At 70.1% G+C, this 107,181-nt stretch carries 100 protein-coding genes; 40 read left to right on the forward strand and 60 right to left on the reverse strand.

The features are described from left to right. Positions 1-308 precede the first annotated feature (308 nt). Entirely contained in the window at positions 309-1,172 is an 864-nt protein-coding gene (locus tag OXS27_RS18980) for a porin family protein (RefSeq protein WP_243921739.1), read from the forward strand. A gap of 318 nt (positions 1,173-1,490) precedes the next feature. Here the strand turns inward: OXS27_RS18980 and phnN are convergent, their stop codons facing one another. The 9 genes from phnN to phnG all read right to left on the reverse strand — a co-directional run bounded on the left by phnN (position 1,491) and on the right by phnG (position 8,437). Next, on the reverse strand, positions 1,491-2,021 hold the full coding sequence (phnN, locus tag OXS27_RS18985; protein ID WP_267358248.1) for a phosphonate metabolism protein/1,5-bisphosphokinase (PRPP-forming) PhnN: 531 nt from the start codon (positions 2,019-2,021) through the stop codon (positions 1,491-1,493). After that, positions 2,021-3,157 carry an alpha-D-ribose 1-methylphosphonate 5-triphosphate diphosphatase gene (locus OXS27_RS18990; protein ID WP_267358249.1) on the reverse strand — a complete coding sequence of 379 codons (1,137 nt, stop codon included), beginning with the start codon at positions 3,155-3,157 and terminating at the stop codon, positions 2,021-2,023. The genes phnN and OXS27_RS18990 overlap by 1 nt, the downstream gene beginning before the upstream one ends. 11 nt (positions 3,158-3,168) lie before the next feature. Next, positions 3,169-3,876 (reverse strand): phosphonate C-P lyase system protein PhnL, encoded by a 708-nt coding sequence (phnL, locus tag OXS27_RS18995; protein ID WP_267358250.1) that lies wholly within the window; start codon positions 3,874-3,876, stop codon positions 3,169-3,171. Beyond that, positions 3,873-4,646, reverse strand: a complete 774-nt coding sequence (gene phnK / locus OXS27_RS19000; RefSeq protein ID WP_267358251.1) for a phosphonate C-P lyase system protein PhnK — start codon at positions 4,644-4,646, stop codon at positions 3,873-3,875. The genes phnL and phnK overlap by 4 nt, the downstream gene beginning before the upstream one ends. Continuing rightward, positions 4,643-5,119 (reverse strand): GNAT family N-acetyltransferase, encoded by a 477-nt coding sequence (locus OXS27_RS19005; RefSeq protein ID WP_267358252.1) that lies wholly within the window; start codon positions 5,117-5,119, stop codon positions 4,643-4,645. The genes phnK and OXS27_RS19005 overlap by 4 nt, the downstream gene beginning before the upstream one ends. Continuing rightward, positions 5,116-6,126, reverse strand: coding sequence for an alpha-D-ribose 1-methylphosphonate 5-phosphate C-P-lyase PhnJ (locus tag OXS27_RS19010; protein WP_267358253.1), 1,011 nt, complete (start codon positions 6,124-6,126; stop codon positions 5,116-5,118). Before OXS27_RS19010 ends, OXS27_RS19005 begins: the two co-directional genes overlap by 4 nt. 140 nt (positions 6,127-6,266) lie before the next feature. Beyond that, entirely contained in the window at positions 6,267-7,373 is a 1,107-nt protein-coding gene (locus OXS27_RS19015; RefSeq protein WP_267358254.1) for a carbon-phosphorus lyase complex subunit PhnI, read from the reverse strand. Between the two features lie 3 nt (positions 7,374-7,376). Next, positions 7,377-7,964, reverse strand: a complete 588-nt coding sequence (gene phnH / locus OXS27_RS19020; protein WP_267358255.1) for a phosphonate C-P lyase system protein PhnH — start codon at positions 7,962-7,964, stop codon at positions 7,377-7,379. Between the two features lie 2 nt (positions 7,965-7,966). Continuing rightward, entirely contained in the window at positions 7,967-8,437 is a 471-nt protein-coding gene (gene phnG, locus OXS27_RS19025) for a phosphonate C-P lyase system protein PhnG (RefSeq protein ID WP_267358256.1), read from the reverse strand. 79 nt (positions 8,438-8,516) lie between these two features. On the opposite strand from phnG, the gene phnF reads away from it, so the two are divergent. Then, complete coding sequence (gene phnF, locus OXS27_RS19030) at positions 8,517-9,260, forward strand: phosphonate metabolism transcriptional regulator PhnF (protein WP_267358257.1); 744 nt, start codon at positions 8,517-8,519, stop codon at positions 9,258-9,260. Positions 9,261-9,437: 177 nt separating this feature from the next. Here the strand turns inward: phnF and phnE (OXS27_RS19035) are convergent, their stop codons facing one another. From phnE (OXS27_RS19035) to OXS27_RS19070, 8 genes are all read right to left on the reverse strand, one after another. After that, complete coding sequence (gene phnE / locus OXS27_RS19035) at positions 9,438-10,307, reverse strand: phosphonate ABC transporter, permease protein PhnE (protein ID WP_267358258.1); 870 nt, start codon at positions 10,305-10,307, stop codon at positions 9,438-9,440. Continuing rightward, positions 10,304-11,185, reverse strand: a complete 882-nt coding sequence (phnE, locus tag OXS27_RS19040) for a phosphonate ABC transporter, permease protein PhnE (RefSeq protein ID WP_243921717.1) — start codon at positions 11,183-11,185, stop codon at positions 10,304-10,306. Before phnE (OXS27_RS19040) ends, phnE (OXS27_RS19035) begins: the two co-directional genes overlap by 4 nt. A 15-nt stretch (positions 11,186-11,200) precedes the next feature. Then, positions 11,201-12,130 (reverse strand): phosphonate ABC transporter substrate-binding protein, encoded by a 930-nt coding sequence (phnD, locus tag OXS27_RS19045; RefSeq protein WP_267358259.1) that lies wholly within the window; start codon positions 12,128-12,130, stop codon positions 11,201-11,203. A 95-nt stretch (positions 12,131-12,225) separates the two neighbouring features. Next, a complete protein-coding gene (gene phnC / locus OXS27_RS19050; RefSeq protein ID WP_243921713.1) occupies positions 12,226-13,065 on the reverse strand; it encodes a phosphonate ABC transporter ATP-binding protein in 840 nt (279 codons plus the stop codon). A gap of 111 nt (positions 13,066-13,176) precedes the next feature. After that, positions 13,177-13,812, reverse strand: coding sequence for a chloramphenicol acetyltransferase (locus OXS27_RS19055; RefSeq protein WP_267358260.1), 636 nt, complete (start codon positions 13,810-13,812; stop codon positions 13,177-13,179). Next, positions 13,805-14,491 (reverse strand): DUF1045 domain-containing protein, encoded by a 687-nt coding sequence (locus OXS27_RS19060; protein ID WP_267358261.1) that lies wholly within the window; start codon positions 14,489-14,491, stop codon positions 13,805-13,807. Before OXS27_RS19060 ends, OXS27_RS19055 begins: the two co-directional genes overlap by 8 nt. Positions 14,492-14,523: 32 nt before the next feature. Further along, positions 14,524-15,672, reverse strand: coding sequence for a ceramide glucosyltransferase (locus tag OXS27_RS19065; RefSeq protein WP_243921708.1), 1,149 nt, complete (start codon positions 15,670-15,672; stop codon positions 14,524-14,526). A 184-nt stretch (positions 15,673-15,856) separates the two neighbouring features. Further along, positions 15,857-19,024: an autotransporter domain-containing protein gene (locus OXS27_RS19070; protein WP_267358262.1), complete on the reverse strand. Its 3,168-nt coding sequence runs from the start codon at positions 19,022-19,024 to the stop codon at positions 15,857-15,859. A gap of 469 nt (positions 19,025-19,493) precedes the next feature. Here OXS27_RS19070 and OXS27_RS19075 point away from each other — a divergent pair, with 469 nt between their 5' ends. Beyond that, positions 19,494-21,125, forward strand: coding sequence for an inorganic phosphate transporter (locus OXS27_RS19075; RefSeq protein ID WP_267358263.1), 1,632 nt, complete (start codon positions 19,494-19,496; stop codon positions 21,123-21,125). Between the two features lie 273 nt (positions 21,126-21,398). Here the strand turns inward: OXS27_RS19075 and OXS27_RS19080 are convergent, their stop codons facing one another. The 7 genes from OXS27_RS19080 to OXS27_RS19110 all read right to left on the reverse strand — a co-directional run bounded on the left by OXS27_RS19080 (position 21,399) and on the right by OXS27_RS19110 (position 27,951). Beyond that, a complete protein-coding gene (locus OXS27_RS19080) occupies positions 21,399-21,623 on the reverse strand; it encodes a hypothetical protein (protein ID WP_267358264.1) in 225 nt (74 codons plus the stop codon). Between the two features lie 48 nt (positions 21,624-21,671). After that, the gene (locus OXS27_RS19085) at positions 21,672-22,100 is read right to left on the reverse strand and encodes a MucR family transcriptional regulator (RefSeq protein ID WP_276592664.1); all 429 of its coding nucleotides are present in this window, start codon (positions 22,098-22,100) and stop codon (positions 21,672-21,674) included. Between the two features lie 693 nt (positions 22,101-22,793). Then, positions 22,794-24,119, reverse strand: coding sequence for an MFS transporter (locus OXS27_RS19090; protein ID WP_243921698.1), 1,326 nt, complete (start codon positions 24,117-24,119; stop codon positions 22,794-22,796). A gap of 309 nt (positions 24,120-24,428) precedes the next feature. Next, entirely contained in the window at positions 24,429-25,355 is a 927-nt protein-coding gene (locus OXS27_RS19095) for a hydroxymethylglutaryl-CoA lyase (protein ID WP_267358265.1), read from the reverse strand. Then, positions 25,352-26,545 carry a CaiB/BaiF CoA-transferase family protein gene (locus OXS27_RS19100; RefSeq protein WP_243921694.1) on the reverse strand — a complete coding sequence of 398 codons (1,194 nt, stop codon included), beginning with the start codon at positions 26,543-26,545 and terminating at the stop codon, positions 25,352-25,354. Before OXS27_RS19100 ends, OXS27_RS19095 begins: the two co-directional genes overlap by 4 nt. Positions 26,546-26,613: 68 nt before the next feature. Beyond that, a complete protein-coding gene (locus OXS27_RS19105; RefSeq protein ID WP_243921692.1) occupies positions 26,614-27,561 on the reverse strand; it encodes a LysR substrate-binding domain-containing protein in 948 nt (315 codons plus the stop codon). A 15-nt stretch (positions 27,562-27,576) separates the two neighbouring features. Further along, positions 27,577-27,951, reverse strand: coding sequence for a hypothetical protein (locus OXS27_RS19110; RefSeq protein WP_243921690.1), 375 nt, complete (start codon positions 27,949-27,951; stop codon positions 27,577-27,579). A gap of 293 nt (positions 27,952-28,244) precedes the next feature. Here OXS27_RS19110 and OXS27_RS19115 point away from each other — a divergent pair, with 293 nt between their 5' ends. From OXS27_RS19115 to OXS27_RS19130, 4 genes are all read left to right on the forward strand, one after another. Then, positions 28,245-28,877 carry a LemA family protein gene (locus OXS27_RS19115; protein WP_243921688.1) on the forward strand — a complete coding sequence of 211 codons (633 nt, stop codon included), beginning with the start codon at positions 28,245-28,247 and terminating at the stop codon, positions 28,875-28,877. A 33-nt stretch (positions 28,878-28,910) separates the two neighbouring features. Further along, entirely contained in the window at positions 28,911-29,684 is a 774-nt protein-coding gene (locus OXS27_RS19120) for a TPM domain-containing protein (RefSeq protein ID WP_267358307.1), read from the forward strand. Next, positions 29,674-30,306, forward strand: a complete 633-nt coding sequence (locus OXS27_RS19125) for a TPM domain-containing protein (protein ID WP_243921686.1) — start codon at positions 29,674-29,676, stop codon at positions 30,304-30,306. The genes OXS27_RS19120 and OXS27_RS19125 overlap by 11 nt, the downstream gene beginning before the upstream one ends. A 295-nt stretch (positions 30,307-30,601) precedes the next feature. After that, positions 30,602-31,930, forward strand: a complete 1,329-nt coding sequence (locus tag OXS27_RS19130; protein WP_267358266.1) for a nucleotide disphospho-sugar-binding domain-containing protein — start codon at positions 30,602-30,604, stop codon at positions 31,928-31,930. Positions 31,931-31,963: 33 nt separating this feature from the next. On the opposite strand, the gene OXS27_RS19135 is transcribed toward OXS27_RS19130, so the two are convergent. The 3 genes from OXS27_RS19135 to OXS27_RS19145 form a co-directional block, all read right to left on the reverse strand. Beyond that, entirely contained in the window at positions 31,964-35,299 is a 3,336-nt protein-coding gene (locus tag OXS27_RS19135) for an ATP-binding protein (RefSeq protein WP_267358267.1), read from the reverse strand. Then, entirely contained in the window at positions 35,296-36,630 is a 1,335-nt protein-coding gene (locus OXS27_RS19140) for an O-antigen ligase family protein (RefSeq protein WP_243921680.1), read from the reverse strand. The genes OXS27_RS19135 and OXS27_RS19140 overlap by 4 nt, the downstream gene beginning before the upstream one ends. Positions 36,631-37,037: 407 nt before the next feature. After that, positions 37,038-38,051, reverse strand: coding sequence for a GTP-binding protein (locus OXS27_RS19145; protein WP_243921678.1), 1,014 nt, complete (start codon positions 38,049-38,051; stop codon positions 37,038-37,040). Between the two features lie 293 nt (positions 38,052-38,344). Here OXS27_RS19145 and OXS27_RS19150 point away from each other — a divergent pair, with 293 nt between their 5' ends. From OXS27_RS19150 to OXS27_RS19160, 3 genes are all read left to right on the forward strand, one after another. Next, entirely contained in the window at positions 38,345-39,670 is a 1,326-nt protein-coding gene (locus tag OXS27_RS19150) for an efflux RND transporter periplasmic adaptor subunit (protein ID WP_267358268.1), read from the forward strand. Positions 39,671-39,686: 16 nt separating this feature from the next. Further along, a complete protein-coding gene (locus OXS27_RS19155; protein WP_243921674.1) occupies positions 39,687-42,836 on the forward strand; it encodes a CusA/CzcA family heavy metal efflux RND transporter in 3,150 nt (1,049 codons plus the stop codon). A 134-nt stretch (positions 42,837-42,970) separates the two neighbouring features. Then, positions 42,971-44,506, forward strand: a complete 1,536-nt coding sequence (locus OXS27_RS19160; protein WP_313899345.1) for an efflux transporter outer membrane subunit — start codon at positions 42,971-42,973, stop codon at positions 44,504-44,506. Positions 44,507-44,654: 148 nt separating this feature from the next. Here the strand turns inward: OXS27_RS19160 and OXS27_RS19165 are convergent, their stop codons facing one another. The 4 genes from OXS27_RS19165 to OXS27_RS19180 all read right to left on the reverse strand — a co-directional run bounded on the left by OXS27_RS19165 (position 44,655) and on the right by OXS27_RS19180 (position 48,968). Beyond that, positions 44,655-45,446 carry a flagellar hook basal-body protein gene (locus tag OXS27_RS19165; protein ID WP_243921670.1) on the reverse strand — a complete coding sequence of 264 codons (792 nt, stop codon included), beginning with the start codon at positions 45,444-45,446 and terminating at the stop codon, positions 44,655-44,657. A gap of 80 nt (positions 45,447-45,526) precedes the next feature. After that, the gene (locus OXS27_RS19170) at positions 45,527-46,036 is read right to left on the reverse strand and encodes a secondary thiamine-phosphate synthase enzyme YjbQ (protein WP_267358269.1); all 510 of its coding nucleotides are present in this window, start codon (positions 46,034-46,036) and stop codon (positions 45,527-45,529) included. Further along, positions 46,033-47,913: a cisplatin damage response ATP-dependent DNA ligase gene (locus OXS27_RS19175; RefSeq protein WP_267358270.1), complete on the reverse strand. Its 1,881-nt coding sequence runs from the start codon at positions 47,911-47,913 to the stop codon at positions 46,033-46,035. The genes OXS27_RS19170 and OXS27_RS19175 overlap by 4 nt, the downstream gene beginning before the upstream one ends. Beyond that, positions 47,910-48,968, reverse strand: a complete 1,059-nt coding sequence (locus tag OXS27_RS19180; protein WP_267358271.1) for a ligase-associated DNA damage response exonuclease — start codon at positions 48,966-48,968, stop codon at positions 47,910-47,912. The genes OXS27_RS19175 and OXS27_RS19180 overlap by 4 nt, the downstream gene beginning before the upstream one ends. A 68-nt stretch (positions 48,969-49,036) precedes the next feature. On the opposite strand from OXS27_RS19180, the gene OXS27_RS19185 reads away from it, so the two are divergent. Together OXS27_RS19185 and OXS27_RS19190 are read left to right on the forward strand one after the other, a co-directional pair. Then, positions 49,037-49,984 carry a methyltransferase domain-containing protein gene (locus OXS27_RS19185; RefSeq protein ID WP_243921663.1) on the forward strand — a complete coding sequence of 316 codons (948 nt, stop codon included), beginning with the start codon at positions 49,037-49,039 and terminating at the stop codon, positions 49,982-49,984. Between the two features lie 68 nt (positions 49,985-50,052). After that, entirely contained in the window at positions 50,053-50,847 is a 795-nt protein-coding gene (locus tag OXS27_RS19190) for a YoaK family protein (RefSeq protein WP_243921661.1), read from the forward strand. A gap of 58 nt (positions 50,848-50,905) precedes the next feature. Here OXS27_RS19190 and OXS27_RS19195 read toward each other — a convergent pair whose 3' ends face one another. The 4 genes from OXS27_RS19195 to OXS27_RS19210 form a co-directional block, all read right to left on the reverse strand. After that, complete coding sequence (locus OXS27_RS19195; protein ID WP_267358272.1) at positions 50,906-51,358, reverse strand: carboxymuconolactone decarboxylase family protein; 453 nt, start codon at positions 51,356-51,358, stop codon at positions 50,906-50,908. After that, a complete protein-coding gene (locus OXS27_RS19200) occupies positions 51,355-51,726 on the reverse strand; it encodes a MerR family transcriptional regulator (protein WP_267358273.1) in 372 nt (123 codons plus the stop codon). The genes OXS27_RS19195 and OXS27_RS19200 overlap by 4 nt, the downstream gene beginning before the upstream one ends. Positions 51,727-51,846: 120 nt before the next feature. Continuing rightward, entirely contained in the window at positions 51,847-52,278 is a 432-nt protein-coding gene (gene arfB / locus OXS27_RS19205; protein ID WP_267358274.1) for an alternative ribosome rescue aminoacyl-tRNA hydrolase ArfB, read from the reverse strand. Positions 52,279-52,444: 166 nt separating this feature from the next. Continuing rightward, entirely contained in the window at positions 52,445-52,741 is a 297-nt protein-coding gene (locus OXS27_RS19210) for a BolA family protein (RefSeq protein ID WP_243921654.1), read from the reverse strand. A gap of 109 nt (positions 52,742-52,850) precedes the next feature. On the opposite strand from OXS27_RS19210, the gene OXS27_RS19215 reads away from it, so the two are divergent. From OXS27_RS19215 to OXS27_RS19235, 5 genes are all read left to right on the forward strand, one after another. After that, positions 52,851-53,477, forward strand: a complete 627-nt coding sequence (locus OXS27_RS19215; RefSeq protein ID WP_267358275.1) for a DnaJ domain-containing protein — start codon at positions 52,851-52,853, stop codon at positions 53,475-53,477. A 207-nt stretch (positions 53,478-53,684) separates the two neighbouring features. Beyond that, positions 53,685-54,668: a cobaltochelatase subunit CobS gene (cobS, locus tag OXS27_RS19220; RefSeq protein WP_243921650.1), complete on the forward strand. Its 984-nt coding sequence runs from the start codon at positions 53,685-53,687 to the stop codon at positions 54,666-54,668. 5 nt (positions 54,669-54,673) lie between these two features. Beyond that, the gene (locus OXS27_RS19225) at positions 54,674-55,183 is read left to right on the forward strand and encodes a DUF29 domain-containing protein (protein ID WP_267358276.1); all 510 of its coding nucleotides are present in this window, start codon (positions 54,674-54,676) and stop codon (positions 55,181-55,183) included. 6 nt (positions 55,184-55,189) lie between these two features. Continuing rightward, the gene (gene cobT / locus OXS27_RS19230; RefSeq protein WP_243921648.1) at positions 55,190-57,097 is read left to right on the forward strand and encodes a cobaltochelatase subunit CobT; all 1,908 of its coding nucleotides are present in this window, start codon (positions 55,190-55,192) and stop codon (positions 57,095-57,097) included. Positions 57,098-57,329: 232 nt separating this feature from the next. Further along, on the forward strand, positions 57,330-57,764 hold the full coding sequence (locus OXS27_RS19235; protein WP_267358277.1) for a MarR family transcriptional regulator: 435 nt from the start codon (positions 57,330-57,332) through the stop codon (positions 57,762-57,764). A gap of 107 nt (positions 57,765-57,871) precedes the next feature. On the opposite strand, the gene rpmB is transcribed toward OXS27_RS19235, so the two are convergent. Continuing rightward, entirely contained in the window at positions 57,872-58,174 is a 303-nt protein-coding gene (gene rpmB, locus OXS27_RS19240) for a 50S ribosomal protein L28 (protein ID WP_058190906.1), read from the reverse strand. 351 nt (positions 58,175-58,525) lie between these two features. Between rpmB and OXS27_RS19245 the strand changes: the two genes are divergently transcribed. Beyond that, a complete protein-coding gene (locus tag OXS27_RS19245; RefSeq protein WP_267358278.1) occupies positions 58,526-59,467 on the forward strand; it encodes a DUF3108 domain-containing protein in 942 nt (313 codons plus the stop codon). Between the two features lie 75 nt (positions 59,468-59,542). Beyond that, positions 59,543-59,833, forward strand: a complete 291-nt coding sequence (locus OXS27_RS19250) for a DUF1330 domain-containing protein (RefSeq protein ID WP_243921641.1) — start codon at positions 59,543-59,545, stop codon at positions 59,831-59,833. Between the two features lie 20 nt (positions 59,834-59,853). Here OXS27_RS19250 and OXS27_RS19255 read toward each other — a convergent pair whose 3' ends face one another. After that, positions 59,854-60,210: a darcynin family protein gene (locus OXS27_RS19255; RefSeq protein WP_267358279.1), complete on the reverse strand. Its 357-nt coding sequence runs from the start codon at positions 60,208-60,210 to the stop codon at positions 59,854-59,856. Positions 60,211-60,234: 24 nt separating this feature from the next. Here OXS27_RS19255 and OXS27_RS19260 point away from each other — a divergent pair, with 24 nt between their 5' ends. The 7 genes from OXS27_RS19260 to OXS27_RS19290 all read left to right on the forward strand — a co-directional run bounded on the left by OXS27_RS19260 (position 60,235) and on the right by OXS27_RS19290 (position 67,897). Continuing rightward, complete coding sequence (locus OXS27_RS19260; protein ID WP_267358280.1) at positions 60,235-60,912, forward strand: TetR/AcrR family transcriptional regulator; 678 nt, start codon at positions 60,235-60,237, stop codon at positions 60,910-60,912. 28 nt (positions 60,913-60,940) lie between these two features. After that, the gene (locus OXS27_RS19265; protein ID WP_267358281.1) at positions 60,941-61,258 is read left to right on the forward strand and encodes a hypothetical protein; all 318 of its coding nucleotides are present in this window, start codon (positions 60,941-60,943) and stop codon (positions 61,256-61,258) included. A gap of 145 nt (positions 61,259-61,403) precedes the next feature. After that, positions 61,404-64,748, forward strand: coding sequence for a helicase-related protein (locus OXS27_RS19270; RefSeq protein ID WP_267358282.1), 3,345 nt, complete (start codon positions 61,404-61,406; stop codon positions 64,746-64,748). A gap of 9 nt (positions 64,749-64,757) precedes the next feature. Next, on the forward strand, positions 64,758-65,051 hold the full coding sequence (locus OXS27_RS19275; RefSeq protein ID WP_267358283.1) for an RNA-binding S4 domain-containing protein: 294 nt from the start codon (positions 64,758-64,760) through the stop codon (positions 65,049-65,051). Positions 65,052-65,255: 204 nt separating this feature from the next. After that, on the forward strand, positions 65,256-65,594 hold the full coding sequence (fdxA, locus tag OXS27_RS19280) for a ferredoxin FdxA (protein WP_267358284.1): 339 nt from the start codon (positions 65,256-65,258) through the stop codon (positions 65,592-65,594). Between the two features lie 516 nt (positions 65,595-66,110). After that, a complete protein-coding gene (locus OXS27_RS19285; protein WP_243921627.1) occupies positions 66,111-66,710 on the forward strand; it encodes a CarD family transcriptional regulator in 600 nt (199 codons plus the stop codon). Positions 66,711-67,021: 311 nt separating this feature from the next. Further along, positions 67,022-67,897: an RNA polymerase factor sigma-32 gene (locus OXS27_RS19290; RefSeq protein ID WP_243921626.1), complete on the forward strand. Its 876-nt coding sequence runs from the start codon at positions 67,022-67,024 to the stop codon at positions 67,895-67,897. A 62-nt stretch (positions 67,898-67,959) separates the two neighbouring features. Here OXS27_RS19290 and OXS27_RS19295 read toward each other — a convergent pair whose 3' ends face one another. Together OXS27_RS19295 and OXS27_RS19300 are read right to left on the reverse strand one after the other, a co-directional pair. Beyond that, entirely contained in the window at positions 67,960-69,192 is a 1,233-nt protein-coding gene (locus tag OXS27_RS19295) for an MFS transporter (RefSeq protein ID WP_267358285.1), read from the reverse strand. 70 nt (positions 69,193-69,262) lie between these two features. Then, a complete protein-coding gene (locus tag OXS27_RS19300) occupies positions 69,263-69,613 on the reverse strand; it encodes a tautomerase family protein (RefSeq protein ID WP_346733083.1) in 351 nt (116 codons plus the stop codon). A gap of 67 nt (positions 69,614-69,680) precedes the next feature. Between OXS27_RS19300 and OXS27_RS19305 the strand changes: the two genes are divergently transcribed. Then, positions 69,681-69,902, forward strand: coding sequence for a hypothetical protein (locus OXS27_RS19305; protein ID WP_267358286.1), 222 nt, complete (start codon positions 69,681-69,683; stop codon positions 69,900-69,902). Between the two features lie 33 nt (positions 69,903-69,935). On the opposite strand, the gene secB is transcribed toward OXS27_RS19305, so the two are convergent. Continuing rightward, positions 69,936-70,436 (reverse strand): protein-export chaperone SecB, encoded by a 501-nt coding sequence (gene secB, locus OXS27_RS19310; protein WP_243921620.1) that lies wholly within the window; start codon positions 70,434-70,436, stop codon positions 69,936-69,938. A gap of 345 nt (positions 70,437-70,781) precedes the next feature. Between secB and OXS27_RS19315 the strand changes: the two genes are divergently transcribed. From OXS27_RS19315 to gmk, 7 genes are all read left to right on the forward strand, one after another. Continuing rightward, the gene (locus OXS27_RS19315) at positions 70,782-71,495 is read left to right on the forward strand and encodes a Tim44/TimA family putative adaptor protein (RefSeq protein ID WP_243921618.1); all 714 of its coding nucleotides are present in this window, start codon (positions 70,782-70,784) and stop codon (positions 71,493-71,495) included. 69 nt (positions 71,496-71,564) lie between these two features. After that, positions 71,565-72,695, forward strand: coding sequence for an MltA domain-containing protein (locus tag OXS27_RS19320; RefSeq protein WP_267358309.1), 1,131 nt, complete (start codon positions 71,565-71,567; stop codon positions 72,693-72,695). Then, on the forward strand, positions 72,692-73,330 hold the full coding sequence (locus OXS27_RS19325; RefSeq protein ID WP_243921616.1) for a Smr/MutS family protein: 639 nt from the start codon (positions 72,692-72,694) through the stop codon (positions 73,328-73,330). Before OXS27_RS19320 ends, OXS27_RS19325 begins: the two co-directional genes overlap by 4 nt. 97 nt (positions 73,331-73,427) lie before the next feature. Next, a complete protein-coding gene (mutM, locus tag OXS27_RS19330) occupies positions 73,428-74,318 on the forward strand; it encodes a bifunctional DNA-formamidopyrimidine glycosylase/DNA-(apurinic or apyrimidinic site) lyase (RefSeq protein ID WP_267358287.1) in 891 nt (296 codons plus the stop codon). Between the two features lie 163 nt (positions 74,319-74,481). Further along, positions 74,482-75,879, forward strand: a complete 1,398-nt coding sequence (gene mltG, locus OXS27_RS19335; RefSeq protein ID WP_243921611.1) for an endolytic transglycosylase MltG — start codon at positions 74,482-74,484, stop codon at positions 75,877-75,879. A gap of 181 nt (positions 75,880-76,060) precedes the next feature. Further along, a complete protein-coding gene (locus OXS27_RS19340; RefSeq protein WP_243921744.1) occupies positions 76,061-76,918 on the forward strand; it encodes a YicC/YloC family endoribonuclease in 858 nt (285 codons plus the stop codon). A gap of 39 nt (positions 76,919-76,957) precedes the next feature. After that, a complete protein-coding gene (gene gmk, locus OXS27_RS19345; protein ID WP_267358288.1) occupies positions 76,958-77,620 on the forward strand; it encodes a guanylate kinase in 663 nt (220 codons plus the stop codon). A gap of 5 nt (positions 77,621-77,625) precedes the next feature. Here gmk and OXS27_RS19350 read toward each other — a convergent pair whose 3' ends face one another. The 11 genes from OXS27_RS19350 to OXS27_RS19400 form a co-directional block, all read right to left on the reverse strand. Continuing rightward, positions 77,626-78,072: a DMT family transporter gene (locus OXS27_RS19350; RefSeq protein WP_267358289.1), complete on the reverse strand. Its 447-nt coding sequence runs from the start codon at positions 78,070-78,072 to the stop codon at positions 77,626-77,628. A gap of 236 nt (positions 78,073-78,308) precedes the next feature. Beyond that, complete coding sequence (locus OXS27_RS19355; protein WP_267358310.1) at positions 78,309-78,899, reverse strand: biliverdin-producing heme oxygenase; 591 nt, start codon at positions 78,897-78,899, stop codon at positions 78,309-78,311. Positions 78,900-78,913: 14 nt separating this feature from the next. Next, complete coding sequence (locus OXS27_RS19360; protein WP_267358290.1) at positions 78,914-81,532, reverse strand: histidine kinase dimerization/phosphoacceptor domain -containing protein; 2,619 nt, start codon at positions 81,530-81,532, stop codon at positions 78,914-78,916. 75 nt (positions 81,533-81,607) lie between these two features. Then, a complete protein-coding gene (locus OXS27_RS19365; protein WP_267358311.1) occupies positions 81,608-83,002 on the reverse strand; it encodes a dihydrolipoyl dehydrogenase in 1,395 nt (464 codons plus the stop codon). Between the two features lie 194 nt (positions 83,003-83,196). Next, entirely contained in the window at positions 83,197-84,225 is a 1,029-nt protein-coding gene (gene truB / locus OXS27_RS19370) for a tRNA pseudouridine(55) synthase TruB (protein WP_243921603.1), read from the reverse strand. A gap of 54 nt (positions 84,226-84,279) precedes the next feature. Then, the gene (gene rbfA / locus OXS27_RS19375; protein ID WP_267358291.1) at positions 84,280-84,723 is read right to left on the reverse strand and encodes a 30S ribosome-binding factor RbfA; all 444 of its coding nucleotides are present in this window, start codon (positions 84,721-84,723) and stop codon (positions 84,280-84,282) included. A gap of 105 nt (positions 84,724-84,828) precedes the next feature. Next, positions 84,829-87,771 carry a translation initiation factor IF-2 gene (gene infB, locus OXS27_RS19380; RefSeq protein ID WP_267358292.1) on the reverse strand — a complete coding sequence of 981 codons (2,943 nt, stop codon included), beginning with the start codon at positions 87,769-87,771 and terminating at the stop codon, positions 84,829-84,831. Between the two features lie 76 nt (positions 87,772-87,847). Continuing rightward, positions 87,848-88,570 carry an RNA-binding protein gene (locus OXS27_RS19385; RefSeq protein WP_267358293.1) on the reverse strand — a complete coding sequence of 241 codons (723 nt, stop codon included), beginning with the start codon at positions 88,568-88,570 and terminating at the stop codon, positions 87,848-87,850. Positions 88,571-88,593: 23 nt separating this feature from the next. Beyond that, complete coding sequence (gene nusA, locus OXS27_RS19390) at positions 88,594-90,234, reverse strand: transcription termination factor NusA (RefSeq protein ID WP_243921596.1); 1,641 nt, start codon at positions 90,232-90,234, stop codon at positions 88,594-88,596. A gap of 65 nt (positions 90,235-90,299) precedes the next feature. Further along, positions 90,300-91,064: a ribosome maturation factor RimP gene (rimP, locus tag OXS27_RS19395; RefSeq protein ID WP_243921594.1), complete on the reverse strand. Its 765-nt coding sequence runs from the start codon at positions 91,062-91,064 to the stop codon at positions 90,300-90,302. A gap of 186 nt (positions 91,065-91,250) precedes the next feature. After that, the gene (locus OXS27_RS19400) at positions 91,251-92,261 is read right to left on the reverse strand and encodes an aldo/keto reductase (RefSeq protein ID WP_267358294.1); all 1,011 of its coding nucleotides are present in this window, start codon (positions 92,259-92,261) and stop codon (positions 91,251-91,253) included. Between the two features lie 192 nt (positions 92,262-92,453). On the opposite strand from OXS27_RS19400, the gene OXS27_RS19405 reads away from it, so the two are divergent. From OXS27_RS19405 to OXS27_RS19415, 3 genes are all read left to right on the forward strand, one after another. After that, positions 92,454-93,395 carry a protein-methionine-sulfoxide reductase heme-binding subunit MsrQ gene (locus tag OXS27_RS19405; protein WP_267358295.1) on the forward strand — a complete coding sequence of 314 codons (942 nt, stop codon included), beginning with the start codon at positions 92,454-92,456 and terminating at the stop codon, positions 93,393-93,395. A gap of 68 nt (positions 93,396-93,463) precedes the next feature. Next, entirely contained in the window at positions 93,464-93,853 is a 390-nt protein-coding gene (locus tag OXS27_RS19410; protein WP_267358296.1) for a hypothetical protein, read from the forward strand. Positions 93,854-93,961: 108 nt separating this feature from the next. Further along, positions 93,962-94,366, forward strand: coding sequence for a hypothetical protein (locus OXS27_RS19415; RefSeq protein ID WP_243921587.1), 405 nt, complete (start codon positions 93,962-93,964; stop codon positions 94,364-94,366). A 15-nt stretch (positions 94,367-94,381) separates the two neighbouring features. On the opposite strand, the gene OXS27_RS19420 is transcribed toward OXS27_RS19415, so the two are convergent. Beyond that, the gene (locus OXS27_RS19420) at positions 94,382-94,558 is read right to left on the reverse strand and encodes a hypothetical protein (RefSeq protein ID WP_243921585.1); all 177 of its coding nucleotides are present in this window, start codon (positions 94,556-94,558) and stop codon (positions 94,382-94,384) included. Between the two features lie 146 nt (positions 94,559-94,704). Then, a complete protein-coding gene (locus OXS27_RS19425; RefSeq protein WP_267358297.1) occupies positions 94,705-95,100 on the reverse strand; it encodes a DUF4174 domain-containing protein in 396 nt (131 codons plus the stop codon). 123 nt (positions 95,101-95,223) lie between these two features. On the opposite strand from OXS27_RS19425, the gene OXS27_RS19430 reads away from it, so the two are divergent. Beyond that, positions 95,224-96,240, forward strand: a complete 1,017-nt coding sequence (locus OXS27_RS19430) for an NADP-dependent oxidoreductase (RefSeq protein ID WP_267358298.1) — start codon at positions 95,224-95,226, stop codon at positions 96,238-96,240. Between the two features lie 168 nt (positions 96,241-96,408). Beyond that, positions 96,409-96,972, forward strand: a complete 564-nt coding sequence (gene ssb, locus OXS27_RS19435) for a single-stranded DNA-binding protein (protein ID WP_267358299.1) — start codon at positions 96,409-96,411, stop codon at positions 96,970-96,972. A 73-nt stretch (positions 96,973-97,045) separates the two neighbouring features. Here ssb and OXS27_RS19440 read toward each other — a convergent pair whose 3' ends face one another. The 5 genes from OXS27_RS19440 to xth form a co-directional block, all read right to left on the reverse strand. Then, positions 97,046-98,374, reverse strand: a complete 1,329-nt coding sequence (locus tag OXS27_RS19440; protein ID WP_267358300.1) for an HlyD family type I secretion periplasmic adaptor subunit — start codon at positions 98,372-98,374, stop codon at positions 97,046-97,048. Further along, positions 98,371-100,080: a type I secretion system permease/ATPase gene (locus OXS27_RS19445; RefSeq protein ID WP_267358301.1), complete on the reverse strand. Its 1,710-nt coding sequence runs from the start codon at positions 100,078-100,080 to the stop codon at positions 98,371-98,373. Before OXS27_RS19445 ends, OXS27_RS19440 begins: the two co-directional genes overlap by 4 nt. A 98-nt stretch (positions 100,081-100,178) precedes the next feature. Continuing rightward, the gene (locus OXS27_RS19450) at positions 100,179-102,338 is read right to left on the reverse strand and encodes a hypothetical protein (protein WP_267358302.1); all 2,160 of its coding nucleotides are present in this window, start codon (positions 102,336-102,338) and stop codon (positions 100,179-100,181) included. Between the two features lie 340 nt (positions 102,339-102,678). After that, the gene (locus OXS27_RS19455) at positions 102,679-103,557 is read right to left on the reverse strand and encodes an SDR family oxidoreductase (RefSeq protein WP_267358303.1); all 879 of its coding nucleotides are present in this window, start codon (positions 103,555-103,557) and stop codon (positions 102,679-102,681) included. Positions 103,558-103,832: 275 nt separating this feature from the next. Beyond that, positions 103,833-104,642, reverse strand: a complete 810-nt coding sequence (gene xth, locus OXS27_RS19460) for an exodeoxyribonuclease III (protein ID WP_267358304.1) — start codon at positions 104,640-104,642, stop codon at positions 103,833-103,835. 154 nt (positions 104,643-104,796) lie between these two features. Between xth and OXS27_RS19465 the strand changes: the two genes are divergently transcribed. Then, positions 104,797-105,528, forward strand: a complete 732-nt coding sequence (locus OXS27_RS19465; protein ID WP_243921567.1) for a lysophospholipid acyltransferase family protein — start codon at positions 104,797-104,799, stop codon at positions 105,526-105,528. A gap of 9 nt (positions 105,529-105,537) precedes the next feature. On the opposite strand, the gene OXS27_RS19470 is transcribed toward OXS27_RS19465, so the two are convergent. Together OXS27_RS19470 and OXS27_RS19475 are read right to left on the reverse strand one after the other, a co-directional pair. Continuing rightward, positions 105,538-106,425 (reverse strand): outer-membrane lipoprotein carrier protein LolA, encoded by an 888-nt coding sequence (locus OXS27_RS19470; RefSeq protein ID WP_267358305.1) that lies wholly within the window; start codon positions 106,423-106,425, stop codon positions 105,538-105,540. 134 nt (positions 106,426-106,559) lie between these two features. Then, positions 106,560-107,181 (reverse strand): DNA translocase FtsK (locus OXS27_RS19475; protein ID WP_276592545.1); only part of this gene is annotated, 622 nt, incomplete at its 5' end.

Raw genomic sequence — 107,181 nt, forward strand, 5'->3', positions numbered from 1 at the left:
GATTCCCATTCCTGCGGCGGGGACCGTGCGGAGCCCCGGATCCTGATCGGCCGCCCCGACCTCGGACAGGGGCGCAAAACGCGGTCCGCTTAGAGGGTCGGCCGGTTTGGATCAAGGTCCCGGGCGCGGCGGGGTCCTGCGACTGCCTCGACTGTCAAGCGCCAACGCCGTGTCTTGAACGCGGAATTATCAGTCTCCAGAAATCCATCAGACACTTTCGAGCCACACTGTGGCAGCGGGGGCATAGCGGGATCTGTGCCGCCGCGCTTAAGTGCGTTCAACAACGCACAAGCTTGGATCCCGCAACCATGATGAAGAAGCTCCTCCTCGCCACCGCCGCGACCGCCCTGGTCACGACGGCCGCCTCGGCCGCCGACCTGCCGCGCCGCGCCGCGCCGCCGCCGGTCTTCACGCCGGTGCCGGTCTTCACCTGGACGGGCTTCTACGCCGGTCTCGAGTCGGCCTACACCTTCACCGATCGCGAGCGCATCACCACCGCGGGTGTGCTGCCGGGCAACATCACCAACGTTGCGCTGGGCCGCCGCCCGGGCCTGACCTCGACCTCGCAGGATGGCTTCGCCAACATCGGCGGCACCGCCGGCTACAACTACCAGTTCACGCCCGGCTCCGGCATCGTGGTCGGTATCGCCAACAGCATCGACTGGACCGACATCACCAAGAACCGGGTCGTGCTCGGCACCGGCAACGTCGCCGGCGGCCCGCCGAACCTCAGCCAGTTCCGCCAGAGCCTCGACTGGCTCGGCACCCTCACGGGCCGCGCCGGCTACGCGTTCGACCGGGTCCTGGTCTACGGGATGGGCGGCCTCGCCTACGGCAACGTGTTCCACGATGCCAACTTCTACACCCCCGGCGGCGCCCTGCAGTTCGCTGGCCGCTACGACGACTTCAAGACCGGCTTCGCGTATGGCGGCGGCATCGAGTTCGCGCTGCCGACCGACAGCTTCCTGAACACCTTCGCGCTGGGCCGCTACCTCGGCATCAAGTACGACGCCATCACGGTGAAGGCCGAGTACCTGCACTACGATCTCGGCAGCCAGAGCGTGCTGGTCGCCGCCGTCCCGGGCGTCGGCACCGGCTCCTACATCTCGCGCTTCCGCACGGAAGGCAGCATCGTCCGCGCTGGCTTCAACTACAAGTTCGGCGGCTTCTAGTCTTCCCAGCGATCCCCGGGGCTCCTGCCCCGGGCGATCGAACAGGCGCGTGCCGGAGACGGCGCGCGCCTTTTTTCATGCCCGAGCGGCGCGCCTTGTCGAGCGCCGCCCCTTATCCCGGGCGCATGCAGCGCCGGCGGAATGCGACCCGGGATCCCGCACGGAACACAGCGCAGCGTCGATCTTGATCAAGCTGTGCCGCTGACGCGGCGCGTCCTGTGCTGGCTCCCGGATCGGGTTCCACTTCGCTCCACCCGTCCGGGAAAGCAGGGTGCCTTGTTGTATGCCCCGTCCCGGCGGATCCCGCGGACAAGCGGCTCAACAGGCGCGTAGATGCGCCACGAGACGCTCGGCCCCCACCTCCGGCGCACCCACGTTGAGGATCCGCAGATCCGCCGCGACCGACACCTCCCGCGCAAGCCGTGCAGCGAGGTCGCCGTCCTCGGCCCGGCTCCGGGCGGCGAGGCGCTGCATCAGGATCTCCGGCGGCGCCGTGATCTCCACAACGCTCACAGGCGGCCCGGCGACGCGAGCCTGCCCCACGACCCGGCGGGACACGTTGCAGACCACCACCTGGCCCGCCTCCGCCAGACGGCCGGCCTCCGCCGGGATGGCGTAGCCGAGGCCGTGGGCGCGCCAGTGCAGGGTGAAGCGGCCCGCCGCGCAGCCCTCCACGAAGGCGGCCTCATCGATCTCGTCGTTGTCCTCATCCGCCGAGGGGGGCCGCGTGACGAGGCGGCGCGGGAAGACGTAGCGGGGATCGTCGGCGAGTGCCGCCCACGCCAGCCGGATCAGCGTGTCCTTGCCGGCTCCGCTCGGCCCGACAACGAGGACGAGGCAGCCCGGCATCAGGCGACCCGCCGGCCGGTGCGCCAGACCTCGCGGACCACCGGCACGCCCTCGGCGAGTTGCACCCGCACGAGATCGGCCCGTAGCCCCGGCGCCAGGGCGCCGCGGTCGGTCAGGCCGGTGGCGCGGGCCGGATTCGCAGTCACGCTGGCGAGCGCCTCCGGCAGGGTGATGTCCGGCGCCTGCTCGGGCAGCAGGAAGGCCGCCATCAGCAGGCTCGCCGGCACGTAATCCGACGACAGGATGTCGAGGTGCCCGGCCTCGGCGAGCGCCAGGGCCGCGACGTTGCCGGAATGCGAGCCGCCGCGGATCAGGTTGGGCGCGCCCATCATCACCGTGAGCCCCTTGCCATGCGCAGCCTCGGCCGCCTCCCGGGTGGTGGGGAACTCGGCGAGCCGCACGCCCTCCCCGACCGCAAGTTCGACATCCGCCAGGGTGGTGTCGTCGTGGCTCGCCAGCGGGATGTTCATCTCGCGGGCGAATTGGACGAGGGCCGGGCGATTCTGCGCGTTGAGCGCTTTGCCGTCGCGGATCTTGCGCTCGGTGTTGGCGCGGATCTCCTCCATCGGCCGGCCGCCGCGGGTAGCGTAGGTGTAGTACTTCTCCATGTCGCGGAACTGCCGCTGGCCCGGGGTGTGGTCCATCAGCGAGATCAGGCCCACGGGGTAGCGGGCCGTGAAGGCCGCCACCGTGTCGAGCACGTCCGCGGAGGGCAGTTCGCAGCGCAGATGCGTGAAGTGCTCGGCCCGGAACAGATCCTGGGCGCGGGCGGTGTCGATGGCGCCCGCAAGCTGCTCCAGCTCGGAGCCGAGGCCGCTGCCGTCGGGATCGCTGCCGGCACGCAGCGAATCGAACACCGTGGTGATGCCCGAGGCGGTGATCTGGGCGTCATAGGCGAGCACCGCGCCGAGCGGGTGCCAGCGCACCTTCGGACGCGGCGCGTAATGGCTCTCCAGATGGTCGGTGTGCAGCTCGATCAGCCCGGGGATCAGGTGATCGCCGCCGAAATCATGGCCGCGGGCCGGCGGGCGGCCCTCGCCGATCTCGGCGATCGCCCCGTCGGACACGGCGAGCCAGCCGCGCTGCACCCGGTCGGGCAGGACCAGGGTGGCGTTCTCGATGATGAAGTCGTCCATCGTCTCCGTCCTCAGGCTGCCCGGGCTTGCGGCGCGAACCGCGTCACGTCGACGATTCGCGTCGCCACAGCGTCGCGCATCTCGCTGTCGTGGAAGATGCCGAGCACGCCGGCCCCGGCCGCCAGCTTCTCGCGCACCAGCTCGGCGACCACGGCGCGGTTCTGCGCGTCGAGGGAGGCGGTCGGCTCGTCGAGCAGCAGGAGCGGCCGGTCGGCGATCAGGCCGCGGGCGATGTTGACCCGCTGCTGCTCGCCGCCCGAGAAGGTCGCGGGCGGCAGGCCCCAGAGCCGCTCGGGCAGGTTGAGCCGGGCCAGCAAGTCCTTGGCCCGCGCCCGCGCCGTTTCTTCGGACAATCCACCCTCGCGGCCCCCGGCCACGACCACGTCGAGGGTCGAGACCCGCGGGATCACCCGCAAGAACTGCGACACGTAGGCGATCACCCGCGCCCGGAGCGCCAGCACCACCCGCGGATCGGCGCAGACCACATCCACGATCGTGTCGCCGTCGCGGACCAGGATCGCGCCGCCGTCGCAGCGGTAATTGCCGTAGGCCATCTTGAGGAGCGAAGATTTGCCGGCTCCAGACGGGCCGCCCAGCACCACGCACTCGCCGGGCGCCACGGACAAGCTGACGCCGCTCACCACCGGCAGCACCACCCCGTCGCGCAGATGCAGGGTGAAGCTCTTGGCGACGTCCTGGAAGGTGAGGAGCGCGGTCATGCGGCAAGCACCGAGGAGACGAGGAGCTGGGTGTAGGCGTGCTCGGGATCGTCGAGCACCCGGTCGGTCAAACCGGTCTCGATCACGCGGCCGGCCCGCATCACGGCGATCCGGTGCGAGAGTAGCCGCGCCACCGCGAGATCGTGGGTCACGATGATCACGGCGAGCCCGAGTTCGGCCGAGAGCCGACGGATCAGGTCGAGCAACCGGGCCTGGACCGAGACGTCAAGACCCGAGGTCGGCTCGTCCATCAGCACGAGGCGCGGAGCCGTGACGAGGTTGCGGGCGATCTGCAGGCGCTGACGCATGCCGCCCGAGAACTGACTCGGCGGGTCGTCGATCCGGCCGGCATCGATCTCCACCCGGCCAAGCCAGTCGAGGGCCTGGGCGCGGATCCGGCCGTAATGCCGCTCGCCGAGCCCCATCAGGCGCTCACCGACATTGCCGCCGGCCGAAACCGCCATGCGCAGGCCCTTCGTCGCGTCCTGGCGCACAAAACCCCAGTCGGTGCGCATCAGTGCCCGGCGCCCGGCCTCACTCAAGCCGGCGAGGTCACGCAGCGCGCCGTCGCGCATCCGGTAGGAGACCGTCCCGGAATCCGGGGCCAGTTCGGTGGCGATCAGGGAGAGCAGCGTCGACTTGCCGGAGCCGGATTCGCCCACGATCGCCAGCACCTCGCCGGGGACGAGGTCGAACGACACGTCGGCGCAGGCGAGGCGGGCGCCGTAGCGCTTGGCCAGCCCGCGGACCTGAAGCAGGGGCTCGCTCATGGGGTCACCTCGGCGGCGGCAGGCGTGAAGGGCGGATCCAGGCGGAAGCTGTAGCCGTAGCGCTCGAAGCCGAGGCGCTCGTAGAAGACATGCGCGGGCTTGGCGTCGACATTCGACGACAAAGCGAGCTTGTAGCAGCCCCGCGCCTGGGCGAGGCGGAACGCCTCGTGCATCATCGCCCGGCCGAGACCGCCGCCGCGCTGCCCCGACGAGACCACGACGCTCTCGACCAGCGCCGAGGGCATGCCCCAATGGGCGATGTTGTCGAGGATGATGAGGCAGAAGGTGCCGACGATCGCGCCCTCGACCTCGGCCACGTAGAGCCCGTAATCGGGATAGGCCGTCTTGAGCCGGTCGAGCAGCGCCTCGGCCTGCTCCAGGCTGGCCACCCGCCCGCTGTTCAGCTCGGCGTAGAGGTCGAGGATGGCCGGGAGGTCGGGCGTCCCGGCCCGGCGGACCGTGAGACCGGTCATATCGCCTCTCCCGTGCCGACATGGCCGTCCGCGCGGCGCCCCTCGCAATGGTCGGTGTCCGAGCAGACGAACATCCGCTTGCCGGCATCGTCGAGCAGCACCTCGTCGAGATAGACGCCCTCGGCCCCGCACAGGGCGCACGGGTGGGTGAATTCCTGCACCCGGAACGGATGGTCCTCGAAGTCGAGGCTGCGCACGCGCGTGTAGGGCGGCACCGCGTAGATCCGCCGCTCGCGCCCTGCGCCAAAGAGCTGAAGCGCCGGGCAGTCGTCCATCTTGGGGTTGTCGAATTTCGGCGTCGGCGACGGGTCCATCACGTAGCGGCCCGCCACCTCGACCGGGTAGGCGTAGGTGGTGGCGATGTGCCCGTGGCGGCTGATATCCTCGTAGAGCTTCACGTGCATGGCGCCGTATTCCGCGAGCGCGTGGAGCTGGCGGGTCTCGGTCTCACGCGGTTCGAGGTAGCGCAGGGGCTCGGGAATCGGCACCTGATAGACCAGGGTCTGGCCCTCGGTGAGCGGCGTCTCGGGGATCCGATGGCGCGTCTGGATCACCGTCGCCTCCGCGGTGCGGGTGGTGGTGGCCACCCCGGAGGTCTTGGCGAAGAACCGGCGGATCGAGACCGCGTTGGTGGTGTCGTCGGCGCCCTGGTCGATCACCTTGAGCACGTCCGCCCGGCCGAGGATCGCGGCGGTGACCTGCACGCCGCCGGTGCCCCAACCGTAGGGCATCGGCATCTCGCGGGAGGCGAAGGGCACCTGATAGCCCGGAACCGCAATCCCCTTGAGGATCGCCCGGCGGATCATCCGCTTCGTGCCCTCGTCGAGATAGGCGAAGTTGTAGCCGGATTGCGGAGCGGACGGCTCCGCAGCACTCCCTCCCCCCGACCGATCTCGGGCCTGCCCGAGATCGGCATCCTGCTCGTCCCAAGTCGGGCGAGCCCGACTTGGGATGGGGGAGGGTGGCCCCTGCGTCAGCAGGGGTTGGGCCGGGACGAAGTCCCGCAAGAGGGGAACCCGGCTTCCGGATAGGGCGCGATCTTCATGAGGGGGAGAGCTTCGTTCTGCACCGTCGCTCCCCTCTCCCCCCCTGTTGCGCAGGCTACCCTCCCCCGCAGAGGGGGGAGGGAAGACCGTATGTGTCCCGCTCATTCCGCGGCCTCCTGCATCTTGACGGGCTCGGATCTCTGCTCGAATTCGGCCCTTAGCCGGCGAACCAGCTCCAACTCCGCCTGGAAGTCGACGTAGTGGGGCAGCTTGAGGTGCTCGACGAAGCCGGTCGCCTGGAGGCTGTCGCAATGGGCGAGGACGAATTCCTGGTCCTGCGCTGGACTCACCACCGGCTCGCCCAACTCCTCGGCGCGCAGAGCGCGATCCACCAGCGCCATCGCCATGGCCTTGCGCTCGCTCTGGCCGAAGCTCAGCCCGTAGCCGCGGGTGAATTGCGGCGGCGCCGCGCCCGAACCCTTGAACTGGTTGACCATCTGGCACTCGGTGAGCTGCACCCGGCCGAGCGGCACCGCGAAGCCCAACTCCTCGGGCACGAACTCCACGGCCACCTCGCCGACCCGGATCTCGCCCACGAACGGGTGGGTGCGGCCGTAACCACGCTGGGTCGAGTAGGCGAGGCCGAGCACGAAGCCCTCGTCGCCCCGGGCGAGCGCCTGGAGGCGCAGGGCCCGGTCGGCTGGGTAATCCACGGGCTCGCGGGTGAGATCGCCCACGGGGGCGCCCTCGTCCTGCGGCGAGGCCTCGATCAGCCCGTCCTGGGCCAGCAGGTCGGTGACGCGGGGACAGATCGCGGCATCGGCGCGGGGCTCGGCCTCGGCGGCAGTCTCGATCTCACCCTCCGCGGCCAGCGCGAAATCGATCAACCGATGCGTGTAGTCGAAGGTCGGCCCGAGCACCTGCCCGCCCGGCAGATCCTTGAAGGTCGCCGAGACCCGGCGGGCCACCGCCATGGCACCAGTCTCGAGCGGCACGGAGGCGCCGAAGCGCGGCAGCGTCGTCCGATAGGCGCGGACCAGGAACACCGCTTCGACCACATCGCCGCGGGCCTGCTTCAGGGCGAGCGCCGCGAGATCGGGGTCGTAGAGCGAGCCCTCGGTCATCACCCGGTCGACCAGCAGCGCCATCTGCTCGCGGATCTGCGCCACGGACAGTTCCGGCACGGTGGTGTCGCCCCGGCGCGCCTCGGCGAGCAGCCGGTGGGCGTTGTCGATGGCGGCTTCGCCGCCCTTCACGGCCACATACATGGGTCAGCCCTCCGTGACGGCTGTGGAGCGCGGCAGCCCGGCCACGCGGCCGGGGGCGGTCAGGATCAGGTCGACGCCGAGGGGGAAATCCGCGCGGTTCCCGGCGAGCTGCGCGACGAAGCCCTCCGGCAGCGGCGCCAGCGCGACGCGGGTGGTACCGCGGATGCCGGGCCCGGTCAGGCACAGCCCCTCCCCCGCGGTGATCGCGTCGAGGGCGAGCACGAGCGTCGTGGACGTGTCGGGATAGGCCGGCGTGCCGGGGGCGAAGGCGTTCAGCGGCGGGCAGCGGGCCGGATCGCTGATCAGCGCGAAGGCGGCCGCGGCCGGGTCCTCCGTGAGGGGAGCGCCGGTGTGGAAGCGCAGGTAGGCGGCGACCGCGGGCGACGCCGCGAGCCCGGCATCGAGCCAGACCGGCGTGTCGGCGTCGGCCAGGGTGAGCGCGACGGCGGCGAGTTCCGGCGTCAGCGGCGCCGGCGGGGTCAGGCCCGGGATGAGCGGCCGGGGCAGCCCCGGCCGGGCGAGGGCGTCCATCACGGCGCGGAACGTCGCCTGGGCGTCGTGGACCGGATCGGCGAAGCCGGGTGCGAGCATGCTCAATCCTCCCCACGGGCGACGGTCAGGAACTCGACCCGCGTGGCGGCGGTCTGCCGCGCCGCCTTCCAGCGATCTGCCTCGGCCCGGTCGGCGGCATCCGCCAGGGCGGCCTCGACGTGGGCGCGTTGCGCCGGATCCTGCCAGAGCGCGTCGAGGATCGCGGCGAGGCGCGCCTTCGTCCGGTCGCGGCCGAGATGGTAGGCGAAGCCCGTGCCCCCATCCGCCAGACGGATCGCCGCCCGGGTGACGCTGACCTCGCCGACATGGAACGGGCGCCCATCGCCGCCGATCCGGCCAGTGGCCATCACGAGACCGGTCTCTGGGGGGCGCAAGTCCTCGGCAGCGGGGACATCAACACGCGTCAGCGCGGCTTCCAATTCAGTCCGGCTCGCGTCGGCGCACAGGGCCATCACGGCCTGCCGGGCCACGATCTCGGGTCCGGGTTCTGGGCCTGCTGGGTTCGGGGTCATCGCGAATCCCTCCGTCGCATCGTTGTATAGATCTATAGACAACTGGCGCCCGCCGGACAAATGAAGTTTGGATGACAGGATGGAAGCAGAGGCACAGGCGCCCGGCCTCGTCCGGGGCGAAGGGCTGACGGCGTGGCGGCAGATCGCCGACACGCTCACGGCCGATATCGCGGCGGGCCGATACGCGCCCGGCCAGCAACTGCCCACCGAGGCGGCGCTCGCGGCGCGCTTCGCGGTGAACCGGCATACCGTCCGCCGGGCGCTCGCCGCCCTGGCCGAGGGCGGCCTCGTGCGCGCCAGCCAGGGCCGCGGCACCTTCGTGGAGGAGCCGCCGCTCGCCTACCCGATCGGGCCGCGCACGCGCTTCTCGGAGATCGTCGCCGAGGCCGGGCGGGAAGCCTGGGGCGATCTCATCGCGTCGGCCACCGTCGCGGCCGCGCCCGAGCCGGCGGCGGCGCTGGCCATCGCCCCCGGCGCGCCGGTGCTGGAACTGCTGACGGTCCACCGGGCCGACGACGCACCCCTCTCCACCTCGTTGACCTGGGTGCCGCTGCCGCGCTTTGCCGGCTTCGCCGAGGCCTATGCCGAGCGCGGCTCGATCACCCGGGCGCTCGCGGCCTGCGGCGTCCACGACTACACGCGGCTCTCGACACGCGTCCGCGCCCGCCTGGCCGAAGCCCAGGAGGCGGCCCGGCTCGACATCGCGCCGGGGCGGGTCGTACTGGTGGTGTCGAGCGTCAATATCGATCCCGCGGGCGTGCCGATCCAGGCGAACCGGACCCTGTTCGCCGCCGACCGGGTGGAGCTGGTGATCGGCGGCTGAGGGCCGAAGCGTCTCAATCGAGCGGATGGGTTTCCAAAGGGCGTGGCCCTTTGGTGGGGTGTCGGGGTGAAATCCCGACGAACGGATCTCCGCCCCCCTTCCGGGGGTCGGAGATCCGTCTGCAGGGCTCTGCCCTGCACCCGCCAAAGGACACGTCCTTTGGAAACCATGACCCGCTCAGCGCGCCGCCGGCCCGATAAGTGCCCGCCGGAGCCGGGTCGAGACCCAGTCGATCGCCGCCACGGTGACGAGGATCATCAGCACCAGGAACGCGACCTGCTGCAGTTCCAGCACGCGGATCAGCTCGGTCAGGTACTGGCCGATGCCGCCCGCGCCGACGATGCCGATGATCGTCGCCGAGCGGGTGTTCGATTCGAAGAAGTATAGCACCTGGCTCGCCAGCACCGGCAGCACCCCGGGAATCAGCCCGAAACGGATCCGGTGGAGGCTGGAGCCACCCGAGGCGACGACGCCCTCGCCGGGGCGCCGGTCGCAGGTCTCGACCGCCTCCGAGAACAGCTTGCCGAGCGCCCCGAAATCCGAGCACGCAATGGCGAGTGCCCCCGCGAAGGGGCCCAAGCCCACGACGTTGATCCAGATCAGCGCCCAGATCAGCACGTCGACCGAGCGCATCACGTCGAGGCCGCGCCGGACGGCGAAATGCGCGAAGGGGTTCGACACAACGTTGCGCGCCGCCAAAAACGCGACCGGGAAGGCCAGGATCGCCGCCGTCAGCGTGCCGAGGAACGCGATGCCCAGGGTCTCGCCGAGGGCGTGCAGGAAGGTCCAGAGATGGCCCTCCGGGGACGGCGGCAGCATCAGCACCGCGAAGGAGCCGAGCCGCCCGAGCCCGTTGAGGATCCGCGCCGCGGAAACGTCGAGGCGCCAGCATGCCAGGGCGGCAAGGCCGATCAGGACACCGAGCCCGAGGCCGAATCGGGCTCGTGCGGCCCAATCAACCCGGAACTGCGCAGGATAGCGACCGCGCAGCCGCGCGAGATTGTCCCGGGCCTCAGCCCGCAGGTTTCCGGTCCGGGCCGCGCTCATCGGGGGTTCTCCGGGCCGATCAACCGGTGACGGACCTGCTCGGTGGCGAGGTCGATGCAGAACACCGTCAGGATGATCAGCACGAGGATCGCACTCACATCCGCATAGTAGAAGTTGCGAATCGCGCCCAGGAACTCCTGGCCGATACCGCCCGCGCCGACGAAGCCGAGAACGGCCGCCCCGCGCACGTTGATCTCGAACCGCAGCAGCCCGTAGGAGGCGAAGTTCGACAGAACCTGTGGCAGCACGGCGAAGCGCACCGTCTCGACCCAGGTGGCACCCGCGGCGGACAGACCCTCGACGGGGCGCATGTCGATGTTCTCGACCACCTCGGAGAACAGCTTGCCCAGCGCCCCCGTGGTGTGGATCGCGATGGCCAGCACGCCGACCATGGGCCCGAGACCGAAGGCGATCACGAAGATCAGCGCGAACACGATGTCCGGGACGGTGCGGCAGATCTCCAGGAAGCGCGTGGTCAGCAGACGCAGTACGCGCGACCGCATGAGGTTGGCGGAGCCGGCGAAGCTGAGGACGAAGCCCGCGAGTCCCCCGAGCAGCGTGCCGAGATAGGCCATCAACAGGGTCTCACCCAGCAGCGCCAGCCAGCCGGACAGGCCCCAGTACCACTCGCGCAGGTCTGCGACCGGGTGGTCGAGGCCAACCGGCGGCAGGATCTGCCGGATGTAGGCGGTGAACTTGCCGATGTTCTCGGCGAAGATCAGCGGCCGCACCTCGGCGACGAGCCCCGCCAGCACGGCGAGCACCGCCACGAGTGCGAAGCCCGCGAGCGTGCGGCGGCGCGCGGCGCCGGTCGCCGCCGCGTAGAGGCCGGAGAGGGCGGCTTCCCGCTCCGGCGGCAGCTTGGTCAGGCTACGCAAGGCCGACGGTCCGGATCAGGATTTCTTGCGTTGCTCGTCGTTGAACCGCAGCATGTCGATGACCGGCTGGTAGTCCTGGATCGTCGCCGGGATGATGCCGAGATCCTTGCCGTCCGACAGCCGGTCGAAGGCCGCCTTGTCGGCGGTCGGCAGGGCGAGGAGCGCGTCGCGGATCTTGGTCTTCAGGTCGTCCGGCAGGCTGGACAGCACGGCGTAGGCATCCCCCGGCAGGAGATCGGACTTGAACACGGTCCGGAAGTCGTCCTTCGTCATCGACCGCCCCTGGGCATCCTTGACGATGCCCTTGGTCAGCATGCGCGCGAGATTGTTGTCGGCCTCGGAATTCCAGAAATTCGCCGCCGCGTCGGCGGTGCCCTGGGTCAGCGCCAGCACGGCGTTCTCGTGACTTCCGGCGAAGAAGACCTTGCCGAAGAACTTGTCCACATCGTAGCCGGCCCGCCGCAGGAAGAAGCGCGGCGCCTGATTGCCCGAGGTCGAGTTCGGATCGACCAGGGCGAGGTTCTTGTCCTTGAGATCCGCGACCGTCTTGTAGGGGCTCGAAGCCAGCACGTAGACCACGGAATAGTAGCCCGAGATGCCGGTCTCGTGCTTCGGGCTCGCGACCGGCTCGATCTTCACGCCGGTCATGACGGCGCGGGAGAGCGAGGCGGCGCCGTAATACCCGATCTGGATGTTGCCGGCCCGCTGGCCCTCGATCACCGCGGCGTAATCGCTCGCCACCCGCAGCTTCACCGGCACGCCGAGCGCCTTGGTGAGATAACCCGCCAGCGGCGTGTAGCGGTCGACGGTGCCGCTCGCGTTCTCCACCGGGATGACCGCCAGCGTCAGCTCGGGATACTTGGCCTTCCAGTCCTCGGCGGCGGCAGGCAGGCCGAGCAGGGCGAGGGCCGCCGCGGCGGCGGCGAGGGTGCGTCGGGTGATCATCGTACGGTCCTTCGGCGTTGGTGCGGGCTTCGGCCGCCCTCTGGGTCGGCCGGGCGTTTCCCGATCTGTCGTTTGTTTTGGGGCCGGGGCCCGATTCAGGCGCCGATGGCGGCCTCGCGGATCGGCCGAGCCGGAACGCGACCCGGCAGCGCCGCCCGCTGCTCCGCCTCCCGCTGGGCCGAATCGTCCAGCACCTCGCCAGCCTCCAGCCCGTAGAGCCGGCGCGCCACATCCTCGGTCAGGTCGAACGGGCCGCCCTCGAACACCACGCGGCCGTCGGCGAGTCCGACGAGGCGGTCGCAATAGGCGCGAGCCAAGTCGAGCGAGTGCAGGTTGCACAGCACCGTGATGCCGTAGCGCCGGTTCACCTCGGCGAGCGCGTCCATCACGAGGCGGGTGTTGCGCGGGTCGAGGGAGGCCACCGGCTCATCGGCCAGCAGGATCTGCGGCTCCTGCACGAGGGCGCGGGCGATCGCCACGCGCTGCTGCTGGCCGCCCGACAGTCCGTCGGCCCGCTGGCCGGCGAACTCGCCCATGTCGAAGCTCTCCAGGGCGGCGAGCGCCATTGCCCGGTCCTCATCGGACCACAGGCGCAGCAAGGCCCGAGGGCTCGGCACGTGGCTGAGCCGCCCCATCAGCACGTTGGTCATCACATCGAGGCGTCCGACGAGATTGAACTGCTGGAAGATCATGGCGCAGCGCGTGCGCCACTCCCGCAGATGCCGACCCTTCAGGGCTGTGACGTCGCGCCCGTCGTGGAGGATACGGCCCGAACTCGCGTCCGCCAGCCGGTTGATCAGCCGCAGCAACGTCGACTTGCCGGCGCCGGACCGGCCGATCACACCGACGAAGCTGCCCGGCTCGATTCGCAACGTGACGCCGTCCACGGCACGCCGGTCACCGTACTGGCGCGTAAGATCCTCGATGACGAGCATGCATCCATCCGCTGCGGAATAGCCGCAGCTAAACGCCGCTTACGCGACGATTGGATGACGAATACATTTTGATGTTGTTTGCCGGCGCAGGATATCTACCCGATAGCGGCCTCACGTTTCGTATCGATCGAGGAATGCTTCGATCGACAGGGCGCGGAAATCCGGAAGCGCACGGCGCAGGCGTTCGTGGTCCCAGTCCCACCACGCGAGGCGCTCCAGCCGCGCGGCGATATCCTCGGGGAACCGGCGCCGGACCGGCCGGGCCGGGTTGCCGACCACGATCGCGTAGGGGGCGACGTCGCGCGTGACGATCGCGCCCGCCCCCACCACCGCACCGGTGCCGATGGTTCGGCCGGGCAGGACCACCACGCCGTGGCCGATCCAGACATCGTGGCCGATCGTGACGGGGCTCGCCCGGCGCCGGTCGAAGTAGGCGGCCTCGTCCGCTTCCTCGGGCCAATAGGCGCGCGCCCGATAGGTGAAGTGGGCCTGCGAGGCGCGCTCCATCGGGTGATTGCCCGGGTTGATCCGCACGCTGGCGGCGATCGAGCAGAACTTGCCGATCGTCGTGTAGATCACCTCGCCGTCCTGGCCGATGTAGGAATAATCGTCCAGGCTCGTCTCGGTCAGGCGGGTCCGGGCGCCGATCTCGGTGTAGTGGCCGAGTCGGCAGGATTCGACCCGGGCGCTGGCGTCGACCGCGGGTTCGAGGCCGAGGTGCGGGGAAGCCTTGGGAACCTCAGCCATGGGACGCACCGAAGGGCAGGCGCGCCAGGAGCCGGAACGGCCCGCCCGCATCCTGGGTCAGAAGGCAGATCGCGTCGATTGTCACCGGTTCCGCGCCCGAGGCGGCGTAGGCCTCGGCGAGGCGGCGGTACCAGCCGTCGCGATCGGGCTCCGGCAGGGCATCGGTCAGGGTCATGTGGAAGCGGAAGGCTTCGAACACGTGCGGATAGCCCCAGCGGTCGAGCAGGGCACGGGCGCGCGGATCCAGGCGCTCCGGCCGGCGCTTGGCGCGCTCGGCCTCGGTGAGGGGCGCCCGCAGGGGATCGAGGGCCGCGACGCATTCCGCCGCGAGCAGGCCGAGTTCCGGCGGCGGCACCTCCGGCACCAGGGCGAGGAACCGTCCGAGCGCCGCGACGCGCAGCGGCCCGAGCACGACCGGCGGGTGCGGGGTCGCGAGGCCGCGGGCGGCGACGACAAGATCGGCCTCCGTCACCCCCGGCGCGAGGCGCATCGGCGCCTTGAGCGTCGCGTGAAAACCGTAGACCCGGGCGCCCGCGTTGACGGCGGCGAGTTCGCGCAGTCCCGCTGGGTGTGCGACCGCCTCCCCGGAGATGGTGTCGTACCCGAGCACGCTCCGGCCGAAGGCCTCCAGGGGGGAGCCCGGGGCGGGCAGCCAATACAAGGCGTAGCGGCGCGTCACGTCTTCACCTCCGGAGCGCGGGGCGACCGCAATCAGGCCGTCGGCGCATAGGTCCGCGCCTCGGCGGCCCGGCGCGGGCGAACATCCATGGCGTTGCCACGCCACACGATCGCGCGCTGCACCCAGGCGCCCAGCCAGATCGCCGGGATCAGGGCGTCGCGCACCAGGAAGGCCGCCAGCATGCGGGGGGCGCGCTGCCAGCCGGCGCGGATCGCGAGCCCGACCTCGGCGGCATAGCACAGGGCCGCGAGGCATGCAGCGCCGACGACCCCGCCAAGGCTGCCGGCCCAGAGCGCCAGCAGCAGCGCCGGCAGCAGGACGCCGCTGCCGATCTCGGGGGCGAAGAACAGCGGGAAGGTCACACGCCGCAGCCGAGCCCAGCGCAGCTGCCGCGCCCAGACCTCCCGGAAGCCGCGCGGGCCCAGCGGCTGCTCGAACGGGCTCGCCACGAGGTGGACGCGCTTGCCGGCGGCCCGCACGAGCTTGGTGGCGGCCGCGTCCTCGGCGATCTCGGCGGCGAGCGCCTGGAGCCCACCGTGCGCTTCCAGGAACGGCTTGTGCCAGAGCATGCTCTTGCCCTGCGCGAAGCCCAGGCCGAACGCCTCGGCGGCGTATTGCCAGCGCGCCTGGAGGGTGTTGAGGAAGGCGCATTCCACCTCGGCCATGAAGCTGCCCGGGCGGGCGCCCACGGGGGTCGAGCAGACGAGACCGGTGTCGTCGCGCCACGCCGCCTGAAGGCGCTGGAGGTAATCCGGCGGCATGGCCACGTTGGAATCGGCCAGCACCACCCACTCGTGCGCGGCGGCGCGCCAGCCGCGCAGACAGTTGTTCAGCTTCGGATTGTCGCTGACGCGCTCGTCGCCGAGGATCAGGCGGGCCGGAACCCGGGGGTGGGCGGCGATCAGGCGCTCGACCAGGGGCACGATCGGATCGGCCGGGTCGGCCACGCAGAAGATCAGCTCGTAGGCGGGATAGTCGAGGCGGAAGCTCCGGGTGAGCATCTCCTCGCTGTAGGCTTCCAGGCCGCGCAGCGGGCGGACCAGGGAGACGGGCGCCCCTGCCGGAAACCGCGACGGCCCGTGGATCCTGCCAAGGCGCCGGGCCGCGATGGCGATGCTGCCGATTTGGACGAGGGACAGAAGCGCGCCGAGGGCGAGAGCCGGCACCGTGGCGTCAATCATGCGGGTCCCCGTTCAGCATCGTGCGCGGCCCGGTCGCTAACGGCCGGACCGCGTCAGTCGTGTGACACGCGCGGGATGGATCGGAATCCTGCAGTCCGGCGCGCCCCGGGGTCCCGGGTTTCCAAAGGGCTCAGCCCTTTCGAAACCAGGACGGGCGCCATCCGCGCTCCCGTCGGACAGGTCCTCAGAACCGGAGGGTGAAGTTGCCCTTCACGGCCTGATCCTGCGCGCGGCTGCCGGTCTGGCCGGTATAGGCCACGCCGAGCGTCACGTTCGGCGCCACCGCCAGATCGAGCCCGACCTGCGCCACCAGCGCGTCCCGGTCGATCGGGACGCCCGCGCTCAGGAACGCCGGGCCGCCGGCACCGAAGCGCAGCAGCGCAGTCGGCACCACGTCGCCGAACGCGCGCCGGTAGCCGACCAAGCCCCGCAGCGTCACCGGCAGGCCCAGACCCAGATCCAGGTTCGTCTGCGCCCGCACGCCCGCCGTCACCGCGCCCAGATCGTAGTCCCGGGCAAAGCTCACCAGCGCCGCCGCGCCTCCGGCCTCGGTAAACCCGTCCCGCCGGATCCCGACATAGGCCCCACCCACGAACGGCTCGACATAAGTCGCCGTCGGCTGAACCGCGACCGCGGCCCCGTCCTTCGACACCAGGGCCGCCACCGCAGGCGCGCCCAGCGGGATCTTCCAGCCGATCTCGCCGAAGCCCTGCACGGTGTAGCCGCCACCGTGCCCGCTCAGCGTGTCGGACAGCCCGTACAGCACCGCCCGGCGGGTGCGCGCATCCGTGTCGGCGTAGATCGCACCCAGCCGCAGCGACAGCGGGCCGACCTCATACCCACCGTACACGCCGCCGAACCCGCTCTTGAGCGTGGCGCTCTCCGCCCGGCTCTGGCCGCCGACCCGGCCGGCGCTGTCGAGATACGCCTCGGTGTAGCCGCCGACCACGCCGAAGCGCAGCCCGTTGGCCAAGCGTATGTCCGCGCCCGCCGCGAAGCCCGCAATCTGCCGGTCGAGGTCGAACGCGTTGCCGCCGCCATCGGCCGTGCCGAACGCGCCGAACCCCTGGCCCCACAGCCCGAATACCTGCGGGTCGAGGGTGCGCACCGGCACGTTCGCCACCACCGGAGCCCGGCCGGGCAGGTCGGCCGTGTAGGCGGCCGGCAGGGTGCCGTAGTCGAGCCCTGTGCCGGGATCGCCCCAGCGCAGCCGGTCGAGCACGGCCTCGCGCACGAAGAAGGCGGTCTCGTAGGCGGTGGAGACGGTGCTGGCGTGGATGTCGCCCGCGAGCGCCCGGAAGCCGCTCTCCGCCTCGCCGGTGGTGAAGCCCACAGCCGCATCGGTGAGCCGGCCGGGGCCGATCGCCTGGACGGCGTTGGCCGCCGCGCTGCCGTTTCGGCTGGTGGCGCTGGCGGAGAACGGCACGTCGTTGCGGGTGAGCGTCAGGTCGACTTCGTTGGGCAGGTAGCGCAGGCCCGGGCTGAGGAAGGCAAGGTTCGACGTGACGCCCGCGAACTGGCCCGACACGCCGCCCGTGGCCGACAGGATCGTGTAGGTGGTGCGTGGATTGTAGCTGCCCGAGGCGGCCAGCACCTGCACGGTGCCGCCGCCGAGCGCGGCGACGCCCGCGGCGGTGATCCGGTCGGCCTGTCCGGCGGCGTTGGCCTCGACCCGGTAGGTCGAGCCCGGTGCGAAGGCGACGTTGCCGGTGACGGAGAGCGTGCCGATCGAGTTGCCCGGCGACACCGTGCCGCCCGACAGCGCGCTGATCCCGCCCAGCGTGCCCGAGCCGCCGAGCAGACCGCCGGAGCCGACGAAGGCGGTGCCGGAGATCGTGCCGTTGGCGTACAGGGCACCGCCCTGGCCGACGGCGACGTCGATGCCGAGGCGATCGGTGGTGTCCATGGTCAGGGTGCCGGTGACGTTCCCGAAGTAGCCGGCGGCGGAATAGAGGTCGAGGCGGCTCCAGTAGCTGAGCGGGCTGCCGTAGAAGGCGGCGAGCGCGTTGGTCTCGGTGTTGACTAGGATCTGGCTGATCGTCCCGGTGGAGAGCTGACCGTACAGGCCGCCATTGGGCGCGAGGGTGCGGGCGGCGCCGGTCGAGCCGCCGTAGAGCGGCGCGAGCAGGATCGAGGCGTCGGGCCCGTTGGCGGGGGCCTGCTCGCGCGGCGCCTGGGCGAAGCTCAGCGTCGGCAGGCCGTAGGTCAGGCGGCTCTGGTAGGCAACTTGGTTGGCGGCCGAGGGGATGTAGGGGTTGCCGGCCTGATTGGCGGCGCTCCCCGCGCAGGCCGCGACGGTGTTGCCGCACTGGGCGGCGAGGTAGGCCTGGAGCTGGGCCTGGGCCGCGACGAACTGGGCGGGCAGGTTGATCGCCGTGCCGGTCACCGCGGCGTTGTTGATGTAGGCCGGGTTGGTGAACGCCTGGGCCAAGTTGTAGGCCGCCAGCGCCCGGCCGCCGATGATGTCGAGCGGGTAGTGCACGCCGAGCGCGATGCGGCTGTTGCCGTAGTCGGCCGCGCGGGCGAGCATGCTCTGGTACTGCTGCGGCACGAGCATCGCCAGCAGGATGCCGTCCGTGAACGCGTAGGTGGTGTGGCCGCTCGGGAAGGACGGGTTGGTGGCGATCCCGCTGAGCGCCGTCGGATCGTAGATGTTGAAGCGGGCGGGTGCTGCCTGGACCGGCCGGGAGGAGCCGTAGACGTCTTGGCCCGGTTGCGTGTTGGTGACGCCGTAGGCGAGATCGTAGACGCTGTTGGTGGTGTTGGGCAGGCCGTTATAGGCCGGCAGGCTGTAGCCGGCGGGTGCGACGGCCGGAGTCGCGACATAGTTGTTCGGCGTCACGCTCGGGTTGTTGGCCGCACCGTTGGCGAAGTAGTTCTTGGCGACGCCGAGATTGTTGCCGCTGAACGTGTAGGCGCCGACCAAGAGGTTGACCACGCTGCCGAGCGGGCCGGTGCCCCCCTGCGCGACGCCGCGCTGGTAGATCGGGCCGAGCTGGGCGCCGAGGCCACCCACGCGCTGCTGCGGGACGATCCCATTGATCGGGGTCTGGGCCGGCAGGCCGCCCGCGAGGTTGGCGGCCACGCCGTAGGTGCCGAGCCCCGACGAAGACAGGTTGTTGCTGGCCGAGCCGAGGAGGTTCTTGTCGCTGATCGCGAGCTGCTGCTGCGCGAGGCCGGCGCCGGTGTTGGTGGTGGCTGACTGCGCGAGGTTGAGTTGCAGGGTCTGCTGGCCGGTGGCCGTCGCGTTGAGCGCCAGATACGGCGCCAGAAGATTGAGCACGTTCACATCGGACGGCGTCGTGTTGGTGGTCTGTGCCTGTGCGCCGGAACCGAAGGCCGCGACCGTCAAGGCCGCAATCGAAACCCCGTATTGCAATCTCATATCCGGCCCCCAAAGCCCGCGGCCATTCGGCTGCGGCGGGAGATTTAGCGAAAACGCCGGACCCGGTTACGTCATAATCCAGTCATAATAAGCAAAAGAGCTTCATGTCGCATTTGAGCAACAGGAAATTAACTTAGCCAACACATGATGCCGTGTTGCGATGTCTTTCTTCTGTTTTCCAGAAAGCTCCCGCTGCGCCCATAGAGTCTGTCGACCCGATCATTCGGGCGGAGATCGCAGCGCTGAATCTTGCTGTTGGTGCAAGCTGCCGTCCAACTGAAATCTACGGCCCGCAAGATCAATGACGACAAAGTGAAGTCGTTCACCGCGCGAATGCTGTTCCCAGCGGCCCGGGTTGCGACCTCGCGTCACCGAAGCGTCACGGGCGCCTCTTAAGGCCGCTTTTACCAACACACTCGATTCCGCGTGAGGGTTCATGTCCGATTCCGCCGTGATGTCGTCACCGGGGGCCGCAGGAAGTCGACCGGCCGGCGCCCCCCGCCTCGATCATGGGATGCACCCCGGCGGCGTGATCGCCTTCCTCCTCGTCCTAGTGGCGGGGCTCGGCTACGCGGTCGTGAGCCTGATCACCGACATGAACGCGGCGGGCGAAGCGCCCCTGGCCTACGGCGCCTTCGCGCTGCTGGGTCTCGCTCTGTTGATCGCCCTCGCCTTCGAGTTCGTGAACGGGTTCCACGACACCGCCAACGCCGTCGCCACGGTGATCTACACCCACTCGCTGCCACCGCTCGTGGCGGTGATCTGGTCGGGCTTCTTCAACTTCCTCGGCGTGATGCTCTCCTCCGGGGCCGTGGCCTACGCCATCGTCACCCTGCTGCCAGTGGAGTTGATCCTCCATGTCGGCTCGGGAGCGGGCTACGCGATGATCTTCGCGCTGCTGCTGGCGGCGATCATCTGGAATCTCGGCACCTGGGCGTTCGGGCTGCCGAATTCCTCGTCCCACGCGCTGATCGGTTCAGTGCTCGGCGTCGGCCTCGCCAACCAGTTGATGAGCGGCGCGGACGGTACCTCCGGCGTCGACTGGGGTCAGGCCTTCAACGTGTTCAAGGCGCTGCTGTTCTCGCCGATCTGCGGCTTCGTGCTGGCGGCGCTGCTGCTGCTCGCCCTGAAATTCACCGTGCGCCGCAAGGACCTCTACGAGGCGCCGAAGGGCGACACGCCGCCCCCCCTGTGGATCCGGAGCCTGCTGATCCTGACCTGCACGCTGGTCTCGTTCTTCCACGGGGGCAATGACGGCCAGAAGGGCATGGGCCTGATCATGTTGATCCTGATCGGCGCCGCCCCCACGGCCTACGCGCTGAACCGCACCATGGCGGACGACACGACGCCGATCTTCGTGCAGGCCTCGACCTCGGCGAGCCAGGTCTTCTCCGCCCGTGCCCCCGGGACCCCGGTGCCGGAGGCGGCCGAAGCGCGCCGGACGGTGACGGAGGCGCTGAAGACCAAGGACCTGAACCGCGCGCCCGTCTTCGCGGCCCTCGCGGCGCTTTCCAACGACATCGCCGCCAACGTGAAGAACTATGGCGCGATCCGCACGGTGCCGGCCGCCCAGACGCAGAACATGCGCAGCGACATGTACCTCGCTGCCGACGCGGTGCGGCTCCTGCCGAAGACGGGCGCCGACCTCTCGGACGCCGAGACCGGCACCCTGAAGCGCTACGCGGGGCTGCTCAACGACGGCACGCGCTACATCCCGGGCTGGGTGAAGATCTGCGTGGCCCTGGCGCTCGGCCTCGGCACCATGGTCGGCTGGAAGCGCATCGTCGTGACGGTGGGCGAGAAGATCGGCAAGACGCACCTGACCTACGCACAGGGTGCCTCCGCCGAGATCGTGGCCGCCGGCACGATCGGGCTCGCCGAACTCTACGGCTTGCCGGTTTCGACCACCCATATCCTGTCGTCGGGCGTCGCCGGGACGATGGCGGCCAACGGCTCGGGGCTCCAGATGTCGACGGTGCGCAACATGGCGCTGGCCTGGGTCATGACCCTGCCGGCCGCCATCACCCTCGCGGCCGGATTGTTCTTCATCCTGCGCCACGTGTTCTGACGCGCGGGCATCATCCCGACCGGTGAGCGCCGGCCTCGGGACGATGCTGTCTGCGTGCCAGTTCGATCCGGGATTCGGGTTTCCAAAGGGCTTCAGCCCTTTGGTGGGTGCTCAGGGCGAAGCCCTGAGATGGTTGCCAGAGCAGAGCCCTTCGCGCGACGCGGAACATCTTCAGAACGCAGCCGGCCGGGTTCGCTGGGCCTGCCCCGCACGCCCCCCCGGGCACGGAGCGGGCAGCGTATCGCCCGGCCGGCTGCGGCGCCCCCCAGCGCCTCAGGAACTCGCCATGGCCCGGACGAAGGCCAGACAGGTCCGGCGCGCGGCGGGATTATCGATCGCCGCGAAGATCGTGACCAGATCCGCGGCCTGCAGGATCGCCTCGTCCTGTCCTTCCGTCTCCGGGGAGAAGACAGTGACCGGAACACGCAGCACGTCCGCGAGGCGCGCGAGGCCGTTCCGGGTCCGGGCCGTTTCCGGCATGGGCATGGGCATGGGCATGGGCGCGTGCGACGGCGCCGGCCCCTGCGGATAGCCGGGCGTCATCGCTCAGGCCGCCTTGTGACCGAGCTGGATCGCTCGGGCGATCTCGGACCGCCGGGCGGCATAGCCCGGAGCGACCATCGGATAATCAGCCGGCAGACCGTATTGGAGCCGGTAGCGCTCCGGCGTCAGCCCGTGCGCGGTGAGGTGGCGCTTCAGGGTCTTGTAGGACCGGCCGTCGATGAAGCTGATCAGGCCGTCATGCTGGATCGACGCCTCGACCTTCTCGGCATTCGCCCCGGTCCACCGCGCGCCGCCCTGCCCGGACCGGTCGCGCAGATCCGAGATCGCCGTGTGCACCTGATCGATCAGGTTCGGCAGCTCCGCGGCCTCGACCGCGTTGCGGGACACGTAAGCCGCCACGATGGCGCCGACCTTCTCGAGCATGAACACGGGATGGGTTTCTTTCAGGTTATCCATTGCGAGCTTCGCCATCTGTTAGACCTTCGCGGGACCGCCGATCGTGTTGAGTTTCATCCATGTTGGCATGGAGATAGATCGACGCCGAAAGCCGCTCGGGTGAGTGAGACTGATCCGACCTCAAGTTCGTTTCCTGAGGATGCAGAAGATATACAATATGTACGGATCGGCGCTTGTCCGGCGGCGCGAGGATTTTTGCCCAGCCGCGCAGAGCAGCAACATCAAGGTTAAAAATATTAATGCGTCTGCTGTTTTCGAGCGTTTATGATCACTCGGGAAACAGTGTTCCCGTCTGACGCGACATCGCGCGCCACCAGCCGCCGCAGATCCAAGCAGAGCGCCTAGACGATACCTCGCTCGCGTGCGGGACAGGTATCACGAAAAGTGTCTCATTATTTATCGATCGCCTCAGACATGGCGATCTCGGCAGTAAATCAACGCCGGAATGATTGCAGAACTTAAGTCGTGGCGACTTGCGCATCGACCCGTTCGACCGCTTCGGAACCGTGAGCGTCTCGAAATGACGGTCCGACGTTTTGCCTGTCCGCGCTGCGCCCCTTGCCTCTCGGCGTGCGGGCTCGCCAACGCGGCACAGTTCGCCCGCTGCTCTCAGGCGCGCGCTGGGACGTCACCCAAGGGAATACAGACGAGCCGCCCCGTTGGGCGTCCCGTGACCGACCGGTCCGGGACGCTGCGTTTTCCGCCCGCTCAGGCCGAGCGATCGCTCCGGCGCAGGCTCGCCGGCAGGGCGAAGAGCGCGAGGACGGCGGCCACGAGGCAGAGCGCCCCGATGCCGTAGAGGGCGGGCGTCGTCGAGCCGGTGAGGTCCTTCACCCAGCCGACCATCACGGGGCTGACGATGCCGCCGAACTGGCCGAGCGTGTTGATCAGCGCGATGCCGCCCGCCGCGCCGACGCCGGTGACGAGCTTGGCCGGCAGGGTCCAGAAGGTCGGGATCGAGGCCACGATGCCGGCCCCCAGCAGCGCCAGGGCGAACATCAGCGGCACGATGTGCTTATCGAACATCCCGGCGCCGAAGAAGCCGAGCGCCGCCGCGATGGCCAGCCCGGCGACGAATTTCGGCCGCTCGCCCGAGGCGTCGGACAGGCGCCCGATCACCACCATGCTGATCGCCCCGCAGATATAGGGGATCGCGGTGAGGAAGCCGACGGAGGCCGCCTGACCACCGCTCGCGGTCTTGATCAGGTCCGGCCCCCAGAAGTTCAGGCCGTAGGAACCGATCTGGAGCAGGAAGTAGATCAGCCCGATCATCAGGAAGCCCGGCTGCTTGATCGCCCCGAGGAGCGAGTGGTCGCCGATGTCGCGGTTGTGGTGGGCGATGCGGCTCGACAGCAGCGCCTTCTCGGGCTCGGACAGCCATTTCGCATCGGCGATCCGGTCGTCGAGGCGCATCAGCACGAGCACGCCGAGGATCAGGCAGGGCAGGCCACCGGCCAGGAACAGCCATTGCCAGCCGGCCAAGCCCCCGACGCCGTTGAGTCCACCGAGGATCAGCCCCGCCACCGGCGCCCCGAAAATCCCTGAGAATGCCGAGGCCACGAACATGAAGCTGGTAATCCGCCCGCGATGCGAGGCCGGGAACCAGATGGTCAGGTAGTAGAGGATGCCCGGTGCGAACCCCGCCTCCATGGCGCCGATCAGGAAGCGCAAAGCGTAGAAGTGCCACTCAGTGTGGATGAAGATCATCAGCGCGGTGGCGATGCCCCAGGAGATCATGATCCGGGCGATCCAGCGCCGCGCCCCGACCCGGTAGAGGAACAGGTTCGAGGGCACCTCGAAGATCACGTAGCCGACCACGAACATGCTCGCGCCGAGCCCGTAGGCGACGTTGCTGAAGCCGAGATCGCTCTGGAGCTGGAACTTGGCGAAGCTGATGTTGATGCGGTCGAAGAACGCGAACATGTAGCAGATCATGATCAGCGGCATGAGCCGCCACGCGACCTTGCGGACGATGCCGTTCTCGGTCGCCGCGCCGGCCTCGGCGGCCGACGACCCGGACAGGGCTGCGGTCATGGTTTCCTCCGTTTTTTTGGGATTTGGGGGAGCGGTGCCGCCTTCGGATGGACAGCTTTTCGCGAAATCAAGCTTGAGTAGGCAGGTTCACGACCCACACCGGTGATGCCGTTTTCGCCGGACCGGGCGCAGGTCCCCTGTCCCGTGCGGGAGAGGGACAGGGTGAGGGATCAGGTATTTCCGGACGAGGCGCCCCCTGCCGGCGCGTCGACGGCGTGCCGCATCCGGAGAGTTCTCGTCCCTCACCCCAACCCTCTCCCGCACGGGAGAGGGGGCCCGTCGCGTCCGTCAGAGATGTCGCTCTCCAATTCATGCCGCCCTGGCCGGCGCCGGATGCAGGTCGCCGGGCCGGCCGGCCTTGGCGACTTGGCCGGGCACGTCGTGGCCGACGAGGCGGGGCAGGTCCCGTGACAGGCCGATCAGCGCCGGGAGGTCGAGGCCGGTCGGCACGCCCATCTCGTGCGCCATGCTGACGAGATCCTCGGTGCAGATGTTGCCGGTGGCGCCGGGCGCGAACGGGCAGCCGCCCAGCCCCCCGAGCGCCGCATCGAACCGCCGGGCGCCCGTGTCGTAGGCCGCCAGCACGTTGGCCAGCCCGAGGCCGCGGGTGTTGTGGAAGTGGAGCGTCAGGCGTCCCGGTCCGACCAGCGGCAGCACCCGGGCGACGAGACGCGCCACCTGCCGGGGGTTGGCCATGCCGGTGGTGTCGGCGAGCGTCACCCCGTCGACGCCGAGCGACAGGTAGCGCTCCACCTGCGCGACGACCTTGTCGACCGGCTGGTCGCCCTCGAACGGGCAGCCGAAGGCCGTCGCCACCGTGGCGTTGGTGCCGACCGGTGCGCCCTGCACCGCATCCATGATCCGCGCGAAGCCGGCGATCGAGTCGGCCGGGCTCATGCCCATGTTGGCGCGGTTGTGAGTCTCGCTCACCGAGGCGACGAGGTTGATCTCATCGACCCTGGCGGCGAGCGCCCGCTCGGCACCCTTCGGGTTCGGCACCAGGGCGACGTAGACAGTCTCCGGCCGGCGCCGAATCCCCGAAAAAACGTCCGCCGCGTCGGCGAGCGCCGGCACGGCCTTGGGCGAGACGAAGGACGAGACTTCGATCCGGCTGAAGCCCGCATCCGCCAGGGCATCGATCAGACGGATCTTCTCATCGGTCGCCACGAAGACGGGCTCGATCTGGAAGCCGTCGCGGGTGGCGACCTCCTGGACGATCATCCTATCGCTGCTCATGCCACCGCTCCCTTCGCGCGCAGGGCCGCGATGCGCTCCGGGTCGAGGCCGAGTTCGGCCAGCACCGCATCCGTGTGGGCACCGAGCGCCGGGCCCTGCCAGCGGACTTCACCGGGGGTCTCGGACAGCTTCGGCACGATCCCGGGCATCTTGACCTGGGTCCCGCCGGGCAGCTCCGCCTGGAGGATCATGTCGCGGGCCTGATAGTGCGGATCGGCCACGATGTCGGCCACCGAGTAGATCCGGCCGGCCGGCACGTCGGCGGCATCGAGGGCGGCCAGCGCCTCCTCGACGCTCTTGGACTTCGACCAGTCCGCGATCAGGCCATCCAGCATCGCGGATTGCTTCGAGCGGCCGTCGTTGTTGCGCAGCGCCGGATCCTCGGCGAGGTCGGGCCGGCCGATCACCGCCATCAGGCGGCGGAAGATCGGGTCGCTGTTGCCGGCGATGACGACGTAGCCGCCATCCCGGGTCGGGTAGGTGTTCGACGGGGTGATGCCCGGCAGCGCGCCGCCGGTGCGGGTGCGGACCTCGCCCAGGAGATCGTATTCGGGGACGAGACTCTCCATCACGTTGAACACGCTCTCGACCAGCGAGACGTCGATGACCTGTCCGGCGCCCTGGCCGGTCTTCACCCGCAGGAGCGCCATCAGCGCGCCGATGACGCCGTGCAGCGAGGCCAGGGTGTCGCCGATGCTGACACCGACCCGGGCCGGGGGCGCCTCCGGACTGCCGGTGGTGAAGCGGATGCCGCCCATCGATTCGCCGATGGCGCCGAAACCGGGCCGGTCGCGGTACGGGCCGGTCTGGCCGTAGCCCGAGATCCGCACCATCACGAGGTTGGGGTTCAGGGCCGAGAGCACGTCCCAGCCGAGCCCGAGCTTTTCCAGGCCGCCGGGGCGGAAGTTCTCCACCACCACGTCGGCGCTCGTGGCGAGCTGCTTGACGATGTCGAGCCCCTCAGGCGACTTCAGATTGACGGCGATCGATTTCTTGTTGCGCGACTGCAGGTACCACCAGAGCGAGGTGCCCTCGTGCATCTTGCGCCATTTGCGCAGCGGGTCGCCCTCGCCGGGGGCCTCGACCTTGATCACGTCGGCGCCGAACTCGGCCATCAGCCGCGTTGCGAACGGCGCGGCGATCAGCTGGCCGAGCTCAAGAACACGGATACCGCTGAGCGGGCCGGACATTCTCTCCTCCATATTTTGTTAACGGATTGAATAGGGCCGTCGCAGGGCGGATGTCCAAACACCATCCATCACCCTGCGTTCTCAGAGGGAGAACGCAGGCCCCCGGCGGCGCGGAGGTGATCGAGCAGCAGCGCGGCGGCCGGGGGCAGGAATCCGGGGCGGACGACGAGGCTCAGCTTGCGCTGCGCCCAGGGGTCGGTGAGCGGCACCGCGACGAGCCGCATCGGCGGTCCGAGCAGGGCGTGGACATGCTCCGGGATGGTCCCGAGCCCCATCCCGACCTGCGCCATCCGGCAGATCGCGTCGAAGCTCGGCACGTGCATGCGCAGGCGCAGCGGCCGGCCCAGGCGCCGGGCCTCGTCCCGCAGGGCCGCGTAGATCGAGCTTTCCACGTGGAGCCCGACATGGTCGTAGTCGAGGGTCTCGGCCAGTGCGATGGCGGTGCGATCGCTCAGGGGATGGCCCTCCGGCACGACCAGGACGAGCCGGTCGGCGCGGTAGGGATAGGCGGTGAGCGTCCGCATATCGCTGCCGCCCGCGCAGATGCCGAGATCGGCGAGCCCCTCCTCGACGCCGGCCACGACGCCGCCGCTCGGGCGCTCCTCCAGATCGACCCGAATCCCGTCCTGCAAGGCCAGGAACGCCTGAAGATCCTCCGGCAGGAATTCCACGATGGCCGAGAGGTTGGCGAGCACCCGCACGAAACCGCGCACGCCGCTCGCATGCTCGGCGAGTTCCAGGGCGATCTGCTCGGCGCTGGCCAGCATGCGCCGGGTGTGGTGCAGCAGCGTTTCCCCTGCCGGGGTCAGGCGCATGCCGCGGGGCTCCCGGACGAGCAGCGTGCAGCCCAGCGCGTGCTCCAGTTCGGCGAGCCTCTTGCTCACGGCCGACGGGGCGATGGCGGCCCGCCGCGCCGCACCGTTGAGCGTGCCCTCCGCACAGATCGCCGCGAACAGGCGCAGCGTCTTCAGGTCGAGGCGGCTCAGGGTCGCCGCGATGGGCGGGCCTGCGGACATCCGGTCTGCCCCGGATCAGTCCGGCGAGCCGACCGGCTGTCCGTAGCTGCCGTAGCCGAGCTTCGCCCCCTGCCGGTTGACGCGGCCGAAGCGCATCACCGCCTGCTCGAGGTAATCGATCGCGCCGATGAGATGCGCGCGGGCCGCCGCGATGGTGTCCTCGCCCTCCTCGACCGGCGTCTCGGCGAGCTTCACGGCGGCGATCAGCACCCGGTCGCGCTCGTCCTCAAGCCGCGGATCGCGCTCGACATGGCCGCGCACCCGGGCATCGTAGGCCTCGATGACCGACCAGGGCAGCGCGTCCTTGCCGGAGGGCGCCCGGAAGGCGAGCGCATGGCGCCGTGCGACCGCGCTGGCGGCCCTGACGTGATCGGCGAGCCCTGCATCCATCTCTGACCTCCGCGGCACCCCTTCGAGCGCTGACCGGCCCAGGGGACGTCTCAAGCGACGCCGCTCCGGCACGCGTACCTGCGCCTGCAGCACAAGGACCGAGAGTTGTTCCGGTTGCAACGCGATCCGGATCCGGCGGCGACGTTCCGGACGTGGGGCCGCACACCGTCGGGTCGATCGACAAATCCTCCCCATGCTTGAGCAGGGGGTGGGGCTTACCTTGATGGATCGAATCGGTATCTGTCGGTCTTGTGATCAACGGGCCGGGACTCACCCGGTGGACGGGGAACGGAATGATGATGACCCTGACGGCCGGCGCCCCGCGCCAGCCCTCCGCGGCGCGCCTCATTGGCTTGCTCTCGATCGCCCTCGTGGCCATCGGCCTGTCCGGCTGCGGGGCGATCAACCGGGTGCCGACCCTGCAGGAGCAGGCGAAGTCCTCCTGGAGCGAGGTGCAGAACCAGTACCAGCGCCGGGCCGACCTGATCCCCAACCTCGTCGAGACCGTGAAGGGCTACGCCCAGCAGGAGAAGGACGTGCTGATCGGCGTCACCGAGGCGCGCGCCAAGGCGTCGAGCGTGAAGGTCGATGCCTCCACGGTCAGCGACCCGCAGAAGTTCAAGGAGTACCAGGACGCGCAGAACCAGCTCTCCGGCGCGCTCGGACGCCTGCTCGTGACGGTGGAGAAATACCCCGATCTGAAATCGAACCAGAACTTCCTGGCCCTCCAATCGCAGCTTGAGGGCACCGAAAACCGCATCGCGGTGGCCCGGCGCGACTACATCACCGCCGTCCAGGCCTACAACACCGAGGTGCGCACGATCCCGGGCCGCTGGATCGCGGCGTTCCTCTATCCCGACGCCAAGCCCATGGAGACCTTCACGGCGACGCCGAACGCTGACCGGCCGCCGAACGTGAAGTTCTAGGAACCGTCCGTGAGCCGAAACATCCCGGTACGGGTGCGGCTCGCCCTGGCGCTCGCCGTCATCGCGGCCTGCCTGGCGTTCTACGCGGTCCGGGCGCTCGCCGCCGAGCTGACCTTCCCGACGCTCACCGGTCGCGTCGTCGACGCGGCGGGCATCCTGACGCCGGACCAGCGCCACGCGCTCGAAGCCAAGCTGAAGGCGCACGAGGACAAGACCTCGGATCAGGTCGTGGTCGCGACCGTGCCGAACCTCCAGGGCACGACCATCGAGGATTACGCCAACCGCCTGTTCCGGGCCTGGAAGCTCGGTCAGGCCAAGACCAACAACGGTGTCCTCCTCCTGGTGGCGCCGCAGGAGCGCAAGGTCCGCATCGAAGTCGGCTACGGGCTCGAAGGCGCGCTGACCGACGCCCAGTCCCGCACCATCACGGCCAGCGCGATCACGCCGCGCTTCAAGACCGGCGACTGGTATAACGGGCTCGATGCGGGCGTGGACGGGATCCTGGCAATCCTGGCGCGGGACGCACAGGAATGGCAGCGCGCCCCGGAGGCGAAGGACGAGGCGGCCGATCCCGTTCAGGTGGCGATCTTCGTGATCCTGCTCCTGATCGTGGTGACGGTCGCGTGGCGCATGGTCCGCCTCGGCAACCGGGCGGGGCGCGGCGGCGGCATCGTGATCCTGCCCGGCCCCGGCTCGGGCGGCTGGGGCGGCGGCTTCTCGGATGGGGGGTCTTCGGGCGGGTTCGACGGCGGCTTCTCCGGTGGGGGCGGCTCGTCCGGTGGCGGAGGGGCGTCCGATGGCTGGTAGCCTCGCTGAGGCGCTGACGCCGGAGGCGCGCGCCCGCCTCGCCCGGGCCGTGGCGCGGGCCGAGGCCGGCACGTCCGGCGAGATCGTCGTGATGGTGAGCGCGCGGGCGGGTGCCTACCGCTCGCTCGTCCTCTTGGCGACGCTGGTGGCGGCTTTGGTTCTGCCCTGGCCGCTGATCGCACTGACGGCCTGGGGCGCAGCCGCCATCGTGTTGGCGCAGGCCGCCCTCGTGGCCGTGATTCTCCTGGCGAGCCAGAGCGAGCGGCTGCGTCTCGCCCTCGTGCCGCGTCGCCTGCGCAGCGCCCGCGCCCGGGAGGCAGCGCAACGGGCCTTCTGGTCCCGGGGCCTGAGCCTGACCCGATCCCGCACCGGCGTGCTGCTCTACCTGTCGCTGGCCGAGCGGCACGCGGAGATCGTCACCGACCTCGGCGTGCTGCGTGAAGTCTCGCCCGCCGCCTGGGACGGCATCCTGGCCGATCTCATCACGGCCCTCGGGCGGGGTGAAATCGAAGCCGGGTTGACGGCGGCGATCGAGGCCATCGGCAGCCGCCTGGCGGAGCATCTGCCCGCCGGGCCCGACGATCCGGACGAGTTGCCGAACCGGGTGATCGTGGTGGAGTGAACGCCACACGTTCGCGCGGCCAGCGGCGGCGGGCTCCAGCACGGCATCGACGCCCTTTTCCAAGCTGCACCCGCTCCGCGGGCGCGGTCGGACCGAAGCTCGGTTCGTCGAGGCCGCCGACGCTGTTTTGTGCGCTGCCGCACGAATCCGGGCCACCGCTGTAACCAAATGGATTTGCGGGCGATTTTCCTTCTGAAACCGGCGCTGGATCATGTCCGAGGCGCTGTCTGGAGCGGGCGCTGAAACCTCGACAGGGGCGAAGCCGACGACGCTGGCGTCGCCCGAGGAGGCCGTAATGAAGATCCTGATCGCCGCGACGCCGCTCACCGGCCACGTCAACCCGCTGCTCGCCGTCGGACGCGTCGCGGCTGCGCGGGGTGACGACGTGCTCGTGCTGTCCGACGCACTGTTTCGCGAAACCATCGAGGCGGCGGGCCTGCGCTTCACAGCCTATGCCGACAACGGCTCGGCCACGTTCCGGGAGACCGAGCTGCCGGCGGGACCCGAACGCTACCGGCGCGAGTTCGAGCGGCGCTTCATCGATCCGATGCCGGATCAGGCGGCCGTGCTGCGCCGGCTGATCGCCGAAGAGGCGCCGGACGTGATCGTGGCCGGCAGCATGTTCCTCGGCGTGCTGCCGCTGCTCCTCGACCCGGCGCCCCGACCGCCGATCGTGACCGTCAATGTCAGCTTCTTGTTCCTGGACCGGCCCGACCACGCTCCGGTCGGGCTCGGGCTGCCTCCCGCCCGGGACCGGGCCGAGCGCATCCGCTACGCCGCCCTGAAGGCCGGCATGGACGCGGCCTTCACCAACCCGGTGCGCGCCTACACGGATGGGCAGCTCGCGAGGCTCGACCTGCCGCCGCTGCCGGCCTCGCTGCCACACGCGATCGTGGTGCTCCCGGACCTGTTCCTCCAGCCGACGGTGCCGGGCTTCGAGTACGATTACGGTGCGCTGCCCCCGGGCCTGCGCTTCATCGGACTCCTTCAGCCGCCCACCCCGCCGGCGCCCCCGCCGGACTGGTGGCCGGAGCTCGAGGCGGCGAACGCAGCGGGCAAGCCCGTGGTGCTGGTGACGCAGGGGACGCTGGCCAACGCGGATCTCGGCGAGCTGGTCGAGCCGACCCTCGCGGCCCTGGCCGACCGGGACGATCTCCTCGTCCTGGCCACCACCGGCGGGCGGCCCGTCACGGCCCTGCGCGGGCCGATCCCCGCCAACACGCGCGTCTCCAGCTTCCTGCCGTTCCGCGATCTGCTGCCGCGGGTGAGCGTGCTCGTGACCAATGGCGGCTACGGCAGCGTCTCGCAGGCGCTCGCCACCGGAGTCCCGATCGTCTCGGCCGGCCTCACCGAGGACAAGGCCGAGGTGAACGCCCGCGTCGGCTGGTCCGGCGCCGGGATCAACCTCGCCACCAACACGCCGAGCCCGGACGTCCTACAGGAGGCGGTGGCCCGGGTGCTCACCGAGCCGGCCTTCCGGCAGCGTGGCGGCGCGCTGAAGGCGGCCTTTGCCAGCCGCGACGCCATGGCGGGCATACTGATGGCGGTGGACGACCTCGCCCGCTCCGGGCCGATGCGCAGCGGCGGAGCGGGCCTCGCGGTGCCGCTGGCCCGGTCGGCCTGAGGCCGGCCGCCGGCGGGCGCGCAAGCGGGAGACTCAGGCCGCGCGCAGCTGCCGGATCGCACGCAGAGCCGTCGCCCGCTGCACCTCGAGGCGCCGGATCAGCGGCATCAGATCGGCCCCCGCATGGGCGGCTGCCTCGACCTCCCGGCACAGGCTCGACAGGCCGACAAAGCCCAGAAGACCCGCCGCCGCCACCAGGGCATGCGCGTCGTGAGCGATCTGGCGCCGGTCGGTCTCGCTCGGCCGGAACCGCTCAGACAGCTCGTTCGCCAGGAGATCCAGCAACGCGCCGACCCTGTCCGCCCCGAAACTCGCTTCCATCTCGGTCAGCACCGTGGCGTCGAGGATGGCGGCATCGACCTGCGTGGCCCGGCGCGTCTCCTCCGCCCGCACCGGGCGCCGGGCGCCGGGCGCGGTCCAGCGGCTGATCGTGGCGAAGAGATCGGCCCGGCGGAACGGCTTGCCGACGTAGTCGTCCATCCCGGACGCGCGCAACTCCTCGATCTGGGCGGGCAGCACGTTCGCGGTCATGGCCACGATCGGGATGTCGCAGGCCGGCGGGGCGAGCGCGCGGATGCGGCGGGTGGCCGTGAGCCCGTCGACCCGGGGCATCTGGACGTCCATCAGCACCAGATCGTACGGGCGCCCGCCCGCGACCGCGGCGGCGACCGCCGTGATTGCCTCGGCGCCGTCGCCGGCCACCTCCACCGTGTAGCCCTGGGATTCGAGCACTGCGCAGGCCAGTTCCTGGTTGAGCGGCACATCCTCGACCAGGAGCAGGCGCAGATGTGCGGGATCCGAAGGAGCCGCGGCCGCGGCCTGCGTCCGCGGCGGGCCGAGACCGACGGCCGGCTCGATACGCGCCGCGTGGCCCAAAGCCGCTCCGGCGCTCCGCGGGAGAGTCAGGCGGAACCAGAAGGTCGAGCCCTGCCCCTCGCGGCTCTCGACGCCGATCTCGCCGCCCATCAGCGTCACGAGGTGGCGGGAGATGGCGAGCCCGAGGCCGGTGCCGCCGAAGCGCCGGCTGATCGAGCCGTCCACCTGGCTGAAGCGCTTGAACAGCCTGTCCTGCTGCGCCGGCGCGATGCCGATGCCGGTATCGGTCACGGCGAAGCGGATGACGTCGCCGGGGCTGCCGTCGGGGGCGGTGCCCGTGCCCTCTCGCTGCACCGTCAGGGTGACGGAGCCCGCCGGCGTGAACTTCACGGCGTTGTTGAGCAGGTTGAGCAGCACCTGCCGCAGGCGGCCGGGGTCGCCGACCACGTGATCCGGGAGCGCCGGGTCGATCCGGCCCTCGATCGCGAGGCCGCTGCGGATCGCGCTGCCGCGCACGATCGAGACCGCGGCGTCGACGGTGGAGACCAGTGGGAAGCCGACCGGGTCGAGGGTCAGCTCGCCGGCCTCGATCTTGGAGAAGTCGAGAATGTCGTTGACGACGGTGAGCAGGGCCGCGCCGGAGCTCTGAATCAGCTCCAGGCGGCGCCGGTCCTCGTTCTGAAGCGACCCCTCGTCGAGGAGCAGGTCGGCATAGCCGAGGATGCCGTTGAGCGGCGTGCGGATCTCGTGGCTCATGGCGGCCAGGAACTCGCTCTTGGCTGCGCTCGCTCGCTCCGCCTCGGCGCGGGCGGCTTCCGCGTCCCGGGTAGCCACCCGCAGAGCTGCCTCGGCCGCCTTGCGCTCGGTGATGTCGAGGTGGAGCCCAACCATGCGCTGCGGCTGGCCTTCGGCCCCGAACACGGTCCGCCCGCGCGCGTAGAGCCAGCGCTCGCCGACCCGGAACTCGGCCGCGTAGGGCGTGGATGTCTCCACCGCGCGCCGGATCTCGCTCCAGACGTCGCCGACATCCCCTGGGTGAAGCAGCCCGGTCCAGTCGGCAGCGGTGATCGTGTGGGCCAAGCCGGTCTCCGGCAGCCCGTGCATGCGCGCGCTCTCGGGGCTCAGGTTGGCGAGCCCGGTACGCATGTCCCAGTCCCACGTCCCGGCCTCCGCGGCGTCGAGGGCGATGCCCAGCAGGCCGCGCGCCTCCTCCACGGCAAGGCGGGCCGTCACGATGTCGTCCACGTCGAGGGCGGTGCCGAGCCATTCCAGCACGGCACCGTCCGCGGGATCGAGGCGGATCGGGATCAGGGAGATCTTGTGCCAGCGGTAGACGCCGTCGCGGCGCTGGATCCGCCACTGACCGCTGAAGCCGACGCCGGTCTCGATCGCCCGGGTCCAGGCCGCCTCCATGGCGTCGGCGTCGGCGGGATGATTCCGGGCCAGGCGCTCGGCCCGCTCCGGACCGATCGGCCCATAGAAGGCCTGGAACTGCGCGTTGGCGTAGGTGGCCCGTCCGTCGCCGACCCCCATGGTCCAGACCAGCAGCGGCAGGGTCTCGGCGAGCCCGCGATAGCGCAACTCGCTGCGCCGGACCTCGTCCTCGGCGCGGCGCCGCTCGGTCACGTCGATCAGCACGCCGCTCAGGCCGATTGCGCCCTGATCCTCGCGGCAGACGCCGCGGACGACCACGTGGCGGATCGCATCGTCCGGCCGCAGCAGGCGTGCCTCGAAGTCGAAGGACGCGCGGCGCGCGATCGCCTCGGCCACGATCGCTTCCAGCCGGGCCCGATCGTCGGGGTGGTAGAGCTGCGCGAAGGCGTCGAGGCGCGGCGGCGGCGTCGCGGGATCGCGGCCGGTGATCGCGTAGAGGCTGGCCGACCAGACCGGCTGACCGTCGGCGAGGTTCACCCGCCAGTTGCCGACGCTCGCCAGTTGCTCGGCCATGGTGAGCTGCTGGTTGGCCGCCTCCTGGGCCCGGGCGCGGGCGTTGATCTCGCGGTGCTGCTCGCGGATCAGGGCCTCGCGGATCGCCGCCCGCTCGATTTCCCGCCCCCGGCGGGCGTTGGCCTCGGTGAGCCGCAGATGGGCGAGGACGATCTCGGCGAGGTCGCGGAAGGCAGCCACCTCGTCGTCCGAGAGCCCGGCGCGCGGTTCCGGATCGATCAGGCAGAAGGTGCCGATCCGCAGGCCCGGCCGCAGGCTGAGGGGCAGGCCTGCGTAGAAGCGGAAGCCTCCCGCGGCGGCGACCCCCGGCATGTCTCGGAATCGCGGATCAGCCTGCGCATCGGGCACGACCAGCAGGGCGTCGCTGCGGATCGTGTGATCGCAGATGCCGTTCTCGCGCGGGATCGCCCCCGGCAGCTCGATGCAGGGCGTCTTCGGCCACAGCTCCGTCGCGTCGATGAAGTTCACGAGGGCGGTGCGCACCCCGAACAGGCGACGGGCGGCGCGGCAGACGGCGTCGAAATGCGGTTCGGGCGCCGTGCCCAGGATGCCGAGGGCCTGGAGGGATGCGAGCCGCGGCCCCTCGCTGTCCGGCTGTGTGCTCACGTGACCGTCTCCGGATGCGGACCTCCGACCGGCGATCCGCTGGCCCCGGACGAGGGATGGCCCGCCCGGGAGCGTGTTTCAAGCACACCCCGATGCGACCGACCCACGCGCAGCCGCGCCGCTTCGAGCGCCCAGACCATCCCGAGCATCATGTAGACATGGCGCCACTTCTCGATGTCGATCTGGAAGGCCTGCAGGAAGAACATCAGCAGCGCCGGCCAGACGATCTGGGCATGCGCCCGGAACGGCGACGGCCGCACCAGCAGGCGAAACCCGACGAAGCCCGTCGTCAGCACGAGGCCGATGAACACCGCCCCCCCGAGCCAGCCGCCATTGGCGAAGGAGCCGATGTAGGAATTGTGCGGCTCCAGCCCGAAGACCAGCCGCCAGTGCATCGGCCCCATCCCGAACGGGCGCTCCAGAAGCATGGTAAGGCCCCGGATCTGGTTGCCGAACCGGCCGGTCTCGCCCTGATCGTAATCCTGGGTCAGGGCTGCGCGGGTCTCGAACATCTTGTGGACGTGATCGATCGACAGCAGGGCGATCACCGCCACGGTGCCGAGCACGAGGGTGGCGAGGGTGAGGAGCACGATGCGGCGGCGCAGGCGGATCGACCGGCTGCCCGCGTAGACCGAGCCGACCATGAGCAGCACCGCGACGGCGCTCCCGCCCCAGGAGCCGCGCGAGAACGACAGGAAGATGCCGGCCACGATGATCAGCAGGCCCGCGAGCGAGGCCAGAGGCCGGCGCGCCGAGCCGGTGAGCAGGCCGTGCATCAGGTAGAGGGCGCCGAGCGTCAGGAACGAGCCGAACACGTTCGGGTCCTGGAAGGTGCCCGACGCCCGGTCGTACTTGTAGAACAGGTCCTCGATACCGAGCCATTGCAGGTAGCCGATGATGCCGAGCGCGGCCGAGAACACGCAGCTCGCCGTGTAGGCCTTGAGCGCCAGCTCCATCCGCGCGTGGGTGTCATCCGCGAAGAACATGGCGAAGAAGATGGCGGTGATCGCAAGATAGATCAGCTGGATCGTCCAGGTGACCGGAAATTCCTCGTTGAGGTACGGCAGCAGCGCGCAGACGATCGCCGCGAGGTAGAGCAGCAGCAGGGCGAGCAGCGGCACCATGCCCCGGTGCAGGCGCACGCCGAGGCAGAGCCAGAGCAGGATCGTCGGGATCGCCACCGCGTCGTAGGGCGACGTGTCCGAGAACGCGAAGCAGGCGAAGAAGATGAAGGCGGCAAACAACGCCTTCGCCATCGCCTCGACGGCCACGATGAGCGGGATTCCGGATGCGACGCCGGATGGGGCTCCGGCGGCTGCGCTGTGGGCCATGATACGCGGGCTCCGCGGGCCGAGTACGCAGGCCCGCAGCCGCTAGAGTGACATTCAATCGTTGAGAATCGGCTTCGGGGCAGAAACGGGGGTGTCCAGGGCTGCGGAGATGAAACCTTGGAGCCGCAAAAGCCCCCTCTCCCCGCGGGCGGGGAGAGGGCTTTGGCGACCTTGTCGTCGCCGGAGCGAGGCGGCAGCCGAAGGTGAGGGGGAGGTGCCGAACGAGGCTCGTCCGGCCAAGCCCCCTCACCGCCACTCCGGCTTCGCCTACGTTTCCCGCATGGACGACAAGGCCGATGTGGGCCTCTCCCCGCCCGCGGGGAGAGGGGAACTCGCGGGCGGTTCTGAAGGGTGTGAACAGCCCGACCTCTGAGGAAGAGGGGGACGCGCGGGTACTCTTCAGCCCCTCACACCCGGCAGGCCTCGAACGCCTCCCGGATCGCCACCTCATCGAGATTGCGCCCGATGAACACCACCCGGGAGACCCGCTTCTCGTCCGGCGCCCAATCCCCCTGCACGTCCCCGTCGAGGATCATGTGCACGCCCTGGAAGACGAAGCGCTTGGGCTCGTTCGGGAAAGCCACGATGCCCTTGCAGCGCAGGATGTCGGGCCCCTGAACCTGCGTCAGGTTCGAGATCCAGGGCATGAATTTTTCCGGGTCGACTTCGCCCTCGATCTTCGCCGAGATCGAGCGGATGTCCGAATCGTGATGGTGGTGGTGCCCCTCCTCCAGGAAGTCGGGCTCCACCTCGAGGATGCGGTCGAGATCGAAGGCGTTGCGCTCCAGCACGGCCTCGAGGGGGACGGCGCAGTTCTGCGTCCGGTGGAGCTTGGCCAGGGGATTGATGCGGCGGATCTCGGCCTCGACCCGGTCGAGCTCGGCGGGCGCGACGAGGTCGCTCTTGTTGAGCAGGATCACGTCCGCGAAGGCGATCTGGTTCTTGGCCTCGGGGGCGTCCTTCAGGCGGTCGGTGAGCCACTTGGCGTCCGCCACCGTCACCACGGCGTCGAGCCGGGCAGCTTCGCCGACATCCTGATCGACGAAGAAGGTCTGGGCCACAGGTGCCGGATCGGCCAGCCCGGTGGTCTCCACGATGATCGCGTCGAACTTGCCCCGGCGCTTCACCAGCCCGTCCATGATCCGGATCAGGTCGCCGCGCACCGTGCAGCAGACGCAGCCGTTGTTCATCTCGAACACTTCCTCGTCAGCGCCGACGACGAGGTCGTTGTCGATGCCGATCTCGCCGAACTCGTTGACGATCACGGCGTAGCGCTTGCCGTGGTTCTCGGTGAGGATCCGATTGAGGAGCGTGGTCTTGCCCGCGCCGAGATAGCCGGTGAGCACGGTGACCGGGATCTTGCCGGAGGTCGATCCAGCTGGGATGCCGGCTTGGGCGGGAGCGGGGCTCGTGTCGGTCATGGCGAAATCTTCGGGTGTGAAGGAGGATCGGGCAAGGCTCGGCCCACGACCGTTGTCATATTGTAACAAATCCCGTCAAAGGAAGACGGCGCCACACGGTTTCGCGACCGGGGCCGCCCATCGATTGCACGTCGGACAAGCTTTGCTCTAGGCACGCGGGGTCGCCGGGGAACACCCGCGCGATTCGCCACAGAAAAGCACCAGCGATCGCATTGATAGGGGCGGCGTTCCACGCGAATCCTATCCACTCGAGACAGCCCGGTCTCTTCGTCCGGACGCAGAAGAACACATCCATGGACGCCCGAAACCCGCTGGAGCAGGACGAGACGATTCTGGCGCCGCCGCGCAAGCGCCGGTTGTCGGGCCCGCTTGTCGTCGTCGTGCTGCTGGCGGCCCTCGGCGGCCTGGCCTTCGCGTTCCCGGACCGCGCCCGCGAGACGGCCTCACATCTCGCCGGCTCGGTGACCGGCCTGTTCGGCAGCGCCAGCAATCCCGATCCGGGCATCAATGCCGTGAAGGCGGGCCCGGTGGAGCGGGTGTTCCGGCCCTCGAAGGAGCAGCGCGCCGCCTTCGAGATCCTGCCGGTGGCCACGCAGATGTTCCGGCCGGAGGGGGCCGCCGAGGGCCGCATCGCGCTGAACGACGACGACAACGTGCCGGTGGTCTCGCCCTATGCGGGCCGGGTGACCAAGGTGCTGGTCCGCGCCGGCGACGACGTGAAGGCCGGCGACGTGCTGCTGACGCTGGAGGCCACCGATATGGTCCAGGCGCAGAACGACTATCAGGCAGCGCTGAACAACCTCGGGAAGCAGCAGGCCCTGCTGAAGCTCGACCAGACCATCGCGCAGCGCCAGCAGGAGCTGTTCCAGGCCAAGGCCACGGCGCTCAAGGACTACCAGTCCGCCCAGAACGACGTGATCGCCGCCCAGAGCGACCTGAAGACCGCCGAGGCGGCGCTGGATGCGGTGAAGAACCGCCTGCGCCTGCTCGGCAAGACCGACGCCGAGATCGCCGCCTACGAGAAGAAGGGCACGATGAGCCCAGAGACCCAGATCCGGGCGCCGATCCCCGGCACGATCGTCCAGCGGAAGGTCGGCATCGGGCAGTACCTGTCGGCGTCGAGCGACCCCGTCTTCGTGATCGGCGATCTGTCCACCGTCTGGCTCGTGGCCAACGTGCGCGAGAGCGAGATCCCGAAGATCCGCATCGGCCAGGAGGTCGAGGCGAAGGTCGCGGGCTTCGGCACGCGGGTGTTCAAGGCCCGGGTGAACTACATGGCCTCCAGCCTCGACCCGGCGACCCGGCGGCTCGCCGTGCGAAGCGAGGTCGACAACCCGGACCGGGTGCTGCGGCCGGAGATGTTCGCCACCTTCACGATCATCACCGGCAAGGGCGAGCCGAGCCCGAGCATCCCGGTTGCGGCGATCGTGTACGAGGGCGACCGCACCCACGTCTGGGTGGCGCGGCCGGACGGGGCCGTGGAGGCGCGCGACATCAAGCTTGGGCTGATCAACGGTGACAGCGCCCAGGTGGTCGACGGGTTGAAGGCGGGCGAGCAGGTCGTGACCCGTGGCGCCCTGTTCATCGACCGGGCCGCCACCGGCGACAAGGCGTCCTGAGCGAGGATCCGGTCCGATGAACGCCCTGATCGCCTTCTCGCTCCGCCAGCGGGTGCTGGTGGTGCTGCTCTTCGTGGTGATGCTCGGCATCGGCTACGGCGCCTACACCCAGCTCAACATCGAGGCCTATCCCGACCCGGTGCCACCGCTGGTCGACGTGATCACCCAGAACCCGGGCCAGTCCGCCGACGAGATCGAGCGCTACATCACGATTCCGCTCGAGGTGGCGCTGGCCGGCATCCCGAACGCCCAGGTGGTGCGCACCATCTCGCTGTTCGGCCTGTCCGACGTGAAGGTGCAGTTCAACTACGAGTACACGTACGAGGAGGCGCTGCAGCGGGTGCTCAACCGCCTGTCGCAGGCGCCGACCCTGCCGAACGGCGCCACGCCGCAGATCTCGCCGACGAGCCCGGTGGGCGAGATCATGCGCTACAAGTTGGTCGGCCCGGCGGGCTACTCGCCCATGGACATGAAGACGCTGCAGGATTGGGTGCTGCAGCGCCGGTTCAAGGCGATCCCCGGAGTGGTCGACGTCACGGCCTTCGGCGGCCGGGCCAAGGAATACGAGATCGCGGTCGACCTGAACCGCCTCCAGGCGCAGGGGCTGACGCTCGTGCAGCTGACCACGGCGCTCAACAACGCCTCGATCAATGTCGGCGGGCAGACGCTCAACGTCGGGCAGCAATCGGCAGTGGTGCGCGGCATCGGCCTGATCCGCGACATGGACGACATCAAGGACACGATGATCAGCCTCGTCAACGGCACCCCGGTGCTGGTGCGCGACGTGGCGGAGGTGCGCGTGTCGAACGCCCCGCGGCTCGGCATCGTCGGCCACGACGACCAGGCCGACGTGGTCGAGGGCATCGTGCTCATGAGTCGCGGCGGCAAGAGCCTGCCGACCCTGGAGCGCGTCGAGGCGGAGATCGACAAGATCAACGGCTCGTCGATCCTGCCGCCCGACGTGAAGATCGAGCGGATCTACGACCGTTCGGGGCTGATCCACACCACCACACACACGGTGATGCACAACCTCGTGTTCGGCGTGGTGCTGGTCTTCGTGGTGCAGTGGCTGTTCCTCGGCTCGCTCACCAGCGCGATCATCGTGGCGGCCACGATCCCGTTCGCGCTGGGCTTCGCGATCCTGATCCTCGTCGTGCGCGGCGATTCGGCGAATCTGCTCTCCCTCGGCGCCATCGATTTCGGCCTGATCGTCGACGCGACGGTGATCATGGTCGAGAACGTCTTCCGCCACATCGCCGAGCCGGACCACGTGAAGGGCGAGACGCCGCCTGACGGCCTGACCGGGCGGCTCGGCACCATCGCGGTGGCCGGGCGCGAGGTGAACCGGGCGATCTTCTTCTCGGCCACCATCATCATCGTCGGCTTCCTGCCGCTGTTCACGATGACCGGCGTCGAGGGCCACATCTTCGGCCCGATGGCCAAGACCTACGCGTATGCGCTGATCGGCGGGTTGCTCGCCACCTTCACGGTCTCGCCCGCACTCTCAGCCCTGATGCTGCCGAAGAAGCTGGAGGAGCGCGACACCCTGATCGTGCGGGTGCTGCGGGTCGGCCACGAGGCGGCCTTGCGCTTCGGCCTGAAGAACCGGGTTCTGGCGATCGGCGTGATGCTGGCGGTGCTGCTCGTCTCGGGGCTGGCCGCGCGCAATCTCGGCCTCGAATTCCTGCCGCGGCTCGAAGAGGGCAACCTCTACGTGCGCGGCACCATGCCGTCCTCGATCTCGCTGGAGGCCGGCAACGCCTACGTCCAGCGCATGCGCAAGATCTTCCAGGAGGTCCCGGAGGTCGTCACCGTGCTGTCCCACCAGGGCCGGCCGAGCGACGGCACCGACGCCACCGGCTTCTTCAACGTCGAGATCCTGGCGCCCCTGAAGCCCATCGACCAGTGGCGCAAGGGCCTCGACAAGGAGACGCTGATCGCCACCCTGAGCAAGCAGCTCGAATCCGAGTTTCCCGGCATCGAGTTCAACTTCTCGCAGTATATCGAGGACAACGTCCAGGAGGCCGCCTCCGGCGTGAAGGGCGAGAACTCGGTCAAGATCTACGGCAGCGACCTCGCGCAGCTGACCAAGACCGCCAACGCCGTGAAGGCGGCGCTGGCCACGGTCCAGGGCGTCACCGACCTGTCGGTGTTCGAGTCGCTAGGTCAGCCGACCGTGCGGATCGATGTCGACCGCCACAAGGCCGCCCGCTACGGCCTGTCGATCGGCGACGTGAACACCACGATCCAGGCGGCGATCGGTGGCCAGACCGCGGGCGACCTCTACGAGTACGGCTCCGACCGGCATTTCCCGATGCGGGTGCGCCTCGCCAAGGAGTACCGCTCGTCGCTCGCCGGCATCCGCAACATCGCGGTCGGCGCCCAGAACCCGAACGGCGGCGTGATCCAGGTGCCGCTGTCCGAGATCGCCGACGTCGATCTCGTCTCGGGGGCCTCGTTCATCTACCGCGAGGACCAAGAGCGCTACATCCCGGTGAAGTTCTCGGTGCGCGGGCGCGACCTCGGCAGCGCCGTGATCGAGGCGCAGCGCAAGGTGGCCGAGGCGGTGGACCTGCCGCCGGGCTACCGGCTGGAATGGGTCGGGCAGTTCACCAACCTGCAGGAGGCGGCGACCCGGCTGAGCCTCGTGGTGCCGATCACGTTGCTGCTCATCGCTCTGCTCCTCTACATCAACTTCTCGTCGGTGGCCGACATGCTGCTGACGCTGTCGGTGATCCCGATGGCGATGATCGGCGGCATCTTCGCCCTGTCGGTGACCGGCACGCCGTTCTCGATCTCGGCGGCGATCGGCTTCATCGCCCTGTTCGGCATCTCGACCATGGAGGGCGTGATCCTGCTGGCCTACTACAACCAGCTCCTCGACGAGGGCTGGAAGAAGCAGGAGGCGGTCTGGAACGCCGCCGTGGTGCGCATGCGCCCGGTGATGATGACCTGCGTGGCCGCCTGCGTCGGCCTGCTGCCGGCGGCGGTGTCCACCGGCATCGGCTCCCAGGTGCAGAAGCCCCTGGCGCTGGTGGTGGTCGGCGGCATCATCCTGGCGCCGAACCTGATCCTCGTGGTCGTGCCGGTGCTGATCTCCCTGTTCTCCCGCCGCAAGCCGAACCCGGACGCGCTGGCGCGCACCGAGCATCGGGCCGCCGCGTGATCCCCTCGACGACGGGGGCGTGGCGCGTTGCCGGCGCGCCACAACGGACGCTCCGCTTGCGCCATCTGGAGACAGCTGCATTGACTTGGATGCGCGCGGCGCCGCTCTACCGGAGGAAGGCTTCCGGGGGCGGAATGGTGATGGGTGCGCCGAAACGGTGCGGACGGGCGGTGGCCGTGCTCGCCGCATCCCTGTCCTTGTCGGCCTGCGCGGTCGGCCCGAACTACGTGCCGCCGGAGGACCCGGTGGTCAGCCGCTACACCCGGGAGCCGCTGAAGAACCCGTCCGCCGCCGACAGCATCCGCACCCGGCAGGGCGGATCGGCCGATCAGAGCTTCGTCTCCGGCGCCGACATTCCCGGCTCGTGGTGGACCCTGTTCCACTCCAAGGCGCTGAACCGCCTCGTCGAGCAGTCGCTCGCCAACAATCCGACGCTGGAGGCCGCCCAGGCCTCGCTCCGGATCGCCCAACAGAACGTGCTGGCCCAGAAGGGCACGCTCTACCCGAGCCTGACCGCGACCCCGCAGATCCAGGGCGCCCTGGCGCCGGGCCTCGACCTGCAATCGCCTCTCCAGAACCAGTTCCAGTACCTCTACAGCCTGTCGACCCCGCAGGCGGTTGTCTCGTACAACCCGGACGTGTTCGGTGGGAACCGCCGCCAGATCGAGTCCCTGGAAGCCACCACCGAGAACCAGCGCTTCCAGCTGGAGGCGGCCTATCTCAGCCTGACCGGCAACGTCGTCGCCGCCGCGATCCAGGAGGCGTCCCTGCGGGCGCAGATCGAGGCGACCCGCCGAGTCATCCAGGCGCAGACCGAGATCCTGCAGCTCTACAACAAGCAGCTGTCGCTCGGTCAGATCGCCGGGGCCGACGTGGTGCAGCAGCAGGCCGCGCTCGCCCTGTCGCAGCAATTGCTGCCGCCGCTGGAGAAGGCCCTGGCGCAGCAGCGCAACCTGCTCACTGCACTGGCCGGACGCCTGCCCTCGGACGAGGTCAGCGAGACCTTCGAACTCTCGGCCCTGCGCCTGCCGACCAAGCTCCCGGTGAGCCTGCCCTCGCGGCTGGTGCAGCAGCGGCCCGACGTGAAGGCCGCTGAGGCGCTGGTCCAGCAGGCGAGCGCCAGTGTCGGCGTCGCCGTGGCCAACCGCCTGCCGCAGTTCAGCCTGACGGCGACCGGCGGATCGAGCGCCACGCGGATCGCGCAGGTGACCAATCCGGGCGCAGCCTTCTTCACGATCATCGGGCAGGCGACGGCGCCGATCTTCGATGCCGGCACACTGTTCCGCCGCCAGCGGGCCGCGGAGGAGACGCTGACGCAGGCGCAGGCGCAGTACAAATCGACGGTGATCACCGCCTTCCAGAACGTCGCCGACGCCCTGCGGGCGCTCCAGGCCGACGCGAGGGCGGTCGCGGCCGCGGATGCCGCGGTGAGCGCGACGAACCAGAGCCTCGGGCTGATCCGCAAGCAGTACACGGCAGGCGCCGTCACCTCCTCGCAGGTGCTGATCGCCCAGCAGGGCTATCTCTCGGCGCTGGTCACCTCGGCCGGTGCGCGGGCGACGCAATACGCCGACACGGCGGCTTTGTTCGTGGCGCTCGGCGGCGGCTGGTGGAACCGCGTGGATGTCGCGCCGCCACCACCCGAGACGGATCCGCTCAAGATCCTCTGACGCATAAACGGATCAAGTCGCGGTTTCGAAAGGTCCAGACCTTTCGCGGGTCCAGGGCGGAGCCCTGGTACTCATCTCAGGGCTCCGCACTCAGAACCCGCCAAAGGGCACATCCTTTGGGAACCCCGAACCTGACTCAGACAGGTCCTCACGCGTACATCGCGATGGCGTCCTGCAGCATCTGGTCGGCGGTGCTCATCACCTTGGTGTTGGCCGTGTAGGCCTGCTGCGTCTCGATCATCTTCGAGAACTGGTCCGCGATGCCGGCATTCGACTGCTCGATCGCGCCGGCCTTCAGGGTCGCGCCGTTGAGGCCGTAGCTCGGCGTCTCCGACTGGCCGTTGGCCACGTAGGCGCCGCCGTCGAGGGAGGTCAGGTTCTCCTGGGTGCCGAACTGCGCCAGCGTCAGGGAGCCGAGCGGCACGGTGCTGCCATCCGCGGCGGTGCCCGTGATGGCGCCGGCGGAGGAGACCGACAGGTCCGCCAGGGTGTTGGCGCCGGTCGGCACCGTGACCGGCGCCGTCGCCGAAGGACCCGCGAACAGGTAGTAGCCGGCGCCGTTGGTGAGGTAGCCGTTGGCATCCGGGGCGAAGTCGCCGCGCCGCGTGTAGGCGGTCTGACCGGTGAAGGTCGGGCTCTCATCGGTGCCGGTGTTGGCCCGGACGATGAAGTAGCCGTTGCCCGAGATGCCGAGGTTGGTCGAGACCCCGGTGGATTGCATCGTGCCCTGAATACCCAGCGTATCGCGCGTGCTGCTGGCCACGCCGCCCGACTGCTGCGGCCCGCGCTGCGTCTGCGCCAGCATGTCGGCGAAGTGCGTCTCGGTGGTCTTGAACCCCGCCGTCTGCGTGTTGGCGATGTTGCCCGAGATGTTGTTGAGCGCCAGCGACTGGGCCGAGGCGCCGGAAATCGAGTTCGCGAGCGCGGCGTAGAGGCTCATCGGGGTCTCCGTGCGTCGGAGCGGCAAGGTATCGGAGCGGCATCACACCTTCCGACCCGGACCATAAGCGCCCGGCATGGTTAACCGCCGGTGTGTTGCCGGCTGCCACGTGCCGACCCGATCACGCTGAGCACGATCTCCCGCCGGTGCGGCCGGTCGCGGTGCTCGATCAGGTAGATCCCCTGCCACGTGCCCAGCGCCAGCCGGCCGTCGATCAACGGGATGCTCAGGGCCGAATCGGTCACCAGCGTGCGGATATGGGCCGGCATGTCGTCCGGCCCCTCGGCGCCGTGGACGTAGCCGGCATGACGGGGGGCGAGGCCGTCGAGCACGGTCATCAGGTCGGTCTGCACGTCCGGGTCGGCGTTCTCCTGGATGGTGAGCGAGGCCGAGGTGTGCCGGCAAAAGACCGTGACCAACCCCTCCCGAATCCCGCTGCCGCGCACGAACGCCGCCACCGCGGCGGTGAAATCCGTAAAGCCCTGTCCGGCGGTCGCGATGGTGAGCCGCCCGCTGGCGTGGCGCTCCACTGCGCCCGAGGCCAGTGCCTCCACCGGACCGATCTGGCCCGCCCCCCTGCCCTGTCTCATGAATCCGTCTCCAGCAAAGCCGCCCCGGGCGCGATCTCGCGCTCGCCCCGGGCAAGGATGCGCTCCAGCACGTCGATCCGGTCGGCCTCCGCGGGGGGCTTGTCCCAACGGATCCGGCTGACCCGGGGGAAGCGCATCGCCACCCCGGATTTGTGCCGGGTCGAGCGTTGCACGCCCTCGAAGGCGATTTCCAGAACGAGCCCGGCCTCCTGCCCGTGCGCAACCTCGCGCACCGGGCCGAAGCGCTTGGTCGTGTTGTTGCGGACGTAGCGGTCGAGCTTGGCCAGTTCCGCGTCGGTGAAGCCGTGATAGGCCTTGCCCACCGGCACCAGCTCGTCGCCGCCCTCGGGTGCCTCCCGCCAGACCCCGAACGTGTAGTCCGAGTAGAAGGACGAGCGCTTCCCGTGCCCGCGCTGGGCGTACATCATCACGGCGTCGACCACGTGCGGCTCGCGCTTCCACTTCCACCACGGACCCTTCGGGCGGCCCGGCAGGTAAGGGCTGTTGCGGCGCTTGAGCATGATGCCCTCGATGGCATCGGCATCGTCACCCGCCCCGACCGAGGCCGGATCGGCCCGGGCGGCAGCGAGCGCCTCCCAGTCGGCAAAGGGCACCAGCGGCGAGATGTCGACGCGCGCATGATCGAGGCGCGTGACCAGGGCCTCCAGCTTCGCCCGACGCTCCACGAACGGATCGGCCCGCAGATCGTCGCCGTCCAGCGTCAGCAGGTCGTAGGCCCGCACATGGGCGGGGAATTCTTCCAAGAGCTTGGCCGTGACCGCCTTCCGGTTCAGGCGCTGTTGCAGCACGTTGAAGCTCTGAACCCGGCGCTCGCGCAGGATCAGCAACTCGCCGTCGAGCGTGCCCGTGAAGGTGATCGCCTCGGCGAGATCGGGGAACGCCCCGGTGATGTCCTCGCCGGTGCGGGAATAGACCTTTCCGACCTGCTCTCCCGCCCGGTCGCGACCGCCGACGAGCTGGACGCGGATGCCGTCCCACTTCCACTCGGCCGAGAACGCCTCCGGCTCCAGCTTGTCGAGGTCGGTCTCCTCCTCGATCGGGTGGGACAGCATCGGTGGCCGGAACGGGGCCGGGTTCAGGGTCTCGGGGCGCTCGGCCCGGCCCTCGACCCAGGCGAACAGGGTCTCGAACGGGGGCGTGAGCCCGTGCCAGACCTCCTCGACCGCATCGGCATCGTGACCGCCCAGCGCGCCGACCGCCGTCTTTGCAAGCCGCGCCGAGACGCCGACGCGGAGATTGCCGGTGACGAGCTTCAGGAGCGCCCAGCGCCCGGTCTCGTCGAGCGCATCGAGCCAGTCGGCGAGGTGGCGGGGGAGTTCGCGCTTCGGGATCGTGGCGAGGGTTTCCACGACCTCGGCGAGGGTCGGGACGTGCGGTGGCGGGTTGTTGTGGCCGATCCCGACGCGCGCATCCCCTCCCCCCTCTGCGGGGGAGGGTGGGCCGGCCGTCAGGCCGGGTCGGGAGAGGGGAGCGACGCTGCCGGGAAGGTCGCTTCGCGAGTTGGAACCCGCATCGTCGCGCAGCCCCTCTCTCCCCCTGCTGCGCAGGGTACCCTCCCCCGCAGAGGGGGGAGGGAGATCGCGCGGTGTCGGCCAGATCAGGGCCGTGGTCTCGGCGAGGTCGCCCACGTAATTGTGCGACAGCCGGAACAGCACCGGGTCGATGCGCTCCTCCACCAACCCCCGGATCAGGGCCGGCTTGGCCTCGCGAAAGCTCAGTGTGCCCGTCATGGCGCCGAGCGCGTAGCCGCGCTCCGGGTCGGGCGTACGCGCGAAATAATCCTGGAGCATCCGCAGCTTGGCGTTGCGACGGGGCTCGTAGGCGAGGCGGTCGAGGAGGTGGGCGAACTCGTTCACGCGACCGCCTCTTTCTCGGGGCCAGGCTCCGTGGACGCCGGCTCGGCCTCGCCGTCATCGCCGTAGCCGAGCAGGTGCAGCGGCTTGGCCCGGATGCCTTGCGTCCCGCACCAATGGACCAGCGCATCCTCCTGCCCGTGCGTCACCCACACCTCCTCGGCGCCGGTGTTGCGGATGGTGCGGCATAGGTCCGGCCAGTCGGAATGGTCGGAAATCACCATCGGCAGCTCCACACCCTTCTGGCGGGCGCGGGCGCGCACCCGCATCCAGCCCGAGGCGAAGCAGGTGACCGGGTCGGGGAACTTGCGCGACCAGAGATCCTGGATCGACGAAGGCGGGCAGATCACGATCGCCCCATGCAGGTCCTTGCGCTCGGCGGCCACCACCTTCGGCGTCTCGCCGAGCGGCACGCCTTCCTCCTTGTAGAGCGCGGTCAGCTTCTCCATTGCCCCATGCAGGTGGATCGGCCGGTCCCAACCCTCCTCGCGCAGCAGCGCCATCACCCGCTGCGCCTTGCCGAGCGCGTAGGCGCCGACGATGTGGGCCCGCTCCGGGAACAGGCGCACCGAGTCCAGCAGCTTGCGCACCTCGCCGCGCGTATCGGGATGGGTGAAGACCGGCAGCCCGAACGTCGCCTCGGTGATGAACACGTCGCAAGGCACGACCTCGAAGGGCAGGCAAGTCGGGTCCGGCGCCCGCTTGTAGTCGCCCGAGACCACCACCCGGGCGCCCTCCCGCTCGATGGCGATCTGCGCCGAGCCGAGGACGTGGCCCGCGGGGGCGAAGCGCACGGTGACGTCGCCGATACGGATCGGCTCGCCGAGGGGCGCCGCCTGCCGATGTTCGCAAAAATCCGCGCCGTAGCGCACCGCCATGATCCGCAGGGTCTCGGGCGTCGCCAGCACGTGGCGGTGGCCGGAGCGTGCGTGGTCGGCGTGGCCGTGCGTGATCAGCGCGCGTTCCACCGGCCAGGTCGGATCGACGTGGAAGCCTCCGAGGGGGCAATAGAGGCCCTCGCGGGTCAGGGTCAGGAGATCGCTGGCGCGTATCGGCATCGCGTCCGTGCTGCCGGTGGAGTTCGCCGGTGGCCCCGGTATATAGGCGCCCCCGAACCGGCAGACGCATGGCCACGCAGCACAGTTCCGGCGATCTCCTCGCCGACCGCCGCTATCGGTACGCCGAAGCCTGCCTGGCCGAGGGCGACCCCGAAGCCGCCGCGGATCTCGCCGAGCAGGTTCTGGAGATCGCCCCGCGCTACGCCCCGGCCTGGCTGCTGCTCGGCCGCGCGCGGGAGGGGCTGGCGGCGCGCGGCGATGAGCGGATGCGCGACGCGGCGGCCCGAGCCTATGCCTGCGCCCTCGACATCGACCCGGACGACATGCTCGGCGTGCGGGCGCAGCTCAGCCGCCTGGGCGTCGGGGACGGCCTGCCGGCACTCTCGCCCGCCTATGTGCGCGCCCTGTTCGACGGCTACGCGCCGCGCTTCGAGCGCCATCTGGTCGGGGGCCTCGCCTATATCGGCCCGGAACTGGTCAGCGACGCCCTCCCCCGCGTGCCCGAGCGTTTCGCGGCGGCCCTCGATCTGGGATGCGGCACCGGCCTGATGGGCGCGGCGATCCGCGAGCGGGTCGGGCACCTCGCGGGTGTCGACCTCTCCCCGGGCATGCTGGCCCTGGCGCGGGCCAAGACCTGGCAGGGCCGGCCGCTTTATGACCGCCTCGCCGAGGGCGATCTGGCCGGCTTCCTGACAGTGGAGACAGAGGCTTCTGCTGACCTCTGCCTCGCCGCCGACGTGCTGATCTACGTGGCGGATCTCGGCCCCGTCCTGGCAGGGATCGGCCGCGTGCTGCGACCGGGCGGGCTCGCCGCCTTCACGGTGCAGTCCCATGACGACGGATCGGGCGCCGTCCTGGGCGCCGACGGGCGCTACGCCCATGCGGATGCCCATATCGCGGAGGCATCCGCCGCCGCCGGCCTGAGCACCCTCACCCTGCGTCCGGCCGGGGTCCGGCGGGAGGCCGGGCTGCCGGTGCCGGGCCGCGTCGTTGTGTTACGCCGCACCGCGGCATGAAACCGCCCAGCTATTCGTCCATTGTCAGTCGGTCGCGACAGGTGCGGCCGCTGCATCGGGGGATCAGCATGGCGGATTACGGTAATCGGACGGGTATCGGCATGCCGGAGCAAAAGCGCGAGCCGCCGGCCGACAAGTCGTTTCCGGCCGATCCGCGGACCCGCATTCCCTTCGCCATCGCGCTGGCGATGCTGGCGGGCTGCGCCGATTCCATCGGCTTCCTGGAATTCTCGCAGCTCTTCATGTCGTTCATGTCGGGCAACACCACGCGCTTCGGCGTGGCGGTGGCCAATGCCGACTGGGAGAACGTCACCCGGGTCGCCAGCACGATCTGCATCTTCTGCTTCGGCGCCTTCCTGGGGACGCTGATCGCCGCCTGGGTCGGACGCTGGCGCCTGGCCGTGCTGCTGACCATCCAGGCCCTGCTGCTGGCCGGCGGCCTGCTGATGCCCTGGGGCACCTTCGCGTATCCGCTCCACGCCTATCCGATCGTGCTGGCGCTGGGGCTCCAGAACGCGACGCTCCAGGACGAGGGCGGCCGCTCCATCGCGCTGACCTACGTCACCGGCGCGGTGGTGCGCTTCGGCACCGGCTGCGCCAACCTGCTGCTCGGGACGGTGGCGCCCTCGTTCTGGATCCAGGCGCCGCTCTGGGCCGGGCTCAGCACCGGCGCGGTGATCGGCGGGTTGCTCGACATCCGCTACGGCGAGTCGGCGTTCCTGTTTCCGGCGGCCCTGGCGGCCGTGCTGGCGCTGATCGCGATCGCCCTGACGATCGCCAAGCCGGGCAGCACCCTGGTGGCGGGCTCATCCCCGGCGCCCGACGCGAGCCCGAAGGCCGAGGTGATCGACGCGATCCATTGAGGCATCCGGTCGATGGCCGCGGAGCGCTGATGTCTCGCGGCCTTCGCCCTGCGATGGCTCATTCGGTGGCGAAGGCATCCCGCGCGATGCCGATCGCGTTGAGCGCGGCCGGGAAGCCGGCATAGGGGATCATCTGCATCACCGTCTCGACGATCTCCTGGCGCGAGGCTCCGACCCGCAACGCCGCCCGCATATGGACCTTCAGTTGCGGGGCGGCCGTGCCCATGGCGGTCAGGGCCGCGACCGTCGCGAGTTCGCGCGTCTTCACGTCCAGTCCGGGGCGCGCGAATACGTCGCCGTAGGCAAACTCGACGATGTAGCGGCCGAGATCGGGCGCGATGTCGTTGAGGCTCTCGATCACCGCGGCGCCCTGCGGCCCGCTGATGGCCGTGAGCTGGTCCAGACCGCGCCGGTAGCGATCCTGGGTTTTCGATCCGTCAGGCGGTCCCGACCCCTCGGCCAGCGGAAGCGCCGCAGCGCCGGCCATCACGGTGTGTCGATCGCGCGTCATTGGCTGTCTCCACTCTGGGTTTCGCGCTCGCGGTAGTGCGTGATCTTCCCGTCGAGCGCCGCGATCAGCCCGTGAAGCTCGTCCTGGCGGGCGACGAGCGCCGCCCGGTGCGCCTCCAGCATGGCGCGTCGCGCACCGAGGGTGGCGTCCCCCTCCGATCGCAGGCGGCTGTAGGCCAGCCGCTCGCGGATCGGCATGTCCATGGCCTGGAGCTTGCCCAGGAAGCGCGCCCAGGCGAGGTCATCCGCCCCGTAGCTGCGCCGTCCGCCGCCGTCGCGGGCGGTGCGCGGCAGCAATCCGATCCGCTCGTAATAGCGGAGGGTATCGATGCTGAGGCCGCTGCGGATGGAAAAGTCGCTGATCTTCATCGGGCAAGATTCGCTGCGCCGGGGCGGTGTACGTCCTGGAGCGCACTCCAGGTCAATGGCGCCGGCTGCAGCGGCCTTGCTGGACCGAGACGGCGCGCGACGCGATGCACGAACGCTTCGTCAGCCCTCGGAATCCCGGACGTTGCTCCGCCCCTGCTTGATCGTGGCGCGGTTCTTCTTGGCCCCAATGCGCCGCTCCTTGGAGCCCTTCGTGGGCTTCGTGGGACGACGGATCGGCGGCGGCGGCTTGGCGGCCTCCGCCACGAGGTCGACGAGGCGCTGCAGGATCTCCGCCCGGTTGCGCTCCTGCGTCCGGTGCCGCTGCCCGGTGAGCACGAGAACACCGTCCTTGGTCATCCGCCGCCCGGAGAGCCGCACGAGGTTCGCCTTCACCCGGTCGTCGATGGAGGGCGAGGCGAGGACCGGCCAGCGGAGCTGCACGGCCGTCTCGACCTTGTTGACGTTCTGGCCGCCCGCCCCCGAGGCGCGCAGGAACGACATCTCGATTTCATCATCCGCGATGGCGATGCGCGGCGTCACCTGAAGGGACATGGCGACCTCCGGACATGATCCTCCCCTGCGCGGCGCGGTGCGAGATCGGTGCGCGCGCAGGTGCATGCGGGGCTGCGCGCGGGGCTGCGAACGAGGCCCAGGATCGCCATATCGTCTTTCGTGAGCCCCGGATGGCCAACCACAACGGTGTCGGCGCCTCCGGGGTTCAGGCAGCCTCTTCGGGCGTGCGGGCCCGCAGGGCGAGGGCGTGGAGGCCACGCGTGAACGCCTCCTCCATCAGCGCGTTCACCACCCGGTGCCGCTCGACGCGGCTCTTGCCGGCGAACGCGGAGGCGACGATGTCGAGCCGGTAATGGGTCTCGCCCCCCGGCCGTGCCCCGGCATGGCCCGCATGCAGGTGCGATTCATCGATCACGTCGAGCCGCTCGGGCGCGAGTTGCTCCCGCAGCCGCGCCTCCATCCAGTCCCGTAGGGTGCCGCCCGCGCCCGTGCCGTCCGCCATCCTGTCCTCGCGTCGTGTTCGTGGGGCCCCGTCAAGCCCGATCCCGCGCATGCGTCATCAGGCCCGGTGCCCTTGTGTCTTCAGTCCGCCCCCTCATAATCGGCCCGTCATGGATCTCAACTCGCGCCTGTTCGACAGCATCCGGATCAAGCCCTCCTGCGACGAGCCGAAGGCCGCGACCGATGGCCTCTGCGAGAGTCCGGGCTGCACGCGGCCGGGCCTGTACCGGGCGCCCAAGGGCCGGAAGGCGGAGGGCCAGTACTGGCGCTTCTGCATAGATCATGTCCGCGCCTACAACGCGAGCTACAACTATTTCGACGGCATGAACGACGCCGCCGTGCAGGCCTACCAGAAGGACGCGATCATCGGCCATCGCCCGACCTGGGCCATGGGCGTGAACCGGACCGGCGAGGCCAAGCCGGCCGACGAGCCGGTCCGGGACTGGGCCTATGTCGATCCGCTCGGCATCCTGCGGGGCGAAGGCGTGGGCGATGCGCGCCGCCGTGCCCGCCAGCCCGAAGAGCCGCAGAAGCCGCGCCACTCCGCCACCGTGCGCCGCGCCCTCGACGTGATGGGGCTCGACGAGACGGCCGACACGGCCGCCATCAAGGCGCAGTACAAGGTGCTGGTGAAGCAGTTCCACCCCGACGCCAACGGCGGCGACCGCTCGTTCGAAGACCGGCTGCGCGACATCATCCGGGCTCACGACGTGCTGCGCGCGGCCGGGCTCTGTTGACCGGCACGAACGATGCAAGCCGGTTCGCATCTAGGATAGGGCAAACCGCGCGACGCGGCCCTATATGGGATCCATGCCGGTCGGTGGCGCCTGAACGCGCCGCCGTCTAAGGATGGCTCCGCCCCGCCGCGGAGGCCCGGCTCGACGTTCTTCCGCGCGGATGCTTCACTGTTGGGAGTGGAGCGCCCGCGCCTCACGAGGTTCCGAATGCGCTCTGACGATACGCCCGCCCGGCTCCCCGACCGCACCGTCTCCGTCCGCGAGGTCTTCGGCATCGACCTCGACCTGAAGGTCCCGGCCTATGCCGAGTCCGAGGAGCACGTGCCCGATCTCGATCCCGATTACATCTTCGACCGGGAAACGACGCTCGCGATCCTGGCCGGCTTCGCGCGCAACCGCCGCGTGATGGTCACCGGTTATCACGGCACCGGCAAATCGACTCATATCGAGCAGGTCGCGGCCCGACTGAATTGGCCGTGCATCCGCATCAATCTCGACAGCCACGTCTCGCGCATCGATCTCGTCGGCAAGGACGCGATCGTCCTTCAGGACGGCAAGCAGGTCACCGCCTTCCAGGACGGCATCCTGCCCTGGGCGCTGCAGAACAACGTCGCGCTGGTGTTCGACGAGTACGATGCCGGCCGCCCGGACGTGATGTTCGTGATCCAGCGCGTGCTGGAACTCTCGGGCCGGCTGACGCTGCTCGACCAGAAGCGCGTGATCCGCCCGCATCCGGCCTTCCGGCTGTTCGCCACGGCGAACACGGTGGGCCTGGGCGACACGTCGGGCCTCTATCACGGCACCCAGCAGATCAACCAGGGCCAGATGGACCGCTGGTCGATCGTCACCACGCTGAACTACCTGCCGCACGACCGCGAGGTCGACATCGTGCTGTCGAAGGCGGTCCATTACCGGGGCGACCAGGGCCGCGACATCGTCAACCGGATGGTGCGGGTGGCCGATCTCACCCGCAACGCGTTCATGAACGGCGATCTTTCCACCGTCATGAGCCCGCGCACGGTGATTACCTGGGCCGAGAACGCCGACATTTTCCAGGATGTCGGTTTCGCCTTCCGGGTGACCTTCCTGAACAAGTGCGACGAGCTGGAGCGGACGCTGGTGGCCGAGTTCTACCAGCGCGCCTTCGGCAAGGAGCTGCCCGAGAGCGCGGTGAACGTCGCGCTGAGCTGACCCGCATGGAGGAGCCCGTGGCGCGCCCGGCCGAGATCGATGTGATGGACGTGCCGACTGCGTCCTTGTCCGCTCGCACGCGCTACGGGGACGACCTTTATACCTGGGTGCAGGAGCAGGTGGCGCTGCTCCGCGCCGGCCGGGTGGATGCGCTCGACCTCGACAATATCGCCGAGGAGCTGAGCGACGTGGGCAGCGCGCAGTATAGTCAGCTGGAAAGCGCGCTGCGCGTGCTCATCATGCACATGCTCAAGTGGGATCAGCAGCCCGAGAAGCGCACGCCAAGTTGGATCTACTCGATCCGCGAGCAGCGCCTGCGGTACGCGAAGATTCTTCGGAAAAATCCAGGCCTGAAGCCGCATCGCGATACGATGCGGGACGAGATCTACCCGATCTCCCGCAACTGGGCGGCGGACGAGTGCCAGCTCCTGCCGAGCGAGTTTCCACCGGAATGTCCCTATACCTGGGACGATTTGCTTGAGCGCCCCTTCGACTTCGACTCGGTGAAGATGTAGCCCCGCATGTCCATCTCCAACCGCAAGCCCGGCGAGCGCCGCGAACCCGTGGCCGAGCCCCTGAAACGCTCGGTGGCCGGGTGCCTGCGCGCCATCGCCCGGCGCTCCGAGGTCGAGGTCACCTACGCCACCGACCGGCCGGCGCTCACCGGCGACAAGGCCCGCCTGCCCGAGCCCCCGCGCAAACTCTCGGCGCAGGATGTCGCGGTGCTGCGCGGCAATGCCGACGCCATGGCGCTGCGGCTCGGCTGCCACGACATCACCCTGCACCGTCGGTTCGCCCCGGAGAACGCGGCCGCGCGGGCGGTCTACGATGCCGTCGAGCAGGCCCGGGTCGAAGCAATCGGCTCGCGGCGGATGGCAGGTGTCGCCAGCAACATCACGGCGATGCTGGAGGACCGCTACCACCGTGGTGGCAAGTACGAAAACATCACCGACCGGGCCGACGCGCCGATGGAGGACGCCGTCGCCCTGATGGTGCGCGAGCGCCTCACCGGCCAGCAGCCGCCCGAGGCCGCGGCCAAGATCGTCGAGCTGTGGCGCGGGCATATCGAGGCCAAGGCCGGTCCCAACCTCGACGGGCTGCTGGGCTCGATCGAGGACCAGCGCAAGTTCGCGCGCTCGGTGCGCGAGCTCCTGACCTCGCTCGACATGTCGGACGAGACGCCGTTCGACGCCGAGGACGACGAGAACGACGACGAGAACGACAGCCAGGACGACGAGCAGAACCCGAGCGAGGGCGATTCGGAGGAGAAGAGCCAGGGCGAGCGAGCCGAGATCGAAACCTCCGAGGAGGCCTCCGACGAGATCGAGGACGGCGCCCAGGAATCCGAGGACGCACCCTCGGGTGAATTGCCGGACGAGGCCGAAGACGCGGAGGCCGAGGAGGCGTCCGAAGCCTCGCGCCCGCCGCAGCGGCCGAGCAACGAGGCGCGCGGGCCGGAATACCGGGTGTTCAACGCCCGGTTCGACGAGGTCATCCACGCCGAGGAATTGTGCGACGCCGACGAGCTGTCGCGCCTGCGCTCCTACCTCGACAAGCAGCTTTCGCACCTGCAGGGCGTGGTCGGGCGCCTCGCCAACCGGCTGCAGCGACGGCTGCTCGCCCAGCAGAACCGCGCCTGGGACTTCGACCTTGAGGAGGGTCAGCTCGACCCGGCGCGGCTCGTCCGCGTGGTCACCGACCCCTATCAGCCGCTCTCCTTCAAGCAGGAGAAGGACACCAACTTCCGCGATACGGTCGTCACGCTGCTGTTGGACAATTCCGGATCGATGCGTGGCCGGCCGATCACCGTGGCGGCGACCTGCGCCGACATCCTGGCGCGGACGCTGGAGCGCTGCGGCGTGAAGGTGGAGATCCTGGGCTTCACCACCCGGGCCTGGAAGGGCGGTCAGACCCGCGAGGCGTGGCTCGCCGCCGGCAAGCCGCCGAATCCCGGCCGGCTGAACGACCTGCGCCACATCGTCTACAAGTCGGCCGACGCACCCTGGCGGCGCGCGCGAAAAAACCTCGGCCTGATGATGCGCGAGGGGCTGCTCAAGGAGAACATCGACGGCGAGGCGCTCGACTGGGCGCACAAGCGCCTGCTCGGACGGCCGGAACAGCGCAAGATCCTGATGGTGATCTCCGACGGTGCGCCGGTGGACGATTCGACCCTGTCGGTCAACGCCGGCAATTATCTGGAGCGGCACCTGCGCTGGATGATCGAGGAGATCGAAACGCGCTCGCCGGTCGAGCTGCTGGCCATCGGCATCGGCCACGACGTGACGCGCTACTACCGCCGCGCTGTGACGATCATCGACGCCGAGGAGCTGGGCGGTGCCATGACGGAAAAGCTCGCCGAGCTGTTCGAGGAGAACGGCGAGTCGGTGCCGACGGGCCGGATGCTGCGGGCGGCCGGCGGCCGGCGCTGATTGCGTCTGACCTGACGTGTGATCGCTATGTTGGACCGGAGCGCCCCGGCGGCCAGCCCCTGGCGCTCGTAGTAGCGGTGGCCACGCACGTTGGTGACGGGTGTGTCGAGCAGGAGCTTCGCGCACCCGGCCTCTCGGGCGCGTCCGAAGAGATGGGTCAGCATCGCGCCGCCAAGGCGGTGCTTCGTTCCGCCGCTTCGGTCACGAGATTGTCGACATAGAGGTGTCGGCCGTGGATCAGGTTCTCCTCGATCCGCCACCCGGCCAACGCGACCATGCGGCCGCCGCGCAGGCGCACCGCAACCGCGTCGAGCGCGTGCTGGCCGATCTCGGCCTGATGCTCCCGCAATTCTCGGTGCTGACCATGCTGGCGGCCTATCCCAGGCACAGCAACGCCGATCTGGCTCGCCTAGCACTGCTGACGCCGCAGACGATGAGCGTGATCGTGGCGAATCTGCTGAAGGCCGATCTGATCGCGCGGCAACCGCACCGGATCCACGGCCGCATTCAGACGATCGCGCTCACGGTGGCGGGACAATCGCTCCTCGAAGCCGCCAAGGGGCGCGTCTACGCGCTGGAGGCGGAGATGCTGGGCGATCTCGGAACCGCCGAGCAGGCGGTCATCCGGCAATGGCTGGTGCGAATCGCGCGGGCGGACCCAGCATAGCGGCGACCCGTCTTGCCGAACGCGCAAGCGAACACCGCCGCAGCCTCGCGGGCCGCGGCGGGTGTTCAGTTCATCAGCAAATGACGAAGGGCGAGACGCCCGAAACGTCAGGCCGCGACGGCCGGGGTCTCGGCGAGCTTCTTGTGAATCTCGCGCTTCAGCAGGCGGGCGGTCTGCGACAGGTCGCCCTCGCCAGCCTTGATCAGGAAGGCGTCGAGCCCGCCGCGATGCTCCACCGAGCGCAGGGCGTGCGCGGTGACGCGCAGGCGCACCCGCTTGCCGAGCGCGTCGGACTGGAGGGTGACGTTGCACAGGTTCGGCAGGAACCGGCACTTGGTCTTGTGGTTCGAGTGGCTCACGAGGTGGCCGACCTGAACGGCCTTGCCGGTGAGTTCGCAGCGGCGCGCCATGATAAATAACGATCCCGTCTCGTTCCGCTCGAAAGACCCGATCACGGCCAGCGCGATCTTTGCCGCAGCGGGCAGTGCCCGTTGCGTTTTCCAGGTCCGGCGGAGTCCTGTTGAAGGCGCGAGCCTATAGGCGACGCAGGGGCGTCGCGTCAAGGTCCGGTCAGGCGGCAAGCTGCCCGTGCGGTCCAACGGTCTGTTAACCACGATGCCGGGATATAGCCTTCTTCCACCCGCAGGAAGGCGCCTCACCCGGCTTCGGGCGTCGCGAGGATGCCGCCGGGCGGGTGTGTTCGAGAGGGCAGACGCGGGACCCAAGTCCTCGGCCGCCCGTCCTGGGATGCGATCCGGATCATGAGCGCCACGCCTGACCATCGGACGATCAAGTCGCCGACGAAGCACGCCGCCGGACGGCTGGTCGTCGGCGCCCTCGCGGTTGCGGCGCTCGTCGCGCCCGCCGACGTCTCCGCACGCACCGGCCGGTCGAAGCGGGCGGCGGCGCCGGCCGCCACCCTGGCGGTCGATTACAGCATCAACCTCGCCGGCCTGCCGATCGGCACCGCGCGTCTCGCCGGCACCTTCGAGCGCGATCGCTACGTCATGGACGTGTCGGCGGTGCTCACCGGCCTCGTCGGCGCGATCACCGGCGGCAAGGGGTCGGCCCGGGCTTCGGGAACGTTCGCGGCGGCGCCGCAGCCGGGCGCCTTCTCGATCGCGACCCACACGGCCAGTTCCGGCATCGCGGTGCGCATGGCGCTGGCCCACGGGAACGTCGTGCAGGCCGAGATCACGCCGCCGCTCATCGACATGCAGGACCGCGTGCCGGTGACCCCCGCCCACACGCGCGGCATCCTCGATCCGGTGAGTGCCCTGCTGATGCCGGTCCAGGGCCGCGGCGAGCCGCTCGACCCTGAGAACTGCAACCGGACCCTGCCGGTCTTCGACGGTGCGACCCGCTTCAACGTGGTGCTCAGCTACGCCGAGACCCGCCCGGTGCAGAAGCTTGGCTACGCGGGCCAGGTCCTTGTGTGCACCGCCCGCTACCAGGCGGTGGCCGGCCACCGGCCGGACCGGCCGGGGGTGAAATTCATGGAGGAGAACCGCGAGATGTCGGTCTGGCTCGCCCCCGTCGAGGGGACGCGGGCACTGATCCCGCTGCGCATCTCGGTGCTCACCACGATCGGCACCAATATCATCGAGGCGTCCCGCTGGACCCAGGGCGGCACGGCGGGCACCACCGGCACGGCAGGGGCCGCCGGCGCCAGCGTCGCGCAGGCGAGCCTGCAGGGGGAGTAGCGCGCGGGCTTTGACGGGAGGCCGGTTTCCCGGCACGTCCGCTTGGTGCGACAGCCGCGCCAGGGAGGCCAGCGAATGCCCAAGGGCTACATCATCGTCCGGATGACGGTCACCGATCCGGACGCCTACAAGGAATACGCCGCCATGGCCTCCGAGGCCATGCGCAAGTACGGCTGCACGCCGCTGGTGCGCGGCGGTCGCAGTGAGGCGCTCGAGGGCGAGGCCCGGCCGCGCAACGTCGTGCTGCAATTCGAATCCTACGAGGCGGCGCGCGCCTACTATTTCTCGCCGGAATATCAGGCCGCCATCGCCAAGCGCCGGCCGGCGGGAATCGGCGAGGTGGTGCTGGTCGAAGGGGCGGACTGAGCCGCCCCCTCGTCCACCGGTCAGGCCGCCAGCGGGGCTTGGCCGTAATTCGTCGTGTAGGCGTTCTCCACCGCCGGAATGATCTCGACGATCGCGAACCACCGGTCCCAGAACGGCGTCTCGCGCAGGGCCTCGACGACGAGTTCATAGGCGTGATGATCGGCGGCCTCCCAGACCCAGAGGTCGGTCAGGCGGGCGGTGTAGAACTCGGCGTCGTAGAAGCGGAGCCGCACCGTTTCGGCATGCCGCCGCAGGATCGGCTCAAAGGTCTCACGCAACCGCGCGAAGCGATCGTCGATCGGCAAGGCGAGCCATTCGGGGGAGGTCTTCACCAGCATGAAGACGGTGAGCTTGGGGTCGAAGGTCTTGTCGGACATGGGGTTCTGCGCTCCAGAAGTCTGTTGGAACGCCACGATGATGCCTCTGGCCGGGCCTGCGACGTACTCGCGTTCATGAGCGCCGCGCGGCCGCGCCGGCCGGCGCTCAAGCCCCGGAAAAGTCCGGGACAATCGCGCTCGGCCGAGACGGTGCGGACGATCTTGGAGGGCGCGGCTCGCGTTCTCGAGGAAAACGGCCTGGACGGCTACACGACCAACGCCGTCGCCGAGCGGGCGGGCGTGTCGATCGGCTCGGTCTACCAGTACTTCCCCGGCAAGGAGGCGCTGACCGCGGCCCTGCTGGCCCGGGAGACCGCTGTGCTGATTGAGGCGGTGCGCGCAGCGCCGGGCGCCGCGACGCCGGAGGACGGGCTCCGCCTGATCGTTCGGGCTTGCGTCACCCACCAGATGGCGCGGCCTCGCCTGGCGCTGCTTCTCGACCGGGAGGAGAGTCGGCTCCAACTCGCCGACACCCTGGGCTCCGTCGCCGAGGACGTGACAGCTGCGCTGCTGGCCCTGCTGGCACGCCTCGGCGCCGCGCTTCCGGCCGAACCCGGAACTGCCGCGGGCGACCTCTTCGCCCTCGTGCGCGGCATGGTCGACGCCGCGGGCGAGCGCGGCGAGCGGGACAGCGAGGATCTGGAGCGCCGTGTTCTGCGCGCCGTGCACGGCTATCGCGGCGTGCCACAGGCGGTGGCATGAATCTTCACGATTCCCGCGATAATGCGGGATGCGCGCGCCCACCCTCCGAATCGCCCTCGCTCTGACCGCCCTCGCCGGCCCGGCCGCCGGGCAGCCGCTGACCGCCGGCACCACGGAGTCGAGCTGCGGCGGCGACGCCTTCTCCTCCGCCGAGATCGTCCAGCACCGCCGCGGCCCCCTCGTGGCGATGCCCGACACGCTCTGCGCCGACCTCGCACCCCAGCCGGGCACGCCGACGACGCGGGTCGACGTCTACCCGCTCGTCACGCCGCAGGGTGAACCTGTTGGACCTGGAGGCGGTGGCATCCCATATGGGGGGAGATCAAGCCGGCCCTATCGTCCCTGACGCGACCGGCCTCCACAGCCCCTCCCCGCCCGCGCCGCGACGGCGCCGCGACGGCCTTCATCCGAAGGAACCGCCGACCATCGACGCGCTGCTCCGCCCCACGCCCAGCCGCTCGCTGTCCCGCGATGCCCGCGCCCGCGGCGTCATGGCGGTCCTCGGGCCGACCAACACCGGCAAGACGCATCTCGCCATCGAGCGGATGCTCGCGCATCCGACCGGGATGATCGGGCTGCCCCTGCGGCTGCTCGCCCGGGAGGTCTACCTGCGCGTCGTCGCCAAGGTCGGCCCCGACAAGGTCGCGCTGGTGACCGGCGAGGAGAAGATCAAGCCGGACCGGCCGCGCTACTGGATCTGCACCATCGAGGCGATGCCCCGCGACCTCGACGTGGCCTACGTCGCCATCGACGAGATCCAGCTCGCCGCCGACATGGACCGCGGCCACGTCTTCACCGATCGCCTGCTCTACGTCCGCGGCCGGGAGGAGACCCTGCTGATCGGCTCCTCGACCATGCTGCCGCTGGTCCAGAGCCTGATTCCCAACGTCCAGACCACGACCCGGCCGCGGCTGTCGCAACTCACCTTCGCGGGGGAGAAGCGCCTGTCGCGTCTGCCCCGGCGCACCGCGATCGTCGCGTTCTCGGCCGAGGAGGTCTACGCCATCGCCGAGCTGATCCGCCGCCAGCGCGGCGGCGCCGCGGTGGTGCTGGGCGCCCTCTCGCCGCGCACCCGCAACGCCCAGGTCGAGATGTACCAGGCGGGCGACGTGGATTACCTCGTCGCCACGGACGCCGTCGGGATGGGCCTCAACCTCGACGTGGATCACGTCGCGTTCGCAGCGAACTGGAAGTACGACGGCACCCGCTTCCGCAAGCTCACCCCCGCCGAGATGGGTCAGATCGCCGGCCGGGCAGGGCGCCACCTCGCGGACGGCACATTCGGCTCCACCGGGCGCTGCCCGCCCTTCGAGGCCGAACTGGTCGAGCGGCTGGAGGCACACGATTTCGACCCCCTGCGCATCCTGCAATGGCGCAACCCGGATCTGAGCTTCTCAAGCCTGGAGGGGCTGCAGGCGAGCCTGGACGAGCACCCGCGCGAATCGGGCCTGACCCGCGCCCCTATGGGCGAGGATCAGCAGGCCCTCGAGATCTTGATGAAGGAGGACGACGTCCGCGATATGGCGCGCAGCGCCGCCACGGTGCGCCGCCTCTGGGACGTCTGCGGCGTGCCGGATTACCGCAAGGTCCACCCGCAGGTGCATGCCGACCTCGTGGCCCAGCTCTACCGATTCCTCATGAAGGGCATGGCGGGCCGCATCCCCGATGCGTGGTTCGCCGAGCAGGTCGCGATGATCGACCGCACCGACGGCGACATCGATACGCTGTCCCGCCGGATCGCCCACGGACGCACCTGGACCTTCGTGGCAAACCGTCCCGACTGGCTGCGCGACCCAGAACATTGGCAGGGCGAGACGCGTCGGGTAGAGGACAGGCTGTCCGACGCCCTGCACGAACGCCTCGCGAGCCGCTTCGTGGACAGGCGCACAAGCGTCCTGATGCGGCGCCTGAGAGAGAACACGATGCTCGAAGCCCAGATCACCGCCGACGGTGACGTCACCGTCGAGGGTCAGCATGTCGGCCACCTTCACGGATTCCTGTTCGTTCCCGATGCCACCGCGGAGGGTCACGAAGCCAAGACCCTGAGGAGCGCCGCCGATAAGGCGCTCGCCGGGGAGATCGAGACCCGGGCCGACCGGTTCTCGGCAACGGCCGATTCGACCCTCGTGCTCGCGCATGATGGTACGATCCGCTGGACCGGCGCGCCGGTGGCCAAGCTCAACCCCGGCGAGAAGCTGTTCGCCCCGCAGATTCGTCTGCTGGCCGACGACAGCTTGACCGGCGCTCACCGCGAAAAGGTCGAGGCGCGCCTCGATGCGTGGCTGAAAGCCTATATCGTCCGCCTGCTCGGCCCGCTGATGGAGATCGAGACCGCGGCCGATCTCACCGGTCTCGCCAAGGGTATCGGCTATCAGGTGGTCGAGGCGCTCGGCGTCCTGGAACGCTCGAAGGTGGCGCACGAGATGCGCAGCCTCGATCAGGACGGCCGCGGGGCCCTGCGCCGCCACGGCGTCCGCTTCGGCGCCTACCACATCTTCCTGCCGGCCCTGCTGAAGCCGGCGCCGCGCACGCTCGCGGCCCAGCTCTGGGCGCTGCGCAACGGCGGCCTCGACCAGCGCGGCCTCGACGAGATCGCGCATCTGGCCGGTTCCGGACGCACCTCGATCAAGGTCGATCGCGAGATCGCCAAGGGCCTCTACCGCGCGGCCGGCTTCCGGGTGAGCGGCGAGCGCGCCGTGCGGGTCGATATTTTGGAGCGGCTCGCCGACCTGATCCGGCCGGCAATCGCCTACCGGCCCGGCACCACGCCGGGCGCCCCGCCGGACGGCACGGCCGACGGTGACGGCTTCGTGGCCACCGTCGGCATGACCTCGCTGGTCGGCTGCTCGGGCGAGGACTTCGCCTCGATCCTGAAATCGCTCGGCTACAACGTGGAGCCGCGGCCCGGCCCGGCCATCACCGTGCCGCTGGTCCCGGCCGCCGCCACGACACCCGCCGCGACGGCCACCGCCGAAACCGCCTCCGATGAATCGGTCACCGCGCAGGCGGAGGCTGCAGAGATCACCGGCGACGAGGCTCCGGCCGCGGAAGCCGATGGGGCGGCCGAGGCAACCGTTGAGGACGCCGCCGGTGAGGGACCTGCCGCCAAGGCCGCGGCCACGGAGGCCGAGAGCCCGGCAGAAGCCGCCACGACCTCGGAAGCGGCCGACGCGAGTCCCGAGATCGATGAAGGCCCGGCAGTCGATGCGGCCGCGGCTGAGGAACACGAGACGGCCGGCGTCCGGGAAGAGCCCGAGGCCGACGCTGCGCCGCATGTCGAGCCCGGCCCGGAGCCGAAGGCCGCTTCCGAGGCGACGGCACCGGAACCCGCCAGCGAGGCCGAGCCCGTCGAGGTGGCTACCGAGATAGAGACCGCGCCGGAGGCCGACGGGGCCGCGGGTGAAACCTCCGCCGAAGTGCCGTTGATCGAGGTCTGGCGCCTCCAGCGTCACCAGCGTCCGGCCCATCAGCGCCCGCAGAACCGCCCGCGTGGGGCCGGTCGAGGCCGGGACGGCGGCCAGCCCGGTCAGCAACAGGGCCAAAACCGTCCGGACGGCGGCCGGCCCGAGGGTGGCCGGCCGGAGCCGCGCCGCGCCGAGGGTGGCGAGGGCGGCCCGCGTCCCGGGCGGGAGCGTGGCTCCCGTCGCGACCGCTTCGAGGGGACCGGCCGTCCCGAGCGCCGGGACGACCAGCGTGGGGCCGAGCAGCGTAACGCGGGTCCGCGGCCCGACTCGCGGCCGCCACGACGCGAGCGGGCGCCGGATCCGGATTCGCCCTTCGCCAAGCTGGCGGCGCTCAAGGCGCAGCTCGAAGCCGGCGACGGCGGGAAGCGCTGACCCCCGCGCATGCGGGAAGACCGGCAGCGCCTCGACAAGTGGTTGTGGTTCGCGCGCTTCGCGCGGACTCGCTCCCTCGCGGCGCAGCTCGCCACCGGCGGCTTCGTGCGGGTGAACGGGGTACGTGCCGAGAATCCCGCCAAGGGAATCGGCATCGGCGACGTGGTGACCGTGGCCGCGCCGCACGCCACGCTGGCGGTCCGGGTGCTCGATCTCGGCATGCGGCGAGGACCGGCACCGGAGGCGCGTCTGCTCTACGACGACCTGTCGGGCGCAGCCGCTGCGCCGGAGCCCTCCGGGTGATGAGGCCGGGCAACAGCGCTCGGGCGAGGTCGGGATGCGGCGCCCGCGCGCTTGTCAGCCCGGGAGCCAGAGTCTAAGGCCGTTGCCTCCGAAGGCCGGCCCAGAGCCGAGCTGCACCGGCATTCCCTCGCAGTGCCACCCGGGCGTGCGGGCCATCCCGAGGCTCCGCCCGGGCCAAGTCGTGTTTGAGGACGAAGACATCCGATGACCTATGTCGTCAGCGACAATTGCATCAAGTGCAAGTACACGGACTGTGTCGAGGTCTGTCCGGTCGATTGCTTCTACGAGGGCGAGAACATGCTCGTCATCCACCCGGATGAGTGCATCGATTGCGGCGTCTGCGAGCCGGAATGCCCCGCCGAGGCGATCAAGCCCGACACCGAGTCGAACCTCGGCACGTGGCTGAAGTTGAACGCCGACTACGCCAAAACCTGGCCGAACATCACGCAGAAGAAAGAGGCGCCGGCCGACGCCAAGGACTGGGACGGCAAGTCCGGAAAGCTTGAGGCCTACTTCTCGGCCAACCCCGGCTCGGGCGACTGAGCGGGCGCGGCGATCCTCACGCCGTGATGCCGGCCCGAGACAGGCGGGCCGGACCGGGGAAAAGCGGTGGGGTCGTCCGCGCCCGTCGCCCGCGCGGCCTGATCTGCAGCTGGCGAAGCCCAGCCCTGCAACAGGCTCATTTCCCTCCGGCCAAGCCGGTGTAAAACGCGGTATCGCCGGGCACGGATGCCGTCCATGGGCCCGCGCACGTCTTCCGGTATGCTTTGCTCTGCGCGCCAGATTGTGGTAGACAATCTGCCTGCCGTCGCTCGTGCCTGACGTGCCTCCTCCGGTTGAAACACCTTCGATCATCGTGGGTCATAGGAGTGGTACGCGATTGACCGCCGAAAATGTTTCGGCGGGAGGTCCAGGCGTTTGCGCGGTTGCGCCGGGGAATTCCCCGGCCCTTGCACGTGGCGAGGGCTCGGGAGCGGCGAGGCAAACCGGGTGTCCCGCCCGGAAGAACACGGTTTCGTGCGGCGCTGGATGCTGCGCGCCAGTGGAGGCCCTTCTCGCATGACCACAGCCAAGAAGACGACGACCACAGGCCGGCAAGGTTTCAAGACCGGCGAGTCTGTCGTGTATCCGGCCCACGGCGTCGGTCGCATCACTGCGATCGAGGAGCAGGAAATCGCGGGCTACAAGCTTGAGCTGTTCGTCGTCTCGTTCGAGAAGGACAAGATGGTCCTGCGCGTACCGACCGCGAAGGCCAACAGTGTCGGCATGCGCAAGCTCGCCGAGCCGGAGCTGGTGAAGAAGGCCCTCGACCTGCTGACCGGCCGCGCCCGGGTCAAGCGCACCATGTGGTCGCGCCGGGCTCAGGAATACGAGGCCAAGATCAATTCGGGCGACCTGCTCTCCGTGACAGAAGTGGTGCGGGATCTCTTCCGCTCCGAGGCCCAGCCCGAGCAGTCCTATTCCGAGCGTCAGCTCTACGAAGCGGCCCTCGACAGGATCGTGCGGGAGATCTCCTCCGTGAACCGCATCACCGAGACCGAGGCGCTCAAGCTCATCGAGCAGAGCCTCGCGAAGTCTCCGCGCCGGGCCAAGAGCGAGGCCGAGGCCGAGGCGGAGCCCGAGGGCGAGAGCGACGACATTCAGGAAGAAGCCGCCTGAGCGACACGTCTCCCTGCAGCACCGACAGACCCGGCCCTTGCGGCCGGGTTTTTTTATGGGCGCACCGCCTGCCCACCCGGGGCGCGACGTTTTTGCACCCGAGGGTCTGGACTCGCGATCCCCGCCCCCCATGTCACCCTAACGGAACACGAAATCGTGCCCGGCCGCCTGTCGCATTCAACGGCAGCGGCGCGGAACTTTCTCCTTGAGCCTCCCGTTGTCGATGGCCAGGCGTTGCTTTGCGGCTGCGCCTGTGCGCCGGCCAGAAGGTCCGGCGCCGCACCAGCACTCGACAACAAGAGGCAGGCGGAATGGCTGAGATTGCAGGGATACGCAGGCAGTTCATCCGGACTGCGATGGAGGCGCCGTTCCTGGCCCGCGAGGAGGAACGTGGTCTTGCCGTCAGCTGGAAGGACAATCGCGACGAGCGTGCCCTTCATCGCCTGATCTCGGCCCACATGCGCCTCGTCATTGCCCTGGCGGGGCGTTTTCGTCACTACGGCCTCCCGATGGCCGATCTCGTCCAGGAAGGCCATGTCGGTCTGATGGAAGCCGCCGCCCGGTTCGAGCCGGAGCGGGATGTCCGCTTCTCCACTTACGCGACATGGTGGATCCGCGCCTCGATCCAAGACTACATCCTGCGTAATTGGTCGATCGTGCGCGGTGGCACCTCCTCGGCTCAGAAGGCCCTGTTCTTCAACCTGCGCCGCCTGCGCGCCCGGCTGATGCAGTCGACCGAGGAGCATGTCGGCGACGAGATCCACCGCCGCATCGCCACCGCCATCGGCGTCTCGCGCGACGACGTCGCCCTGATGGACGCCCGTCTGTCCGGCCCGGACATGTCGCTCAACGCTCCCGTGGGTGAGGATAGCGACGCCTCCTCGGAGCGGATGGATTTCCTCGTCGATGGCGCCGCGTTGCCGGACGAGACGGTGAGCGCCACGGTCGATGGTGAGCGGCGCCTCAGCTGGCTTCAGCAGGCGCTGACCGTCCTCTCCGAGCGCGAGTTGCGCATCCTGCGCGAGCGCCGGCTCGCTGAGGATCAGGCGACGCTCGAAGCCCTTGGGCAGCGCCTCGGCATTTCGAAGGAGCGGGTCCGCCAGATCGAAAACCGGGCCCTTGAGAAGCTCCGCCGCGCCTTGGCCGATCGGTTCCCCGCTGCCACCGGCAGCCCGCATATCGGTTGATCGACCTTACAGACGTTGAAACAAGCCCAGTCCGTCTGGCCGGGCTTTTTTGTGTCCGGGGCTCAGGCCTGCTGCATCGCCGCGCTGCGCTGCTCCCGCCGCTTGCGGCGTCGGCCGGGCTCGGGCGTGGCGTCGAGCCAGATCACGAGGCCCAGGGCGAAAAGCGCCGGCACACCGAGGGCGAGGAACGCGCCGGTCCAGCCGAACAGGCTGTAGGACAAGCCGCCGTACCAGCCCGACAGGGCGCCCCCGACCCCCTGCACCGCATTGACGCTGCCTAGGGCCGTCTGGGTCCGGCCGGAGCCCCAGGTCAGGTCCGCGACCACCACCGGCACCGCCACCCCGACGATCCCCGAGGCCACGCCGTCCAGAACCTCGGCGGCGATGAGCCAGACCGGATCGTCGATCAGGCCGGACATGACGGCCCGGACCGGCAGAACCGCAAAGGCGACCATCAGAAGCTGGCGCCGCCCCCGCTTGTCCGCGAGAGAGCCGGCAAACAGCGCCACCGGCACCATCACGAGCTGCGCGACCATCACGTAGCCGGCCGTCCAGGTGGTCGCGTCGGCCGCGGTGGCCACGAGCTTCTGGCCGAGCAGCGAGAGCATGCCGCCATTGCCGAGGTTGAACAGGGTCAGCGCCACCGTCAGCACGAGGAGCCGGCGGTTGCCCAGGACTTGCCGGATTCCGCCGCGCTGCGGCTCATCCGCCGCATCCTCCTGCCATCCCACCGCCCGCCGCCGGTTCCAGGCGCCGGCCGGCGTCGTCAGGCTCGCGACGATCGCCGCCACCGCCATGGCGCCGAGCACCCAGAAGGCGATGGCCGGGCCGAAATACCCCGTCCCCAGGCTGATGCCGCCGGCCGCGACCAGGATACCGATATGGTTGAAGGCCTGATTGCGCCCCTGCTGCTTGGGAAAGCCGTCCTTCCCGACGATCCCGAGGGTCAGGGCGGCGACCGCCGGCAGCAACAGCGTGCCGCCCGCTGCGGCCAGGAGCTGGGCGAACAGCACCGCGGCGAAGCTGCGCGCCGGCAGCAGGAGCAGCGTCCCGGCCAGAATCCCGCTGCAGGCGAGCGCGATCAGCAGGCGGGGCTTCGGAAAGCGGTCCACCAGCGCGCCGAACGGGCCGCTCAGGAACAGCGTCCCGAACCCGACCAGCGTGATGACGAAGCCGACCCGCGCCGGACTCCATGAGGCCGCCTCGGCCAGCCAGGTTCCGAGAAACGGGCCGAGACCGCCCTGGATGTCGCCGATGAAGACGTTGATGAAGGCAAGATGCGTTGTGGGAGACATTCCGACCGGCGAAACTGCAAGGGGTGGCCGAACTGAGCCGTGGCACCCGTGCGGTCAAGCCTGCCCTCCGTCACATGGGCGGCCCGTCCTGCATAAGTCCGTCGCCGAATGACCAGTTTTCTGGCGAGACCTCGACCAGATTGACGAACACGTTGCCGGGGTTATCCGCGAGGTTGCGGGCGATGGCCGCGTAGAGGGCACGCTTCTGGTCGATCGTGCGGGTCGCATTGGCGGTGATCTGGATCACCACCAAGTCCGCGTCCCGTGCGATGCCGAGAATAGTGGCGCCTGAAGGCGAAACCGGCCGCAGAGCGCCTTGAAACGGAAACCAGAAGCCGCTTTCGACGACGACGCGACCGGGCTCGCCTTCCAGGAGTCGGGACGGCCGTTGCCGCTCGCCACCCTGGCAAGTTCCTGCAATGTCTGGATGACGGCCGAGGCGGCCCTCGACGAGGCCGGCCTACCCTGGCGAGAGGTGTTCGTCGGCGGTGGCGTGGCGGCAATCGGTGCCGCCGTGGCGGCCGGACTCGCGGTGGCAGCGGCTGGCACCGAGCACGGCGCCGGCCGGGGTGGTGGAATGCGGCGACCGTCTCGGCCTGCCCGAACTCCCGCTCACCCGGATCATGCTGCACGCGCGCCCCTTGCGGGGGCCGGCCGCGGACGCGCTGCGCGCGTTGGCCGCGGCCTATCGTGGGTCCGGTGGCCGCTGAAGGGCCACCGGGGTCACGACACCGGTCGGAGGCTCAGGAGTCGAGCGGGCCCTGCGCGCCCTGCTGCTCCATGACCTTCTGCCGGTACAGGCCGACGAAGTCGATCGGATCGATGTAGAGCGGCGGGAAGCCGCCGTTGCGCACCGCTTCGGCCACGATCTGGCGGGCGAAGGGGAACAGCAGGCGCGGGCACTCGATCATCACGGCCGGATGGATCTGGTCGGCCGGGATGTTCTGCAGGCGGAACACGCCCGCATAGGTCACCTCGAACGCGAACAGAACCTCGCTCTGGATCTTGGCGTCGCCATCGAGCTTGAGCTCGACCTCGAAGTCCGTCTCCGAGAGCTGCGACGCGTTGACGTTGACCTGGATGTTGATCTGCGGCCCCTGGCCCTCCTTGGGCTGCAGAGAGCGCGGCGCGTTCGGATTCTCGAAGGAGAGATCCTTCGTGTACTGCGCCAGGGCGTTGATCATCGGCATATCGCCCTGCGGCATGCCGCCGCCGTTGCCGTTCGCTGCCGGTGAATCGGCCATGCGGATTTTCCCTCTCGATCGGCCGGCGGAGCCGGCGCGGGTTGTCTCAGCGGGTGCCGCTGGATCGCACCGCGGAACTGCCCCGAACGGCAGGGCCGCTAACACGGGCGCCGGGCCTGGACAAGCGAGCTGGTCGCGCGAGCTGGCGGGGCGCTGGCCGCGGCGGCCGCCGTGACCCATATCGGAACCTGATCGCGGGTTCGGGATGCGCGGGTATAACCGGCTCGCTCCCGGCGCGTTGGTCAGATATGAGTCGCCAGGATTATGCGCGCTTTGCCGGCGTCGCAGTGCGCGCGACCTGAGCAAGGGGCCCAGGGTCGCGCCGCGGCCACCATCGGATCGGTGATGCAGGACAGTTTCGACGTTACGACGATCATCTTCCTCGCGCTTGCGGTCTTCGTGATCTGGCGTCTGCGCTCGGTGCTGGGCCAGAAGACCGGTGCGGAACGCTCGCCGTTCAAGCCGGTCGACCGCAGCCGCACCGAGCCGCAGGCGCGCAGCGAGGGCGACAACGTCGTGCGCCTGCCGGGCGCCGACCGGGCGGCCCCGCCCCCGGCCGCCGCTCCGGCGTCGCGCGACTGGCGCGGAATCGCCGAGCCCGGCTCCGAGGTCGCCCGGGGCCTCGAAGCTTGTGCCCAGGCCGAGCCGGGCTTCGATCCGCGCGCGTTCCTGGAGGGCTCCAAGTCGGCCTACGAAGCGATCATGATCGCCTTCGCCAAGGGCGACCGGAAGACCCTGCGCGGGCTCCTGTCCAAGGAGGTCGGCGAGGCGTTCGAGCGGGCGATCGCGGAGCGCGAGCGCAACCGGCAGACCCTGGAGACCACCTTCGTGTCGATCGACAAGGCCGAGATCGTGGCGGTCGAGGTGCGCAATCGGGTCGCGCAGATCACTGTACGGTTCCTGTCGAACCTCATCACCGCCACCCGCAATGCCGAGGGCAAGGTGGTGGATGGCAGCGCCGAGACCGTGGTCGAGGTGCCCGATGTCTGGACCTTTGCGCGGACCCTCGGCTCGCGCGACCCGAACTGGCAGCTCGTGGCCACCGAGGCCGGCGCCTGACCGCTTGATAGCTGCATCGTGACGATCCCGCGCACCTGGCCCGGAGCCGTCACGGCTGCCCTTTTGGCGATGGCTCCGACCGGAGTATCGGCCGCCGCGCCAGCCGTGGTCGGCGGCGCAACCCTGACACCGATCTCCATCGAGGCCCTGCCGGGTTTTCCCGGACAGGACGTTGCCGCAGCCCTGGACGCGTTCCGCCGGGTCTGCGTCGCCCCGGCGCCAGCTCTGCCGCAGCCCGCCGGGATCGCCGGTGACGCAGCCGCACTCGCCGAGGCCTGTGCGGCGGCGAGAGGGGATGTGCCGGACGCGGCTGCGTTCTTCCGGGATCGCTTCGACGCCTTCCGCATCGACCGCGCGGGTGCCGGCCAGACCGGCTTCCTCACCGGCTATTTCGAGCCCGAGCTGGTGGGCTCGCTCGATCCGGGACCGGACTTTCCGACGCCGGTCCTCGCCCGACCCGACGACCTCGTGTCCCTCGGCCCCGGCGAGACCCGACCCGGCCTCGATCCGTCCCTGCGCGCCGCCCGCGCCACCGCGGACGGGTTCGGCCCCTACCCTGACCGCGCCGCCATCGAGGACGGAGCCCTCGGCGCGCAAGCGCGACCGATCCTGTGGCTGCGCGACGCGGTCGATCTCCTGGTCCTTCAGGTCCAGGGCTCCGGGCGCGTGCGCCTGCCCGACGGACGCGCGGTGCGGGTGCTGTACGACGGGCGCAACGGGCGGCCCTACACGGCGGTGGCCAAGCTGATCGTGCAGGAGGGGCATCTGCCCCTGGAAGGCCTGACGCTGGCCCGCTGGACCAGCTGGCTGCGCGATCACCCCGATATCGCCAAGCGCCTGATCCGGGCGAACGCCTCCTACATCTTCTTCCGCCTCGCTCCGATCGAGGATCCGGCCCTCGGGCCGCCGGGGGCCGCGAACGCGCCGCTCAGCCCCGGCCGCAGCCTCGCGGTGGACGCGTCTCTGTGGCGCTACGGGCTGCCGTTCTGGCTCGCGGGGCCGCTTCCGGGTGCGGCGCCGGGCGAGGCCGGGCGCCTCGTGATCGCGGCCGATACGGGCTCGGCGATCGTCGGCCCGGCCCGGGGCGATCTGTTCGTCGGGACCGGCGCGCAGGCCGGCATCGTGGCCGGGAACCTGCGCGACGCGATCGGCTTCGTGGTGCTTCTGCCGAAGGCCATGCCGGGCGGGAGCGCCCGATGAGGCCGCCCCGCCGCGGGCGCCGCCTCAGCGCCGGGGAGACCCGGCTCTGGGACGCGATCGCCAAGCTGGTGACGCCGCTGCCGGGCCGCGCCACGCCGATTCCCGAGGCGGTCCCCGCCCCGGTGCCTGCGACCGCCACGATGCCGGCGCTGACGGCCCCGATCCTGAAGCCGACCGCGCCGCCGAGCGCGAAAAAGCCGCGCGCCAAGAAGCCCCCGCCCAAACCGGCTTCGGAGCCGCCGCGTCCCGCCACCGCCCTGCCCTACCAGGCGCCGCCTCAGAGCCACGTTCCGAGTGCCGGGCTGGAGCGGACCGCGAAGGTCGGTCTGCGTCGGGGTCGGCTCGCCATCGACGCGCGGATCGATCTGCACGGGATGGTGCAGGCCGAGGCGCATGCCGCGCTGACGGGCTTCCTGCTCCGGGCCCGGGCCGCCGGACATGCCTATGTGCTGGTCGTCACCGGCAAGGGCGGCTCACGTTACGGAGAGGCGTTCGCCGAGCGCGGCGTGCTCCGCCGCAGCGTACCGCACTGGCTGCGGGGGCCGGACCTTCACGGCATCGTGCTGGGCTTCGAGGAGGCCGCGCGCCACCATGGCGGCGGCGGCGCACTCTACGTCCGGCTGCGGCGGCGCTGAGGAGCGGCAAACCGCGCGGGGCCAAGCCGTTGCGGCCTCGGCCGATCCCGTCGATATCCGACATCTGGCGCACGAGGCGCCGCGAGCCGCGAGTGAGATGCCGGAGCTTCCCGAGGTCGAGACGGTGCGGCGGGGGCTGGAGCCCGCCATGGTCGGGGCCCGGTTCAGCCGCGTCACCCTGCGCCGGCCCAACCTGCGCTTCCCCTTCCCCGAGCGCTTCGCCGCCCGGCTGGAGGGCCGCACCGTGACCGGGCTCGCGCGCCGGGCGAAGTACCTCGCCGCCGGCCTCGATTCCGGGGAGACGCTGATCATGCATCTCGGCATGAGCGGCCGGTTCGATGTGGCCTTGCCCGACGGCAGCGATTTATCGCCGGGGGATTTCTACCTGGAGGGCGCGCAGGGCACGCCCAAGCACGACCACGTGGTAATGGCCATGAGCACCGGCGCCACCGTCACGTACAACGACGCGCGCCGCTTCGGCTTCATGGACCTCGTGCCGAGCCGCGATCTCGAAACCTGCCGCCACTTCGCCCGGATGGGCGTCGAGCCCCTGGACGGGCTCACCGGCGCGGTGATCGCCGGGCTCTTCCGCCACAAGATCACGCCGCTTAAGGCCGCCTTGCTCGACCAGCGCCTGATCGCGGGGCTCGGCAACATCTACGTCTGCGAGGCCCTCCACCGGGCGCGCCTGCATCCCGAGACCCCGGCCGGAACCCTCGCCCGGCCCGACGGGCGGCCGGCCCCGAAGGCCAACACCCTGGCCAAGGCGATCGTGCAGGTGCTGGAGGCGGCCGTGAAGGCCGGCGGCTCGACGCTGCGCGACTACGCCCACACCGATGGCAGTTCGGGGGCCTTCCAGCACGCCTTTCGGGTGTACGACCGGGTCGGCCTGGCCTGCACCCGGCCCGGATGCGGCGGCGCCATCACCCGCATCGTGCAGGCCAACCGCTCGACCTTCCTATGCGTGACCTGCCAACCGCCCGGCTGACGGCCCGGTCCGATGGCGGCGATCCGGCCCTTCGATGCCGCGGAACGGCATTTTCGCCACAAACCCGACTAGGGTCTCAAGCCTCGACGTGCGCACCCGGTTGCTGGCAGCCGATCCCGGCCCGCGACGCGTGACGGGTCGCGCGGACCCAGACAGGATCCCGATGTTCTTCCGCCGCTCAAAGACGTCCGCGCCCGAACGCATCGTGCGGGATCCGACGGACGAGCCCGCCCTGCCGCAGCGGCTTTCGCCGCGCTCGCCCAGCGAGGCGATCAAGCCGACCGTCGCCCCGCCGCCCCCGGAGCGCCCCGAGCGTGAGCGCGGCAGCTTCGTCGGCGTCGTCAGCGGCGCGCTGACCTTCGCGGTGGTCATCGCCATCGCGGCGATGATCGGCATCACGCTGTTCCAGCGGCAGGTGCGCGAGGCGGGGCCGCTTGCGGCCGACAAGGTCGTGGTGATTCCGCCCAGCGGCACCGGCGAGATCGCCGACGCCCTGAAGCGCGAGGGCGTGATCGACCATACCGGCCTGTTCGAGTTCGCCGCCCGCTTCGGCGGACGCCCGGCGCTCCGGGCCGGCGAGTACATGTTCAAGGCCCATGCCAGCATCGCCGACGCGCTCGACACGATCGCCACCGGCCGGCAGGTCCAGCACGCCATCACCTTCCCGGAGGGCCTGACCTCCGAGCAGATCGTGGCGCGGCTCAATGAGAATGACGTGCTCACCGGCGAGATCAACGAGATTCCACCGGAGGGCTCGCTCCTGCCCGACACCTACAAGTTCGAACGCGGCGCGACGCGCCAGAAGATCGTCGACCTGATGAAGACGAAGCAGCGCGAGGTGCTGAACCAGATCTGGCTGCGCCGCAGCGCCGACGTGCCCGTGCGGACACCGGCCGAGATGGTCACTCTCGCCTCTATCGTCGAGAAGGAAACCGGCCGGGCCGACGAGCGGCCGCGGGTGGCGGGCGTGTTCATCAACCGCCTGAACAAGCGGATGAAGCTGCAATCGGACCCGACGATCGTCTACGGCCTCGTGGGCGGGCGCGGCACGCTGGGCCGCGGAATCATGCGCTCCGAGATCGACCGACCGACCCCCTACAACACCTACGTGATCGAGGGCCTGCCGCCGGGCCCGATCGCCAATCCCGGCAAAGCCGCCCTGGAGGCGGTGGCCAACCCCTCCCGCACCAAGGACCTCTTCTTCGTGGCGGACGGCACCGGCGGCCACGCCTTCGCGGATTCGCTGGAGGCGCACCAGCGCAACGTCGCCCGCTGGCGGGCGGTGGAGAAGAGCCGGCAGGCGCCGCCGGACGCCGTCGACAAGGTCGAGCCGGGCCCCGATCCGGCGACGCCGGGCCGGGCCTCGGCCTATGCGCCCGGTGACAACGGGGGAAGCACGAACGCGGCCTTCCTCGAAACCGGCACGCCGGGCAGCCGGGCCTTCGACGCCTCCGAGGGCACACGGCTGGATCCGCTGAAGAACCGCAGCTACGATCTGGGCTCGCCGAAGTCCGTGCCGGCGCTCACGGCGCCGACGCCCGCGCCCAAGGGCCGGCGTTGAGGGACGAAGGACACCCACCAGGGCCCGGTCCGCGCCGCTGAGCAGGATCCGGCCACTCCCCTGTGCTTGAGGGTCGTTTACTCCGGAAGAACCCGGCCGGCGCCTCTTCCCGGTGGGACGATCCGTGCTACAGGCGCCGATCTTCACCGCAACGGGGTTCGCCTTGGCCCAGATCGCGAGCATGACCGGCTTTGCCCGGGCGGCGGGCACCACCGGGCCGGTGCACTGGGCCTGGGAGGTCCGCAGCGTCAACGGGCGCAGCCTCGAGGTGCGCGTCCGGGTGCCGGCCGGCCAGGACGGGCCGGGCGAGGCCGCCCGTGCCGCGCTCCAGAAGGCGCTCACCCGCGGCCAGTGCCAGTTGTCTCTTACCTTGACCAAGCCCGAGACGGCCGCGCGCGTGCGAATCAATCAGGCGCTTCTGGCGGGCCTCGCGCAGGCGGTGGCGCGGGTGCCGGTCCCCGACGGCATGGCCCCCGCCACGATGGACGGGCTGCTCGGCCTGCGCGGCGTCGTCGAGGTCGAGGACGAGACGGCCGACAGCGATGCACTCAGCCAGGACCTGACCGAAGGGGCGGTCCGGCTGGTAACGGATCTCGTTGCGGCGCGCGGCTCCGAAGGGCGCCAGCTGCAACAGGTCGTCACCGCCCAGATCGACCGGATCGCCGCGCTGACCCAGGCCGCCGAGGACAACCCCGCCCGGCAGCCCGAGGCGGTTCGCGCCCGGCTGGAGGCGGCCGTCGCGGCGCTGGGCGGCACCGGCCTCGACCCGGACCGGCTCCATCAGGAGGCGATGCTGCTCGCCGGCAAGGCCGACGTGCGCGAGGAGCTCGACCGGCTCCGGGCCCATCTCGACAGCGCCCGCGAGCTTTTGGCCGCCGGCGGTGCGGTCGGCCGGCGCCTGGATTTTCTGGCTCAGGAATTCGGCCGCGAGGCCAACACCCTGTGCGCCAAGGCCAACGACATCAGCCTGTCGCGGATCGGGCTCGACCTGAAGGCCGTGGTCGAGCAGTTCCGCGAGCAGGTCCAGAACATCGAGTGACGTGAGGGTACGGATGCGCAACACCGCAGAGCCTTGCCGATGACCGAGCCGGCCGGAAACGTCTCCGACACCATCGCCCGGCGCGGGCTGATCCTGATCCTGTCCTCGCCCTCCGGGGCAGGCAAGACCACGCTCACGCGGGCGGTGGCGCAGGACCCCGCCTGGGCACTCGACCTGTCGATCTCGGTGACCACCCGGGCCCGGCGCCCCTCCGAGATCGATGGCCGGCACTACCACTTCATCGAACGCGAGGCCTTCGAGGACCTGCGCGCCCGCGACGACCTGCTCGAATGGGCCGAAGTCCACGGCAATTTCTACGGGACACCCCGCCGCCCGGTGGAGAAGGTGCTGGGCGCCGGCCGGGACATGATCTTCGACATCGACTACCAGGGCACGCGGCAGGTGCGCGCCAAACTCGCCCAGGACGTGGTGACGGTCTTCATCCTGCCGCCCAGCCTGGCGGAGCTGCGCCAGCGCCTGGAGCGCCGGGCCGAGGATTCGGCCGAGACGATCGAGAAGCGCCTCGCCAACGCCCGGACCGAGATCCAGCGCTGGGTCGAGTACGATTACGTCATCGTCAACGACGACCTGCAGAACGCCTTCCGGGCCCTGCAGGGGATCCTCGCGGCCGAGCGGCTGAAGCGCGCCCGCCGGACGGGTCTCGCGACCTTCGTGGACGCGCTGCTGGCCGAAACACCGTAAGCTCCCTACCGGCGGATCAGCACGACGCCGCCGATCAGGAGCCCGACCCCGAGGAGGCGCGGCAGGTCGATGGGCCGCTGCGCGAGGCCGAGCAGGCCAATCTGATCGAAGAGCACCGAGGCGAGCATCTGGCCCGTCACCAGCAGGGCGAAGAAGGTCGCGGCGCCGAGCTTCGGGACCAGCAGAATCGCAAGCCCGATGAAGAGCGCGCCGAACAGCCCACCGCTCCAGGTCCACCAGGGGATGCGCCCAGCCACGCTCGTGGCTGGGATGGGATCGCGCAGGACGGCAGCCAGAAGCGCCATGCAGGCGAGGCCGACCGTATAGCTGGCCACCCCCGCCCAGGATGCTGATGCGAGCCCGGTGCGCAGGTTCGTGTTCAGGATCTGCTGCACGACGAGACCGGCGCCCGCCAGGACAGCGAGCAGGGCGGAGAGGGCAAGGGCGAGCATCGACGAACCTTCACGGGGTGGATTGGGCCGACATTGACAGCCGCTTCGGCCGATGCCGTCAAATGCCCGAAGGGCGCGCGTCGATGCAGGATCGGCATGATGAATCCGGCCCGCGTTGCAGATCGAGACGTTGCTGCTGCGCCCGGCCGGTCGGCCGACGAGCCGCCTCGCCGAGCGGCTGATCGTCCACCTGAAGGCGGAGCGGGACGCGTTGGTGGGCCGATGACCCGGTGGGGTCAGCCCGCGGCCGGCACCCCGTGCGGCGCACAGAGCCATGTCCGCATTGCCGCGAAGGTCGCCACCGCCGCACCGGTCAGCGCAGCCTCCGCCTCCGCATCATCGCCGAATGCGTCGAGGCGTATCCGGAAGGCGGACCACATCGCCCCGGTTCGCGGGCCGTGGGCGCGGTAATAGGTAAGCCCCGTCTCACTGAGGCCATGCAGGCCCGCGATGTGCCGGTCGATCAGCTGGCCGCCTAGGGTCGAGCCCTCCAGCACGTAAAGCGCCCCGGTCGCCGCGGCGGGACCAAGGAGCGGGACAGAACCCGCCCGTGGCAGCGCCGCGATCGCCGAAGGGGCGAGGCCGAGATGGTGGAGATCGGCCGCCAGGCGTGCCAGGCGCCGCCGCGGCGCCAGGAACGGCTCGTCGGCGAGCTGCGTGCCGATCGCGTGCTCCCAGGTGGCGTGGAAACCGTGAAGCCGGGCCAGCAGGTCGCGATAGCCCGCGAGCGTCGCCACCCGCGCCTGCCAATCAAGGCCGGCTTCCAACGCCCGGTGCGCCGGGTCGGTGGCCGCACGGAGACGCGCGTGCAGGCCGTCGCGCCGGATCGGGTTGGCGGGGCTCACGCGGTGATCGTGAAGCAGGCGCCAGGATTGTTGGCGACGTCGAGCCGGGCGTTGATCTGATCGAGCATCGCCCGGATCAGCTTCATGCCGAGCCCCGAACCCTTGCCGCCGCGGGCCTTCGCGTTGGCCCAGTCATCGGGCAGGCCGGCGCCATCGTCGCAGACGCGCAGTTGCACCGCGCCGGGGCCGGAGGCCGAGACGCTGACCTCGACGCGGCCGCCGCCGGCTGGTTTGGCCGCGTACTTGAAGGCGTTGGTCACGAGTTCCGTGGCGATGAGCGACAGCGCCACCGCCTTGCGGTAGGGCACCATCAGGCCCGGCTCGGCGGTAAGATCGACCGCATGGCCCTCGCCCGCGAGTTCCGCGAGGTCGTTGCACAGGCTCTCGAGGGTCTGACCGAGATCGACCTCGTCCACGCGCTCGGCTTGGTACAGGCTATCGTGCACACGGGCGACGCTCATCACCCGCGCCGAAGTATCGGCGAAAGCCTGACGGGCCTCACCGTCGGAGATCTGGCGCCGCTGCATCTGCAGGAAGGCCGAGACGATCTGCAGGGAGTTCTTGACCCGGTGGTCGATCTCCCGCGTGAGCAGATCTTTCTGCTCCAGCAGCCGCTCCTTCTCGGCGAGCAGGCCGGTCAGCTCGTCGATCTTGCGGCGCTGGCGCAGCACCACGCCCTCCACCGCCTCCGCGAGGGAGCCGGCGAGCTGGATCTGCCACTCGGCCCAGGGCGCCGCGAAGCCGGTCCGCTCCTCGACCCAGCGCTCGAACGAGCGCCGCGGCAGCACCGCCACCGGGCCGCTGCCGGCGAGCACCGGCTTACGCGGATCACCGCCCCACGTGACCGTGCTGGGCACCTCGGGGCGGAACCAGAGGAGCAGGTTCTCGCGCGACTGATCCACGAAGGTCGCGAGCAACCCGCTGGCGATCTCGCGATGCGGCGCCGCGTCCGGATAATCGGCCGTGAAGCTGATGCTGCTGTAGCTGAACTCGCCCGCCGGGACCTGCGCCTGCAGCCAGTCCGCGATCGCCGTCACCAGAACCGCCGGGGGCGTACGGCCGATCAGCGTGACCCGCCCGCCCGAGACGATGCCGGCGCCCGTGGCGCTGAACAGATCGAGCAGCGTCGTCCCGCCGTCCGTCAGGGCGCCCACGAAGTCGTCGGAGCGGGTCAAGCGGCGCACCAGGCGGCCCTCGACATCGAGATGCGCCTGCCGCTCGGCCCAGAGCCGGCGCGACTCGATCTCCTGCACCCGCATGGCGAAAGCATCGGTCAGCACGGTGGCGGCCGAGCGGGTCTCGGGCGTGACGTAGTGCGGGCGGCGATGATGCCCGATCATCAGGCCCCAGAGCCGGTCCTCGACCATGATGGAGATCGACATCGAGCCGTTCACGCCGAGGTTGCGCTGATACTCGAGGTGGATCGGCGACAGCGTCCGGTGCTGGGCGAAGGTCAGGTCGATCGGGCCGTTGCCGGCGCCCGCGGCCGACACCAGCCCCACCGGTACGCTGTCGCGGTCGATTACGAAGCGGCTCTTGGCCTTGGTGTAGAGCGCGCGGGCCTGGGCGGGGATGTCGGAGGCAGGGAAGCGTAGGCCGAGCAGGCTGCGCGACCAATCGCGCGTCTTGTCCTCGGCCACCGCCTCGCCGTTCCAGTCCACGTCGAACCGATAGACCAGCACCGCCTCGAAGCCGGTGAGCGCGCGGATCTCCAGGGCGGCGATCCGGGCGGCATCCGCCAGGGTCTCGGCCGCGCGCAGGCGTCCGACGGCGAGTTCCGTATCGACCTGGCTGGCGGTGGCGAAATCGGCGGCCGAGTCCGGCTCCAGCTCCAGCTCGACGATCACGCGTCCGGCATGAGCGTGGGCGACCGCATAATAGGTCGCGTCGCGGCCCGGCAGGGTGAGCCGGGCGCGAACCGAGCGGCCGTCATCCAGCGTCTGGTCCGCCAACCGACGCCGGACGGTCTCGACGAAGGGTGCGGGCAGGATCTCCCCGAGGGGACGCCCCGCCAGGGGCGGAACGATCGGATCGACGATCTCATCGATGTTGGCCGAGTAGGCGAGCACCATCAGGGTGCTGACATCGGCCGCCAGCATCACGGCGTTGGGCTGGATCGAGCCCGGGATATGGATCGGCTCGCGCTCGCACAGGCTGGCATCCACCGGCTCGGCCCGGACCCGACGCCCGATCGCCGCCAGGACCGCTTCCCGGGACTGGCCGGCACCCAGGCTCTCGAGCGGATCGATCGTCAGCCACGTCACCGGCGGACCGCCCGCCATGATCCCATGGCGCATGTGGATTCGAGCCCGCAGCGGCTGCGGCACCCGGCCGAACACGTAGTCGAAGCGCTCGTTTAGGGCGCCGCGGCGTGCGCCCGCGAGGAAGCGCCCCCGGAAATTCGGGACGTTGGCCCCGGGCATCACGTCGCGGAAGTAGTCGCGTCCGAGCACGGCCTCGCGCGCGAAGCCCGAAAGCACGCTCGCGCCCTCGCTGAAGGCCACCACCGCGCCGGCGGCATCCAGACCGATTACCCCCTGATCCAGGCGGTCGATCGCGTCGGGTGCGAGCACATCGAGGTCAATCGTGCTGTCGTCGGCCGGACTCGGCGGCATTAGGAACCCAATCAGCTCATCGAACGGGTATGGCGGTGAGATGGGCCGAACGCAATGCTCGGGATCGCGACTTGATCAGCACTGGTTTTTCGTCCGTGCCATGTCGGTCAGAGCGGTCTTCAGCGCTTCTTCAACTGTGGGATGGTAAATCGGCCGCTCGATCACATCCCGGGCCGTCAGCCCGTCCGCGACCGCGTAGGTGAGGAGGTGGGCGAGGTGCTCCACGGCGGGGCCGAGCATCTCGCCACCGAGCAGTCGCCCGTCCCGATCGGCCCAGATCCGGATGCCGCCCTGGTTGTGTCCTTCAACGCGGGCGCGGCCCTGATCGGAGAAATCCATCGCGCCGATCACGCAGTTGTCAGCATCCGGATCGTAGGGGGCACCGATGGCGGCGGCCTGCGGATGGGTGAACACCATGGCGAGGCGCGTCCAGGGCGCCACCGCCTGGACCGGCCGCCCGGACGCCAGGGCGGCGGCGTTGGTGCCGGCGATCCTGCCCTGGCGGCTCGCCTCGTGGAGCACCGGCCGCCAGGCATCGGCATCACCCGCGATCAGGATCGGCGCTCCGATGCAGACCTGGGTGCTGTGGTCGAAGTCCGGGACGCCATCCGCGCCGAGGCGCAGGCCGGCCGCGGGGAGATCGAGGTCGTCCAGGTTCGGCGCACGGCCGGCGGCGGCCAGCACCCGCGCGGCCCGCGTCACCTGCCCGCGGCCCTGGCGATCGGTCCAGTCGAGACGGACCCCGTCACCCTCCGGCTCCGCGCTCACCAGCGTGGCGCCGAGATGCAGGTCCAGCTCGGCGCCGAAGATCCCGGCCGCTTGGCGGGTGAGATGTGGCTCGCTCAGCCCCGCGATGGTATCGCCCGCGTCGAGCACCGTGACGGCGACGCCGAGCCGGGCCATCGCCTGCGCGATCTCGATCCCGACGGCGCCGGCCCCCAGGATGGCCAGCGAGTCCGGCAGATCGGGCATCTCGAACAGGGTATCGGTGGTGTGAAGGCGATCGCCGAGGCCGCGCAGGGGCCGCGGCACGATCGGGCTCGATCCCGTGGCGACGATGGCGGCCCGGAAGCGGACCCGCAGGCCCGCTCCGACTGCGAGCGTCCCGGCGTCCTCGAAGCGGGCGCTGCCGCGGATGCACGCCTCTTCCGGCAGATCGTCCTGGCCCTCAAGGACGCCGCCGACGAAGCGGTCGCGCTCGGCGCGAAGGCGCGCCAGCACGGCGGGTCCGTCCACGGCGACCTCCCGCACGCGAATTCCGAACAGATCGGTGTTACGCGCCGCATGGGCGGCGGTCGCCGCGGCGATCAGCAGTTTGGAGGGCATGCAACCGACCCGCGCGCAGGTCGTGCCGCCGGGGCCACGCTCGATCAGGACGGCGTGGGCGCCGGCTTCGGTGGCGGCGCGATAGGCGGCCAGCCCCGCCGTTCCGGCGCCGACCACTGCGACGTCGCACGCCAGCTCGTCCATCATTCCCCCGGATCACCCGCCGGGGCCAAAGTCTTATCGCTGAGGTTCGTTCCGCCTGCGCGCATCCGCCCAGGTGGACTGAGGTGCCTGCGGGCGGCTCGGATCGCAGCCTGGCCGGTGTGCTGCGCGACAACCCTTCTCCCGGCGGGGGAAAGGGGAATCGCTGCGGCTCGATCGGGGATGCGGCGTCGGCGTTACACCCCGCGGCCCGGTGCCGTTCCACCGAGGTGGAACACCCGATGCGGCACCAGCTCGCCGCGCTCGACATCGCCGACGGCAACCAGGATGCCGGCACAGGTGGCGAAAGCCTTGCCCTCCACGGGGGCGTCCCGGCCGCGCAGGATCACCGGTTGGCCACGCATCAGGCGCAGGCCGAGATCCCGGGACACCGCGACCTCCGGGATCGCGTCGAGTGCCGTCTCCACCGGGCGCAGATAAGCGAGCGCCGCCTCGGGGGTGCCTTCCGACAGAGTGGCGACCGGGCAGGATTCGGCTTCGGAGAACGGTCCCACGCGGGTCCGACGCAGAGCCGCCACGTGGCCGTAGCAACCGAGCATCCGGCCGAGATCCCGGGCGAGCGCGCGGACATAGGTGCCCTTGCCGCACTCGGCCTCGATCACGGTCCGCTCGCCGTCATGTTCGATCACGGCGAGCCGGTCGATCTGCACAGGACGAGCCACGAGTTCCACGATCTCGCCTTCCCGGGCGAGATCATAGGCGCGCTCGCCCTGGATCTTGATCGCCGAGTAGCGCGGCGGCACCTGCTCGATGGCGCCCACGAAGGCCGGCAGCGCGGCCTCGACCGCGGCGCGATCCGGCCGGGCTTCGCTGTTCGCCACAGGACGGCCCTCGGCGTCGTCCGTGTCGGTCTCAACGCCCCACTGGACCGTGAACCGGTAGGCCTTGCGGCCGTCCATCACGAAGGGAACGGTCTTGGTCGCCTCGCCGAGCGCGATCGGCAGGATGCCGGAGGCCAGCGGATCGAGGGTGCCGGCATGGCCGGCCTTCTTGGCGTTGAAGGCACGCTTCACCACCGCGACCGCGTGGGTCGAGGTCATGCCGACATGCTTGTCGAGGATCACCCAGCCCGACACGTCCTGGCGCTTGGGGCGGTCGGGGCGCGGTCCACGCTGCGGGCGACGGCCCTCCGGGGGCCGGCGCTCGCCGGCCGAGCTGCCGGCCGGGCGCTCGCCCTGCGGATGATCTTCGATGGAAACCGTCATGTCCTCGTGTCCCCCGGGGTCATGCCCCGTCCCATTCTCGTTCGGTTTTCGGGGTCAATGCCCCGGCCCGGTCTCCGGTTCGCCGCCGTCCTGCTCGTCGCCGTCCTGGCCGTGATCGAGGTCGCGCTGCACGCGCTCGTCCCGCAGCAGGCGGTCGATCCGCGCCGCCTCGTCGAAAGTCTCGTCGCGCCGGAAACGCAGCTCCGGCGCGAATTTCAGGTTCACCCGCCGTGCCACCTCCTGGCGCAGCACCTTCCGGTGCCGTTCCAGGGCAGCGATCACCGGCGCCTCGTCGAGGCCGCCGAGCGGCATCACGTAGGCGGTGGCGAGCTTCAGGTCGGGTGACATCCGCACCTCCGGCACGGTCACGACATGCGTGCCGAGCACAGGGTCCTGGATGTCGCCGCGCTGAAGCACCTCGGCGAGCGCATGACGGATGAGTTCGGCCACGCGCTGCTGACGGTGCGAGGGGCCGGTGGCGGTCGGTTTCTGGGCCATTCTGTCTCGGGCCGGCGCCCCGCAGGTGGCCGGCTCACGTCCTGAAAAAAGAAAAGACGGCCGCGGCAGGTGCCGCGGCCGCCCTGACCGGATGAGCCCGGGTTCTCAGAGGGTGCGGCGGATCTCCTCGACCCGGTAGCACTCGATCGTGTCACCCGCGCGCATGTTCTCGAAGTTCTCGAAGGCCATACCGCAATCCTGGCCGGAGGTGACTTCCTTCGCGTCGTCCTTGAAGCGCTTGAGCGTCTTCAGCTTGCCCTCGTGGATCACCACGCTGTCGCGGATGAGGCGGACATAGGCGCCGCGCTCCACGATGCCGTCCTGAACGCGGCAACCCGCGACCTTGCCCACCTTCGAGACCTCGAACACCTCCTGGATGGTCGCCTCGCCGAGGCGCTCCTCCCGCAGGGTCGGCGGCAGCATGCCCGACAGCGTGGCTTTGATGTCGTCCACGAGGTCGTAGATGATGTTGTAGTAGCGGATCTCGATGCCGCCCCGTTCGGCGGCCTCACGGGCCTCCTTGAGGGCACGCACGTTGAAGCCGATGATCACCGCCTTCGAGGCCTGCGCCAGGGTGATGTCCGACTCAGTGATGCCGCCAACGCCCGCCAGGAGGATGCGAGCCGCGACCTCGTCGTTCCCGAGCTTCTCCAGGGCACCCGAGATCGCCTCCACGGAGCCCTGCATGTCGCCCTTGATGACGACCGGCAGCTCCTTGCGGCCGGCGCCTTCCTTGAGGTCGCGCATCATGTCGACCAGCGAGCGGTTGGCACCGCCGGTACGCGCATTCTGGCGCTCGCGCTTCTGACGGGCGCGGTACTCGGTAACCTCACGAGCGCGCGCCTCGCTCGGGACCACGGTCACGCGGTCGCCGGCATCGGGCGTGCCGTTGAAGCCCAGCACCTCCACCGGAACCGAAGGCCCGGCGTACTGCACGTTATCGCCGAGGTCGTCGATCAGGGCGCGGACGCGGCCCCACTCGGCGCCTGCCACGACGATGTCGCCGGTGAACAGGGTGCCGCGCTGGACCAGAACCGTCGCCACGGGACCACGCCCGCGATCGAGCTGCGCCTCAATGACCGTACCTTCGCCGTCGCGCTTCTCGTTGGCGCGCAGGTTCATGATCTCGGCCTGGATCTGGATACCCTCCAGAAGCTCCGGTAGACCGTCGCCGGTCTTGGCCGAGACCTCGAATTCAAGGGTTTCACCGCCCATCGACTCGACCTGGATGTCGTGCTGGAGCAGCTCGGTGCGAACCCGCTCCGGCTTGGCATCCGGCTTGTCGATCTTGTTGACCGCGATGATCATCGGGACACCGGCCGCCTTGGCGTGCTGGATGGCCTCGATGGTCTGAGGCATGACGCCGTCATCGGCCGCCACCACGATCACGACGATGTCGGTGACCTTGGCGCCGCGGGCGCGCATCGACGTGAACGCCGCGTGGCCCGGGGTGTCGATGAAGGTGATCATGTCGCCGGACGGCGACGCGACCTGATAGGCGCCGATGTGCTGGGTGATGCCGCCGGCCTCGCCGTCCACGACGTTTGCCTTGCGGATCGCGTCGAGCAGCGAGGTCTTGCCGTGATCGACGTGACCCATGATCGTGACCACCGGCGGACGCGGATCGAGATCCTCCTCCAGATCCGGCTCGTCGGACGAAAGACCCTCTTCCACGTCGGATTCAGCGACGCGGCGGACGGTGTGGCCGAGTTCCTCGGCGATGAGCTGCGCGCTGTCCGAGTCGATCACGTCGGTGATCTTGTGGATCTCGCCCTGCTTCATCAACATCCGGATCACGTCCACGGCCCGCTCCGACATGCGGTTGGCGAGTTCCTGGATGGTGATCGACTCGGGGATCGTCACCTCGCGGGACAGCTTCTCTTTCTGCTCGACATGGCCGCGACCGCTCATGCGCTGCTGGCGGCGGCGGAACGACGCCACCGAGCGCGTGCGCTCGTCCTCACCCGACGTGGCCGTCGCGATGGTCAGGCGGCCGCGGTTGCGGTCGCCGCCCGGCGACTTCGGGGTCTTGGGCGGTGCGATGATCTTGAGCGGCATGCCGGGACGGCGGATCACCCGCTTGGTCTCGGACTCGTCCTCGTTGGTCTGGGTCGCGCGACCGGCGGGGCGTGCCGCCGCACCGGCACCGGCGGGACGTGCGGCCGTGGTCGGCGTCGCGCTCTTCTCGGGCTCGGGCGCCGGGGCCGGGCGGGCCATGAAGTTGAGGTCGCGGGGCTTGCGCGAATCGGCCGTGATGGTCTTGCGCGGCTCACCCGTGGACGGCCGCGGTGTCAGCGGCGGACGCGGGGCAGGCGCGGCCGTGGCGGCCGGTGCCGGACGAGCGCCAGCCGGCTGACGCGCAGGCGCCGGGCGGGCCGGCGCAGCGGCAGCAGCGGCCGGGCGAGCGGGTGCGGGCGTCGCCGCGGCTTGTGCAGGCGCAGGCGCCGGACTGGGTGCGGCTGCAGGGGCAGAGGCCGCAGGCGCCGGGGGCTCCGCAACCGGCGCGGCGGCTGCCGCTTTCGAAGCCTCGGCGGCGGCCTGCTTGGCAGCCTCCTCGGCGGCGCGCGCGGCTTCCGCGGCGGCGGCCTTGCGCTCTTCCTCCTCGCGGCGGCGAGCCTCGGCGGCCTCGCGCTCGCGGCGGGCCTGCTCCTCGGCCTCCTTGCGGCGCGCCTCGACCTCGGCTTCCGCCTTGCGGCGTGCCTCGGCCTCGCGGCGCTGCGCATCGGCCAGCGCCGCTGCGCGGGCAGCACTCTCCTGCTCGCTCAGGGTGCGCAGCACGACACCCGAGGCGGCCCGCTGGGCCGGACGCGGCGGTGGCGTCGTCGGCGCGGGGGCTGCCGGACGCGGCGCCGGTGCAGGTTCACGCGCCGGGGCGGCCGGCGCTGCGCCGATGACGCGGCGCTTCACCGTCTCGACCACGACCTGCTTGGAGCGGCCATGGGAGAAGCTCTGACGCACGGTTCCCGCCTCGATCGGCCGCTTGACGGACAGCGGCTTCGGGGAAGTCCGATTCAGAGTCTTGTCGCCCGGGTTATTCGTATCGCTCATTCAGCCTGAACCCTGAGGGTTTCCATCGTCCCGTGAACCGACGCCCGGTGGCGCCAGTCAGATCATTCCTGCGTCGTCAACGTGAGGCTTCGTCGATCCCGCCGATTCGGGCTGGATCGGACTCCCCGGTCGCCGCGGCGGCGCCCTCGAAGGAGCGTAGCCGACGCCAACGCGACAGGCAGCCGGCGGCTCCGGCTCCTGCGACGAGCGCAGCGTGTATCACATGATCCCGACCTAAGGCCATGTCCAATTCATCTTCGGACAGGTCATCGATGATCGGTATCCTTGACATGGCCTCACCGTGGCGCCGGTACAAGGCCGAAGCGATCTTGCGCCGACCGTCCGCACTGGCTTCAGACGCGTGGATCACCGCAACTGCGCGGGGATCGCCACCGATCGCCGCCTCGACCTTCGAGAAGCCTGCCACGATGCAGCCCGCCTTGTTAGCGAGTGCGATGGCCTGCCGCAGATCTGCGCGCAGCCCGACTGCGATTCGGTCCGGCAGATCGGGATCGGCCGGGGCCGGCCCCTTGAACGCCCGTGCGAACAGGTTTTTCCGCACGGCCGTCGCGACCGTGTCCCGCTGGGCGCTGACCCAGGCGCCGCGGCCCGGCAGCCGGGCGCGCAGATCGGGCACGACCCGCCCATCCGGCCCACGCACGAACCGGATCATCGCGTCCGGCGCCTGTGCGGTGCGCGTGACGATGCAGGTCCGCTCGGGCGCACGGCGGCCGGGGCCGGCATCGAGCCCCTCGGCTTCCGGTCCGCCCTCGGGCGGGTTGGCCTCGACCTCGCTCACCGCGCCTCCGCCCGCCGAGAGTCTCAGGCCTCGGCCTGGGCGGGGGCGGTCTGCTCGCCCTCGGTGCCGTCTTCGGCACCCTCTTCAGCACCTTCCTCGGCCTCCGGCTCCGGCAGAGCCTCGATCCAGCCGGCCTTGAGGCGGGCGGCCATGATCAGGGCCTCGGCCTCGGTGCGGGACAGATCGAACCCGTCGAGATAACCCGCGTGGCGCACGGCCTCGGGGCCGCGACCCTCGGTGTAGCCGACGAGGTCGTCGGTGGCGCAGCCCGCCAGATCCTCGATGGACTTCACGTCGTTCTCGCCGAGCGCCACCATCATGGGCGTGGTGACGCCCTCGATCTCGCGCAGCTCGTCGGCGACGCCCAGCTCGGTGCGGCGGGCATCGTGCTCCTGCTCGATCCGGGCGAGGTGATCCTGCGCGCGGGCCTGGATCTCGGCGCCGGTCTCCTCGTCGAGGCCCTGGATCCCGGACAACTCCTGGATGTCGACGTAGGCGATCTCCTCGACGTTCCGGAAGCCTTCCGCGGCGAGCAGCTGGCCGACGGTCTCGTCGACGTCGAGCGCCTCCATGAACACCTGGGTCCGCTCGGCGAACTCCTTCTGGCGGCGCTCCGATTCCTCGGCCTCGGTCAGGATGTCGATGTCCCAGCCGGTGAGCTGCGAGGCCAGACGCACGTTCTGGCCGCGGCGGCCGATCGCCAGCGAGAGCTGGTCGTCCGGCACCACGACCTCGATCCGGTCGGCCTCCTCGTCGAGCACGACCTTCACCACCTCGGCGGGCTGGAGGGCGTTGACGATGAAGGTCGCCTCGTCCTCCGACCACGGGATGATGTCGATCTTCTCGCCCTGAAGCTCGCCGACCACCGCCTGGACGCGCGATCCGCGCATGCCCACGCAGGCGCCGACCGGGTCGATGCTGCCGTCACGGGAGATCACCGCGATTTTCGCGCGGGAACCCGGATCGCGGGCCACCGCCTTCACCTCGACGATGCCGTCATAGATCTCGGGCACTTCCTGGCCGAACAGCTTGGCCATGAACTGGGGATGCGAGCGCGACAGGAAGATCTGCGGGCCGCGGACCTCCGAACGCACGTCGAACAGGTAGGAGCGGATGCGGTCGCCGGGCCGGAAGGTCTCGCGCGGGATCATCTCGTCCCGCCGCACGATGCCCTCGCCGCGGCCGAGATCGACGATCACGTTGCCGTACTCGACGCGCTTGACGATGCCGTTGAGGATCTCGCCGATCCGGTCCTTGTACTCGTCAAACTGGCGGGCGCGCTCGGCGTCGCGCACCTTCTGGACGATCACCTGCTTGGCCGATTGCGCGGCCACGCGCCCGAAATCGAAGGGCGGCAGGGTGTCGGAGATCACGTCGCCGACCAGCGCGCCCGGATTGTAGCGGCGGGCCTGATCCAGGGTGATCTCGCGGGCGTCGTTCTCGACCTCGTCAACGACCAAGAGGTGGCGCGACAGGCGCAACGCCCCGGTCTTGTTGTCGATCTCGGCGTGAACGTCGGTCTCCGCGCCGTAGCGGGAGCGCGCGGCCTTGGCGATCGCCTCCTCCATCGCGTCGATCACGATGGAGCGGTCGATCACCTTCTCGCGGGCAACCGCGTCGGCGATCTGGAGGAGTTCGAGCCTGTTGGCGCTAACGACGGCCATCGGTGTCGGTCCTTCTCTTCCGTCAAATCTTCGGGCCGGCCGCGGGGCGGTCGACGCTTGAGGTCTCAGTGCAGCGAGTCGCGGTCCTTGATCCGGGACGCCTTGGTCACGACCGGTTTCTTCGGACCGGTCCGGACCGGATGCTTGGGCTTGGCCGCCGGGCTGGCCTTCTTCGGACCCTGCGGGCGGAACGGGCCGCGCGCGGGCGGCGCCGCATCTTCCTCGGCGGGCTCGCCATCCTCGGCCTCATCGGCCTCGTCGTCCGCGGGCGGACCACCGCGGCGGAGCGATTCGCGGATCAACTCGTCGGTCAGCACGAGATGGGCCTCGGCGAGGTCCTTCAGCGGCAGGTCGATCCGGCTCGGCAGACCTTCCTTCACGTCGGGCAGGTCGATCGGGACGGTGAGCCCCGCCGGATCCGGCGCGCAGAGGATGCCGCGAAAGCGTTTGCGACCGTCGAGCGGCGGGCTCAGCTCGACCTTGGCCTCGTACCCCACCCAGCGGGCGAAATCCGAGACCCGCACCAGCGGTCGGTCGATCCCCGGCGAGGACACTTCCAGATTGTAGGCGCCGCCCACCGGATCATCGACATCGAGGAGCGGCGAGATCGTGCGGCTCACCGCCTCGCAGTCGGCGATGGTGAAGCTGCCATCCGGCCGCTCCGCCATGATCTGCACGGTGCAGCCGTTGATGTTGTTGACCTTCACCCGGACCAGCCGGAAGCCGAGGCCCTGGAGGGGCCCCTCGATCGCCTGCGCCACACGCGCGGCGACGCCCGTCTCTCGGACGAGACGCTTCTCGGACAGATCCGCTTCGATCTCGGACGACATGTGTGGTGGTGAACACCCTTCGCGGCGTTCTGCGTGGCTCGCCCGCGCTGTGCGGCGAAAAAGACGTGCGGCGAAAAAAAAGAGCGGACCCGGTGGGGCCCACTCCCGAACCGCAGCCTCTCGACTGCCATCAGAACTGTTGACGGTTAGATAGCGGCGGAACGACACAAGTGCAAGGGCGATCCGTCAGCCGCTGCGCGGCACCCGCCCCTCCAGCGGATAGGCCGGATCGTTGTAACCCGGCGTCGTCGGATGGCCCGCCGCCACGAACCCGTCCACCAGCACCTCGTCCTCTGGCGTGAAGGCGTAGTCGAGGGCGCCGAGGTACTCCTGCCACTGTGCCTCCGTCCGCGGTCCCGCGATGACGCCGGTGATGAGGCGGTTGTTCAGCACCCAGGCGGTGGCGAACTGGCCGGCCGTGATGCCGCGGGCCTCGGCGTGCTGCTTGAGCGTCCGGGCAATGCGCAGGGATTCCGGCCGCCACTCGGTCTGCATCATCCGCGTGTCCTGCCGGCCGGCGCGGGATTCGGCCGGCGGCGGCGCGTCGGGATCGTACTTGCCGGTGAGCACGCCGCGGGCGAGCGGCGAATACGGCACGACGCCGAGCCCGAAATGTGCGCAGGCCGGCAGATGCTCGGTCTCGGGCATGCGGTTGAAGGCGTTGTAGTAGGGCTGGCTCACCACCGGCCGGTCGATGCCGAGCTCGTCGCACAGCCGGCAGATCTCGGCGACGCGCCAGGAGCGGTGGTTCGAGACGCCGAAATGCCGGATCTTGCCAGCCCGCACGAGGTCGGCCATCGCCCGCACGGTCTCGGCCAGCGGCGTGTCGTGGTCCTCCTTGTGGAGATAGTAGATGTCGATGAACTCGGTGCCGAGCCGGCGCAGGCTGTCCTCGGCGGCCTTCATCACGTGGACGCGCGACAGGCCGCGATCGTTGACGCCGGGACCGGTCGGATTGGCGACCTTGGTAGCCAGGATCCAGGCGTTGCGCTCAGGCCCGATGGCGCGTCCGGTGATCTCCTCCGAGCGCCCATCCGTGTAGACGTTGGCCGTGTCGATAAAGTTGACCCCCGCGTCCCGGGCGCTGGCGACGATGCGGCCGGCGGTGGCCTCATCGGTGGGGCCGCCGAACATCATCGTGCCGAGGCAGATCGGCGAGACCTTGAGGCCGGAGCGGCCGAGATTGCGGTACTGCATGGGATCCATCCGGTGTCCGTCGCCCCGCTATCTTGCCGCAGCCCGGCTCAGGTCAACCACACAGGTCAATCCGCCCTGTAACCGTGGCGGCTCCGCGGCGAACCGACCCGTGACGGCACCGACGCTCCAAGGCAGCCGTTCCCGGGGGCCTGTTCGCGCTCCATCCACCGATCAAAGCCCCGTTCGCCAGCCATGATCGACCGCCTCGCCGGCTCCCTCGGCATCCCCCTCCCCTGGCTCGACCGGGCCGGACGCCTCTCATGGCTGAAGCTTGCGGTGTTCGCGGGCTGCATCGCGCCGGCCCTGTACCTCGCCGCCGCCTACCGGCTCGACGCGCTCGGCGCCAAGCCGATCACCGCTCTGATCCACGCCACCGGCGAATGGGCGGTGCGCTTCCTGCTGTTTTCCCTGGCGATCTCGCCCCTGCGCCGCATCGCCGACTGGCCGAAGGTGCTGGTGGTCCGGCGCATGCTCGGCATCACCGTGATGGCCTACGCGGTGGCCCACCTCACCCTCTACGCCGTCGATCAGAACCTGATTCTCACCAAGATCGTCTCCGAGATCGCGCTCCGGCTCTATCTGACCATCGGCTTCGTTGCGCTGATCGGCCTGATCGCCCTGGGGCTGACCTCGACCGATGCGGCGATCCGCAACCTCGGCCCGAACTGGAACCGGCTGCACCGGCTCGTCTACACGATCGCGGTGCTGGCTCTGGTCCACTACTTCCTGCAATCGAAGATCGACGTCAGCGACCCGGTCTTCTCGGCCGGGCTGTTCCTGCTGCTGATGGGCTGGCGGGTGATGCGGCGGTTCAAGTGGCCGGAGCGGCCGTGGTCGCTTCTGCTGCTCGCGGTCGTTGCCGGGCTGGCCACCGCGGCACTGGAGGCGGCGTGGTATGGGCTCGCCAGCGGCGTCCCGGCCAGCCTCGTGCTCGCCGCCAACCTGGATTTTTCAGGCCCGATCCGGCCCGCCTGGTGGGTGCTGGCGGTCGGCCTGTCCCTGCCGGCGATAGCGCTCGTGCGCGGCAAGCCGGCGCGGATGGCGGGCCAGTCTTCAGCCGGACGGCCGGCCTCCCCGGCTCGGCGGCCCGCCGCCAAGGAAGCGTTGCCGGAACCCTTGTCGCCGCAGGCGTGATGCCGCAGAACCCGCGGCCGGCCCCCGCCATCGACGGTCCGGGCTGCAGCGGAGCTTGTCAGGACGCCATGCGCGGCACTCTTCTCCTCATCGCGAGCCTGCTCGTACCCGCCGGCGCCGCCCAGGCGGCCCCGAATGCGGCGCCACCGGCCGCCGCGAAGCCCGCCAAGGCCGCTCCGGCCGCCCCCCCGACAGTCGCAACCTGCAGCCCGCCCGAGCCGCCGCCCGCCTCCGCGCGCCCGGCAAAACCCGCGCTGCCGGACAAGCCGGCCTGCCTCGACACCAAGGAGGGCTGCCCGGGTTGGGAGGCCTACAGCTACAACGATGCGATCAAGGCCTATAACCTGCAGGCGCAGGCCTTCCGGCCAATCGCCGACGCCTACCTGCAGAAGCTCAACGCCTACGTGAAGGCGAGCGGCGAGTACGCGCAGTGCGAAGTGAACGCGATGCAGAAGTAGCTGGCTGAACGGCGGCCAACAGGCGCTCTGGCGGCGGTTCAGGCCGCTAGGCGCAACCTCCGGTGAATGGCCGCGATCCCCGCGCGCCCGATCACGCCGAGGCCACCCGTGCCCGCCCGTCGTCTCCTCATCCGTACCGGTTTTCTAGCTCTGCTACTCGCTGCCGGCCCGGCGTTGGCTGCCGATTTCGATGGTCCCTATCCGCCGGAGCACCGCTGGGGCGGCCCGGTTCAGGAGGACGGGCCCGAGCATCGGCCCCCGCCGCCGCCACGTCCCGAGCCGGGGTTCCGCGGGCCGCGCTTCAGCGCGGCGCCTCCCGAGGCATGCCGGGAATTCGTCCGGCGCCGGTTCGATCCGGACGGCGCGCCGGTCGTGCGCCGGGTGCGGGTCTGTGACGAGCCGGGCTTCGACCGCGGCACTCCCCCGCCGCCTCCGCCCCCGGAGGACGTACCACCCCGGCGCTGGGGCGGGCCGGACTGGGGCGGTTCACACTGGAACGGGCCACGCTGGTAGAGCGCGCTGACCCGTTCAGATGCGGGCGGGCGCCTTCTTGAGGGCGGCCGCGAAGGCCTTGAGCTGGCGGTTCAGGTCCGTCAGCTCGTTCAGCGCGATGGTCTTGTGACCGTCGCGGACCGCGCGCTCGATATCCTCGACCTGCGTGGCGACGAGACGGCGGATGGCGTCGGCAACATGGTGGCGGTTCATCGTTACGAGCGTCTCGTGCGAGCGTCCTGACGGGCCTCAACGGACGGCCGGGATGCGGCCGTCGACACGGTTCGGTGATAGGTCGGTAGGCTTAACCGTTGGTGTCCGAACCGCGCCCATCCACACCCGATCCAAGGACTTTGAACCTACCGGCGGCCGCGCATCTCGGCACGGCGCATCGGCATCGCGTCGATGGTGGAAAACAGCCGCTGGGGCGGGATGGGCGTGGCCGCGGTGAGCTTGGCGCCACCGTCCTTGCCGACCAGGACGGCCCGGAAGCTGTCGTCCGGCAGCCCGAGCGCGGCCCGCAGGGTGCGCGCCTCGGCGCCGGGGCCCACCGCCTCCAGCACCACGAGATCGCGCTCGGCAATTCCCTCGCGGCCCGGCCCCAGCGCAGCGCGCTGGGCCGCGAGATGCGCGTCGGCGGCATCGGGCGCCGACAGGACCAGCACACGGGAACGGTCCCGATAGGTGTCGAGGGGCGCCGCGGAGGCCGCCGCCGTCAAAGCCGCGAGTCCGAGGCCGAGTGCCGTCCTGCGCATACCGAGCCTCCGCATCACGAGACGGGACAACGCGCGATCCGCCCCGGAGATCGCCCGACGCCTTTGCGGATGACGGCGGGCGCCCCAGATCGGGGCAGGCCGCCAGTCTCCGGGAGTCTTCTCATGACCGCCATGAACCGCCGCATCGTCCTGGCCTCACGCCCCCACGGCGAGCCGCGCTCCGAAAATTTTCGTCTGGAGGAGGTGCCGGTGCCGCAGCCTGGCCCCGGCCAGATCCTGCTGCGCACCCGCTGGCTGTCGCTGGATCCCTATATGCGCGGCCGGATGAGCGACGCGAAATCCTACGCGGCACCCGTGGAGATCGGCGCGCCGATCACCGCCGAGACGGTGGGCGAGGTGGTCGCCTCGAACCATCCGGACTTTGCCGTGGGCGATCTGCTCACCGCCTTCGCGGGCTGGCAGGAGTATTTCGTCACGGACGGCAAGGGCTCGCGCCGGGTCGACCCCAGCGCCGCTCCGCCCTCGACGGCTTTGGGTGTGCTCGGGATGCCGGGCATGACCGCCTATACCGGCCTCCTCAATATCGGCCGACCCAAGGCCGGCGAGACCGTGGTGGTGGCCGCCGCCGCGGGTCCGGTGGGCTCGCTGGTCGGGCAGATCGCCAAGCTGAAGGGCGCCCGGGCCGTCGGGATCGCGGGCGGGCCGGACAAGTGCCGCTATCTCACCGAGGAACTCGGCTTCGACGCCGCTGTGGACCATCGCGGCGACGACCTGCCGGGGGCGCTGGCCGCCGCCTGCCCCGATGGCATCGACGTCTATTTCGAGAATGTCGGCGGCGCGGTCTTCGCGGCCGTGATGCCGCTGCTCAATCCCTTCGCGCGGATCCCGGTCTGCGGCCTCGTCTCGGCCTACAACGCCACCGAGGTCCCGCCCGGGCCCGACCGTCTGCCGGGCCTGATGCGTTCGGTGCTGACCAACCGCCTCCACATCCAGGGCTTCATCGTGTGGGACTTCGCCGATCAGGCCGAGACCTTCCGCCAGGAGGTCGGCGGCTGGATCAGGGAGGGCCGCGTTCACTATCGCGAGGATGTGGTCGAAGGCCTGGAGAAGGCGCCCGAGGCCTTCATCGGCCTGTTGAAGGGCCGCAATTTCGGCAAGCTGGTCGTGCGCGTGACCTGACGGAGGCTTGCTGCCGTTAAAGAACAGATATAGAACACACAAATCCGGCGACACTGCGGAAAGCGGGCACAAGCTCGAACCGCTGGTTGCCGCTCCGGAGGCCCGGGCGCATGGTTCGCGCGCCGCCGGGCAGGTGCCCTGTGAGATCCGTACGGTAAGGAGAGAAGCATGGCGGGCAGCGTCAACAAGGTGATTCTGGTGGGCAATCTCGGGCGCGATCCTGAGATGCGCCGCCTCGGCTCGGGCGATCCGGTATGCAACCTTCGGATTGCCACCTCGGAGTCCTGGAAGGACAAGGCGAGCGGCGAGCGCAAGGAGAAGACCGAGTGGCACTCGGTCGTGATCTACAACGACAACCTCGCCCGGGTCGCCGAGCAGTACCTGCGCAAGGGCTCGAAGGTCTACATCGAGGGCCAGCTCCAGACCCGGAAGTGGACCGACAATTCCGGCGTCGAGAAGTACACGACCGAGGTGGTGCTCCAGCGCTTCCGCGGTGAGATGACGATTCTCGACGGGCGTGGCGGTGGCGGCGGCGGCGAATTCGCCGGCGAGGACGAGGGCGGCGGGCAGATCAGTCGCGGCGGTGATCGGGGTGGGGACCGCGGCGGCGATTTCGGCGGCGGTGGCGGTCGGGCTCAGGGCGGCGAGCGCCGTCCGGCACCCGCTTCTTCGGGCAACGGTGGCGGCGGCAGCCGCGGCGGCTACGACCTCGACGACGACATCCCGTTCTAGGCCTCGTCGCGGGTCAGCACCCCCGACATCGGAGACGTACGACAGGGCCAGGACTCGCTCCTGGCCCTGTGCCCTACTTCTCGCGGAACGCCCGTCGCGCCTGATCGACGAGGGGCTTGGTGAGATACGACAGAACTGTCCGGTCGGCCGTGCGGATGAACGCCTCCACAGGCATGCCGGGCATCAGCTTGGCCCCGTCGAGCTTGGCAAGCTCGTCCTTCGTCACGCCGAGCCGGACGAGGTAGTAGAAGCTGCCGGTCCGCTTGTCCTCGCTGACGTCGGCAGCGATCCGGGTGACGCGGCCGTTGAGTTCCGGCGTGGTCCGCTGGTCGAAGCTCGGGAAGCGCAGGCCCGCGCCTTGGCCTGTCTGGAGGCGGTCGATGTCCTGGGGCGCGACGCGAACCTCGGCCACGAGCGAATCCGCATTCGGCACGATCAGCAGGATCGACTCGCCCGGGGCGATCACGCCGCCGCGGGTGTGGACCGCAAGTTCATGCACGTAGCCGGTCTGCGGCGCACGGATCTCTATGCGCTGGAGCTGATCGAAGGCGGTGATCTTCTGCTCCATCAGGGTCGCGGTCTTGGCGCGGTTCTCGGCCAGCTCCTTGCCGACCTCGCTGCGCAGATTCTGTTCGAGCTGGATGATCTGCAGTTCGGTCTCGGAGACCTTGCCGCGTGTCTGGGCGATGCTGGCCACGAGGACGCCGCGCTCGCCCTTGAGCCGGGACATGTCGCGCTGCAGGCTGGTGAGCCGCGTCAGCTGGATCAGGTTCTTCCTCCACAGTTCCTCGACGCCGGCGTATTCCCGGCCGATGATCGTGGTCTCCTGCTCCTTCGCGGCGGCCTGCTCGACCAAGCCCTTGATCTCCTCGTTGAGCTGCCCGATTCGTTCGCGCAGCTGCGCCTTCTGACCCTGGAGCGCCTCGCGGCGGAAGCGGAACAGCTTGCGCTCCCCGTCGATGATCCGCCCGACCTCGGGCCCCGCTGCGTTGAGTTCGGCCGGGATCGCGAGATCCGAGCGGCCATCGCGCTCCGCCTCCAGGCGAGCGTTGCGGGCGGCGATCTCCCACAGGCTCTTGGTGACGCTGTCGTAGGTGGCGCGCGCCGCCGTCGCATCGAGGCGCACCAGCAGGTCGCCTGCCCGGACGCGGTCGCCCTCCTGAACCGGCAATTCGGCCACGACGCCGCCGGTCGGATGCTGGACCTTCTTGATGTTGCTCTCGACCACGAGGGACCCGGTGGCGATGATCGCGCCGGACAGGTCCGTTGCCGCGGTCCAGGCGCCCACGCCGGTGGCGACCGCGATCACGGCGGCAACCCCGGCGATGTGGCGGCGCAGGGAGCGACGCGTCCCGTCGGTCGGGTCGGCATCCCGGGTAGAGGGATCGTGATGCTTGGTCATGCGACCCTCGTGGGTGTCTGCCGGGTCAGGGCGCTGAGCTTCGCCAGAACCTCGTCGCGCGGCCCGTGTAGCTGTACGCGCCCGTCGCCGAGCACGAGGATCCGGTCGACCGCAGCCAGGGCGCTGGGCCGGTGGGCGATCACCACCACGATGCCGCCGCGGACGCGCACGCCCTGGACGGCCGCCGACAGGGCACGGTCGCCATCGACGTCGAGGTTGGAGTTCGGCTCGTCGAGGACGACCAGGAAAGGATCGCCGTAGAGCGCCCGTGCGAGGGCGATCCGCTGGCGCTGCCCACCCGAGAGCCCGAGCCCGCCGACCCCGCCGACCCGGGCGTCGTATCCGCCCGGCAGCCGGAGCACGACCTCGTGGACGCCCGCAGCCTTGGCGGCGGCCAGCAGGGCCTCGGGATCGGGCGCCGGGTCGAACCGGGTGATGTTCTCGGCGATTGTCCCGTCGAACATCTCGGTATCCTGCGGCAGGTAGCCGATCGCGCGGCCGAGATCGTCGGGATCCCACTGGTCGAGAGCCGCCCCATCGAGGCGGATCACGCCGCGGCTCGGCCGCGCCAGCCCGACCAGGGCGCGGGCGAAGGTCGATTTGCCGGAGCCGCTGGCGCCGATCACGCCGAGGGCACTGCCAGGCGCGAGAGCGACGTTCACGTCGTGCAGCACGAGCGTGTCGGTGCCCGGTACGGCGATCGACAGGGCGGTCACGCGCAGGCTCTCGCGCGGGGCCGGCAAGGGCGTCGGGGCGGTCGGCTCGCGCAGGGGCAGGAAGGCGACGAGCCGGCCCCAGGCCTGCCGGGCGGCCGTGAACGACTTCCAGTTGGCGATCGCGAGATCGACCGGCGCCAGCGCCCGGGCCGACAGGATCGTGGCGGCGAGCATCACCCCGGCGGTCGCCTCCTCACGCACGACCAGCAGCGCCCCGAGGCCGAGGATGCCGGATTGCAGCAGCGTGCGCAGCAGGCGTGCCGTCGTGCCGAAGCCGATGGCGAGGTCGTTCCCCTGGGTCGCCACGTCGAGGTTCCGGCGCGTCCGGACCTGCCAGATCGACGCGATGCGGGAGCGCATCCCCAGCGCCGAGAGCAGCGGCGCCGTCCGGTGCGCCATGTCGGTGAAGGACCGGCGTTCGCCCGCCACGCGGACGGCCTCCTGGGTAACGGCGGCCGAGGCCCAGTCGGTCAGGACCGTCAGGACGCAAAGGAACAGGGCGCCTCCGGCAATCGCCGCCCCGAGCCAGGGATGGAACAGGAAGCAGACCGCCACGTAGAGCGGCACCCAGGGCAGGTCGAAGAACGCGCTCACCGCCATGCTCGACACGAACCCGCGCACGGTATCGAGGTCGCGCAGGGCCTGGGGGCCCTCGTCGCTGCGCGGCATCTCGGAGCCGCGGGCCAGCAGGGTGCGGAAGATCCGGTGGCCGAGGCGCTCGTCGATGAGGCGTCCGAACCGGGACAGAATCCGCGCGCGGAAGATCTCGAAGACGCTCTGGATCACCAGCAGCATCAGCGTGATGCCGGCGAGGCCGACCAGCGTGGCGATGCTCCGGCTCGGCAACACCCGGTCGTAGACCTGGAGCATGAAGATCGGGGCGGTCAGCATCAGCAGGTTGATCAGGCCGCTGACGACCATCACGGTGATCAGACTGGCGCGCCCGGCCCGGAGGGCGGCCCAGAACTCGCGACACCTCGCAACACGCAACAACCGCTCGTCGGTCACAGGTACTTCCCCGGTTGCTCGGTGTGGCGCGGCGGCGGCGATAATGGCCCCCGCCGCGGCTGCGGCGGGGGCTCTCGGCCTCAGAGGCCGAGCAGGTGCAGACCGCTCGTCGTCGTGTGCGGGGTCGGGTCGGTGTGCTGGACATCGGCGTGGCCGCCGAGATCGAGCGTGACGACCCCGAGATCGATGCTGGCGCCATGGGACGCCCCGGCATCGGCCGAGCCCGCATGCGTAGCCGGGACAACGTTGGCGAGTTGGCCGACCAGGGAATCCACGCCGCCGCCGCTGGTCTGCGGCAGTTGGATGCTGTCACCGCTCAGCAGGTTCGCCGTCGCCAGGCTCGGCTGATCGGCGCCTACCGCGACCGCGCTCACCTGAACAGTGTGGGCGGGATCAGCGGAGGGCGTGAGGATCGCGGCGTCCGCCACCGGCGATGTGGTCGCCGGCCCTGCCGACACGTCGACCAGCGGGTGCGTCCCGGCGCCGCCATCGCCGATCGTGCCGCCGGTGAGGTTGCCGAGCAGGGTACCGGCCGCATTTCCGGCGGCCCCGGACCCGACCGAGCCCAAAGCCGTCGTCACCGGGGTCAGGACGCCGTCGAGCACCGCGCCCGATCCCGCGCCACTGCCTGCGGGGATGAGACCCGTCACCGAGCCCAAGACCCCGCCCGCCGCATCCGCGACATGACCGACGTCGCTCACGATCTGGCCCGCTGCAGGGACGCCGTTCCCGGCCAGCACGGCCCCGGGCAGGTTGACCACGTCGGTGACGAGGTTGCTCGTCTCGCCAAGGCCCGCCGTGTTGCCGAGGTTGATGACGGTATGGAGTGGGTCGTTCAGCACCGGCACGTCGTGGCCGACCTGCTCCAGGCCCGCATGGACCGTGTCAATCAGCGTGTTGGCGACAGCGCCCACCGGCTGAAGCGGGGCGCCGGCTCCCAGCAGGGCACCGGTTCCACTCTGCGCCCCACCGGCCACGCCGCCGAGGAGGCCGGCGAGCGGATCCGTGGCGTGATCGCCGAGCAGCCCGTCCACCGTGGCGGTCACCGGCGTGAGGAGGCTGCCGACGGCCGGGATGCCGGTCCCGCCGCTGCCGAGGCCGCCGGCGATGCCGGTCACCCCGTCGACGAGGCCGCCCGCGGAGTGTGTCACCGCGCCGAGATCGCCGAGGATCGGGGACACCGCGCCGAGCCCGTGGCCACCCAGCACGTCGCCAGGCAAACCAACCACGTCGGTGACGAGGTTTCCGCTTGTGCCGATATAGCCGAGGCCGACCGTCTCGCCGAGGTTGGTCAGGCCGTGGATGGCATCGTTGAGCAGAGGAATCTCATGGCCGAGATTCTCGAGGGTCATGTGAAGGTCGAGGACGCCCGTGTTCGCGAGGTTCGTGACCGGGGCGAGGAGCCCATTCGACGCCAGCAGATTGCCGCCGCTGACGGCGCCGGTGACGGAGGCGAGCAGCGTGTCGGTCGAACCCAGCACATGGCCGAGGTCGGACAGGACAGGGCTCGCCGAGGCGAGGCCGCCGCCGTTCAGGATCGATCCGGCGACCGGGAGGGTGTCGGTCAGCAGATTGCCCGGCTCGCCGAGATGGCCGAGGCCGACCGTCTCGCCGAGGCCCGTGAGGCCGTGGATCGGCCCGTTGAGCTGCGGGATCGAATGGCCTGCATCCTCGAGCGTCGTATGGAGATCGAGCACCGTCTGGTTGAGGATATCGGTCGCTGGCGTGAGGACGCTGCCGGAGCCGACGAGACCGTTGCCGGCGCTCGGAACCGCCGCCACCAAGTCGACCAGCGCGTTGGCTGCATCGGTGACATGGCCGGCATCGGCGAGGAGCGGCGCGACCGTATCGAGACCAGCCGGATTCGCGACCGCGCCCGAAAGATCGGTGATCAGGTTGCCGGCCTCGCCGATATGGCCCAGGCCGATCGTCTCGCCGAGATTGGTGAGGCCGTGCAGCGGTCCGTTCAGCGGCGCGACGTTGTGGCCGACCGTCTCAAGCTGCGCATGCGTATCGAGGACGATGGTGTTGGCGGTCTCGGCCAGCGTTTCGGGAAGGGGCGAGCCGCCTTCACTTCCCGTGCCGGCGCTGAGCGCCCCCTCGATCTGCGAGGCGATCGGGCCGAGGCTCGCGAGCTGGCCGGTCGAGAGTGCAGTGGACGAGAGCAACGCGCCTGGACCGACGAGCCATTCGAGCGAGCGCGTGGTGGGGCTGAGGATCGCGAGTGGGGATGACGACATGAGCACCTCCGATTTTCGCCAATAACCGGATATGCAATCTTCGGTTGCTTTCGCCTTTCTACAGTGGTTAATTTCGCGTTCTCGAAATCACTTATAGTTGTATTGAATGCGCGACCTGCTGTGTCGGCCGCGTACGCACATGACCGAACCCGTATACGCTTGGTCGGCAGGGCGCGGTCCGAGCCGATGACGCCGCTGGGCGCCATCGTACGGATCTCATCCCACGCAAGCACAGGTTTGCCCGGCGTAGTCCTCCCGATCGCGGGCGCATCCGCCAGGCCTCAGCCGGCCAGAAGTCGGGTACGGCTCCGGGCTGTCCGGCCCGCGCGCCATCCGGTGCTCAGAGCATCGGCATGCCGCCGGTCACCGGCACCAGGGCGCCCGACATGTAGCTGCCCTCCCGGGAAGCGAGCAGCACGTAAGCCGGGGCCAGTTCGGCGGGCTGGCCGGCGCGGCCGAGCGGCGTCTGCGCGCCGAGCTGTGCGATCTGCTCGGGATCCTTCACGATCGGCTGGATCGGGGTCCAGACCGGCCCGGGCGCGACGCAGTTCACCCGGATGCCCTTTGGCGCGAGCAGGTTCGACAGGCCGATCGTCAGGCTCGCGATCGCACCCTTGGTGGCCGCATAGATCAGCATGCTGGGATCGGCGACCTTGGCTTGCACGCTCGTGCTGTTCACGATCGCCGCGCCCGGCTTCATATGGGGCACCGCCGCCTGGGTGAGATAGTACATCGCGAACACGTTGGCCCGGAACGAGCCTTCGATGTCGGGGGCCTTCAGATCGTCGAGGCCATCGTTCACCACCTGGGCGGCCGCGTTGTTCACGAGGATGTCGAGGCGGCCGAACGCCTCCACGGTGCACGCCACGAGGCTTCGGCAATGGGCCTCGTCGCGGATATCGCCGGGCAGCAGCAGGCAGCGGCGGCCGGCCTTCTCGACCCAGGCCTTCGTGTCCTCGGCGTCTTCCTGCTCGACGTCGAGGTAGGAGATCGCGACGTCCGCGCCCTCGCGGGCATACGCGATGGCGACCGCCCGGCCGATGCCGGAATCGCCGCCGGTGATCAGCGCGGCCTGACCGACGAGCAGGCCCTTGCCGACGTAGCTCACCTCGCCATGGTCGGGGCGCGGCGTCATCTTCGTGGTCAGCCCCGGGCGGGGCTGCTGCTGGTCGCCGGGGTAGGGCGGACGTGGGCCGGCCTCGCGGGGATCCTGGGTCATCGGTACGGCTCCTGGGCGGACGGGTCCCGCCGGATCTAGGGCCGCGGCCGATCGAACCGTCTGCGCCCGGCCGTCACAGCCGCGCGCAGGTCGTTTGCCGGCTTAGAACGCCCGGCCGCGGTTCGCATGCGGCTTGCCGTAGCGATTGCGGAGAAACGAAACGACTCGGGGAAGGAGGAAGGCGATCAGGATCTTGCGCATCGGGTCACCTCACGTCACGGGCTCGTGAGCGGGCAATGCCCCGGAAGAAGCGCGGTTCCGCCCGGTGCTCGGGATCAGAGGTCCAGCGTCAATGTGACCGGCGCGTGGTCGGAGGGTCGCTCCCAGCCCCTTGCGTCGCGCAGCACCTCGACCTTGCGGACCGTGCCGGCGAGATCGGACGAGACCCAGAGGTGATCGAGACGCCGGCCCTTGTTGGCAGCCGCCCAATCGGGGGAGCGGTAGCTCCACCAGGTGTAGATCTTCTCGGGCTCCGGAGTGAGGTGGCGCGCCGTGTCGATCCAGCCGGCCTCGCCGCGCAGGATTTCCAGCGCCTCGGTCTCTACGGGCGTGTGGCTCACCACGTCGAGGAGCTGCTTGTGCGACCAGACGTCGTGCTCGAGTGGCGCGACGTTGAGGTCGCCCATCAGGATCGCCGGACCGGAGACGCGCTTGCCGCTCCAGGCGCGCAGTTCGGACAGGAAGTCGAGCTTGTGGGCGAATTTCGGATTGAGGTCGCGGTCCGGCACGTCGCCGCCCGCTGGGACGTAGAAATCGTGCAGCACGATCCCCGCGGCGGCGCCCGCTTCCGGCCCAAGCACCGCCGAGATGTGGCGGGCATCCTGGCGCTCGCAGAAACCCATCACGGCGCGGGTGTGCAGGGGAAAGCGCGAGAGGATCGCGACGCCGTTGTAGCCCTTTTGGCCGGCGAACATCACGTGCTCGTAGCCGGAGCCGCGCAGGGCCTTCAGTGGGAAGGCGTCGTCCGGGCACTTCGTCTCCTGAAGGCACAGCACATCCGGTCTGTGCTCGGCCAGGAAACGCAGCACGAGATCGATGCGCAGGCGCACCGAATTGATGTTCCAGGTGGTGACGGAGAGTTGCACGGGCAGGGTCTGGGTTCGGACGGGGCTGTGCTCCGATAGCGGATTTCGCGGTCCGCGACAGTCCGCTCGCCGTCGATGAGGCAAAAGGCCGTGCGTGTCCGGCAGGCACGCGCTATGCCCGGGCGCTGCCCTGTCCCCGCGTCGAAGCCCAGCCATGGCCCATGCCCGCTCGTTCCTGTTCGCCGTCTACTGGGCGGCCTGGACGACTCTGTTCCTCGTCCCCCTGGTGATCTTCCTGCTGTCCGGCTCGCCACAGCGGCCGATCCGCCGGGCGACGCGGCTGTGGGCCCGCGGGATTCTGGCCGGACTGCGGGGCATCGTCGGCCTGCGCTACGTCGAGGAGGGCCGCCAGCACCTGCCGGCCGAGCCCTGCCTGATCGTGGCCAACCACCAATCGACCTGGGAGACGCTGGCCTTCCTGGTTCTGGTGCCGGACGTGGCGATCGTCGCCAAACGGGAGCTGCTGTCGATCCCGGTGGTCGGCTGGTTCCTGCGGCGCTCGCCGATGATCATCATCGACCGCGGCAATGGCACCCAGGCCCTGCGCACCATGATCGACGAGGGGCGCGCCGCCGTGGCGGCCGGCCGGTCGGTTCTGATCTTCCCCGAGGGCACCCGCGGCGGCATTGCCGCGCCGCTGCGCTTCAAGCGCGGGGTCGAGCTGCTCTACGGGCGGCTCGGCCTGCCGGTGGTGCCGGTGGCGGTGAATTCCGGGCTGTTCTGGCCAGGGGGGATGGCCACCCGGGCCGGGACCGTCGTGGTCAGCTACCTCGCCGCCGTCGCCCCGGGCCTGCCGGCCGCCGAATTCCTGCGCTGTACCGAGGCGGCGATCGACCGGGAGCTCGACCGCTGGCGCAGCGCCGGCCTCGACGCGACGGCGGCGTGAGGACGCCGCCTACTGCTGCGACTGCTGGATCTGCTGCTGCATCGCCTTGTCCTCGGCGCGCCCGTAATTGATGAAGAACAGGCTGCCGTCGACGTTCTTGCCCCTCTGCAGGTTCGAGAGCGTCACCGTGGTGATGTAGCCCTGCGGATCGGTGATCCGCCACTGGCTCAGCGTCTTGAGATCGGCATCGAAGAACAGCTGAATCTTCGAGGTCCCGCCCAGCGTCGCGCGGTCCTCCAGGCTGAAGCGCACGCCGGAGGGATCGTTGGCCACGTCGGTCACCGTGAGGTCGCGGGCGAGGTCGATCTTCTCGCGCAGCAGGAATTTCAGCGGCGTCTGGGCGATGAAGTAGAGATCCTGGGTGTTGAGCTTGCGGTCGCGCACCGCCACCGAGGTGCCGTCGGCCACCACCTCCAGCGGCGAGGGCTGGTCGTAGTCGAAGCGCAGGCGGCCGGGCTTGGCCAGCGTCAGCTTGCCGCCGATCCGGCGCCCGTCGGCGCCGATCTGCATGAAGTTGCCCGTCAGCGTGTTGATCCCGTTGAAATAGGCGTTGGCCTGGGCGAGCAGGGTGGCGGCATCCGCCGGCTCGCCGGGGGCGACCGCCGCAGGCGCGCCGACCGCCGCAACCTTGGATTCGGGCGCCTTGTGGTCGGCCTTCTCGGCGGCCTTCGCGGATTTGGCGCCCGCCTTCGCGTCCTTGGCGGCGTCCTTCTTGGGCGCGGCCTTCTTGGCGGGCGCGGGAGCCGGGGCGGCCTCCGGCTGCGGGGCCGGCTCCTCCTTGTGGCCGAAGAGGCTGTCGATGAACGCGCCAACCTGAGCCTCGGCCGGGTTGGCGGTCGCGAGCCACAGCCCGGCGGCGAACACGGAGCCGGCTGTGCGGATGCGGCGGCCGATCATCGGCAGAGTCTCCTGGCGGGCCCGCGGGCGGGCCTCAGCGGCAAACGAGGGCGGGACCCGAGGCTTAGAGCCTCGCCCTGTGGCGAAGATGCGACGTCCGGGCCGCCGCACGAGCAGGCGGCCCGGACGGAGTTTCAGTCGTCGTCGTACATCCCGGCCGAGCTGTGCGACGCCCCCGTGACCAGGATCTCGCGCTTGCCGGCATGGTTGGCCGGGCCGACGATCCCCTCGATCTCCATCCGCTCCATGATCGAGGCGGCGCGGTTGTAGCCGATCTGCAGGCGGCGCTGGATGTAGCTGGTCGAGGCCTTCTCGTCGCGCAGCACCACCTCGATGGCCTGCTTGTACAGGTCGTCCGAGTCGCCGCCCGTGGCCGCCGCGAAGGCGCCGATGTCGAACACCGGGGCCTCCTCGGCCGGCTCCTCCGAGCGGTCAGCCCGGTCGGCGGCGGCGCTCTTCGAGCCCCGGCCGGAGCGGCCGCCCTCCTTGGCGGGCTCCTCGGGCCCATCGTCCGCCGTGACGGCGTCGAGGTAGCTGGGGCGGCCCTGGCGCTTGAGGTGGGCGACCACGGTCTCGACCTCGCTGTCCGAGCAGAACGGCCCGTGCACCCGGGTCGTGCGCCCGCCGCCGGCCATGAACAGCATGTCGCCCTGACCCAGAAGCTGCTCCGCGCCCATCTCCCCCAGGATCGTGCGGCTATCGATCTTGCTGGTCACCTGGAAGCTGATCCGGGTCGGGAAGTTCGCCTTGATCGTA

Origin of the sequence: Methylobacterium sp. GC_Met_3, assembly GCF_026540775.1 — a bacterium.
Classification (GTDB): Bacteria; Pseudomonadota; Alphaproteobacteria; order Rhizobiales; family Beijerinckiaceae; genus Methylobacterium.

Bases quoted from the DNA above. Each gene is read 5' to 3' on its own strand.
- OXS27_RS18980 (WP_243921739.1), top strand. From the start codon at position 309: ATGATGAAGAAGCTCCTCCTCGCCACCGCCGCGACCGCCCTGGTCACG.
- phnN (WP_267358248.1), bottom strand. From the start codon at position 2,021: ATGCCGGGCTGCCTCGTCCTCGTTGTCGGGCCGAGCGGAGCCGGCAAG.
- OXS27_RS18990 (WP_267358249.1), bottom strand. From the start codon at position 3,157: ATGGACGACTTCATCATCGAGAACGCCACCCTGGTCCTGCCCGACCGG.
- phnL (WP_267358250.1), bottom strand. From the start codon at position 3,876: ATGACCGCGCTCCTCACCTTCCAGGACGTCGCCAAGAGCTTCACCCTG.
- phnK (WP_267358251.1), bottom strand. From the start codon at position 4,646: ATGAGCGAGCCCCTGCTTCAGGTCCGCGGGCTGGCCAAGCGCTACGGC.
- OXS27_RS19005 (WP_267358252.1), bottom strand. From the start codon at position 5,119: ATGACCGGTCTCACGGTCCGCCGGGCCGGGACGCCCGACCTCCCGGCC.
- OXS27_RS19015 (WP_267358254.1), bottom strand. From the start codon at position 7,373: ATGTATGTGGCCGTGAAGGGCGGCGAAGCCGCCATCGACAACGCCCAC.
- phnH (WP_267358255.1), bottom strand. From the start codon at position 7,964: ATGCTCGCACCCGGCTTCGCCGATCCGGTCCACGACGCCCAGGCGACG.
- phnG (WP_267358256.1), bottom strand. From the start codon at position 8,437: ATGACCCCGAACCCAGCAGGCCCAGAACCCGGACCCGAGATCGTGGCC.
- phnF (WP_267358257.1), top strand. From the start codon at position 8,517: ATGGAAGCAGAGGCACAGGCGCCCGGCCTCGTCCGGGGCGAAGGGCTG.
- phnE (WP_267358258.1), bottom strand. From the start codon at position 10,307: ATGAGCGCGGCCCGGACCGGAAACCTGCGGGCTGAGGCCCGGGACAAT.
- phnD (WP_267358259.1), bottom strand. From the start codon at position 12,130: ATGATCACCCGACGCACCCTCGCCGCCGCCGCGGCGGCCCTCGCCCTG.
- phnC (WP_243921713.1), bottom strand. From the start codon at position 13,065: ATGCTCGTCATCGAGGATCTTACGCGCCAGTACGGTGACCGGCGTGCC.
- OXS27_RS19055 (WP_267358260.1), bottom strand. From the start codon at position 13,812: ATGGCTGAGGTTCCCAAGGCTTCCCCGCACCTCGGCCTCGAACCCGCG.
- OXS27_RS19065 (WP_243921708.1), bottom strand. From the start codon at position 15,672: ATGATTGACGCCACGGTGCCGGCTCTCGCCCTCGGCGCGCTTCTGTCC.
- OXS27_RS19075 (WP_267358263.1), top strand. From the start codon at position 19,494: ATGTCCGATTCCGCCGTGATGTCGTCACCGGGGGCCGCAGGAAGTCGA.
- OXS27_RS19080 (WP_267358264.1), bottom strand. From the start codon at position 21,623: ATGCCCATGCCCATGCCCATGCCGGAAACGGCCCGGACCCGGAACGGC.
- OXS27_RS19085 (WP_276592664.1), bottom strand. From the start codon at position 22,100: ATGGCGAAGCTCGCAATGGATAACCTGAAAGAAACCCATCCCGTGTTC.
- OXS27_RS19090 (WP_243921698.1), bottom strand. From the start codon at position 24,119: ATGACCGCAGCCCTGTCCGGGTCGTCGGCCGCCGAGGCCGGCGCGGCG.
- OXS27_RS19095 (WP_267358265.1), bottom strand. From the start codon at position 25,355: ATGAGCAGCGATAGGATGATCGTCCAGGAGGTCGCCACCCGCGACGGC.
- OXS27_RS19100 (WP_243921694.1), bottom strand. From the start codon at position 26,545: ATGTCCGGCCCGCTCAGCGGTATCCGTGTTCTTGAGCTCGGCCAGCTG.
- OXS27_RS19105 (WP_243921692.1), bottom strand. From the start codon at position 27,561: ATGTCCGCAGGCCCGCCCATCGCGGCGACCCTGAGCCGCCTCGACCTG.
- OXS27_RS19110 (WP_243921690.1), bottom strand. From the start codon at position 27,951: ATGGATGCAGGGCTCGCCGATCACGTCAGGGCCGCCAGCGCGGTCGCA.
- OXS27_RS19115 (WP_243921688.1), top strand. From the start codon at position 28,245: ATGATGATGACCCTGACGGCCGGCGCCCCGCGCCAGCCCTCCGCGGCG.
- OXS27_RS19125 (WP_243921686.1), top strand. From the start codon at position 29,674: ATGGCTGGTAGCCTCGCTGAGGCGCTGACGCCGGAGGCGCGCGCCCGC.
- OXS27_RS19130 (WP_267358266.1), top strand. From the start codon at position 30,602: ATGAAGATCCTGATCGCCGCGACGCCGCTCACCGGCCACGTCAACCCG.
- OXS27_RS19140 (WP_243921680.1), bottom strand. From the start codon at position 36,630: ATGGCCCACAGCGCAGCCGCCGGAGCCCCATCCGGCGTCGCATCCGGA.
- OXS27_RS19145 (WP_243921678.1), bottom strand. From the start codon at position 38,051: ATGACCGACACGAGCCCCGCTCCCGCCCAAGCCGGCATCCCAGCTGGA.
- OXS27_RS19150 (WP_267358268.1), top strand. From the start codon at position 38,345: ATGGACGCCCGAAACCCGCTGGAGCAGGACGAGACGATTCTGGCGCCG.
- OXS27_RS19155 (WP_243921674.1), top strand. From the start codon at position 39,687: ATGAACGCCCTGATCGCCTTCTCGCTCCGCCAGCGGGTGCTGGTGGTG.
- OXS27_RS19160 (WP_313899345.1), top strand. From the start codon at position 42,971: ATGGTGATGGGTGCGCCGAAACGGTGCGGACGGGCGGTGGCCGTGCTC.
- OXS27_RS19165 (WP_243921670.1), bottom strand. From the start codon at position 45,446: ATGAGCCTCTACGCCGCGCTCGCGAACTCGATTTCCGGCGCCTCGGCC.
- OXS27_RS19170 (WP_267358269.1), bottom strand. From the start codon at position 46,036: ATGAGACAGGGCAGGGGGGCGGGCCAGATCGGTCCGGTGGAGGCACTG.
- OXS27_RS19180 (WP_267358271.1), bottom strand. From the start codon at position 48,968: ATGCCGATACGCGCCAGCGATCTCCTGACCCTGACCCGCGAGGGCCTC.
- OXS27_RS19185 (WP_243921663.1), top strand. From the start codon at position 49,037: ATGGCCACGCAGCACAGTTCCGGCGATCTCCTCGCCGACCGCCGCTAT.
- OXS27_RS19190 (WP_243921661.1), top strand. From the start codon at position 50,053: ATGGCGGATTACGGTAATCGGACGGGTATCGGCATGCCGGAGCAAAAG.
- OXS27_RS19195 (WP_267358272.1), bottom strand. From the start codon at position 51,358: ATGACGCGCGATCGACACACCGTGATGGCCGGCGCTGCGGCGCTTCCG.
- OXS27_RS19200 (WP_267358273.1), bottom strand. From the start codon at position 51,726: ATGAAGATCAGCGACTTTTCCATCCGCAGCGGCCTCAGCATCGATACC.
- arfB (WP_267358274.1), bottom strand. From the start codon at position 52,278: ATGTCCCTTCAGGTGACGCCGCGCATCGCCATCGCGGATGATGAAATC.
- OXS27_RS19210 (WP_243921654.1), bottom strand. From the start codon at position 52,741: ATGGCGGACGGCACGGGCGCGGGCGGCACCCTACGGGACTGGATGGAG.
- OXS27_RS19215 (WP_267358275.1), top strand. From the start codon at position 52,851: ATGGATCTCAACTCGCGCCTGTTCGACAGCATCCGGATCAAGCCCTCC.
- cobS (WP_243921650.1), top strand. From the start codon at position 53,685: ATGCGCTCTGACGATACGCCCGCCCGGCTCCCCGACCGCACCGTCTCC.
- OXS27_RS19225 (WP_267358276.1), top strand. From the start codon at position 54,674: ATGGAGGAGCCCGTGGCGCGCCCGGCCGAGATCGATGTGATGGACGTG.
- cobT (WP_243921648.1), top strand. From the start codon at position 55,190: ATGTCCATCTCCAACCGCAAGCCCGGCGAGCGCCGCGAACCCGTGGCC.
- rpmB (WP_058190906.1), bottom strand. From the start codon at position 58,174: ATGGCGCGCCGCTGCGAACTCACCGGCAAGGCCGTTCAGGTCGGCCAC.
- OXS27_RS19245 (WP_267358278.1), top strand. From the start codon at position 58,526: ATGAGCGCCACGCCTGACCATCGGACGATCAAGTCGCCGACGAAGCAC.
- OXS27_RS19250 (WP_243921641.1), top strand. From the start codon at position 59,543: ATGCCCAAGGGCTACATCATCGTCCGGATGACGGTCACCGATCCGGAC.
- OXS27_RS19255 (WP_267358279.1), bottom strand. From the start codon at position 60,210: ATGTCCGACAAGACCTTCGACCCCAAGCTCACCGTCTTCATGCTGGTG.
- OXS27_RS19265 (WP_267358281.1), top strand. From the start codon at position 60,941: ATGCGCGCGCCCACCCTCCGAATCGCCCTCGCTCTGACCGCCCTCGCC.
- OXS27_RS19270 (WP_267358282.1), top strand. From the start codon at position 61,404: ATGGCGGTCCTCGGGCCGACCAACACCGGCAAGACGCATCTCGCCATC.
- OXS27_RS19275 (WP_267358283.1), top strand. From the start codon at position 64,758: ATGCGGGAAGACCGGCAGCGCCTCGACAAGTGGTTGTGGTTCGCGCGC.
- fdxA (WP_267358284.1), top strand. From the start codon at position 65,256: ATGACCTATGTCGTCAGCGACAATTGCATCAAGTGCAAGTACACGGAC.
- OXS27_RS19285 (WP_243921627.1), top strand. From the start codon at position 66,111: ATGACCACAGCCAAGAAGACGACGACCACAGGCCGGCAAGGTTTCAAG.
- OXS27_RS19290 (WP_243921626.1), top strand. From the start codon at position 67,022: ATGGCTGAGATTGCAGGGATACGCAGGCAGTTCATCCGGACTGCGATG.
- OXS27_RS19295 (WP_267358285.1), bottom strand. From the start codon at position 69,192: ATGTCTCCCACAACGCATCTTGCCTTCATCAACGTCTTCATCGGCGAC.
- secB (WP_243921620.1), bottom strand. From the start codon at position 70,436: ATGGCCGATTCACCGGCAGCGAACGGCAACGGCGGCGGCATGCCGCAG.
- OXS27_RS19315 (WP_243921618.1), top strand. From the start codon at position 70,782: ATGCAGGACAGTTTCGACGTTACGACGATCATCTTCCTCGCGCTTGCG.
- OXS27_RS19320 (WP_267358309.1), top strand. From the start codon at position 71,565: ATGGCTCCGACCGGAGTATCGGCCGCCGCGCCAGCCGTGGTCGGCGGC.
- OXS27_RS19325 (WP_243921616.1), top strand. From the start codon at position 72,692: ATGAGGCCGCCCCGCCGCGGGCGCCGCCTCAGCGCCGGGGAGACCCGG.
- mutM (WP_267358287.1), top strand. From the start codon at position 73,428: ATGCCGGAGCTTCCCGAGGTCGAGACGGTGCGGCGGGGGCTGGAGCCC.
- mltG (WP_243921611.1), top strand. From the start codon at position 74,482: ATGTTCTTCCGCCGCTCAAAGACGTCCGCGCCCGAACGCATCGTGCGG.
- OXS27_RS19340 (WP_243921744.1), top strand. From the start codon at position 76,061: ATGACCGGCTTTGCCCGGGCGGCGGGCACCACCGGGCCGGTGCACTGG.
- gmk (WP_267358288.1), top strand. From the start codon at position 76,958: ATGACCGAGCCGGCCGGAAACGTCTCCGACACCATCGCCCGGCGCGGG.
- OXS27_RS19350 (WP_267358289.1), bottom strand. From the start codon at position 78,072: ATGCTCGCCCTTGCCCTCTCCGCCCTGCTCGCTGTCCTGGCGGGCGCC.
- OXS27_RS19360 (WP_267358290.1), bottom strand. From the start codon at position 81,532: ATGCCGCCGAGTCCGGCCGACGACAGCACGATTGACCTCGATGTGCTC.
- OXS27_RS19365 (WP_267358311.1), bottom strand. From the start codon at position 83,002: ATGGACGAGCTGGCGTGCGACGTCGCAGTGGTCGGCGCCGGAACGGCG.
- truB (WP_243921603.1), bottom strand. From the start codon at position 84,225: ATGACGGTTTCCATCGAAGATCATCCGCAGGGCGAGCGCCCGGCCGGC.
- rbfA (WP_267358291.1), bottom strand. From the start codon at position 84,723: ATGGCCCAGAAACCGACCGCCACCGGCCCCTCGCACCGTCAGCAGCGC.
- infB (WP_267358292.1), bottom strand. From the start codon at position 87,771: ATGAGCGATACGAATAACCCGGGCGACAAGACTCTGAATCGGACTTCC.
- nusA (WP_243921596.1), bottom strand. From the start codon at position 90,234: ATGGCCGTCGTTAGCGCCAACAGGCTCGAACTCCTCCAGATCGCCGAC.
- rimP (WP_243921594.1), bottom strand. From the start codon at position 91,064: ATGTCGTCCGAGATCGAAGCGGATCTGTCCGAGAAGCGTCTCGTCCGA.
- OXS27_RS19400 (WP_267358294.1), bottom strand. From the start codon at position 92,261: ATGCAGTACCGCAATCTCGGCCGCTCCGGCCTCAAGGTCTCGCCGATC.
- OXS27_RS19405 (WP_267358295.1), top strand. From the start codon at position 92,454: ATGATCGACCGCCTCGCCGGCTCCCTCGGCATCCCCCTCCCCTGGCTC.
- OXS27_RS19410 (WP_267358296.1), top strand. From the start codon at position 93,464: ATGCGCGGCACTCTTCTCCTCATCGCGAGCCTGCTCGTACCCGCCGGC.
- OXS27_RS19420 (WP_243921585.1), bottom strand. From the start codon at position 94,558: ATGAACCGCCACCATGTTGCCGACGCCATCCGCCGTCTCGTCGCCACG.
- OXS27_RS19425 (WP_267358297.1), bottom strand. From the start codon at position 95,100: ATGCGCAGGACGGCACTCGGCCTCGGACTCGCGGCTTTGACGGCGGCG.
- OXS27_RS19430 (WP_267358298.1), top strand. From the start codon at position 95,224: ATGACCGCCATGAACCGCCGCATCGTCCTGGCCTCACGCCCCCACGGC.
- ssb (WP_267358299.1), top strand. From the start codon at position 96,409: ATGGCGGGCAGCGTCAACAAGGTGATTCTGGTGGGCAATCTCGGGCGC.
- OXS27_RS19440 (WP_267358300.1), bottom strand. From the start codon at position 98,374: ATGACCAAGCATCACGATCCCTCTACCCGGGATGCCGACCCGACCGAC.
- OXS27_RS19450 (WP_267358302.1), bottom strand. From the start codon at position 102,338: ATGTCGTCATCCCCACTCGCGATCCTCAGCCCCACCACGCGCTCGCTC.
- OXS27_RS19455 (WP_267358303.1), bottom strand. From the start codon at position 103,557: ATGACCCAGGATCCCCGCGAGGCCGGCCCACGTCCGCCCTACCCCGGC.
- OXS27_RS19465 (WP_243921567.1), top strand. From the start codon at position 104,797: ATGGCCCATGCCCGCTCGTTCCTGTTCGCCGTCTACTGGGCGGCCTGG.
- OXS27_RS19470 (WP_267358305.1), bottom strand. From the start codon at position 106,425: ATGATCGGCCGCCGCATCCGCACAGCCGGCTCCGTGTTCGCCGCCGGG.